The sequence below is a fragment of the Amycolatopsis sp. NBC_01480 genome (assembly GCF_036227205.1).
In the GTDB taxonomy this organism is placed as follows: Bacteria; Actinomycetota; Actinomycetes; order Mycobacteriales; family Pseudonocardiaceae; genus Amycolatopsis.
The window spans coordinates 5,495,286-5,608,650 of record NZ_CP109442.1; the positions used below are offsets into that span (position 1 = coordinate 5,495,286).

Annotated in this window: 104 protein-coding genes and 17 pseudogenes (2 of these 121 only partly in view); 59 read left to right on the forward strand and 62 right to left on the reverse strand. The window is 67.2% G+C overall.

Features of this window, described 5'->3' with window-relative positions:
- The 3 genes in view from pyrH to OG371_RS26290 are tightly spaced (at most 51 nt apart) and all read left to right on the forward strand, a layout consistent with a single transcriptional unit that may run on beyond the window.
- Positions 1–82, forward strand: partial view of a UMP kinase gene (pyrH, locus tag OG371_RS26280; protein ID WP_328607449.1) — the end only. 662 nt of this gene lie to the left of the window's left edge; only the last 82 of its 744 coding nucleotides appear in the window; its start codon lies beyond the left edge, outside the window; the stop codon is at positions 80–82.
- A 51-nt stretch (positions 83–133) separates the two neighbouring features.
- Positions 134–691, forward strand: coding sequence for a ribosome recycling factor (gene frr / locus OG371_RS26285; protein WP_329057828.1), 558 nt, complete (start codon positions 134–136; stop codon positions 689–691).
- Positions 691–1,605 carry a phosphatidate cytidylyltransferase gene (locus OG371_RS26290; protein WP_329057830.1) on the forward strand — a complete coding sequence of 305 codons (915 nt, stop codon included), beginning with the start codon at positions 691–693 and terminating at the stop codon, positions 1,603–1,605. Before frr ends, OG371_RS26290 begins: the two co-directional genes overlap by 1 nt.
- 61 nt (positions 1,606–1,666) lie before the next feature.
- Here the strand turns inward: OG371_RS26290 and OG371_RS26295 are convergent, their stop codons facing one another.
- Positions 1,667–2,509 (reverse strand): VOC family protein, encoded by an 843-nt coding sequence (locus OG371_RS26295; RefSeq protein ID WP_329057832.1) that lies wholly within the window; start codon positions 2,507–2,509, stop codon positions 1,667–1,669.
- Between the two features lie 189 nt (positions 2,510–2,698).
- On the opposite strand from OG371_RS26295, the gene OG371_RS26300 reads away from it, so the two are divergent.
- The gene (locus OG371_RS26300) at positions 2,699–3,514 is read left to right on the forward strand and encodes a class I SAM-dependent methyltransferase (protein WP_329057833.1); all 816 of its coding nucleotides are present in this window, start codon (positions 2,699–2,701) and stop codon (positions 3,512–3,514) included.
- Here the strand turns inward: OG371_RS26300 and OG371_RS26305 are convergent.
- From OG371_RS26305 to OG371_RS26350, 10 genes are all read right to left on the reverse strand, one after another.
- Positions 3,451–4,098: a PadR family transcriptional regulator gene (locus tag OG371_RS26305; RefSeq protein ID WP_329057834.1), complete on the reverse strand. Its 648-nt coding sequence runs from the start codon at positions 4,096–4,098 to the stop codon at positions 3,451–3,453. The genes OG371_RS26300 and OG371_RS26305 overlap by 64 nt on opposite strands.
- Before the next feature lie 160 nt (positions 4,099–4,258).
- Positions 4,259–5,062, reverse strand: coding sequence for a glycoside hydrolase family 16 protein (locus OG371_RS26310; protein WP_329057835.1), 804 nt, complete (start codon positions 5,060–5,062; stop codon positions 4,259–4,261).
- 37 nt (positions 5,063–5,099) lie between these two features.
- Complete coding sequence (locus tag OG371_RS26315) at positions 5,100–5,291, reverse strand: hypothetical protein (protein ID WP_329057836.1); 192 nt, start codon at positions 5,289–5,291, stop codon at positions 5,100–5,102.
- Entirely contained in the window at positions 5,288–5,836 is a 549-nt protein-coding gene (locus OG371_RS26320) for an acyltransferase (protein ID WP_329057837.1), read from the reverse strand. The genes OG371_RS26315 and OG371_RS26320 overlap by 4 nt, the downstream gene beginning before the upstream one ends.
- Positions 5,833–6,891 (reverse strand): polysaccharide pyruvyl transferase family protein, encoded by a 1,059-nt coding sequence (locus OG371_RS26325; protein WP_329057838.1) that lies wholly within the window; start codon positions 6,889–6,891, stop codon positions 5,833–5,835. Before OG371_RS26325 ends, OG371_RS26320 begins: the two co-directional genes overlap by 4 nt.
- On the reverse strand, positions 6,888–8,594 hold the full coding sequence (locus OG371_RS26330; RefSeq protein ID WP_329057840.1) for a hypothetical protein: 1,707 nt from the start codon (positions 8,592–8,594) through the stop codon (positions 6,888–6,890). The genes OG371_RS26325 and OG371_RS26330 overlap by 4 nt, the downstream gene beginning before the upstream one ends.
- Entirely contained in the window at positions 8,591–9,844 is a 1,254-nt protein-coding gene (locus tag OG371_RS26335) for a hypothetical protein (protein WP_329057842.1), read from the reverse strand. Before OG371_RS26335 ends, OG371_RS26330 begins: the two co-directional genes overlap by 4 nt.
- The gene (locus OG371_RS26340) at positions 9,841–10,194 is read right to left on the reverse strand and encodes a hypothetical protein (RefSeq protein WP_329057844.1); all 354 of its coding nucleotides are present in this window, start codon (positions 10,192–10,194) and stop codon (positions 9,841–9,843) included. Before OG371_RS26340 ends, OG371_RS26335 begins: the two co-directional genes overlap by 4 nt.
- On the reverse strand, positions 10,191–12,233 hold the full coding sequence (locus OG371_RS26345; protein ID WP_329057846.1) for a glycosyltransferase family 2 protein: 2,043 nt from the start codon (positions 12,231–12,233) through the stop codon (positions 10,191–10,193). Before OG371_RS26345 ends, OG371_RS26340 begins: the two co-directional genes overlap by 4 nt.
- A complete protein-coding gene (locus OG371_RS26350; RefSeq protein ID WP_329057847.1) occupies positions 12,230–13,009 on the reverse strand; it encodes a glycosyltransferase family 2 protein in 780 nt (259 codons plus the stop codon). Before OG371_RS26350 ends, OG371_RS26345 begins: the two co-directional genes overlap by 4 nt.
- Before the next feature lie 1,028 nt (positions 13,010–14,037).
- Here OG371_RS26350 and OG371_RS26355 point away from each other — a divergent pair.
- Together OG371_RS26355 and OG371_RS26360 are read left to right on the forward strand one after the other, a co-directional pair.
- Positions 14,038–14,592: pseudogene (locus OG371_RS26355) on the forward strand (23S rRNA (adenine(2503)-C(2))-methyltransferase RlmN); the annotation flags it as partial.
- A gap of 43 nt (positions 14,593–14,635) precedes the next feature.
- A complete protein-coding gene (locus tag OG371_RS26360) occupies positions 14,636–16,171 on the forward strand; it encodes a recombinase family protein (protein WP_329057848.1) in 1,536 nt (511 codons plus the stop codon).
- Positions 16,172–16,225: 54 nt separating this feature from the next.
- On the opposite strand, the gene OG371_RS26365 is transcribed toward OG371_RS26360, so the two are convergent.
- From OG371_RS26365 to OG371_RS26375, 3 genes are all read right to left on the reverse strand, one after another.
- Entirely contained in the window at positions 16,226–16,954 is a 729-nt protein-coding gene (locus OG371_RS26365) for a hypothetical protein (RefSeq protein WP_329057849.1), read from the reverse strand.
- 639 nt (positions 16,955–17,593) lie between these two features.
- On the reverse strand, positions 17,594–18,130 hold the full coding sequence (locus tag OG371_RS26370) for a hypothetical protein (protein WP_329057850.1): 537 nt from the start codon (positions 18,128–18,130) through the stop codon (positions 17,594–17,596).
- A gap of 6 nt (positions 18,131–18,136) precedes the next feature.
- Entirely contained in the window at positions 18,137–18,478 is a 342-nt protein-coding gene (locus tag OG371_RS26375) for a hypothetical protein (RefSeq protein WP_329057852.1), read from the reverse strand.
- Positions 18,479–19,917: 1,439 nt separating this feature from the next.
- Here OG371_RS26375 and OG371_RS26380 point away from each other — a divergent pair.
- The 3 genes from OG371_RS26380 (at position 19,918) to ltrA (ending at position 23,802) form a co-directional block, all read left to right on the forward strand.
- A complete protein-coding gene (locus tag OG371_RS26380) occupies positions 19,918–20,496 on the forward strand; it encodes an SLATT domain-containing protein (RefSeq protein WP_329057855.1) in 579 nt (192 codons plus the stop codon).
- A gap of 2 nt (positions 20,497–20,498) precedes the next feature.
- A complete protein-coding gene (locus tag OG371_RS26385; protein ID WP_329073270.1) occupies positions 20,499–21,785 on the forward strand; it encodes a nucleotide-binding domain-containing protein in 1,287 nt (428 codons plus the stop codon).
- A gap of 670 nt (positions 21,786–22,455) precedes the next feature.
- Positions 22,456–23,802: a group II intron reverse transcriptase/maturase gene (gene ltrA / locus OG371_RS26390; protein WP_329057857.1), complete on the forward strand. Its 1,347-nt coding sequence runs from the start codon at positions 22,456–22,458 to the stop codon at positions 23,800–23,802.
- A 197-nt stretch (positions 23,803–23,999) separates the two neighbouring features.
- Here the strand turns inward: ltrA and OG371_RS26395 are convergent.
- The 6 genes and pseudogenes from OG371_RS26395 to OG371_RS26420 form a co-directional block, all read right to left on the reverse strand.
- Positions 24,000–25,255: pseudogene (locus tag OG371_RS26395) on the reverse strand (IS701 family transposase).
- 235 nt (positions 25,256–25,490) lie between these two features.
- On the reverse strand, positions 25,491–25,910 hold the full coding sequence (locus OG371_RS26400) for a helix-turn-helix domain-containing protein (RefSeq protein WP_329057858.1): 420 nt from the start codon (positions 25,908–25,910) through the stop codon (positions 25,491–25,493).
- Positions 25,911–26,008: 98 nt separating this feature from the next.
- The gene (locus OG371_RS26405) at positions 26,009–26,404 is read right to left on the reverse strand and encodes a hypothetical protein (protein WP_329057861.1); all 396 of its coding nucleotides are present in this window, start codon (positions 26,402–26,404) and stop codon (positions 26,009–26,011) included.
- 193 nt (positions 26,405–26,597) lie between these two features.
- Complete coding sequence (locus OG371_RS26410; RefSeq protein WP_329057863.1) at positions 26,598–27,485, reverse strand: patatin-like phospholipase family protein; 888 nt, start codon at positions 27,483–27,485, stop codon at positions 26,598–26,600.
- A gap of 528 nt (positions 27,486–28,013) precedes the next feature.
- On the reverse strand, positions 28,014–28,919 hold the full coding sequence (locus tag OG371_RS26415; protein WP_329057864.1) for a patatin-like phospholipase family protein: 906 nt from the start codon (positions 28,917–28,919) through the stop codon (positions 28,014–28,016).
- 24 nt (positions 28,920–28,943) lie between these two features.
- Complete coding sequence (locus OG371_RS26420; protein ID WP_329057866.1) at positions 28,944–29,924, reverse strand: amidohydrolase family protein; 981 nt, start codon at positions 29,922–29,924, stop codon at positions 28,944–28,946.
- Positions 29,925–30,013: 89 nt separating this feature from the next.
- Here OG371_RS26420 and OG371_RS26425 point away from each other — a divergent pair, with 89 nt between their 5' ends.
- The 5 genes and pseudogenes from OG371_RS26425 to OG371_RS26445 all read left to right on the forward strand — a co-directional run bounded on the left by OG371_RS26425 (position 30,014) and on the right by OG371_RS26445 (position 36,424).
- Positions 30,014–30,553: a TetR/AcrR family transcriptional regulator gene (locus OG371_RS26425; RefSeq protein WP_329057867.1), complete on the forward strand. Its 540-nt coding sequence runs from the start codon at positions 30,014–30,016 to the stop codon at positions 30,551–30,553.
- A 195-nt stretch (positions 30,554–30,748) separates the two neighbouring features.
- Positions 30,749–32,818, forward strand: coding sequence for a DUF6351 family protein (locus tag OG371_RS26430; protein ID WP_442875986.1), 2,070 nt, complete (start codon positions 30,749–30,751; stop codon positions 32,816–32,818).
- Between the two features lie 133 nt (positions 32,819–32,951).
- A pseudogene (locus OG371_RS26435) lies at positions 32,952–34,357 on the forward strand (IS1380 family transposase).
- 217 nt (positions 34,358–34,574) lie between these two features.
- Positions 34,575–34,826 carry a hypothetical protein gene (locus OG371_RS26440; protein WP_329057869.1) on the forward strand — a complete coding sequence of 84 codons (252 nt, stop codon included), beginning with the start codon at positions 34,575–34,577 and terminating at the stop codon, positions 34,824–34,826.
- A 65-nt stretch (positions 34,827–34,891) separates the two neighbouring features.
- Complete coding sequence (locus OG371_RS26445; protein ID WP_329057870.1) at positions 34,892–36,424, forward strand: NF041680 family putative transposase; 1,533 nt, start codon at positions 34,892–34,894, stop codon at positions 36,422–36,424.
- A 59-nt stretch (positions 36,425–36,483) separates the two neighbouring features.
- On the opposite strand, the gene OG371_RS26450 is transcribed toward OG371_RS26445, so the two are convergent.
- Both OG371_RS26450 and OG371_RS26455 read right to left on the reverse strand, forming a co-directional pair.
- Positions 36,484–37,263, reverse strand: a complete 780-nt coding sequence (locus tag OG371_RS26450; RefSeq protein WP_329073271.1) for a transposase family protein — start codon at positions 37,261–37,263, stop codon at positions 36,484–36,486.
- 137 nt (positions 37,264–37,400) lie between these two features.
- Positions 37,401–38,459 carry a Shedu anti-phage system protein SduA domain-containing protein gene (locus OG371_RS26455; protein WP_329057872.1) on the reverse strand — a complete coding sequence of 353 codons (1,059 nt, stop codon included), beginning with the start codon at positions 38,457–38,459 and terminating at the stop codon, positions 37,401–37,403.
- A 656-nt stretch (positions 38,460–39,115) separates the two neighbouring features.
- Between OG371_RS26455 and OG371_RS26460 the strand changes: the two are divergent.
- Positions 39,116–40,000, forward strand: a pseudogene (locus OG371_RS26460) (IS5 family transposase).
- A 269-nt stretch (positions 40,001–40,269) separates the two neighbouring features.
- On the opposite strand, the gene OG371_RS26465 reads toward OG371_RS26460, so the two are convergent.
- On the reverse strand, positions 40,270–41,931 hold the full coding sequence (locus OG371_RS26465; RefSeq protein WP_329057873.1) for a site-specific integrase: 1,662 nt from the start codon (positions 41,929–41,931) through the stop codon (positions 40,270–40,272).
- A gap of 347 nt (positions 41,932–42,278) precedes the next feature.
- Between OG371_RS26465 and OG371_RS26470 the strand changes: the two genes are divergently transcribed.
- Entirely contained in the window at positions 42,279–42,488 is a 210-nt protein-coding gene (locus OG371_RS26470; RefSeq protein WP_329057874.1) for a hypothetical protein, read from the forward strand.
- Positions 42,489–42,664: 176 nt separating this feature from the next.
- The gene (locus OG371_RS26475; RefSeq protein ID WP_329057875.1) at positions 42,665–42,907 is read left to right on the forward strand and encodes a hypothetical protein; all 243 of its coding nucleotides are present in this window, start codon (positions 42,665–42,667) and stop codon (positions 42,905–42,907) included.
- A 373-nt stretch (positions 42,908–43,280) separates the two neighbouring features.
- Here OG371_RS26475 and OG371_RS26480 read toward each other — a convergent pair whose 3' ends face one another.
- The 4 genes from OG371_RS26480 to OG371_RS26495 form a co-directional block, all read right to left on the reverse strand.
- Positions 43,281–43,808 (reverse strand): hypothetical protein, encoded by a 528-nt coding sequence (locus tag OG371_RS26480; RefSeq protein ID WP_329057876.1) that lies wholly within the window; start codon positions 43,806–43,808, stop codon positions 43,281–43,283.
- A gap of 48 nt (positions 43,809–43,856) precedes the next feature.
- Positions 43,857–45,593 (reverse strand): CocE/NonD family hydrolase, encoded by a 1,737-nt coding sequence (locus tag OG371_RS26485; RefSeq protein WP_329057877.1) that lies wholly within the window; start codon positions 45,591–45,593, stop codon positions 43,857–43,859.
- A gap of 49 nt (positions 45,594–45,642) precedes the next feature.
- Positions 45,643–46,815 (reverse strand): serine hydrolase domain-containing protein, encoded by a 1,173-nt coding sequence (locus OG371_RS26490; RefSeq protein ID WP_329057878.1) that lies wholly within the window; start codon positions 46,813–46,815, stop codon positions 45,643–45,645.
- Positions 46,816–46,944: 129 nt separating this feature from the next.
- Positions 46,945–47,898: a LysR family transcriptional regulator gene (locus OG371_RS26495; protein WP_329057880.1), complete on the reverse strand. Its 954-nt coding sequence runs from the start codon at positions 47,896–47,898 to the stop codon at positions 46,945–46,947.
- A gap of 127 nt (positions 47,899–48,025) precedes the next feature.
- Here OG371_RS26495 and OG371_RS26500 point away from each other — a divergent pair, with 127 nt between their 5' ends.
- The 8 genes from OG371_RS26500 to OG371_RS26535 all read left to right on the forward strand — a co-directional run bounded on the left by OG371_RS26500 (position 48,026) and on the right by OG371_RS26535 (position 56,887).
- On the forward strand, positions 48,026–48,964 hold the full coding sequence (locus OG371_RS26500) for an NmrA family NAD(P)-binding protein (RefSeq protein WP_329057881.1): 939 nt from the start codon (positions 48,026–48,028) through the stop codon (positions 48,962–48,964).
- The gene (locus OG371_RS26505; RefSeq protein WP_329057882.1) at positions 48,961–49,824 is read left to right on the forward strand and encodes a LuxR C-terminal-related transcriptional regulator; all 864 of its coding nucleotides are present in this window, start codon (positions 48,961–48,963) and stop codon (positions 49,822–49,824) included. The genes OG371_RS26500 and OG371_RS26505 overlap by 4 nt, the downstream gene beginning before the upstream one ends.
- A 99-nt stretch (positions 49,825–49,923) precedes the next feature.
- Entirely contained in the window at positions 49,924–50,331 is a 408-nt protein-coding gene (locus OG371_RS26510; protein WP_329057883.1) for a nuclear transport factor 2 family protein, read from the forward strand.
- A 34-nt stretch (positions 50,332–50,365) separates the two neighbouring features.
- Positions 50,366–51,265 (forward strand): amidohydrolase family protein, encoded by a 900-nt coding sequence (locus OG371_RS26515; protein ID WP_329057885.1) that lies wholly within the window; start codon positions 50,366–50,368, stop codon positions 51,263–51,265.
- Between the two features lie 120 nt (positions 51,266–51,385).
- Positions 51,386–52,789: an MFS transporter gene (locus tag OG371_RS26520; protein ID WP_329057886.1), complete on the forward strand. Its 1,404-nt coding sequence runs from the start codon at positions 51,386–51,388 to the stop codon at positions 52,787–52,789.
- 108 nt (positions 52,790–52,897) lie between these two features.
- On the forward strand, positions 52,898–54,256 hold the full coding sequence (locus OG371_RS26525) for an MFS transporter (RefSeq protein WP_329057887.1): 1,359 nt from the start codon (positions 52,898–52,900) through the stop codon (positions 54,254–54,256).
- 72 nt (positions 54,257–54,328) lie between these two features.
- Positions 54,329–56,071 (forward strand): AMP-binding protein, encoded by a 1,743-nt coding sequence (locus OG371_RS26530; RefSeq protein WP_442875987.1) that lies wholly within the window; start codon positions 54,329–54,331, stop codon positions 56,069–56,071.
- Positions 56,072–56,734: 663 nt separating this feature from the next.
- Positions 56,735–56,887, forward strand: coding sequence for a hypothetical protein (locus OG371_RS26535; protein WP_329057888.1), 153 nt, complete (start codon positions 56,735–56,737; stop codon positions 56,885–56,887).
- 123 nt (positions 56,888–57,010) lie between these two features.
- On the opposite strand, the gene OG371_RS26540 is transcribed toward OG371_RS26535, so the two are convergent.
- From OG371_RS26540 to OG371_RS26565, 6 genes are all read right to left on the reverse strand, one after another.
- A complete protein-coding gene (locus tag OG371_RS26540; protein ID WP_329057889.1) occupies positions 57,011–57,895 on the reverse strand; it encodes an IS3 family transposase in 885 nt (294 codons plus the stop codon).
- Positions 57,892–58,179 carry a transposase gene (locus OG371_RS26545; RefSeq protein WP_329057890.1) on the reverse strand — a complete coding sequence of 96 codons (288 nt, stop codon included), beginning with the start codon at positions 58,177–58,179 and terminating at the stop codon, positions 57,892–57,894. The genes OG371_RS26540 and OG371_RS26545 overlap by 4 nt, the downstream gene beginning before the upstream one ends.
- Before the next feature lie 60 nt (positions 58,180–58,239).
- Positions 58,240–58,455, reverse strand: a complete 216-nt coding sequence (locus tag OG371_RS26550) for a hypothetical protein (RefSeq protein ID WP_329057891.1) — start codon at positions 58,453–58,455, stop codon at positions 58,240–58,242.
- A gap of 180 nt (positions 58,456–58,635) precedes the next feature.
- The gene (locus OG371_RS26555) at positions 58,636–58,809 is read right to left on the reverse strand and encodes a hypothetical protein (protein ID WP_329057892.1); all 174 of its coding nucleotides are present in this window, start codon (positions 58,807–58,809) and stop codon (positions 58,636–58,638) included.
- A gap of 359 nt (positions 58,810–59,168) precedes the next feature.
- The gene (locus tag OG371_RS26560) at positions 59,169–59,507 is read right to left on the reverse strand and encodes a hypothetical protein (RefSeq protein WP_329073273.1); all 339 of its coding nucleotides are present in this window, start codon (positions 59,505–59,507) and stop codon (positions 59,169–59,171) included.
- Positions 59,504–59,836, reverse strand: coding sequence for an amidohydrolase family protein (locus OG371_RS26565; RefSeq protein WP_329057893.1), 333 nt, complete (start codon positions 59,834–59,836; stop codon positions 59,504–59,506). The genes OG371_RS26560 and OG371_RS26565 overlap by 4 nt, the downstream gene beginning before the upstream one ends.
- A gap of 140 nt (positions 59,837–59,976) precedes the next feature.
- Here OG371_RS26565 and OG371_RS26570 point away from each other — a divergent pair.
- Positions 59,977–60,366 (forward strand): annotated as a pseudogene (locus tag OG371_RS26570) (helix-turn-helix domain-containing protein); the annotation flags it as partial.
- Positions 60,367–60,839: 473 nt separating this feature from the next.
- On the forward strand, positions 60,840–61,673 hold the full coding sequence (locus OG371_RS26575) for a hypothetical protein (protein WP_329057894.1): 834 nt from the start codon (positions 60,840–60,842) through the stop codon (positions 61,671–61,673).
- On the opposite strand, the gene OG371_RS26580 is transcribed toward OG371_RS26575, so the two are convergent.
- Positions 61,650–62,339: an oxidoreductase gene (locus tag OG371_RS26580; protein ID WP_329057895.1), complete on the reverse strand. Its 690-nt coding sequence runs from the start codon at positions 62,337–62,339 to the stop codon at positions 61,650–61,652. The genes OG371_RS26575 and OG371_RS26580 overlap by 24 nt on opposite strands.
- Here OG371_RS26580 and OG371_RS26585 point away from each other — a divergent pair.
- Complete coding sequence (locus tag OG371_RS26585) at positions 62,328–63,155, forward strand: NAD(P)/FAD-dependent oxidoreductase (protein WP_329057896.1); 828 nt, start codon at positions 62,328–62,330, stop codon at positions 63,153–63,155. The genes OG371_RS26580 and OG371_RS26585 overlap by 12 nt on opposite strands.
- A 393-nt stretch (positions 63,156–63,548) precedes the next feature.
- Here OG371_RS26585 and OG371_RS26590 read toward each other — a convergent pair whose 3' ends face one another.
- A complete protein-coding gene (locus OG371_RS26590; protein ID WP_329057897.1) occupies positions 63,549–63,932 on the reverse strand; it encodes a nuclear transport factor 2 family protein in 384 nt (127 codons plus the stop codon).
- 426 nt (positions 63,933–64,358) lie between these two features.
- Between OG371_RS26590 and OG371_RS26595 the strand changes: the two genes are divergently transcribed.
- The 4 genes from OG371_RS26595 to istB all read left to right on the forward strand — a co-directional run bounded on the left by OG371_RS26595 (position 64,359) and on the right by istB (position 68,902).
- On the forward strand, positions 64,359–65,495 hold the full coding sequence (locus tag OG371_RS26595; RefSeq protein ID WP_329057898.1) for an IS110 family transposase: 1,137 nt from the start codon (positions 64,359–64,361) through the stop codon (positions 65,493–65,495).
- A gap of 89 nt (positions 65,496–65,584) precedes the next feature.
- Positions 65,585–66,133 carry a VanZ family protein gene (locus tag OG371_RS26600; protein WP_329057899.1) on the forward strand — a complete coding sequence of 183 codons (549 nt, stop codon included), beginning with the start codon at positions 65,585–65,587 and terminating at the stop codon, positions 66,131–66,133.
- A 463-nt stretch (positions 66,134–66,596) separates the two neighbouring features.
- On the forward strand, positions 66,597–68,114 hold the full coding sequence (istA, locus tag OG371_RS26605) for an IS21 family transposase (protein WP_329057900.1): 1,518 nt from the start codon (positions 66,597–66,599) through the stop codon (positions 68,112–68,114).
- On the forward strand, positions 68,114–68,902 hold the full coding sequence (gene istB, locus OG371_RS26610; protein WP_442875988.1) for an IS21-like element helper ATPase IstB: 789 nt from the start codon (positions 68,114–68,116) through the stop codon (positions 68,900–68,902). The genes istA and istB overlap by 1 nt, the downstream gene beginning before the upstream one ends.
- A gap of 166 nt (positions 68,903–69,068) precedes the next feature.
- Here istB and OG371_RS26615 read toward each other — a convergent pair whose 3' ends face one another.
- Together OG371_RS26615 and OG371_RS26620 are read right to left on the reverse strand one after the other, a co-directional pair.
- Positions 69,069–69,953, reverse strand: a complete 885-nt coding sequence (locus OG371_RS26615) for an IS3 family transposase (RefSeq protein WP_329057889.1) — start codon at positions 69,951–69,953, stop codon at positions 69,069–69,071.
- A complete protein-coding gene (locus OG371_RS26620; protein ID WP_329057890.1) occupies positions 69,950–70,237 on the reverse strand; it encodes a transposase in 288 nt (95 codons plus the stop codon). The genes OG371_RS26615 and OG371_RS26620 overlap by 4 nt, the downstream gene beginning before the upstream one ends.
- Positions 70,238–70,781: 544 nt before the next feature.
- Here OG371_RS26620 and OG371_RS26625 point away from each other — a divergent pair.
- Together OG371_RS26625 and OG371_RS26630 are read left to right on the forward strand one after the other, a co-directional pair.
- Positions 70,782–71,554: pseudogene (locus OG371_RS26625) on the forward strand (Y-family DNA polymerase); the annotation flags it as partial.
- Positions 71,555–71,614: 60 nt separating this feature from the next.
- Positions 71,615–71,728: pseudogene (locus OG371_RS26630) on the forward strand (IS5/IS1182 family transposase); the annotation flags it as partial.
- A 387-nt stretch (positions 71,729–72,115) separates the two neighbouring features.
- Here the strand turns inward: OG371_RS26630 and OG371_RS26635 are convergent.
- The 3 genes from OG371_RS26635 to OG371_RS26645 form a co-directional block, all read right to left on the reverse strand.
- Entirely contained in the window at positions 72,116–73,030 is a 915-nt protein-coding gene (locus tag OG371_RS26635) for an IS3 family transposase (protein ID WP_329057475.1), read from the reverse strand.
- Positions 73,030–73,362, reverse strand: coding sequence for a transposase (locus OG371_RS26640; RefSeq protein ID WP_329057902.1), 333 nt, complete (start codon positions 73,360–73,362; stop codon positions 73,030–73,032). Before OG371_RS26640 ends, OG371_RS26635 begins: the two co-directional genes overlap by 1 nt.
- A 134-nt stretch (positions 73,363–73,496) precedes the next feature.
- Positions 73,497–74,096: a TetR/AcrR family transcriptional regulator gene (locus OG371_RS26645; protein ID WP_329057903.1), complete on the reverse strand. Its 600-nt coding sequence runs from the start codon at positions 74,094–74,096 to the stop codon at positions 73,497–73,499.
- 118 nt (positions 74,097–74,214) lie between these two features.
- Between OG371_RS26645 and OG371_RS26650 the strand changes: the two genes are divergently transcribed.
- The 4 genes and pseudogenes from OG371_RS26650 to OG371_RS26670 all read left to right on the forward strand — a co-directional run bounded on the left by OG371_RS26650 (position 74,215) and on the right by OG371_RS26670 (position 78,095).
- Entirely contained in the window at positions 74,215–74,964 is a 750-nt protein-coding gene (locus tag OG371_RS26650; RefSeq protein ID WP_329057904.1) for an SDR family NAD(P)-dependent oxidoreductase, read from the forward strand.
- A 100-nt stretch (positions 74,965–75,064) separates the two neighbouring features.
- Positions 75,065–75,814 carry an SDR family oxidoreductase gene (locus tag OG371_RS26655; RefSeq protein ID WP_329057905.1) on the forward strand — a complete coding sequence of 250 codons (750 nt, stop codon included), beginning with the start codon at positions 75,065–75,067 and terminating at the stop codon, positions 75,812–75,814.
- Between the two features lie 299 nt (positions 75,815–76,113).
- Positions 76,114–76,652, forward strand: a pseudogene (locus tag OG371_RS26665) (AMP-binding enzyme); the annotation flags it as partial.
- Positions 76,653–76,724: 72 nt separating this feature from the next.
- The gene (locus OG371_RS26670; protein ID WP_329073274.1) at positions 76,725–78,095 is read left to right on the forward strand and encodes a carotenoid oxygenase family protein; all 1,371 of its coding nucleotides are present in this window, start codon (positions 76,725–76,727) and stop codon (positions 78,093–78,095) included.
- Positions 78,096–78,734: 639 nt separating this feature from the next.
- On the opposite strand, the gene OG371_RS26675 is transcribed toward OG371_RS26670, so the two are convergent.
- Together OG371_RS26675 and OG371_RS26680 are read right to left on the reverse strand one after the other, a co-directional pair.
- Positions 78,735–79,592 (reverse strand): NmrA/HSCARG family protein, encoded by an 858-nt coding sequence (locus OG371_RS26675; RefSeq protein WP_329057906.1) that lies wholly within the window; start codon positions 79,590–79,592, stop codon positions 78,735–78,737.
- Positions 79,593–79,857: 265 nt separating this feature from the next.
- The gene (locus OG371_RS26680) at positions 79,858–80,757 is read right to left on the reverse strand and encodes an MBL fold metallo-hydrolase (RefSeq protein ID WP_329057907.1); all 900 of its coding nucleotides are present in this window, start codon (positions 80,755–80,757) and stop codon (positions 79,858–79,860) included.
- Positions 80,758–80,857: 100 nt separating this feature from the next.
- On the opposite strand from OG371_RS26680, the gene OG371_RS26685 reads away from it, so the two are divergent.
- Complete coding sequence (locus OG371_RS26685; RefSeq protein ID WP_329057908.1) at positions 80,858–81,787, forward strand: AraC family transcriptional regulator; 930 nt, start codon at positions 80,858–80,860, stop codon at positions 81,785–81,787.
- Positions 81,788–81,812: 25 nt separating this feature from the next.
- On the opposite strand, the gene OG371_RS26690 is transcribed toward OG371_RS26685, so the two are convergent.
- Entirely contained in the window at positions 81,813–82,088 is a 276-nt protein-coding gene (locus OG371_RS26690; RefSeq protein WP_329057909.1) for an OB-fold domain-containing protein, read from the reverse strand.
- A 69-nt stretch (positions 82,089–82,157) separates the two neighbouring features.
- On the opposite strand from OG371_RS26690, the gene OG371_RS26695 reads away from it, so the two are divergent.
- Positions 82,158–82,679, forward strand: a complete 522-nt coding sequence (locus OG371_RS26695) for an IS110 family transposase (protein WP_329057910.1) — start codon at positions 82,158–82,160, stop codon at positions 82,677–82,679.
- Positions 82,680–82,986: 307 nt separating this feature from the next.
- Here the strand turns inward: OG371_RS26695 and OG371_RS26700 are convergent, their stop codons facing one another.
- On the reverse strand, positions 82,987–83,811 hold the full coding sequence (locus tag OG371_RS26700; RefSeq protein ID WP_329057911.1) for an SDR family NAD(P)-dependent oxidoreductase: 825 nt from the start codon (positions 83,809–83,811) through the stop codon (positions 82,987–82,989).
- Positions 83,812–83,879: 68 nt separating this feature from the next.
- Between OG371_RS26700 and OG371_RS26705 the strand changes: the two genes are divergently transcribed.
- On the forward strand, positions 83,880–84,479 hold the full coding sequence (locus tag OG371_RS26705; RefSeq protein WP_329057912.1) for a TetR family transcriptional regulator: 600 nt from the start codon (positions 83,880–83,882) through the stop codon (positions 84,477–84,479).
- 31 nt (positions 84,480–84,510) lie between these two features.
- On the opposite strand, the gene OG371_RS26710 is transcribed toward OG371_RS26705, so the two are convergent.
- Positions 84,511–84,774, reverse strand: coding sequence for a hypothetical protein (locus OG371_RS26710; protein WP_329057913.1), 264 nt, complete (start codon positions 84,772–84,774; stop codon positions 84,511–84,513).
- Positions 84,775–84,868: 94 nt separating this feature from the next.
- On the opposite strand from OG371_RS26710, the gene OG371_RS26715 reads away from it, so the two are divergent.
- Positions 84,869–85,021 (forward strand): hypothetical protein, encoded by a 153-nt coding sequence (locus OG371_RS26715; RefSeq protein ID WP_329057915.1) that lies wholly within the window; start codon positions 84,869–84,871, stop codon positions 85,019–85,021.
- 395 nt (positions 85,022–85,416) lie between these two features.
- Here OG371_RS26715 and OG371_RS26720 read toward each other — a convergent pair.
- Both OG371_RS26720 and OG371_RS47475 read right to left on the reverse strand, forming a co-directional pair.
- Positions 85,417–85,860, reverse strand: a pseudogene (locus tag OG371_RS26720) (6-phosphofructokinase); the annotation flags it as partial.
- Positions 85,861–85,894: 34 nt separating this feature from the next.
- Positions 85,895–86,026: pseudogene (locus OG371_RS47475) on the reverse strand (6-phosphofructokinase); the annotation flags it as partial.
- A gap of 262 nt (positions 86,027–86,288) precedes the next feature.
- On the opposite strand from OG371_RS47475, the pseudogene OG371_RS26725 reads away from it, so the two are divergent.
- Positions 86,289–86,522, forward strand: a pseudogene (locus OG371_RS26725) (SDR family oxidoreductase); the annotation flags it as partial.
- 598 nt (positions 86,523–87,120) lie between these two features.
- Here OG371_RS26725 and OG371_RS26730 read toward each other — a convergent pair.
- On the reverse strand, positions 87,121–87,312 hold the full coding sequence (locus OG371_RS26730) for a hypothetical protein (RefSeq protein ID WP_329057917.1): 192 nt from the start codon (positions 87,310–87,312) through the stop codon (positions 87,121–87,123).
- A 687-nt stretch (positions 87,313–87,999) separates the two neighbouring features.
- On the opposite strand from OG371_RS26730, the gene OG371_RS26735 reads away from it, so the two are divergent.
- A complete protein-coding gene (locus tag OG371_RS26735; RefSeq protein WP_329057918.1) occupies positions 88,000–88,896 on the forward strand; it encodes an oxidoreductase in 897 nt (298 codons plus the stop codon).
- A 703-nt stretch (positions 88,897–89,599) separates the two neighbouring features.
- Here the strand turns inward: OG371_RS26735 and OG371_RS26740 are convergent.
- Complete coding sequence (locus OG371_RS26740; protein ID WP_329057919.1) at positions 89,600–89,764, reverse strand: hypothetical protein; 165 nt, start codon at positions 89,762–89,764, stop codon at positions 89,600–89,602.
- A 119-nt stretch (positions 89,765–89,883) separates the two neighbouring features.
- Between OG371_RS26740 and OG371_RS26745 the strand changes: the two genes are divergently transcribed.
- The 7 genes from OG371_RS26745 (at position 89,884) to OG371_RS26775 (ending at position 97,157) form a co-directional block, all read left to right on the forward strand.
- Positions 89,884–90,186, forward strand: coding sequence for a hypothetical protein (locus OG371_RS26745; protein WP_329057920.1), 303 nt, complete (start codon positions 89,884–89,886; stop codon positions 90,184–90,186).
- Positions 90,187–90,380: 194 nt separating this feature from the next.
- Complete coding sequence (locus tag OG371_RS26750) at positions 90,381–91,868, forward strand: APC family permease (RefSeq protein WP_329057921.1); 1,488 nt, start codon at positions 90,381–90,383, stop codon at positions 91,866–91,868.
- A gap of 26 nt (positions 91,869–91,894) precedes the next feature.
- Positions 91,895–92,653 carry a DeoR/GlpR family DNA-binding transcription regulator gene (locus OG371_RS26755; protein ID WP_329057922.1) on the forward strand — a complete coding sequence of 253 codons (759 nt, stop codon included), beginning with the start codon at positions 91,895–91,897 and terminating at the stop codon, positions 92,651–92,653.
- Positions 92,654–92,686: 33 nt separating this feature from the next.
- The gene (locus OG371_RS26760; protein WP_329057923.1) at positions 92,687–94,192 is read left to right on the forward strand and encodes a GMC family oxidoreductase; all 1,506 of its coding nucleotides are present in this window, start codon (positions 92,687–92,689) and stop codon (positions 94,190–94,192) included.
- Positions 94,193–94,219: 27 nt separating this feature from the next.
- The gene (locus OG371_RS26765) at positions 94,220–95,224 is read left to right on the forward strand and encodes an SIS domain-containing protein (protein ID WP_329057924.1); all 1,005 of its coding nucleotides are present in this window, start codon (positions 94,220–94,222) and stop codon (positions 95,222–95,224) included.
- Positions 95,221–96,150 (forward strand): ROK family protein, encoded by a 930-nt coding sequence (locus tag OG371_RS26770; protein ID WP_329057925.1) that lies wholly within the window; start codon positions 95,221–95,223, stop codon positions 96,148–96,150. Before OG371_RS26765 ends, OG371_RS26770 begins: the two co-directional genes overlap by 4 nt.
- A 410-nt stretch (positions 96,151–96,560) precedes the next feature.
- Positions 96,561–97,157, forward strand: a complete 597-nt coding sequence (locus OG371_RS26775) for a DJ-1/PfpI family protein (protein ID WP_329057926.1) — start codon at positions 96,561–96,563, stop codon at positions 97,155–97,157.
- A gap of 621 nt (positions 97,158–97,778) precedes the next feature.
- Here OG371_RS26775 and OG371_RS26780 read toward each other — a convergent pair.
- Positions 97,779–97,991 carry a hypothetical protein gene (locus OG371_RS26780; protein ID WP_329073275.1) on the reverse strand — a complete coding sequence of 71 codons (213 nt, stop codon included), beginning with the start codon at positions 97,989–97,991 and terminating at the stop codon, positions 97,779–97,781.
- On the opposite strand from OG371_RS26780, the gene OG371_RS26785 reads away from it, so the two are divergent.
- Both OG371_RS26785 and OG371_RS26790 read left to right on the forward strand, forming a co-directional pair.
- A complete protein-coding gene (locus OG371_RS26785; RefSeq protein WP_329073466.1) occupies positions 97,965–98,243 on the forward strand; it encodes a hypothetical protein in 279 nt (92 codons plus the stop codon). The two genes, OG371_RS26780 and OG371_RS26785, sit on opposite strands and share 27 nt — an antisense overlap.
- Positions 98,244–98,252: 9 nt before the next feature.
- Positions 98,253–98,855: a TetR family transcriptional regulator gene (locus OG371_RS26790; RefSeq protein ID WP_329057927.1), complete on the forward strand. Its 603-nt coding sequence runs from the start codon at positions 98,253–98,255 to the stop codon at positions 98,853–98,855.
- Positions 98,856–98,876: 21 nt separating this feature from the next.
- Here OG371_RS26790 and OG371_RS26795 read toward each other — a convergent pair whose 3' ends face one another.
- The 3 genes and pseudogenes from OG371_RS26795 to OG371_RS47480 form a co-directional block, all read right to left on the reverse strand.
- Positions 98,877–99,830, reverse strand: coding sequence for an NADP-dependent oxidoreductase (locus tag OG371_RS26795; RefSeq protein WP_329057928.1), 954 nt, complete (start codon positions 99,828–99,830; stop codon positions 98,877–98,879).
- Between the two features lie 105 nt (positions 99,831–99,935).
- Positions 99,936–100,199: an SDR family oxidoreductase gene (locus OG371_RS26800; RefSeq protein ID WP_329057929.1), complete on the reverse strand. Its 264-nt coding sequence runs from the start codon at positions 100,197–100,199 to the stop codon at positions 99,936–99,938.
- Between the two features lie 70 nt (positions 100,200–100,269).
- Positions 100,270–100,755: pseudogene (locus OG371_RS47480) on the reverse strand (SDR family NAD(P)-dependent oxidoreductase); the annotation flags it as partial.
- Between the two features lie 146 nt (positions 100,756–100,901).
- On the opposite strand from OG371_RS47480, the gene OG371_RS26810 reads away from it, so the two are divergent.
- Complete coding sequence (locus OG371_RS26810) at positions 100,902–101,897, forward strand: SDR family oxidoreductase (protein ID WP_329057932.1); 996 nt, start codon at positions 100,902–100,904, stop codon at positions 101,895–101,897.
- A gap of 1,540 nt (positions 101,898–103,437) precedes the next feature.
- Here the strand turns inward: OG371_RS26810 and OG371_RS47485 are convergent.
- The 4 genes and pseudogenes from OG371_RS47485 to OG371_RS26830 form a co-directional block, all read right to left on the reverse strand.
- Positions 103,438–103,604: pseudogene (locus tag OG371_RS47485) on the reverse strand (transposase); the annotation flags it as partial.
- A gap of 305 nt (positions 103,605–103,909) precedes the next feature.
- Positions 103,910–104,815, reverse strand: a complete 906-nt coding sequence (locus OG371_RS26820) for an SMP-30/gluconolactonase/LRE family protein (protein ID WP_329057934.1) — start codon at positions 104,813–104,815, stop codon at positions 103,910–103,912.
- Positions 104,816–104,850: 35 nt separating this feature from the next.
- Positions 104,851–106,221 (reverse strand): MFS transporter, encoded by a 1,371-nt coding sequence (locus tag OG371_RS26825; RefSeq protein ID WP_329057935.1) that lies wholly within the window; start codon positions 106,219–106,221, stop codon positions 104,851–104,853.
- 66 nt (positions 106,222–106,287) lie between these two features.
- On the reverse strand, positions 106,288–107,025 hold the full coding sequence (locus OG371_RS26830) for an SDR family oxidoreductase (protein WP_329057936.1): 738 nt from the start codon (positions 107,023–107,025) through the stop codon (positions 106,288–106,290).
- A gap of 180 nt (positions 107,026–107,205) precedes the next feature.
- On the opposite strand from OG371_RS26830, the gene OG371_RS47490 reads away from it, so the two are divergent.
- Positions 107,206–107,376, forward strand: coding sequence for a TetR/AcrR family transcriptional regulator (locus OG371_RS47490; protein ID WP_442876183.1), 171 nt, complete (start codon positions 107,206–107,208; stop codon positions 107,374–107,376).
- A 333-nt stretch (positions 107,377–107,709) separates the two neighbouring features.
- Positions 107,710–108,009: a transposase gene (locus tag OG371_RS47495; RefSeq protein ID WP_442875989.1), complete on the forward strand. Its 300-nt coding sequence runs from the start codon at positions 107,710–107,712 to the stop codon at positions 108,007–108,009.
- Here OG371_RS47495 and OG371_RS26835 read toward each other — a convergent pair.
- Together OG371_RS26835 and OG371_RS26840 are read right to left on the reverse strand one after the other, a co-directional pair.
- Positions 107,950–108,399 (reverse strand): hypothetical protein, encoded by a 450-nt coding sequence (locus OG371_RS26835; protein WP_329057938.1) that lies wholly within the window; start codon positions 108,397–108,399, stop codon positions 107,950–107,952. The two genes, OG371_RS47495 and OG371_RS26835, sit on opposite strands and share 60 nt — an antisense overlap.
- Before the next feature lie 23 nt (positions 108,400–108,422).
- The gene (locus OG371_RS26840) at positions 108,423–108,890 is read right to left on the reverse strand and encodes a MarR family winged helix-turn-helix transcriptional regulator (protein ID WP_329057939.1); all 468 of its coding nucleotides are present in this window, start codon (positions 108,888–108,890) and stop codon (positions 108,423–108,425) included.
- 65 nt (positions 108,891–108,955) lie between these two features.
- On the opposite strand from OG371_RS26840, the pseudogene OG371_RS26845 reads away from it, so the two are divergent.
- A pseudogene (locus tag OG371_RS26845) lies at positions 108,956–109,857 on the forward strand (NAD-dependent epimerase/dehydratase family protein).
- Between the two features lie 464 nt (positions 109,858–110,321).
- A pseudogene (locus tag OG371_RS47500) lies at positions 110,322–110,411 on the forward strand (hypothetical protein); the annotation flags it as partial.
- A 90-nt stretch (positions 110,412–110,501) separates the two neighbouring features.
- Here OG371_RS47500 and OG371_RS26855 read toward each other — a convergent pair.
- The 3 genes and pseudogenes from OG371_RS26855 to OG371_RS26865 all read right to left on the reverse strand — a co-directional run.
- Positions 110,502–110,648: pseudogene (locus OG371_RS26855) on the reverse strand (FAD binding domain-containing protein); the annotation flags it as partial.
- A pseudogene (locus tag OG371_RS26860) lies at positions 110,645–111,156 on the reverse strand (2Fe-2S iron-sulfur cluster-binding protein). The pseudogenes OG371_RS26860 and OG371_RS26855, both read right to left, overlap by 4 nt.
- 37 nt (positions 111,157–111,193) lie before the next feature.
- A complete protein-coding gene (locus OG371_RS26865) occupies positions 111,194–111,718 on the reverse strand; it encodes a MarR family winged helix-turn-helix transcriptional regulator (RefSeq protein ID WP_329057941.1) in 525 nt (174 codons plus the stop codon).
- Positions 111,719–111,876: 158 nt separating this feature from the next.
- Here OG371_RS26865 and OG371_RS26870 point away from each other — a divergent pair, with 158 nt between their 5' ends.
- On the forward strand, positions 111,877–113,365 hold the 5' portion of the coding sequence (locus OG371_RS26870; protein WP_329057942.1) for a flavin-containing monooxygenase. The gene runs 338 nt beyond the window's last position; 1,489 of the gene's 1,827 nt are visible here — the first part of the coding sequence; it begins with the start codon at positions 111,877–111,879; its stop codon lies beyond the right edge, outside the window.

The following is a 113,365-nucleotide window of genomic DNA, read 5'->3' on the forward strand; positions in this document are numbered from 1 at the left end:
CGAGGGGAACATCGCCCGCGCGGTGAGTGGTGAGAGGATCGGGACGCTGGTCAGCACCCCCGCTGACGGGGCGTCGGCGTAGACCTGCTGGGATCGCCCACAGGCTCCAACAATCACAACACCGGGAGTAGCCGTGATCGACGAGACCCTCCTCGACGCCGAGGAGAAGATGGAAAAAGCGGTGTCCGTCGCGAAGGACGACCTGGCGTCGGTGCGGACCGGCCGGGCGAACCCGTCGATGTTCTCCGGGATCGTGGTCGAGTACTACGGCGCGATGACCCCGCTGAACCAGCTGGCCGGCGTCAACGTGCCCGAGGCGCGCATGGTGCTCATCAAGCCGTACGACCAGACCCAGCTGGGCGCCATCGAGAAGGCCATCCGCGAGTCGGACCTCGGGGTGAACCCGAGCAACGACGGCAACGTGATCCGCATCGTCATCCCGCAGCTCACCGAGGAGCGGCGCAAGGAGATGGTGAAGGTCGCCAAGGGCAAGGGCGAGGACGCCCGCGTGTCGATCCGCGGAGTCCGGCGCAAGGCCAAGGAAGAGCTGGACCGGATCGCCAAGGACGGCGAAGCGGGTGAGGACGAGGTCGCGCGCGCCGAGAAGGAGCTGCAGAACCTCACCGACACCTATGCCCACCAGGTCGACGAGCTGGTGAAACACAAGGAAGCCGAGCTGCTCGAGGTCTGATGAGCCAGGTGAGCGAGGAACGAGAAGAACGGGTGGAGCCCACCCCGCCGGAGCCGGTCGAACCGCCTGCTCCGGCCGAGCGGACGCAGCCGGAGCAGAAGGCCTCCAAGGCCGGCCGGAACCTGCCCGCGGCCATCGGCGTCGGCCTGGTGCTCGGCGCGGCGATCATCGTTTCCCTGCTCACCGTCCGGTTCCTGTTCATCGGGATCATCGCGATCGCGATCGGCGTCGGCACGTTCGAGTTCGCCGGGGTGCTGCGCCGCGTGGCGAACATCCGGGTCGCGATGATCCCGGTGATCGTGGGCGGCCAGGCGATGATCTGGCTGGCGTGGCCGTTCGGCCGCGAAGGCGCGCTCACCGCGTTTGTGCTGACGGTGCTGGCCTGCCTGATCTGGCGGCTGCCCGGCGGCGCCGACGGCTACCTGCGGGACATCGCGGCTTCGGTGTTCGCGAGCGCGTACCTGCCGTTGTTCGGCGCGTTCGCCGCGATGCTGGTGCCGCCGCCCGACGGCGTCGGCCGCGTGCTGACGTTCCTGATCGCCGTGGTCGCCTCCGACACCGGCGGCTACATCGCCGGCGTGCTGGGCGGCAAGCACCCGATGGCGCCGACGATCAGCCCGAAGAAGTCCTGGGAGGGCTTCGCCGGGTCGATGGTCGCCGGCATCGTCGCGGGCGTGCTGACGATCAGCCTGATGCTGCACGGCCAGGCCTGGCAGGGCGTGATCTTCGGCGTGGCCATCGTGCTCACCGCCACGCTCGGCGACCTGGTCGAATCGCTGATCAAGCGCGACCTCAAGATCAAGGACATGGGCACGCTGCTGCCCGGCCACGGCGGCATCATGGACCGGCTGGACTCGCTGCTGCCCTCGGCCGTCGTCTCCTGGCTGCTGCTCTCGGCGTTCGTGCCGTCCTGACCGACAGGCTCGACGCGACCCTCGCGATCGCTTGTGCCGCAACAGGTTCGCTGCGGCGGGGTCAGTCGTCGTACGGGTCGTCGACCTCGGCGCGGCCGACGTCGTCGAGGGTGCGCGAGTGGTCGATCACGGCGAACACCGCGCCGTCCGGGTCGGCGAGGATCGCCACGCGGCCGAACGGGGTGTCGTACGGCTGGACGACCACGGTGCCGCCGAGCATCAGCGCCTGGCCCGCCGCCGCGTCCACGCCCCGCGTCGGGTCGACCTCGAAGTAGACCATCCAGTGCGGGGGAGTGTCGCGCGTGTACTCTGCCCCCATCACGTACCGGTACAGCACGGGTGTGTGGTCGATCAGGTACTCGGCATAGTCGACGCTCTCGCCGTCGCCGATCTGGTGGCACGAGTAAGTGAAAAGCTTGGTGTAGAAGTGATCCGCGGCCACGCCGTCGTGGGTGTTGAGGTCCGCGCCGCTGAACGTGTTGGGCTGGTCGGTGGCGAATTCCCAGTCTTCGGGCGCTTCCCAGAACACCACGGGCGCGCCGCACGCGTCGATGGCGTGCAGGATGTTGCCGCGACCGGGGATCGCCATCGGCCCGAGCGTCACCGTGCCGCCGAGATGCTCCACCCATTCGGCCGCACTGGCCGTGTGCGGCACCGAAATGTGCAGCGTCCATCCGGGCGCGCTGCGGCTTCCGCGTTGGTACAGGCCACTGGCCAGCGTTCCGCCCATCGAGGCGATCCAGTAGCGCCCGGTCGGCGCGGCGGGGTCGCGGCGCACCCCGTACTGCCAGCCGAACAGGCCGGTGTAGAACTGCTTGGTCACCGCCTCGTCGAGGCAGGAGACCTCGACCCAGCAAGGAAGTCCGGCCGGTACCGGCGACGGACGGGCCGAGTCGAGCGACATACTGCCTCCTGTGCTCTGCGGGACACCCGCACCCGGTCGGCGACGCGAGCGGCTGGCGCGATTGTGTGCTCGCGCCGCCTCCTCGTGGACGAGGAAGAAGTCTATGCGCTGTTCGTGATTTTTTCGCTGTGAGCAGTGAATCGTGAACATCACGGAACTGATGCCGCCCGGGTGGCGTTGAATAACTTCGTGCGATGGTTCCCCGGTTCCCGCTCGGCGGAGGTACTGCCGAGCCCCAACATCTGGTATTACCAGCAGGCTTACGAGGTCGAGAACCGCGCGCAGGACGTCGAAGGCGAGATCTGGCGGGTGCTGCGCGAGGAGTGCGACTGGGCCGGTCGCGACGTGCTCGACCTCGGCTGCGGGGATGGGTTCCACCTGCCCTATTTCGCCCGCGACGCCCGCTCGGTGCTCGGCGTGGAACCGCACGCCCCGCTCGCGCGCGACGCGGCGAAGCGGGTGGCGGAACTGCCGGGCACCGAGGTCCGCCAGGGCCGCGCGCAGCGGCTGCCGGCGGAGGACGCGAGCGTCGATGTGGTGCACGCGCGCACCGCGTACTTCTTCGGCCCGGGCTGTGAGCCGGGGCTGCGAGAGGCGGAACGGGTGCTGCGGCCGGGCGGGTCGATCCTGATCGTGGACCTCGACGTGGCCAGCGAGCCGTACGGCGGGTGGATGCGCGCGGACCTGCCGCACTACGACCCGGCCGCGGTGGAGCGGTTCTTCGAGGCCCAGGGCTTCGGCCGCCGCCGGGTGGCGGCGCGCTGGCGGTTCGCCGACGCGGCCGCGATGGAATCAGTGCTGAAGATCGAGTTCAGCGCGAAAACGGCGGAACGGGCCATCGCCGAGGTCCGCCGGCTGAACACCGGCGGCGGCGAGATGACGCTGCCGGTGGGCTATCGCGTGCACGCACGGGTCAAGCCCACCGGCCTCGTCGTGCCGGGTCACTCCGCGGGTCCGGAGCCGTCGTCGGTGTCGTCGTCTTCGACCTCACCGAGGATCGTGTAGATCGAGCGGCGTGCCTCGTTGAGCACGTCCACCACGCGGGCCTGCTGGCTCGCGCTGCCCGCCCGCATCACCTGCACGACCGCGGCCGCCAGCGTGGCGCCCGCCTTGCGCAGGTCGACCTCGACCGGGTCGACGTCTTCGGCGAAGTGCTCCCACGGGGGAGTGCCGGTCTGCTGCTCGGCGGCGGCGCGGCCGGATTCGGTGAGCTCGAACAGCTTCTTGCCGTTCTCGTCCTTGCTCACGACCAGGTCCTCGTCGGCCAGCATCTGCAGCGTCGGGTAGATCGAGCCGGGGCTGGGCTTCCAGAAGCCGCCGCTGCGCTCGCCGATCTCGCGGATGATCTCGTACCCGTGCCGCGGCTGTTCCGCGAGCAGAGTGAGGATCGCCGCGCGGACGTCGCCGCGCCGGCCTCGACGCGGGCCGTGGCCCCGTCGTCCGCCCGGACCGCCGTGGCCACGGCGTCCGCCGCGCCCGCCCATGGCGAAGTCACCGAAGTCGCCGCGGCCCCAGGGACCGAAGGCCGGACGGCCGCGGTCACCGTGTTCGTCGTGCTGCCTACCTGCGTAGGGATGTTGTCGTCTCATGATGAGTGTTCCTTTCTCGAACGGTTGCGACACGTTCACGATATATCGTTAACTGTCGTTCGGCAACCCTCCCGACGTGACCCTGCTCACCCCGCACGCGAAAACGCCCGCCACCCGGGAGCCGGGTGACGGGCGTCGCGCGGGACCGTCCACAAAGGATTCAGGCGTACATGCGCACCCAGTCCACGTGCACGGTGACCCGGTCGGGCGTGGACGCGTCCGGCGCCGGGATCCAGCCGGGCGCGCCGAACGGGCCGGGCTCCTGCTGCATGACCAGGTGCATCGGCGTCTGCGGGACGCCGGGCTTCTTGGCGCTGAAGCGCGTGTCGTACACGGTCTGGCCGTCGATCGAGTACTTGACGTAGGTGGGCTGCCAGTCGACCGCGTACACGTGCCATTGGGTGTAGTCGCCGGTGAGCTTGCCGCTGTCGCGCTGGCCGCCGGGCGGATTGCCCCAGTGGACTGAGGAGAGCGCGGTGTTCTTCTTCGGCCGGGCGCTCTCGACGAGGTCCAGCTCGCCGTCCTGCGGCCAGCGGTTCGACTGCGGCCACAGCAGCATCGCCACGCCGTAACCCGTGCCGGGGTCGAACTTCGCCCGGACCATCCACAGCCCGTACGTCCGGTCGCCGTCGCCGCGGCACCAGCACAGCGCGCCCGAGGTGTTGGCCTTGCCTGTGGGGTCCTTACCGTGCCCGTTGATCCGCAGCTCGCCGTCGCCGACGCTGATCTCGCCGGGCTTCCACTGGGAGATCCCGTTCGACGACTTCGAGTCGTACGCCGACCACTTCGTCGTGTCCAGCGCGTTGCCGTTGAACTCCTCCGAAGCGAGCAGCTGCCGTCCGTGCGCCGTGCCGTCCACCTCCGTTTCCAGGCCCTGCGCCGAGACGACGCCGATCTGGACCCCGAGCAGCAGGCAGACCGAGGCCGCCAGCACGGTTGTCGTGCGTGTTTTGCTCTTCGTCATGAGCACCCGTCCGTTCTCGTCGCGAAACCGGTCTTCCCTACAGCTGGGCCAGCACTCTCGCCGCGAGCACGGCGACCAGCGCGACCACCGCCGCGCCCGCCCCGAAGTCGAAGCGCCGCAACACTCCCCGCTCGACGGTGCGCAGTTCCGCGACCGCCGTGCGCGTGAGCACCAGCACGAGCAGCAGCCCGAACGCCGCCGCGGCGACCCAGTCCAGCCCGTGGATCATCGGACCCCCGCTTTAACGCTCGAGCGGACCAGCCGGGCGGGCACGCCGGCGTAGACGCCTGGCTCCGCGCAGTCCGCGGTCACCACCGCGCCGGCCGCGAGCACGACGTCGTCGGCGATCGTCACGCCCGGCAGGATCGTCACCCTGGCCCCGGTCCAGACCCGGTCGCCGATCCGCACGGCCAGGCCGACCGGGCGGCGCGAGATGCCGGCGGGGGTGGACTCGTGGTGCGAGGTGACCACCATCGTCTGCATGCCGAGCTGGCAGTCGCGGCCGATCGACACCTCGCCGACCAGCTCGAAGAAGCAGCCGGTGTTCACGAACGTCCTGGTGCCGACCGTCAGGTTCCGCGGCTGCCCGGCGATTTCGAGGCCGGGGAAGACATTCGGCGTGTGCACGGCCATGCCGCAGGCGCGGTAGATCAGCCACCGCAGCGGTCGGGGCACGAGGTTGCTGCCGGCCACCACGTTCAGCAGCGTCCGCCGGGTCAGCAGCGCGAACTCGATCCGCAGCTCCCGCACGACCCGCTTGGCCAGATCGCTCATCGGAGGCTCCCCGCGACTTCGGTGCCCGAGCGGATCCGCGCCAGCTCAGTGCTCAGCCGTCCGCGCAGCAGGTCCACCTCGCCCAGCAGCCGCGCTGACTCGGCCGGACGCCGCGCGGCCAGCTCGTCGACGTGCTCGCGCAGGATCTGCGCCGTGACCTCGTCGGTGCGGACGGACCGGTCCGCCGTCCCGATTGACGCGAGGAAGTCGGCGCACTTCGGCTGGTACTCCAGCCCGGCCATCGGCACCGCCGCGGCCGCGGCCAGCACCAGCGCGTGCAGCCGTTCGGCCACGAGCACGGTGCAGTCGCCGATCGCGGCGAAATAGTCGGGGACGGTGTACGCGGGCCGGATCTCGGTCCGTTCGCCGGCGACGGCCGCGAGGTGCAGCGCCTCCTCCGCGAACCGCTGGTCCTTCGGGTTGATTACCAGGAACCGCACGCTCCAGCCGTCGGCCGCGACCCCGCGCACGAGGTCGGCGACGGCGCGGACCACTCGGTCATGGTCGTGGCCCCACAGGTCGTCGCCGAAGCCGAGGTTGACGGCGAGCAGCTTGTCCCGCGGTGTGGCCGTCGTGGCCGGCTCGTGCAGCAGCGCCGGGTCACCCACCACTTCCGCATGCACGCCAACGGAATCGAGCAGGGCGGCCGAGCGCGGGCCGCGCACGGTGACCCGGTCGAACCGGCGGCAGAGCCCGGGCCAGCGGGCCAGCTCTCCCTTGGCGGAGAACGAGTTCTTGCCTCCGAATGCGGGATCCTCGACGCCGATGCCGATCAGGTGCCACGGGCGACGCCGGGCCAGCAGCAGCCCGGTGGCTTCCAGCAGCAGCCGCCAGTTGCGCCGTCCGACCACCGTGCCGCCGCCGACGAGCACGGCCCGGCCGCCCGAGCCGCGCAGGCCGCCGCCGAGGACCCGGCGCGCGAACTCCTTCGGGTCGTGCGGGACGTGCCACGGCTCGACGGCGGGCAGCTGCGGCAGCAACGCGTCGGCGATCGCGTCGTCACCGAGGTTTCCGTGGCCGGTCCAGCCGACGTAGAGCAAGCGCGAATCGTTCATCGGGAGCCTCCGGGTCGGTGGACGAGCAGGACCGAGCCGCCGTCCCGCAGCTGCTCGCGGTACTCGCCGGACGAAACGAGCTGGGCGCGCACGGTTTCGGTCCACCCGGCGGGCAGGCCCAGCAGGGTCACGCCGTAGTTGTCCTGGGCCTGGTTGACGATCACGAAATCGGGGCCGACCCGGCCGACGCAGGAGCCCTCGTCGGCACCCGGCACACAGGTGCGTTCGAGCGAACCTTGTTTGACCGCACCGACTTGCGCCCAGTTCAGCGGGGCGTACGCGGTGAGTGAGGAGATCCGCTGGCCGGGCCGCGCGAGCCGGTAGGCCTCGGCGACGACCGTCTGGTCGGACTTGCGGAAGGCGACGTAACCGTCGTTGCCGCCGCGCGCGCCGACCAGGAGCACGGCCGCCGCGCCGAGGACGACGACCAGCGCGATCGGGACGAGACGGCGTCCGCGGGTCGAGCGCAGCCACCGGTCGAGGCCGGCGCCGGCGAGCGTGCACAGCAGCGGAAGCGAGTACAAGTACGACCGCAGCAGCATTTCCCCGCCGTACGACTGCAAAGCGACGAGCCCGGCGGGCACCACCGCGACCACGGCGAGCACGATCGGGCGGCGGCCCTGCGGCGTCCGCAGGCCCCACCAGCCGGCGGCGGCCAGCAGGCCGATCAGCGCGGTCAGGCCGAACCGGAAGCCGAGCACCGTCAGCCGTCCCGGATCGCCGCCGACCCGCTCCTGCACGTTCTGCTGCACGGAGCCGGACAGGTCGCCGATCCCGCCGGTCAGCACCTGGAGGTGGCCCACCCAGTAGTCGCTCGCGCCGACCACCAGCCAGGTCAGCGGGGCGAGGATCGCGACGGCCAGCAGCCACGGCACCTTCAGCCGTCGCGTCACGGTCAGCACCGCGAGGATCGCGGCGAGCGCGAACGGCGTCACCTGGTGCGAGGGCGCGAGGGCGAGGATCAGCAGCACGAGCCCGGCGGACGCGAGGACGCGGCGCTTCGGGTCGGCGTCGCCGCACAGCCAGCGGAACACCACCGCCAGCGCGCCCAGGTACAGCAGGAAAGCCAGGCCCTGCGGGGAAAAGTAGTCCTGCTCGACCCAGTTGACGCAGAGGAACGCCCAGGCGGCCAGCCACGGCGCGCGGCCGCGGCCCAGCACCGCCGTGGCCACGGCGTGCACCCCGACGGCGGCCAGCCCGGTCAGCACGGGCGGTGCCCAGGCGAGCAACGCGGTGGTGCTGCTGATCCCGGCGAGCTTGGTCAGCCACGCGGCCGCGCCGAAGAAGGCGGGCCAGGAAAAGCGCGCGTCGAAGTTGTGCAGCACCGTGCCGTGCGTACCGATGTAGTCGGTCCAGCCGGCGTGCAGCCAGGCGACCGGGAGCCGCGCGACGGGCTCGGTCAGCGGGGGCAGGCCGTACATGCCCAGCACGGCCAGCAGCGCGGCGGTGGCCAGCAGCCAGGTGCGCGGCCGGTCCGAGCGCACTTCCAGGAGGAACGCCGCGGTCAGCACCACCAGCGCCACCAGCACGCCGGGCGGCAGCGCCCTGATCAGCCCGAACGAGCCGAGCGCGCTGGGGTCGACCGGCTTGAGGAACAGCACCTGCAGCACCACGGCGACAACGCACAACGCCGGGGTGAGCCAGCCGCGCCGGCTCGCCGCGGGCGCTGGCGTCTCGGTGGGCCTCGTCAGCACCAGGCTCATCGGCTCACCCCGCGCAGCCGCCGGACCAGCGAGGGCACGACCAGCGCGCCGACCAGGACCTGGGCCAGCACGAACCCGAGCGCCGGGCCCGGCAGGTGCAGCCCGGCAGGCACCAGCAGCACCCCGCCCACGACCAGCGCGGTGCCGGACAGCTGGATCCGCGCCGCGCCCATCCCGTCGCCGTCCATCAGCCGGACCGCCACGCCGAGCGCGACGACCGTCCGGGCCACCAGCCCGGCGAGCAGGATGCGCAACGCGATACTCCCTTCTTCGGCGTAACCCGGGCCGAACAGCCCGAGCAGCAGCGGCGCCAGCGCGATGCCGGCGACCGCGCCCGATCCCACGAGCAGCCCCAGCCGCTTGCCGACGGCGCGCAGGATCGCGGGGCGCGCCTCCGGGTCGCCGGAGCCGCGCAGGACCATCGAGTTCACGAACCCGTTGATCGCGTAGTCGGTCGCGGTGAGCCCGTTCCACACCACGAAGAACACCGCGCCGCTCGCGGGTCCGAAGCGGGCGGTCACGATCAGCGGCACGACGTTGTAGAGCACCGTCGTGCCGATCGTGGCCAGGTAGGTCGGGCCGAGGAACGACACCACGGTGCGGCGGTCCGGCAGGTCCGCCGGGACCGGCTCGGCGCGTTTCCGGCGGGCCAGCAGCGTGATCAGCACGCCCGCGATCGCCGCGCAGACGACGGTCGGCGCGGCCCAGGAGGCCAGCACCCCGACCGCGCCCAGCGCCGCGCCGAGCACCGGCAGCACCGCGACCCGGACCAGCCCGAAGGCGCCGTTGAACAGCGGCACCCACCAGACCCGGCCGAGCCCGGCGAGCACGTAGTCCTGCAGCTGGAACAGCGCCCAGCACACGCTGGCCACCACTAACAGCAGCGCCAGCATCCCGGGTGCGGCGGCCCGTCCGACCGGCAGCAGCACGAAAACCACTCCGCCGACTGCCGCGGCCGCGCCGACCAGCAGGTAGCCGCGCCCGACCAGCCAGCCGGTCCGCCCGCCCGCGCCGGGCAGCCAGCGCAGCAGCCCGAGTCCGACGTTGAGCTGCGCGATCCCGGCGATCAGCACGAATCCGGAGACGAAGCTGGCCGCGCGGCCGACGGCCTCCTGCGGCAGCGTGCCCGCGGCCACCACCCAGCAGACCAGCCCGGCCACGCCGGTGATCACCGCGCTCAGCGACAGCGCCATGCCTGCTCCGAGCGCGTGCCGTTCGCTGCCCGAGCGCGCGGGCGCGGCTGTCGTCATGCGTGACCTCCGACCGTGCGCCGGGCCGTGACCAGGTGGAATCCGAGCAGCACCGCGCACACCACGAGCGCGAACACCGAAGCGAGCGCCGGGCGCCACGTGGTCAGGAGCATCAGCTGCGCGCCGAGCAGGTCGATCGCGACGCTGACGGCGATGACCAGCGCCCAGGTGAGCGAGGACGTGCTTGGCCTGAAGAAGGCGATCACGGACCAGCCCGGGACGAGGAACAGGAACAGCAGTGTGACGATCACGCGTGCCGGGCCTTGCAGGTCCAGCACGGCGAACGCCGCGGTCACCGCGGTCACGGCCAGCAGCGCGGCGGTGACGGCGGTGCTGACCTTGGCCGTCACCTGGTCCGCTCCCGCAGCAGCGCCAGCGGGCCGGACAGCGTGCCGCGGACCTGGGCGGCCACCAGGCGTCGGGGGAAGCCGGGGGACGGTTCGCCGGAGCCGGTGCTGTCTGGGCTGGCTGTGCTGTTTGCGGGACGGCGGCCGAGCAGCACCGGGAGCCCGCGCGGCACCGCCGCCATCAGCTCGCGGAGGCCGCCACGTCGTCGCGCGTGCAGCAGGTACAGCGCGGCCAGGCCGGTGCCGTAACCGCGCAATTGGCGCAGCAGCTGGGCTTCGGTCGCCCGGTGCTCGTGCCGCACCACGGCGTGCGGGGTGTAGACGATCCGCCCGCCTTCGCGGACCAGCCGCAGGTACAGGTCGAGGTCCTCACCGGAGTGCGTGCGCCGGCCGGGGCCGAGCCGTTCGTCGAACCCGCCCAGTTCCAGGAACGCTTCGCGGGACCACGCCATGTTGTTGCCCGAGCCGAACCGGCCGGGCGACAGCAGGTTCCGCGGATCCTCGGTGAACGCTTGCCGCTGGTAGCCCTTGCCGAAACCGCCGAACGCCTCGAACCACACCTGCGCCGGCGTGTCCAGGCAGAGCGGCGCGACCAGGCCGGTCACACAGGAGGTGCCGGGCTGGGCGAGTTCGGCGACCAGCTCGGCCGGCCAGCCCGCGTCGACCACCGTGTCGTCGTCGGTGAAGGCCAGCACCTCGCCGGTCGCCTCGCGGGCGCCGAGGTTGCGGGCCCGGCTCGCGCTGGGCACCGGCTCGTGCAGGCAGCGCACGCGTTCGTCGGACGCGGCGAGCGCGAGCAGCTCTTCCCTTGGCCCGTCGGGAATGTTGTCCACGACCAGCACCTCGAGGTCGGGGTAACCGGCCGCCAGCACACTCGCCACGCACCGGCGTACGTCCGAGGGCTTGCCCGCGGTGGCGATCACCACGCTCACCCGCGGCTGTGTGGAAGGCCGTGGTGGCCGGTCCCGCGCCTGCTCGGCCAGCTTGGCGGCGAGCACGCCGACCTCGTCGCTGCGGCGGGCGGCGCCGAGCACGATGCCGCCGGACCGGACGAGCACGTCCGCCTCGCCGTCCCAGGTGGCTTCGCCGTCCTCGATGTCCACTGTGTACGCCGGGATCGAGTCGGTCTCCGGGGCCGGCTTGCGGGCCAGGCCGCGCAGGTAGCCGGCGCCGGCCGCCGCGGTCGACACGAAAACCCCGCCCGCGCCCGCGGGATTGCCCGCGCGCAGCTCGCGCAGCACCGCCTTCGGCAGCACCGAACGCAGGTACGAGCGCTCCGTCGACAACGCGTCCTGCGCGCCGACGAGCCGTGAGACGGCCGCTTTGGACAGTCCCTCGGCCCAGCTGCGCTGCCGGACGTAACGCCGTCGCGTGCGGTCCGCGGACACGCGGTGCCGGACTGTCGCGTCCGGCTGCAGGATCACCTTGACGCCCGGAACCCGTTGCCGCAGCCGGATGCAGAGCTCGGTCTCCTCGCAGCCCAGCGGCAGCTCCGCCGTCCGTCCCACGCTCTCGGCGAACCCGCCGAGGCGCTCCAGGTGCTCGCGGCGGAACGACATCGCGCAGCCCATGATGTTGCGCACCTCGGCCGTCTCGACCGGCTGCCCGGTGTAGGCGCAGCCGACGATCCAGTACAGCTCCGGGGGCAGCCACGGCGGCGCGGAGCCGTCCGGCCAGGCTGGGATGGCCCGTCCGCCGACCGCGCCGACGTCGGGATCCTGGTACGGGGCCAGCATTTCCTCGAGCCAGCCCGGGTCGGCCGCCGCGTCGTCGTCCAGGAACGCGACGATTTCCCCTTTGGCTGCAAGGTATCCCGTGTTACGGGCACCCGAAAGGCCGGCCGTGCGGTCGTTGCCGATCACCCGGACCGAGTCGCTCGTGAACGCTTCGGTCGCCCGTTGCAGCAGTGCGGGATTGTGGTCGGCCACCACGATCAGCTCGTCCGGCACCACCGTCTGCTCGGCCACCGAAGTGACCGAGGCGACCAGGTCGTCCCAGCGATCCTCGGTATAGCAGCAAATCACCACGGAGACTTCGGTCATGACTCCACCACGGTGTCCGGACCGGGCAGCGCGCGCTCACGCTGCCGTCGCCCGGCCCGCCAGGAACGGCTGTACTCGCGCAGGATCACGCGCAGCACCCGGATCCCGTCGCGGAAGGTGTCCAGGTTGCTCGTGCCGAACATCCGGTCACGCTCGAAGCTGGGCACCTCGCGGATCTTCAGCCCGGCCAGCGCGATGCGGCAGTTGATCAGCGTCTCGACCTCGAACCCGTCGCCCCACTGCCGGCCCGATTCGCGGCCCAGCTCGGTCGGCGGTAACCCGAAGGTCGGGATGATGTCAGACCAGAACGCGTTGTAGCCGTAGCAGAGGTCGGTGAACCTGGTGCGCAGCAACAGGTTCGTGAAGCCGTTCAACAGCGCGTTGCCGGCTTTGCGGAGCAGGGTGATGTCATCGCTGCCGCCGCCGGAGGTGAACCGGCTGCCCTTGGCGAAGTCCGCGCCGGCCACCAGGGTCTTGGCGAAGAACGGGATCTCCTCGGGCGCCGCGGAACCGTCGGCGTCGAACATCACCACGACGTCGCCGGTCACCCGCGCGAACCCGCAGGCGAGCGCGTTTCCTTTGCCACCACGGGTTTGCGTGACCACCTCGATGTCGGGCAGGCATCGTTTCGCGACTTCGACCGAGTCGTCCACCGAGCGGCCGTCGACCAGGATCACCTGGTGGACCGCGGGCAGGCTCGGCAGCACCACCTCGAGGTTCCTCGCCTCGTTGAGCACGGGTATGACCAGGGAAATACGGGGGTCGGGGGAGCGCATAGCCACCTTTCACAGGTGTCGGAGCCGCATCGCCGGGTTCTGGGGCGGCGGCGCTGGCATCGGAAACGGTCGAAACGGGTGGCGGCGGTGGTCGCGGAGTCCGAAACCTCATGCAGACACGACGAATCGCCTGGTGTGCACGGAATGACCGGGTGCCAGGCGATCGCGTGGCCGGACCGGTCGTCGGTCCGATCGGCTACACTGGCGGTCGGTTGGGTGAGCACAGTCATGCGGCAAGGAGCGGGCGCGGCTAATGACCGACGAGCACATCTGTGTGTGTGGGCACAGCGAATCGGCTCATCGCCATTTCCGGTCCGGCAGTGATTGCGGCAGCTGTGGCGCGCAGCGGTGTTCCCGCTTCAGGCGGGACAAGCGCGCGGAGTCCGGAAGCCGGGTGGAAAGCCTTCCGGAGCCGGAGAACGGCCGGCGGTGACCTGATCAGGCGAGGCGCGGTCTTCGAGCTCCTCTGCCGGCTCCCATGGATCCCTCTGGGCTACGCGTGACCGGGGGGCGGGGGTCTGTGTGACACATAAACAGTCCGAACGGTTGTCGGGTGATCTTTTGTCAACTCTGCGTGAGGCCGAGAATCACAGGTCACCCGGAGGTTGTCAATGACTCAAACCGCCATTACCCGACGATGGTCTAAACCTTCTGGCGAGGGGCTTGCCACGGGCGGAGTGGATCATCCATACTTTGTTGTTGACCACAACGAAATGACCTAACCTACTGGTCAGTCGCTAGTTCGGCCGGTTCCACGGGGCCGGGCCGGGGGTGAGCCGGGGCCGCGGCCGGGCCCCGGGCGGCGAGGGTGCAGGGTTCTTTGTACTCCCCTCGCGCGCGGAGCCTTAACCAGTGTTTCCCGGCGTTTTAACATGATCGTCCACGATTCGGCTCGGCGTGCGGCGCGGACGATGGTGCGGTTCTGGGCTTGCTCGCTGTGGTCGTCCCGGGGCAGGAAGTGACGACCCGCACACGGTCGAGTGGGTGCTGATCGTCGTGTGCGGTTGGCATGGGACACTGGATCTGCTATGAGTGCCCTCCCTCTTGTCTTCGACGCGCCCAAGCGCGGCCTGCCGCCGCGCCACCTCGCCGACCTCTCGTCCGCCGAGCGTGCCGAGGCCGTGGTCGCGCTCGGTGAGAAACCGTTCCGCGCCAAGCAGTTGTCGAACCACTACTTCTCGCGCCTGACCGTCGACCCGGCCGAGATGACGGACATCCCGGCCGCCTCGCGCGAGCACCTGGTCGCCGACCTGATGCCGACGCTGCTGACGGAGGTCCGGGCCCTGGCCGCGGACGACGGCGCCACCCGCAAGACCCTCTGGCGCGCGCACGACGGCACGCTGCTCGAGAGCGTGCTCATGCGCTACCCGGACCGGGCCACGCTGTGCATCTCGAGCCAGGCCGGCTGCGGCATGGCCTGCCCCTTCTGCGCGACGGGCCAGGGCGGCCTCGACCGCAACCTCTCGACGGCCGAGATCGTGGACCAGGTCCGCTCCGCCGCCGCCGTGATGCGCGACGGCGCCATGCCGGGCGGTCCCGGTCGCCTGTCGAACATCGTGTTCATGGGCATGGGTGACCCAATCCCTACCGTTTGACAACGTTCTGACCTGCACGGACACGGGTCCCATGGTCAATGTGATCTTCGCTGAGCGCATTAGCCGCGACCGCGGCAACACCGAGTCGATCGAAGCTCAGGATGCAAAGCTGGAAGCTCGCCGAGCGGCTGAGGCGAAGGTTCGTGAGATCACCGTCGTCGGTAAGGCCGTCGACCGCTCGGTCTCTGGTGACGTTGACTTCTTCGACCGTCCGGACTTGCGGAAGTGGCTGACGGACGAGGTTCGCGAACAGTGGGACGAGCTCTGGGTGACGAACCAGGACCGCTTGTCGCGAAACGACATGCACTTCCTGGCCTTCGTCTTCAAGATCCTCGAGTGGGGCAAGTCAATCGTCATCCTCGACGACCCGACCTTGGACTTGCGGACCCCTGAAGGTCGCTTGATCGCTCACGCGAAGGCGCTCGGGCCTGCGAAAGAACTCGCGCGGATCAAAGACCGCGTCAAGGACAGCCATGAACGTCGTCGGTATACCGAGGCGTGGCCTGGTGGTGTGCCGACCTATGGCTACACCACGGTGCCCAAGCTGCTCCCCGCCGGCGATGAGGGCAAGCTGGTCAGCAGGAAGGTTCGTGTCTTAGACGAGTACGAGACCACTGTGCTGCACGAGATGCGCAGGTGGATGGTCGACGAGGAGAATCCGCACACCATCAAGCAGGTGTGCGTTCGACTGGATAAGCGGGGCGAGCTGACCAACCGCGATCGCTGGCGGAAGTTCGTTCTCGGGCAGGAGCCGCGAGGTGAGAAGTGGTCTCCCTCCAGTGTGAAGCAGGTTCTCACGTCGCTGTCGCTCCTCGGGTGCAAGCTACACGGCTTGAAGCCGTTGTACGCGCCCGATGGCGGTCTGCTTGTCACCGCGGAGCCTGTGTTCGCAAAGGAAGAGTGGGACACACTTCAAGCCGCCATAAAGAAGCGTGAGCGAGAGCCGTATCGGGTCTTCGGTACCTCGCCGCTGCTCGGAGTTCCGTTCTGCGCCAAGTGTGATGCCTCGGCGACGCACGTCGTTATGACCCGGGTAAGCGGTAAGGGTGATATCAAGACGGAGAAGGTCTACCGGTACTACAGGTGTACGAATCAGCGCCAGGAAAAGCCTTGTCCGGGTGTGAGCATGCGAGCCGATGAGGTGGAGCAACTTGTCGAGCAGACCTTTCTCGAGCAGGTCGGATCAGTCGAGGTTGTCAAGCGAAGCTGGGTGGTCGGGGAAGATCACACCGAAGAGTTGGCGAGTGTTCGTGCGGCGATCAATCGGCTCGAGAACGAGCGAGACACGTCGGCCTCGTGGGATGATGAGGATGAATATTCTTACCGGGAACGCAAAGCGAAGCTTGTTGAGCGACGAAACGTTCTGAAGCAAAAGCCGCAGCGTGAGTCAGGGTATGTGTACGAGGGAAGCGGTGTCACGTATGCGCAAGCATGGGTTGACGCTGATCAGAGTAAGAAGCGGCGCCTGCTGGTCGAAGCTGGAGTTCGATTTGAGATCACAAACATGACCGAGTGGGAGATCAAGATTCCCGATGACATCAAGGGACGCCTCGTCGCTGCTGGATGACATCGGCTCATGACCGCGGTATCTAATGACCGGCACTGAGCGGCGATGGCTGCGTCACCGTGCGCAAGTTAATCGTTCGATCGCGATAGCATCCGAGAGAACGAGCAAGACGGCGAACCCGTTCTTCCAGTCCTCTGTCGAGATCGAAGAACGGCGTAGTCTCCTAAGGTCTGCGAGAGTGCCGATCTCAACTCCGCGGACTGTCTGATTTCTGGTGCTCAGCCGGGTAAACCGAGCTTCCGCCTGTCGGTTGGTTTGTCCGGTTACCACGGAGGTACCGATCTCCTTTGCTACGGTTAGCGCGTGGTTGCCTGGTATCCACGCGTAGGGTGAGTTGACCTCGATGTTGTCGGCGACGCAGAGGTCGTCCGAGAGCTTGGTGATTGTCGGAACCGGGGGGTGCTCGGCTAAGTCATCCATGGAAACTCCTTGTCTGCTGACGGGGGAGATGGCGGCGCGCCGGCCGTTGATCAGGAGCGGTCCCTGGTGGCACTCGGCGAGAGGCTCGAGGAAGTCGCGCCGGGCAAGGTTGCACTCCTCGGGCGTCAAGGGGGCCGAGCAGTGAAGTGTTGCAAGCGTTTCGCGTGCGAACATGGGACCTGTCTGGATGACGAGGTCCGGTCGCTGATATGCGATGGCAGCAAGAGTCAATTTGATAAGCCGCTTTGAATGAAACGGGATGTGCAACGAAGGGATCAAAGCGATAACGTTCGCCTTGTGAATTTCTGGAGTCCAGGCAGCGCCTGAAACTTCCAGGTGTGGACAGGGAATTTTCGACGACATGGTCCCTCCCGTTGTGATAGCTCGCCGGGAGGGCATTGAGTAGTTGGTTGTATCCGCAGGGTTGTCCCGCGCCAAGAAGACATGTCACGAACGTCGCTCGGCGGCCGGTGCCCTCTGAACGCGGTCAGGATTCGTCGATCCTGTCGCTTAGTTGTCGGGGTGCGCAGGACGGGGTGTGAGCGTTTGATGATCGACCGGCAGGCTGCACGACCTGACGCGTCGATGAGGGCAAGCGCAAGGGGCAAAGGTGAAGCGTCGCTTAGCGCCACGTCTCCAAGTGTTCTTCGATGCAGACACGCAGTCTCCACATGTGTTGACGTGGGAGGGCATCAGTCGGGATCGTTCACGAAGATCCTTTCCCCAGGATGCACTGCAAAGCCGTTTTCGGCAACAAGGCGCACAAAGACAGGCGCCTACGTCGGGTTAAAGGCGCGCGTCGTGAAGTCGACGTCAGCGGCCTCTGGGCGCTGCACTGCTGGCGACTGCGTTCGCTGCAGACGATTCGACGCTATGACACCCGCTTTAGGAGAGTGGACGACGGTAGGGTCTGTGGCCTCTACCTGCGACTATAGCCTCGGCGCCGACCTCATGACCCTCACAATCCGCGTCGTTAGCCGGCAGTTCGGGTCACGAACGGGGTCACGAAAATTCGCTCGCAGACTCGGGCGTGTCGCCCCGAGATCGTACCTTTGGAACGAGGGTGAGACCTCGGGTCTGGGTTCCGCCCAGTGCGCGGCTTGGCGCTTCGTCCGCGCCGAGCAGCGCGCGGACGATGTCGTCCCGCTGCCAGGGCGAGAGGATCAACGGGCGGCAGGCCCAGGGTCTTTGGCGCAGACGCCGATTTCGTGGCAGAAACGCGACCGCGTGGTCGGCGCGGGGTTCGCAGAAGTGGTCGCCGCGTTGGTGGCAAGTGCTGCCATCGAAAGTGCGCCTGCACTCCAGCAACCCTGGCGTGTCCGGGTTCGGGGTTCGACGCGTGCGGGTCTTCGGGGTGCCGGAGCGTGTTCGCCGGGGATGCAGTGGCCGGCGGGCCAGGATGAGGAGATGCCTCGCATCCTTCGAGGTGTCGGCATCGGACACCTCGGCCTTGATCGACACCCGGTCCGATGAGATCAGGCGGAAGTGGGAGGCGTACGTCGAGAACGGTCGCTCCGCCTCCGCCTGCGCGACCAGCACGGGTTCTTAATCAACCCTGACCACCCGGCTCCAGCAGCGCTGACCCGTCGCCAACTGTGTCGCCGAGCAGTACCGGGCCAGCGCCTCGCACGACACCAGGAACGCGTCGCTGTCCCGGGCCGTCTGGACGCCATGCGACTCCAGCCCGGGTGTCAGCCGGGTCCAGATCTCGCGAGCCTGCTCCGACGGCCGGTCCGAGCAAACGATCTTGGCGGCCGGTGGGATCGGCTCGGCGTCGTTGATCCGGTCTTTGCGATCGCTATGCAGGGTCTGCAGATTAGTGGTCTTAGCGACAGGACTGCGTTTCCCCATACGAATCACCGCCGTATCGAAGACGGATTCGACCATCGGCGCTACTATTTCTCCATGAGAACACCAAGAGGGGGAGCCAATGAGCCTGACGGCTCAACAATAGCCACTGAGGAACTGGTTCGACTGACGCGATGGATACCCTTCTCTGAGTATTTCGCCAAGAAGTGGGTGGAGTCATACTTCTTTCAAGGGCGAGAAGTTGAGGTACTCCTATCGTGTGGCCTGACTCTAGATGAGGTGGCCGAGGTCTATCTTCGCTGTTCAGCCTATCACTTGTATCGCGTTTTGGCTGTATTAATTTCATCTACTATAACCCTACTTGTGCCGGATGCCTTTCCTTCGGACGGATCTTTTGTTCAGGAGGTTATCCGCAGCCTAGTTCAAGTGACAACCACTTACATGATTGTCTTGATTCTTACGCTGGGATACCTTCGCATAGTTCGCGTTCAAGCTTCGCCATTTGCGACAACCTTTCAGATTTTTCGATGCCTGGTGTCCCTTCGTGAACTTCAGATTATCCGTGCCGAAGGTGTACCGCGTGATATCGGCCCAAGGCGAGCGTGGCGGGTGCGCAGGTCCTACAACGTTAGAGCACTTCGACGCATCCAGTTCGATGGACGACTCATCACAAGGAGCACGCACTTGATGGCAGGTTACCGCTTGTCGACGCCCTGGCCGCGAGGCGAGGTCGTGGAACGGAAGCTTGCGTGGCTCCTGGTGGATTTCGACGATCCTCGTCGACTTTCTCATGTTGTAGATGCCCTTTCTGACGCTCTCCGGCACACAATAGGTCCGCGCCCCGATATGGCACCCTCCCTGTCATTAGCGCCATTTGGGCAGGTGCCGCCTGCTTCAGTTCGTACAACTGCACGCGGGCGAGTACGGAGCTTGGTCCAGAACGCCGCCCTGCTCGGTGGGATCGCACTTGCGAACGCGGCAATCACGCTACTTGCGAAGATCCTCTAGTGTTCTGAGCTGTTAGTTTGTGGGTAGTTGTAGGGTGTGGCGATGCCGAGGCCGAAGGTTGACCCGGTTGTGCTCTCCGACGTGGAACGGTCGCTGTTGGCCAGGTGGGTGCGTCGCCTTAAGACTGCGCAGGCCTTGGTGTTACAGTCACGGATTGCCGTTGCACCTAACACTGCAACGGCAGCACTGACACGACTCCGCGGCTCGACCCGACCGACCCGGCCCGCGATCAACTCCACCACCGCATCCAACGACGCGACTCACCCCACAAGATCCACTACACGGTGATCATCACCGCCAGACGGGCACCAGCCTCTCGCGACACGCCGAAGTGCCGTTGCGGCACTGAGTGTGTCGGTGGTGCCAGCCATACTTGAACTCGAGTGCAGCGCACGTCTAGTGACCGTCGCTCTTCCGCGGCATCTACGGCCTGGGAGGAACCCACCTGGGGTGCATCTCTTGGTCCATTAAGCAGTGGAGGAGAAGTGGCGATAGAGCCAGCAGTTGAGGTGGAGCGAGAGGAGTACCTGCTCGCGCAGGTCCGCGAGGCGTTCGGCCGGGTGGTCTACAGCCACAAGACCCACGAGAAGCAAGCGGACATCTGCTTCGGGCGGTACCGGTGGCAGCAGGGTGTGCTGGTCGCCTTCACGGCTGTCAGCACCGGCACGTTCCTCGCGTCCGTGCTCGGCACGCTGGGCAACCAGGTCCTGACGAGCCTCGCGACCTCGTTCATCGCCCTCGTCGTCAGCGCGCTGAGCCTCGCCTCCAAGAGCTTCAAGTTTAGCGAGGAGTCTGAGGCCCACCGCAAAATCGCCTCGCGGCTGTGGGACGTACGCGAGTCGTACCTGTCGCTGATCGCCGACCTGATGTCCGGCGCAACGGTGCCTGCGGATGCTCGTGCGCGCCGAGACGAGCTCCAGGAGGCCACGCGTGCGGCTTACGCCGACGCGCCGCGGACCACGTCCAAGGCTTACGGCCGGGCGCAGGACGGGCTCAAGCACAACGAGGAGCTGACCTTCACCTCCCGCGAGATCGACCTGTTCCTCCCCGAGGCGCTCCGTCTCAATGAAGGTGAGGCGGGACGTTGAGGGTGGACGAGATCTTTGACGCCCTGCTCGAGAAGCTGAAGGTCGGCGACGCCAGCACCACCATCGCCGCACGCCGCGCCGAGATCACGAAGGCGTTGAACAAGGACTTCCGGTCGGCCGAGGGCTCCACGGCGAATCGGCTCATGGTCGGCTTCTACGGCCGGCACACTGCGATCCGCGGCGTCTCAGACCTGGACATGATCTACATCCTCCCGGCCAGCCTCCGCTCGAGCTACAGCAGCAAGACCGGACCGCGGAGGATGCTCACCCGTGTTCGGGACGATCTGACCGCGCGGTACCCGAACACCGACATACGCGTCGACCAGTGCGTCGTGCGTGTGCAGTTCACAAGCAACAAGTTCAAGTTCGAGGTGCAGCCGGCATTCGAGAACAGCGATGGCAGCTTCGACTACCCTGACACGAAGGCCAAGGGCTGGAAGGTCACTAAGCCGCGCAAGGAGATTGCTGCGACAAAGGACTGCAACGGCCGTACATCGACGAACATGCGCCACCTCGCTCGGATGGCTCGGGCGTGGAAGGACACGAACGGCGTGGCGATGGGTGGCCTGCTCATCGACACGCTCGTCGACCGGTTCTTCTCGGCGACGTCCGGGTATGACGACAAGGGGAGCCTCTGGTTCGACTTCATGGTGAGGGACTTCTTCGAGTTCCTCATGAACGAGCCGGACAAGGACTACTACCTTGCGCTGGGCAGCAACCAGCGGGTGAACGTGAAGAAGCGGTTCCAGCCGAAGGCGAAGAAGGCGTACAACCGCTGCATCGAAGCCATCGCCAACGGGGGCAAGGCTTCCGCGAACAAGAAATGGCGCGAGGTGTTCGGGTCGGCGGTTCCGCTGGAGGTCACCGAGTCCGCCCGGTCGTTCAAGGACACCGAGGAGTTCATCGAGAGCCGGTACCCCGTCGACATCAGCGAGTCGCTCGCGATCGACTGCAAGGTCACGCAGAACGGATGGCGAACGGCGTCACTCCGGGAGATGCTCAACAACAAGACCTTGCTGCTCCCGAACAAGGCGCTCGACTTCACCCTGACCGAGTGCAGCGTCTCGTACCCGTATGACGTGAAGTGGAAGGTGCTGAACCGCGGAGACGAGGCCGAGCGTCGGAACAACATCCGCGGGGAGATCATCTCGTCCAACCGTGTCGGCAACGCTCGACACGAGCGAACCAGCTTCCGTGGCGAGCACGTCGTCGAGTGCTACATCATCAAGGACGGGATCGTGGTCGCACGGGACGTCATCGACGTGCCGATCAGCACCAACGCCTCTTAGGGCGACCTGACGCCGACGCCGCTAACTCCAGGCCCGCACCAGCCGCTACCGACGGCGCGGCCACCAAACGCCATGACCTGAACTGCCGTAGCAGTACTAATACTCCAGCAGGTGCGCCCAGTGATCAGGAGGTGACTGTCCAGCGGTCATGACGTGATCTGAAGCTCGTTGTCGCCTGCCGGTGTGAGTCCGGTCCGGGTAGCTGTCAGGAGGCCCGGTAGCAGGCTGGCGGCTCGGTCTGGAAACGGGTCGGGTCGGAGCCCAGCGTCAAAAGCCCCGTTGGGGGAAGCGACTGAGCGGTCCGTAGCGGGAGCGAAGCCTGCCGCGTCGTTAGATATTGAGGGAGAGCCGAGCCGGGCGGTTCACGGTGAAGGCCATGGAAGCGGTGAAGACCCTGAAGGTGCAGCCGCGAAGGACTCCTCGGCGTAAGAGGGCGCGGAACGTTCAGAAGGTGACAGCGGGAACTGGGGAGACCCTCCCCGGCCGAAGCGCGCTGCGAGTGGTGCGGACAGGTCCGTCCTATAACCGGTGTGGAGCCGGGAAGTGGACTGGATGCCGGGAGGGAGTCGGAGGCGGTCGTAGTACCGATCGAGCCGAGCGGACAACATAACCGCCGGTGAGGGAAGGGCCGCTGCTTCGTTCGTGCGCAGTGTCTGGAAGGAGGGGTCCGGTGAGTGCCGGTCAGGCTAGTTCCGCCGCAGTGGGGTCCATCAGAGACCCGGTCCGTGCCTTGCAGCATGTGCTTTACCGGTCGGCCAAGGCTGATCCGGGACGACGGTTCCACGCGCTGCGGGACAAGGTCTATCGCAGAGACGTCCTGTGGCGGGCGTGGGTCGCGGTGCGCCGCAATGACGGCGCTCCGGGCATCGATGGGACCACTCTGGCCGATGTCGAGGAGTACGGCATTGATCGACTCTTGGACGAAGTGGCCGAGGACCTGAGGAAGGGGCGGTGGCGGCCGTTGCCGGCCCGGCGGGTGCTGATTCCCAAGCCCGGGACGGGTGAACGTCGTCCGCTGTCGATTCCTTCGGTCCGGGACCGTGTCGTGCAGGCCGCGTTGAAGATCGTGCTCGAGCCGATCTTCGAGGCCGATTTTCTGCCGTGCAGCTTCGGGTTCCGCCCGAGACGGTCGGCGCACGATGCCCTGCAGGTGCTCATTGACGAGTCGTGGCAGGGCAAGCGGTGGTTGGTCGAGACGGACATCGCTGAGTGCTTTTCGGCGATTCCGCATGAGAAGTTGATGCAAGTGATCGAGGAACGCGTCAGCGACCAGGGTGTCTTGAAGCTGCTGCGCGTGATGCTGCGCGCGGGAGTGATGGAGGACGGGGTGGTGCGCCGTGAGGCGTCCGGAACCCCGCAGGGTGGTCCGGCATCACCGTTGCTGTGTAACGCATATCTGCACCGGTTGGACCGGGCATGGGATGCGGGCGAGCACGGTGTGCTGGTGCGCTACTGCGATGACCTGGTGGTGATGTGCCAGTCACGGGAGCAGGCCGAGGCCGCGTTGTCGCGGTTGACGGTCTTGCTGGGCGAGCTGGGGTTGGAACCCAAGGCCGCCAAGACCCGCATTGTGCATCTGGTCGAGGGGGGACAGGGGCTGGACTTCCTGGGCTTCCACAATCGGCTGGTGCGCGGGCGGACTCCCCGGTCGGCGCATCTGATCTTCCTCGCTCGCTGGCCCGCACGTAAGGCGGTCCAGCATGCCCGGGATCGGATCCGGTCCATCACGGCCCGGCCCCGGCTGCTGGTGCCGGTCGAGCAGATCGTGGATGAACTGAACGTGTTCCTCCGCGGCTGGGCGGGATATTTCCGTTACGGGAACTCCGCTTTGGTGCTCGGCCAGATCAGGAACTATGCCCTGACCCGGCTCGCGTTGTGGTTGTCCAAACGGGGCAACCGCCGCCGGGCGTGGGGATGGGGCATGACCCAGGTTCTGTTGTCTCCGAACCATATGGGTCTGATCAGCCTCGATGGGATCGTCGTCCCGCCCAGGCCCTTCCGGGCCTGGAAACGCTGAATGCCGCCGGTGAAGAACGTCGGTAAGCCGTGTGCGGGAGAACCGCATGCACGGTTTGACGGGCGGGAGCTGGAAACGGAGCGGACTGGCAACGGACACGAAGAAGAACGACCCGGCGGGAAACCCTCGGGCACCAACGGCTTCGTGACCTACCGCCAGACCCCGCCACCGCGCCAGCTCCCGACCCTCCCACTTCGTTAGGTTGGGTGGCGTCGTCGGTAGTGGCTGGTTTTGGCGCGGTATTGGTGGCGTCGGCGCCAGCGCGACCAGGCCCAGACATGAGCCTGGACGGGAAGTCGGTTCAGGTGTGCCAGGAGACGGCGGATTTCGGCGAGGGTGAGTGGCATGAGGCCGCTGCCAAGGCTTTTGGGGTGATTGCAGCGGCGACGGCGAGGTAGGTGTGAGCCAGCATGGCCAGAGTAACGTGTCGATACCAGGCGTCGTACCGGCGGACCTGGTAGTGGTCGAGACCGACTTCGTTTTTGGCGGTCTGAAAGCACTCCTCGATGGCCCAGCGGGCTCCCGCGACGCGAACGAGCTCGGCGTCGTCGGTGCCCTCCGGGCCGCAGCAGAGATAGTAGGCGAGCTCGGGTTCCTTGTCGGCAGCGGTGATCTGACGTCGGATGAGCAGCCATCGGGTCCAGCCGGGCGGGGTGTGTTCGCCGGCGGGCAGCGACGCCACCGCCCAGTCGTAGAGTCGTGGTCCCTTCGCGCCGTCGCCGGCCGAGCGTCGTTTCCAGGCTTGTTCCGGGGCGTGCTCGGCGGCGTGGTCGGCGCGAGCGGAACCGGCAACAGCCGGGATGGTCTGGCTGCGAGGAACCGCGACTACATAACCGATCCCGTGCTGCTCCAGCCACGCCCGGAACTTCGAGTCCTGGCCGTAGGCCTCGTCAGCCGCCACCCAGGATGCGGGAACGCCAGCATCGAGTGCTCGGGCGAGCATGGTCGTGGCCAGCACCGCTTTCGTGGCGAATTCGACCTTGTCAGCAACGGCGGCGTCGCGACACCGGGGACGATCGGCAATCCAGGACTTCGGAAGATACAGCTCACGGTCGATCAGCGTCCTGCCCCGCCCGGAGGCATAGGCCAGGAACACACCCAGCTGGCAGTTCTCGACCCGCCCGGCCGTGCCGGAATACTGCCGCTGCACACCCGCGGACTTGCTGCCCTTCTTCAGAAACCCGGTTTCGTCAACGATCAACACACCATCCCGCTCGCCCAGGTGTCGCGCCGCATAGGCCCGGACATCATCGCGGACACCGTCGGCGTCCCAGCTGGCCGCGTTCAGCAGCCGCTGCATCCCATCCGGCGTCGCGTCGCCGGCCACCTCGGCCAGCGTCCACCCGTTCTTGCCCGCCAGCGGCGCCAGCAGCCCTCGCACATACGCCCGCGCACGCCGACGCGGTTCAGCCCGTAAGAACCGGCCAGCCACCAGCGCAAACAAGTCATCCAAGCCGGCCGCCCACGCCTCAACACTTCGTCCACGATCACAAGACCGGCAGGCTACACCTACCGATAACGAAGTGCGGCTGGAGTACTAGTCGACGAGTTTGCCGGCGTAGCCGGAGTCGGCCCAGACCAGCCGGAGCTGGGGAAACAGGTGCGCAAGGCCCAGGGCAGGGTCGGGCGCTGTGACGGTCCTGCACGCCGGCGGCGGTGACCAGCACTGCCAGTAGCAGCTGGTTCGGTCACCTTTGCTCGTGCCGGAAGCCCTTCCTCATGTCCGCTCGACACGCCGCACACGAGCAGGATCGTCGACTTTCGCCAGGCCCACCGCTGGCCGGTCCGATGAGCCGGTTGACCCGCCCAGGCTGTGCTATCGCGTGGCCGGTCAGGATGCACAGGTGCTCGTACTCGGCCGGCGACAAGGCCAGCGCACCGGCCATCGACTTCGACACCCGGAGCGACGGACGGCTTCGGCCTTGCTCGAGGCGTCTGATGTAGTCCGTCGACATGTCGCTCAACTCGGCCAGCTCTTCGCGTCTCAGGCCAGGGGTGCGGCGCACACCCTCCCCGCCGCTGGAATCGACGTCTGCGGGTGGGATGCGGCCACGCCACTCGCGAAGCAACGTGCCGAACTGGCGAAGCTCGTTCACGAGGTCGATCATACCGACGAGATCATCCGTGCCCCTCGCCTGCGTTCGACCTTGAACCGGCCGAGGCCGCCTTGCCGCGTCACGGATGCAGGATTCTCATCCCGTTTCGATCAAGCGGAAGCGAAGAGATCGCCGTCGCCGTCTTCGGCCTGCCGCGCGACCTCGATCATGCGGTCGATCTTGCCGTCTTCGATCCGCGCGAACAGGTGGGATTCGAAAGTGGCGGCCTGTCCTCCGTCCTGGACCATCGTGAACAGGTAGCGTCCCGCGAACCCTGTCGCTGTCGCGGACTGCTCCAGGACCTGCAGCTCGCCTCCACCGGTGACCATCCGGCGCATTTCGCGCACGTGCGGGATGTACTGGTCGCGGTCGTACACCCGTCCGTTGATGCGCTGAACGAAACCAGGTGTGACCAGCCGGTCGAGAGTCTTTTCCAGGGGCTCGTCATTTTCATTTCCGTAGAGCAGTTCGGTCAACGCAGCGGGAAGGTCGAATGCTTCGGTCATCAGAGACTTTTCTCTTCTTTCGTGGACTTTGGCCGGGCTTGACAGTGCAAGCAGGCGGCCACCCGCGAGCGTCGCGCCGGCTCGACGCCATGATACCTGGAGTGATCACCGCGCAGCCAGTGCCTACGTGTACCCCCAGGTATCTGTTGGTCAACGGAGCCGAGCGTCATTCTCTGGATCCCTGCCATGACTATCAGAGGTCCCAGGCAGCCCGGATCGCTGCCGCCTCACGTTCGGCCTGGCGCCTGCCGATGTGAAAAGCCCGGCCCGCGGTCTCCGGATCCATCATCTTCACCGGCGCCTCAAGATCACCGAAGTCCGGGTCGACGGCCACCAGCCGCGTTTTTTCACGCAACTGGGCCACGTCGGCGTCCGCCTTGATCGTCGAAGCTGACCGATCACCGCCGGCCGCGTCACCCGGGGCCTCGAGCGGCAGGCAGGACACAACCACGACAACGTCGCTCGGAGGCGCCGCCGAGGCATTCAGGTGATCGACGATTCCGCCGTCCATGTAGCGGTTCCCGTTGATCGTGACAGCAGGAAACAGCATCGGCACGACACAGCTGGCCGCGACCGCGTGCAGCAGCGGCACACCGGATTCTTCACCCCACACGACAAGCTCGCCGGTGCCGGTATCGATCGCCGTACAACGAAATCCAGCAGGCCACGCGACACCGTCGAGCGTTCCGAGCAGGCCGAGGTAGTCGTCTTCGGTGAGCGCGGTCGACGCTTCCCGCGCCGCAGAACCGATCGCCCGCAACGCTTGCCGCTGGTCAGCGGCGAAGACAGCTTGACGCGACACGTCCAGGAAGCTCTGCGAGCCCGCCCCCAAGCTGCCGAAATCGAGCTTCTTCCCCACCTCCGCCAAGACGGCGAGCGCGTCGGTGACGTCACGGCCGCAGGCCAGCATCGCACCGACCAGGGATCCCGCCGACGTACCCACGATCGCCGGCGCTTCCGCCAAGTCGACGCCGGCCTCACGCAGCCCGCCGAGCAGACCCGTCTGCCAAGCGACGCCGACGCTTCCGCCGCCGCCGAGAACGACCGCGCGGGCGGGTGAACCATCTCCTCGAAGAGTCATTGCTGTTCCTTCCGTGATGTGATGTCGATACCGAAAAGGGAGCAGGCGTTGCCCGCGGTGAACTTGCCGCGGTCTTCGTCAGTCGGGAACTCGATCAGGCCTGCACCTTCGCCGCTTCGGCCGGTTCGAGGAAGCTCGCCCCGCGGACCTCGCCGGCGGAGTCCAGCAGCGGGGTCGCGACGGGCGCGTCGAACTCGACCGACGTCCCCAGCCGGTCGGCCGGCTCGCCGGTGAACCGCGGTCATGTCTCGCCAGGCGATGCAGCACCGATACCGGTAGATGACCCCCTTCAACCATCGAGCGGGCATCGGAGAACGGTCGGCTCTGTTGCCGGTGCGGACCGGAAGCAGGTCCTCGATCAAGACCCACCGATCGTCTGAGAGCAAGTGAAACCGCGACGCGACCTGCAACATCCCAGCAATCAGTTGGAACCTTTGTCAGACACGGCCGAGCCCGGTTCCAGTACGGTGAACGGGGCAATCCACACCGGCCGCGACGCTGCGATCACCTGCGCCACACCAACGTCGACTACCGGCCCGGCTCGACCGACGCGTCCCAAGCGGCCCGGAGCGCTGCCGCTTCGCGTTCTGCTTGGCGCTTGCCGATGTGGAGAGCCTGGGCGGCGATCTTCGGGTCCAGCATGTTCACCGGCGCCTCGAGGTCGCTGAAGTCGGGCGCCACGGCGACCAGCCGGGTGTTTTCACGCAACTGCGCCACTTCGGCGTCCGCCCTGATATCCGAAGCGGTCCGAGTGCTGTCGAATACGCCACCGGGAGAACCGAGGGGATGGCAGGACACGATCACGACAAGGTCGCTTGGCGGAGCCACCGTGGCGTTCAGGTGGTTGAGGAGGCCCCCGTCCATGTAACGGACTCCGTTTATGGTCACGGGCGGGAACAGCATCGGGACGACGCAACTGGCAGCGACCGCGGGCAGCAGTGGCACACCGGATTTCTCGTCCCACACGACGAATTCGCCGGTATCGGTGTTGACCGCCGTGCAGCGAAACCCGGCGGGCCAGACGACACCGTCGAGTGTACCGAGCAGGCCGAGGTAGTCGGCTTCGGTGAGCGCGGTCGTTGCCCGCTGTACTGCGGCACCGATCGCTCGGAGCGCTTGCTGCGGGTCGGCCGCGAGGGCGGCTTGGCGCGATGCGTTCCGAAAGCCTTCCGAACCCGCCGTCATGGTGTCGACGTCGACCTTCTGCCCGACTGCCGCGAGGATGGCCAGGGGGTCGGTGACGTCGCGACCGCTGGCCAGCAACGCGCCGACAAGGGCTCCGGCGGATGTTCCGACGATCGACGAGGCTGCCGACAAGTCGATACCGGCTTCACGCAGCCCGGCGAGCAGACCCGTCTGCCAAGCGACACCAACGGTGCCGCCACCGCCCAGAACGACACTGCGGGTGGGTGAGCCATTTCGCTGAGAAGTCATTGCCGTTGTCCTTTTCTATGTCGTTCAGAGGTTGATACCGAAGAGGGAGCAGGCGTTGCCCGCGGTGAACTTGGCGCGGTCTTCGTCGGTCGGGAACTCGGTGAGGAACTTCTCGATGTCCGCCTTGACCGGCCGCTGGAAGGGATAGTCGGTCGAGAACAACAGCCGGTCGGGCGTCGTGACCTCCAGGACATGACGCAGCAGCGCGGGATCGAACATTCCGGAACTGGTGACGTGGATGTTGGAGCGGACGTAGTCCGACACCTTCCGGTCCAGCCCCGCGATGCTCGAGAGACTGTCGGCGCGGTCAGTCCAGAACAACAACAGTTCGCCCCAGTGACCGAGCACCAGCTGCAGGTCGGGGTGGCGATCGAAGGTGCCGCGGACGATCAGGCGCAACGCGGCGAGCGCGGCCTCCAGGTGCCACCCCCAGCCGAACGTCGCCAAGGCCAGATCGGTCACCGGGTCGAAGCCGCTGTAGACGGCGTCGCGGACCGTGCGCGTGGGAATCTGCGGGTGGATGAAGATCGGCTGCCGCAGGGCCGCGGCGGTGGCGAACAGGTGGTCGTAGCGCGGGTCGTCAAGGGGCGTCTCGCCGGTCCGCCCGTAGACCATCGCTCCGACGAACCCGAGCCCGGCCGCGCGTTCGAGCTCCGCGACGGCGGCTGCCGGGTCTGCCATTGGCAGGGTGGAGAAGGCCCGCAGCCGCGTGGGGTGCCGGCCGACGGCCTCGGCGGCGATGTCGTTGGCCCGCCTGCTCAGCGTTCGTGCGTCCGCCGGCTCCAGCGGCTGTGTCCCGGGTGGCGCCAGCGAGAGGATCTGCAGGTCGACGCCCTGGGCGTCCATCGCCGCGATCCGGGCGTCGCCGATGTCGTGGAGGCGCTCGAGGTTGTCGCCCAGCCCGTCGAGCATGACGCTCGGGTCACCGCGGTCTTCCGGGAGTGCCTGCACCGCCGAGGTGAGCTCGGGCAGGTTCCAGTGTTCTTCGATCGCGATGAGTGCCACGCCAGGTCCCCGATCCGCTGCGGGCAGCCCACTCAACCGCCGTTGAGTGAGACTGTACACGAATCGCTCAACGACTGTAGAGTGAAGCGATGACCGAGACCTCCCGCGACGCCAGACGCGCCCGTACCGCACAGCGGATCCTCGTCGCCGCACGGCAGGAGTTCGCGACCCGCGGCTTCGAGGGCGCGACGATCCGGGGCATCGCCGGCGCGGCGGGCGTGGACGCTTCGCTGGTGATGCAGCACTACGGCTCGAAGGCGGCCCTGTTCACCGCCGCCGTTCAGCTGCCCAGCGACGACGTCGAGAGCGCCGCCGAGCACCTGCTGGAGGTCCTCGCCAACCGGCTGCGCGAACTGCCCCCGGAGACGAGCGCACTCGTCCGGTCCATGCTCACGGTGCCCGAAGCCGCCGACACGATGCGGTCCTACCTCGACGAACGCGTCGACAACCTCGCCAGGTCACTGAAGGGTGACGACGCCCACCTGCGCGCCCTGATCACCGTGAGCGGCATCCTCGGCCTGACGATCACGCAGCACTTCCTGAAGTTGCGCGCCTTCGACGACGCCTCCCACGAAGAGTTGCTGCGGGCCACGCGCGGCTGGACCGAATATTTGTCCCGCGACTCGTAGGACCGGTCAGCAGCAGGCGATCATTGCCTGAGCCCGCGGCGATTCAGGCCACCTGGAAGTCCTTAGCCTGATTACGTCGGGAATCTTGAGATTGCCCGACCAATTTTTGCCAGATGTCGGTGTCGCGGAACAGCCACGGTACCCGAAGTGAACGGAGTGAAGTTGATGCACATCCGCAAATTACTCGTCCGAACAATGGCGGTGACAGCGACAGCCGGCCTGGTCGTCGGCCTCGCGGCCAGCCAGGCGGCGGCCCGCGAAGGGCTGAGGCTCACCACGGTGTCCAATCCGAATCCGGCGCTGGTCAGCGGCGGTCAGGTGCTGCTACGGGCCACGCTGCCCGACGACAGATCCAGCGTCCGGATCACCGAGAACGGGCAGGACGTCACCTCGGCGTTCCACACCCAGCCGGACGGCTCGCTGCTCGGCCTGGTCACCGGCCTGCGGGACGGCCGCAACACGGTCACGGCGACCACCGGCGGCGAGCACGCCACGCTGCAGGTGGTGAACCACTCGATCACCGGCCCGGTGTTCTCCGGGCCGCAGCAGGTGCCGTTCTACTGCCAGACGACCGCTTTCGGCCTCGCGCCCGCGGTGATGCCGCTGTGCAGCGCACCAACAGTGGTCAGCTACGTCTACCGGAACACGGCGGGCGCGTTCGCTCCGCTGGCCGACCCGGCCGGCCGTCCGGCTGACCTGGCCGCGGCGAAGGTCGGTGGGCGTTCCGTGCCGTACGTCGTCCGTGTCGAGACGGGCACCATCGACCGGGCCGTCTACCAGATGGCGGCCCTCTACGATGGCCGTGATCCGTCGCCGTTCACGCCGAACACCAGCTGGAACGATCGATTGGTTTATACCTTTGGTGGCGGTTGCAACGCCGGCTACCATCAAGGAGCCTCCACCGCCGGCGTGCTGAACGACCTGTTCCTGGCACAGGGCTATGCGGTCACGTCGTCCAGCCTGAACGTGCTGGACAACAACTGCTCCTCGATCATCTCGGCGGAGGCCGCGATGATGGTCAAGGAACACTTCATCGACACCTACGGCCCGGTCGCACACACCATCGGCTGGGGCGGATCCGGCGGTGCCATCCAGCAGTACGACATCGCCGACGCCTACCCGGGCATTCTGGACGGCATCGTGCCCGATGTCACGTTCACCGATCCGTCGACCACGCTCGATCCGGTCGTCGACTGCCGGTTGCTGGACAACTTCTTCGCCGGAGCCGGATCGTCGTTCACTGCGGCACAGCGGACGGCCGTCGCCGGGTTCCGTGACTACGACAGCTGCGTCTCGTGGGACGCGGCGTTTGCCAACAGGGTGACCGCGACCGACAGTTGTAACGCCGCGATTCCGGTGTCGGCCACGTGGGATCCGGTGATCAACCCAAACGGTGTCCGGTGCAACGCCGACGAGCAGCTGGTCAACCAGTTGGGCCGGGATCCGCGCACCGGGTTCGTACGGAGCACGCTGGACAACGTGGGTGTCCAGTACGGGCTCGCGGCGTTGAAGGCCGGTCAGATCTCGGCGGCCCAGTTCGTGGCTCTCAACGCCGGCATCGGTGGTCTCGACTACACGGGCAAGCCGCAGACGGCTCGGACAGCAGCCGATCCTCGGGCCGTGCGGACCGCGTATGCCGACGACCTGGTCAACAGCGCCGGCCTCGGGCTTCGGACCACGCCGATCATCGACCAGCGCGTCGACCTCGATCTGGCCGGCTTCGGCAACGAGGCCGACAACATCCACACCATGGAATGGTCGTTCGCGATGCGGCAACGCTTGTTGGCGGCCAATGGCACAGCCGCCAACCAGGTGATCATCGAGAGCGGTGCAGCGATGGACCAGTCCGCGGCTGTTACCGGGTACGAGCTGAACGCGATGGACCGCTGGTTGACTGCGATCGATGCCGATCACTCGGACCACGGCCAGGCGGCGAAGGTCATCGCCGACAAACCGGTCGGCCTGGGTGACGGTTGCTACCTGTCCGCGACACAGCGGATCCTCGCCCCGGTCACCGATCCTGCCACCGGTCCGTGCGCGGCGACGTATCCGGTCGCGTCCAATCCGCGGCAGGTCGCCGGAGAGCCGAAGGCGATGAACGTACTGACGTGCTCGCTGCAGCCGATCAACTGGGCTGACTACACGGTGACGTTCACGGCGGCCGAGCAGGCGCAGTTGCGGTCCGCGTTCCCGCGCGGTGTCTGCAACTACCGTGACCCCGGCGTCGGGCAGCGTGAGCCGCGCGGGACCTGGCTCAGTTACTGAGCGCTCTGATTAAGCCTCAATCCGTGGAGTTGGTGGCTGGTCGTTCGGCGTGCTGACGGAGAAAGTGCCTTCCGTGCAAGGAGAATCAAGGTTCTCGAGGCCTTGAGTACCCCTATGACGGAAGGCACTTTCGGTGCAACTATCTCACGACTGGTCCCGGGCTGCTGCCCTGCGGTTCGATGAGGAGAACCTCGTGTCGTGTGCGGGGCTGGTGCCGGTGATGGCTTTGGCCGAGCAGGCCGGGCTGTCGGAGCTGGTGTCGGACAAGGTCGCGATCAACGAGGCGGTGGTGGCCTCGGCCGGGGTGAACCCGGCGGGCAAGATCACCTCGATCGTCGCGGGAATGGCGTGCGGGGCGGACAGCATCGACGATCTGAACCTGATCCGCTCTGGCGGGATGCCGCGACTGTTTCGCGCGGTGTATGCCCCGGCCACGTTGGGTCAGTTCCTGCGCGAGTTCACCCATGGCCACAGCCTGCAGCTGGCCTCGGTCGCGCGGGCGCACCTGGTCAACCTTGTGCGGCGCAGCGGGTTGCTGCCGGGGATCGAAACCCAGGCATATGTGGATATCGATTCGCTGCTGCGCCCGGTCTATGGGCATGCCAAGCAGGGCGCCAGCTTCGGTCACACCAAGATCGCCGGAAAGCAGGTGCTACGCCGAGGCCTCTCACCTCTGGTCACCACCATCTCCACCACCGGCGGGGCGCCGGTGGTGGCCGGGATCCGGCTGCGCGCCGGGAAAGCCGGCTCCGGCAAGAACGCCGCGTCGATGGCGGCCGAGGCGATCCGCACCGCCCGCGACGCCGGGGCGACCGGCGACATCCTCCTGCGTGGGGACTCGGCCTACGGCAGCAGCGCCGTGGTCGCTGCCTGCGTGAAGGCCGGGGGCGATTCTCGGTGGTGCTCACCAAGACCCGCCCGGTCAACGCCGCGATCGCCGCCATCGGCGACGACGGGTGGACACCGGTGCACTATCCCGGCGCCGTCACCGACCCCGACACAGGTGAGCTGATCTCCGACGCCGAGGTCGCCGAAATGCAATTCACCGCGTTCACCTCCACCAAACACCCGGTCACCGCACGGCTGATCGTGCGCCGGGTACGCGACCGCGCGAAGACCGACGAACTGTTCCCGGTCTGGCGCCACCACCCCTTTTTCACCAACAGCGACGAGCTCACCGTCGAGGCCGACCTCACCCACCGCCGGCACGCGATCATCGAGACCGTGTTCGCCGATCTGATCGACGGCCCGCTGGCGCACCTGCCCTCCGGCCTGTTCGCCGCCAACAGTGTGTGGGCGATCTGCGCAGCCATCACCCACAACCTGCTCCGCGCCGCCGGCACCCTCGCCAGCAACCGGCACGGCCACGCCCGCGGAGCCACCCTCCGCCGCCAGATCGTGGCCGTTCCTGTCCGGCTGGCCCGACCCCAACGCCGCCCAGCGCTGCACCTGCCCGCGCACTGGCCCTGGGCCGAACCATGGATCTCACTCTGGGACGAGGTATTCCCCGCCGCGGCCGGGCCGCCAGCAGCGGCCTGACCCGACCACCGCCCACCAGGGCCCGACCGGAGACCACCACACCGACAAAGCTGGGACAGACCATCAGATCAACCCTGCCTAACCACACCCACAAGATCAACAAGCGCAGGCGAAGATCAACAGACAAACCCGTCCACGGATTGAGGCTAAGACCTCGCTGCGTCAACGCCTGCTGGCCCGCGCACGGGAAAGCTGGCCGCAACTGACCACCGTCCAGGTGCGTTACCACGGCGCGTTCGCCTACGTCACCGGCGAACTCGCCGATGGGACCACGTTGCCGCTGTTCCGGTTGCGCTACAACGGGTCCGCCAGCAGCTGGGGGTTCGCCATCTACCGTGCCAGCCACGAGGACTACGAAAACTCGATCCTGCCCAGCGGCTATCCCTTCGGCACACCACAAGAAGCACTCGACTGCGCCTGCGGGCTCTACCTCAACGACACCACGGCCTGGCAACCCCCGACGAACTAACGGGCGCGACCACTAACTTGAGTTTTAACCTCTGAGTGGTCGGCGGGTACCCCTGTTGATCATGGATGAAGCCCTTGGTTGATCATTCCTCTTGCGACAGTGGAAGATCGAACCAAGGGCTTCAGTTGATCAGTGTGCACCACGCTGGCGATGCCGGTGTGTCCGGGCAGTTGTCGGTGTTGCGGCAGGAGTTCTATCGATGCCTGACCCGTCGGGCGGATGCGTTGTTCGAACTCACCGACGCGGTGTTGTGCGCTGACGGGCCGGTTCGGTCGGTCGCGGAGCTGTCGCTGGTCGGTGAGCATCGCCGCGGCCATGGCAGCGGTTATGCAGCACTGGCGCGCGGAGAAGTGAACGTCGACCGGTTACGCACCACGCTGGCCTCGGTGCCGCTGCCGCGTGCCGCGGATGGGCGACTGGTGCTGGCGGTGGACGTGACCTGCTGGCTGCGCCCGGAAGCACACACCTGCCCGCAGCGAACCTTGTGTCACACCTACGGCCGCGGCAAGGACCAGCACATCATGGTGCCCGGCTGGCCCTACTCGGTGATCGTGGCGTTGGAGACCGGCCGCAGTTCGTGGACCGCGCCGCTGGACGCGGTCCGGCTCACACCCGGCGACAACGCCGCGAGCGTGACCGCCCGCCAGGTCCGCGGTGTAGTGGACCGGTTGATCACCGCCGGGCACTGGGCACCGGGAGACCCGGACATCCTGCTGGTCGCCGACGCCGGCTACGACGGGCCCCGACTGGCGCATGTGCTGGCCGACCTGCCGATCACGGTGCTGACGCGGATGCGCTCGGACCGGGTCCTACACCGTCCTGTTCCCTCATCGGCCGGCGCGCCGGCCACGAGGGGCAGGCCCCGCCGACACGGCGGCGAGTTCGCCTTCGGTGACCCCGCCACCTGGGACGAACCCGACATCGTCACCGAGACCACCACCCGGCTTTACGGTCCCGCGCTGATCCGGGCCTGGGACCGGCTGCACCCACGCCTGACCCACCGCATCGCCTGGGCCAGCCACGACGGCGCGCTACCCATCCTGGAAGGCACCGTGATCCGGCTACAGGTCCAGCGTTTGCCCTCCGGCGCGACCCCGAAACCGGTGTGGCTCTGGCACTCCCGCACCAGCCTCGACCACACCGAAGTCGACTTGGCCTGGCAGGCATTCCTGCGCCGCTTCGACATCGAGCACACCTTCCGCATGCTCAAACAAACCCTCGGCTGGACCACTCCGAAACTCCGCACACCCGAGCAGGCCGACCGTTGGACCTGGCTGCTGCTCACCGCCTACACCCAACTCCGCCTCGCCCGCGACCTCACCACAGATCTGCGCCGCCCCTGGGAGAAACCCCGCCCCACCCAGCGACTCAGCCCTGCACGAGTCCGCCGAGGATTTCGGAACCTGCGCCCACAACTGGCCTGTCCCGCCCGCGTCCCGAAACCCACCCGACCCGGCCCCGGACGCCCCGCCGGACAGCCCAACCACCAGCCCACACCCCGACACGACGTCCACACCGCCACCAGCACCAACAAACAGAAAGCCAAGCGCAGCAACAAGACCAAGTCCACCAACCCACGACCCCGCCGAACAGGTTAAAACTCAAGCTAAGGGATGTCTCGTAACTGGTGTTGTGGTTGGCGGGGCTGGTGTTGCGGTCAGTCGATGAGGAGGATGTTGTGCAGGTGCGCGATTCCGGAGACCGTGTCGGCGAGTGTGCTCGCCGCGCGGCGGTAGTCGCGGAGGATCTTGAAGTTCTTCATCCGAGACAGGACGTGCTCGACGCGGGCGCGGATCTTGCGGTGGGTGGCGTTGAGGTCTTCTTGCCAGTCCGGCAACTCGCTGCCGTCACGGGGTTTGCGGTACGGCATGACCACCTCGGGATTACCTTGGTAACCACCATCGGCCATCACCGGCCGACCGGCGAGCTGTTCAGCGATGCCGCAGGCGCGGTACACGGTGCAGTCGTTGCGGCTGCCCGGTCGCGGGTCACCGGTGGCGATCACCAGCCGGGTCTCGGCATCGATCGCGACCTGCACATTAGCCGAATAGCGGTAGTTCTTCGACGGGGTCGCCAGCCGATGAGCCCGCGTGGGGACCAGGGTGCCGTCCACGATCGCGACCGCATCGACCCGGCGTTTGCGGACCGGGGCCAGGGCCAGCAGCGGACCGATCGTGTCGATCACCCGGTGCGCCGCGGAATGCGACACCCCGAACAGCGGCCCGATCTGGCGCATCGTCAGGTTCGTCCGCCAATACGTGGCGACCAGCAAGACGCGGTCTTCCAGCGGCAACGCCCACTGCCGGCCCGGACGGCCGTCCGCGATCTCGTCTCCGCCCCGCCTTGCGACCAGCCGCACGAGCTTGCGGAACTGGCCCGGCTCCAGCCCGGTGAACGGGGCAATCCACTCCGGCCGCGACGCTGTGATCACCTGCACCACACCGACATGATCGACTACCGGCCCGGCCAGCCCGACACCGGGTTACGAGACATCCCTTAGGTCACTTGCTCCCAGTCTGTCCCGGTCGCAGCCGACCTCCCTCGGCGACCCAGTCTTTGCCGGGAACCTGGCGATCACAGTTCTTCGGCTTCGAACCGAAGTGCCCGATCGGCGCTGTCGACCAGGTCGGCAAAGGTGATCACCTGGACTCGGCTCAGGTGGGCGTTGTACGAACGAATGGTCTGTTCAACCTGCTCACGCGTGATGTTGTCGGTTTCGGATAGATCGGGGTGGCCGATGATGACCGTTCCCCTGGCGCGCCGGTAGTCGTACTCCAGGCCGAGTTCGTTGCGATGGTATGTCCCCATGGCGGCGCCTAGCTCGTCGATCCCGCGGAGGTAGTTCATGCATTGCCCGACAGCGGCGTGGACGTCGTTTGAAACGATCAGGTGGTTCCGCTGCGCCTTGACCAGCCTATGGCCAGGGCGCTTTAACTCAATGATGTGGATGCTGCGGTCGGCGCAGACGAGCGGGATGTCGTGCTCGTCGAGAGCGAAACCGTCACGCCGTTCTAAGACACCGGTGTACTGGCCGCCGAAAAGCCAGTACTTCCGCCCGATCATCTTCTGAATTTCGTTCTCCGTCGTGTCCGGGTTCAAGACGAGGTCGCGGAGTTCTGCGACGGTCTGCCGACGTCGATGGATCACGTCGAGGTCGACCGCTACGCGGCCGGCATCGGTGGTGCTCAAACCAGCGACCACGACGCTGAGGTCGTCGCGCTCGGCCAGTCTGCGTCCCAGTTCCGCCGCCTGGATGTTGCCTTGTCGGCGTGCTTCCCGGATACCTTCGATGCGTGCGGTGATCTTGGCAGCGAACGAAGCGAACCCCATTGCCGAGTCCGGCTCGCGGACGGTCACGTCTGGCGGAGCGGTCGAGGTCAGGAAGCAAACCGCATCGTACATCTCGTCGTTCAACAAGCGTCGAAAAAAGTCGCGGAGCCGGTCCTGAAGCGACTGGGGAGGTCCAGCTGGGGCGAAGGTGCTCAACACGGTTTGTCGCGGTTGGACGAGCTCTATTATTTCCCGCCCCTCTTGGAGGAGTAAAAGTTGCCCTACAGCGGGCTTCAATGCCCGCACCGTCTCTTGCTCGAACGTTCTGGCGACATTGGCGCCGGCCGCGACCATGTCGTCCATCCTGTTACCGATGTTTTCCTGATGGAGCTGAACATTAGCTTGATGTCGATCACGGCTACGGGCATGTCCGCCTCGAGAACGACGATGTCCCATGGCCGGCCTGGATTCTGATACGCCCCAGGGAGGGGTAGCGGGTGACCGGCGTGGATGGTGGTGGGGTCGATGCCGGCGCGGACCAGTTCCTCGGTGACTGCCTCGATGATTGCCCGGTAGGCGGAGGAGATGGCTCTGGACGAGGGACTGTCCTTCGCCCCCCAGAATTTGTGGATGGCGGCTTCGGCAGGGTGCGTCGGCACAAGTCCCCCTCGGCGTTGATCGCATCTGTCGACCAACATCTTGCCTGAACGCCCGAACCGTCGGGCGATGGACGCACCGGAGGATTGTGATACAAGCGGCGGGCTTGTTTGCTGGCGCACACCCGCGCTCCGGTCCAACGTCCTTGGCTCGTTCGTCCGGCCAGTGCGGCGGCTGTGGCGCGTGTCGGCACGCCCTCGCCTACCTACCCGCCTAGGGCCTGTATCGAAGTTGGCTCCGGCAGGTGGAGCTGGAGTTGGCCGTGCTGGGCGTGTCGGCGGCCGAAATAGGTGAGGTCTCCGGTAATTGGTTCGTCGACCAAGAAGAACCTGAACACCGGAGACCTCGTGGACACCCTAGCGGTGGCGGGGCGGTTCGACCTGACAGACGCTCAGTGGGCAGCGCTAGAGCCGTTGCTGCCCGAGCCGAAGCGGCCTGGTCGACCGTCGATGTGGACCAAGCGGCAGCTGATCGACGCGATCCGGTGGCGGGTGCGTGCCGGTGCGCCATGGCGCGACATCCCCGCTGGATATGGCTCGTGGGCTGCGGCCGGCGTATGGGCTGTTTCGGCGGTGGCAGCGTGATGGCACCTGGAAGCGGATATTGACCGCATTGCAGGCGTTGGCCGAGGCGGCGGGGCGGATCGTCTGGGACGTGAGCGTGGACTCCACGATCACTCGGGCGCATCAGCATGCCGCAGGTGCGCGTAAAAAGGGGATCTGCAGGCTGAGTCGCCAGGCGGGGTGAGCGCCGAGCCGGACGATCATGCATTGGGCCGGTCCCGCGGTGGGTGGACAACGAAGCTGCATCTGGGCTGTGAGCAGGGGCAGAAGCCGTTATCGATCGTGCTGACCGCCGGGCAGCGTGGTGACAGCCCACAGTTCATTCCCGTCCTGCGTGGTATCCGGGTGCCCCGGCTGACCGGTGGTGGGCGGCCGCGCACACGACCGGACCGGGTTCTGGCGGACAAGGCCTACACCTCCAAAGCCAACCGGACTCACCTGCGCAAACGTGGGATCAAGGCGACAATTCCGAGCAAGGCTGACCAGGACGCGCACCGCAAGGCCAAAGGGTCGAAGGGCGGCCGGCCACCGGCCTTCGACCCCGAAACCTACAAGCAGCGTCACGCCGTGGAGTGCGGCATCAACCGGCTCAAACGCCACCGCGCCGTGGCCACCCGCTACGACAAACTCGCCGTCCGCTACGAAGCCACCATCCACATCGCAGCTATCGACGAATGGCTCTGACCGACTTCGATACAGGCCGTAGCTGAGGATTGGGGTGGGGTGCAGGCGGACCTCGGCGCCGAGGTCTTCCGAGCTGCGGCCGCGGCGAGCGCACTGCTCGCGCAGCCACCGGCGGCTGATACCGGAGGGTGGCTCGCTCGGGTCCCGCAGCGGAATGTCGTAGGCAGTGGCGAGCGTGGTAATGCGGCGCCGGTTGACCCCGTAGCGGACGGCAAGAGCGGAGATGGACCAGCCGCGGTCGACGTAGAGGTCCCGGAATGTCTCGACGGTCAGCTGGGCGCGCAGCTGCTCGCCGACGTCGTGGTAGCTGCGGGTGTCGCGGGGGTGGTGCGCGAGCAGGTACCGGGCGGAGGTCGAGCGTCATGCCCGCCTGCGAGGCAGCCTGGCCCAGCGGGAGGGGCTGCGCGGAGCAGATCCGTCAGCGATTGCCGGGGCAGCGTGCCGGGGTCCGGGCCGGGTAGGTCGAGACCGGTGGCGAGGTCGCGCGGTGGTTGCCAGCTCACGGGTTCGTTGATGGCGTGATCGGCGAGGAACTCGGCGGCGACCAGGTGGAGTTCGGCGGCCAGGCGGGCGGTGAGCAGAACCGGCAAGTCCGCGAAGGCCTCGCGCTGGTCCTTGGTGCGCGGCGCGTAGTGCTCGGGTGCGGTGGAAGCGGGTCTGCCGCTGAGGGCCTCGAACAACAGGCAGCGCATGGAGCGCAGCGTGGTGGTTCGGCGGAATCCGGTGTGGGCCAGCAGCGTCTCCCAGCGGGGTTCGGGCAGCAGATCCGTGCAGTCGAGTGCACGGCGGCGTGCGTAGTCGATCGGGGTGCCGTGCCGATCGAGGTGGCGGGCGATGCGGGCCAGTGCGGCGCGCTGGGCGTTCCACGCCGCGGTCTCGACCAGCAGCCGCCGGCGTACCTCCCAGGGCAGGTTCGCCACCCGCACCGTGCGTCCACTCCGATCGCGCGCTAGCAACTGGCCGCCACGGCCGTGCTGGTCAATCACCAGCGGGTCGGCGATCTGCGCGTAGCGTCCCGACGATCGTGCCTGCTCGACCACCTCGGCACGATCACACCGCACGTACGCAGCGACCTCCGCGGCGACCGCGGCCGGCACGTACACCGTGCGACCCGATCCGCCCTTCGCGGTCGCGGCCGACAATTCAAACGGCCGGTACGTCACCCCGTTGCGTGCCAGCGGAAACTCGGCCACGGTCAGCGCAGACTGTTCGCCCAGCCGCAGGCCCGTGCGGATCATCAGGTCGCAGAACACGGCGTTTCGTGAGCTCCATCGACCTCGGAAATCCGCGCGCGGCGGGCCGTCTGTGTCGAACCCTCGGACGCCGATGTCGCGCCAGAGGCGGTAGTCCGCGATCGGGATCCACGGCACGCGAGCCGGGCCGATGTCACGCGAGTACGTCGCCGGGCGCTGTTCGTCCACAGTCGACCGGGACGCCCAACCGGCACCAGCGGCGCCCGGCCGACGCCAGCTCTGCGGGACCGGGCTGACCTCTACGTACCCGGCTGCGATAGCCCAGCGGTAGAACTGGTTCACCGCCGCCAGCTCCCGGTTCCACGTCGATCCCGACACGCGTGGTCCCTGCTGGTCGTGGCGGCGCCAGTGCAGGTAGGCCAGGTGGTCCTCTTCCTGCGCCTGATTCCAGCGTCTCCGAGCTCGGGCGGACCACAGGAAGGTCAGGAACGCGGCCAGGTCCCGCGCATAGCCATGCTGAGTCCGCTCCGCCAGAGACCGCATCCGCGCGCTGGCGAAGAAGCCGTTCAGCCGGACGTCGTACTCGAACTCGGGCGACAACACGAACGGCGCACCCGCCACCATCGGCGCCGACCGGAGCCACCCGGCCCAGCCGACGCCCACCCGGTGACCCCCGACAGAAGTCTCGTCCATCTGCGCGGGCGTCGTGCATACCCGCCATCGTTCCAACATCGTCATCAGATCGACGATGGTGCGGTCAGTGACCGCCTACACACAAGTTGAACGCCACGACAAGACACCACACCACACCACGCCAGGGTCGCTGTGGGAAGTCAGCGAGAACAGTTCGAACACCAGAACGACAGCTGTCCCGATCGTGGGCCGTGAACGTCGTCCTGTCAACTCGTCGTGGTCACCGACAATGCCAGGTGAGACCAGTGAAACGCGATCGAGGCGGGCTTCGTGCGTGGAGCGGGCGCGAGTGGTTGAATGCCGGGCGGGGATAGGCCGAATAGTTGATCTTTGGGACGTTGGCGTGAGCTGAAGGAGGAGGTCGAGTGGCGGCCACGGAGGATAAACCGGACTTGACGGATGCAACGACGTACGCCGCGAAGGGCAGCAAGCTGGGGGATCGCTGGCATGTCCTGGCCGACGGCGAGACCGTCCACTACCAACGAGCTGACGGCACGTTCGCTCCGCGCCTCGACAAGAACGACCGGGTGCTCACGATCGTCACGGCAGCAGACTTGCGCCGCGGCGTGGACAGCTGGGAGCAAGTCCCACGCGAGGAGTAGTTCCGCGTGTAGGCAGCGGATTCCAGGGAGACTCGGCGAGCTGGTGGAATTCGGGAGGAGCGGGGGCTGGTGAGAGCGGACCGGACGCGACGATGCCGGACTTGGCCAGGTCGCCGTCGAGCGACATTGACACGCGTTCCGACTTGTAGGGTCGCGGGCGTGATCATCCGGACGGGATGAACGTCGTCCTCCCCGACGCAGCGGCCGCGATCGACGCGTGGCAGGCTGCGCTGATCGGGCACCGCGATGGCGGAGAGCCGACCGCCCTGCTGATCGCCGACGTCGAGACGGGCATCCGTGAGCTCCTTTTGCCCGATCCGGGGTTGCCGGACTCGGCGCGCTTCGCATCGGCGAAGCGTGCGTTCGCACTGGCAGGTCCGCGTCGCGACTCTGAGTGCGCCCCGGGTGCTCGGGTGTGAGTCAAGTCGATCAATCCGGCGCATGGCTGAAGCCGCTGCACCTGCATCGGAGGTCGTTGTACTACCAGTTGGGCTAGATCCGTGCGATCACCGGTCTTGACCTCGACGACCTTCGGCGAGGTGACGGGTGTAGGCAGGTCATTTGAACCGGGGGAACAGGTGGGTGGCGTTGGTGCGCTCGACCGCGATGAGGTCCTCAGACCCGAATCCGCGAGTAGCGTGAGTGATGATCACCCGCGAGGTAGATGATCATGTTCGGATGTCGTTTCCCGCTGTAGGGCAAGAGAAAATGACCGATTGTCGCATCGGGTGGGCAGGGACTTCCACAGGTCCCTGGCGTGATGGCTGGTCGTGTCGGATGGTGTGCGCGTAGTCAGTCGGGACGCGGCAGCGCCTGGATCCGGGTCAGCACGGCGGTCAGGAGTTGCGGTCCCGGTGGCAGGCGTAGCTCGATGTTTCTGGCGTGGTGGGTGACGCGCCCGGGGACACCGAACAGCTCACGGCGGAGTCGGGCGATGGTGCGTCGGCCGCAGGTGCGACGAGAGGCGCGACCCGAACTGGCGCTTCGAGTCGAGTGCGAGGTTAAGGACGTTGCCGAAGCCGAACACAAGGTCAGGCCGACGACAACTCCGATGGCCACCGTTACGACGTGAACGACAGAAGCCGCATCCAAACTGACCGAGTGGACATAGCCGCAGGCCGGGTCATCGAGTTCCACCTGCTTCGGCGCAGGGTCACCCGTGGGTGTGTCTCGGGTGGGGATGCCTCGTTCGCGCAGCTTGTTCAGCACAGTGGCGTGGTTGACACCCACGTGATCACCGACTCGCGCCAGGGACCAGCCGAGCTTGTGGAGGTGGATGGCCTCGTCGACCTGCTCAGGCGATAGACCGCGGCGACGCATCTTCTTGACCTCCGCCGTTAGCGTCAGCGGGCCTCAACGGCGCCCATTTCAGCGTTTGATGACAGGGAGCGTCACAGAACTCGGACGTAGTGCGCCTCGGTGCACGTGGTTGACAGCAACGACCATGTCGGACTCGAGCGCATGAGCGACGATGCCGCCGGTGTTCGGGTTGCGGTCGTAGCGGGGAAAGCTGCTGCTGGAGATCTCGATCGCGACACGGTGGCCCGGGAGGAACACGTTCGACGTCGCGATCATGTCGATCTTTACGCGGTAAACCTCGCCAGGCGTCATCAGGCGGGGTTCGGAAAGGGATTCGCGATATCGCATGCGTTGGATGCCTTCGCAGAGGATGATCGCCCGGCCGTCGGGATGAATGTCGACGAGCTTCGCCGTGAAGTCCGTGTCCACCGCCGAAGAACTGACGCAGAGAGTCGCCGAGACGGGCCCAGTGACCTCGAGTGGTTCGTCAAGGACGTCGGTGGTGAACACCAGGACGTCGTCTCGGTTGTGGACCGGTCGCTGATCTGCGGGCCCGTCGACCTCACCCGAAAGGGCAGTGAGGCCGCCAAGCGACGGCACCGGGCGCCGGGGATCGTACAGATAGGTGTCGGTGGCCGGGCTCGCCGGTGTCGCGGTGGCGAGCCGGCCGGCGCCTGCTGCTGTGTTGGCGGGGCCGTCGCCGTCCAGGTAGTACTCGATGTAGGTGGTGTCGGGCAGAGGCCAGTCCTGCTCCTCGCGCCACTCGTCAACACCCATGACGAACAGGCGCACCGGCGCTCGCCCGTCGAGGGCGTCCGTGCGGCCCCTGAGCCACCGGTCGAAGAAGGCGACGTAGTCGTCGGTCAGCATCGCAGCTGCGGCGCCGGCGGTAGGGCCGAAGTCGCGACCCGGGTAGTACCCGAAGATGCCCGTGCCGCTGTGACTCCACGGCCCGATGATGAGCCGCTGGCCCGTGCGCGCCGCGGCCGATCCGCCTCGGTTCTTCATTTCGGTGTAGGCGTGCAGTGTCTCGCCGCAGAACAGGTCGTACCAGCCGCCGATGTTCAGGGCCGGCGTCGTGATCGATTCCGCGTGGTCGAGGGGGGCCAGGTTCTCCCAGATCTTGTCCCGATCAGGGTGGCTGAGCACGGTGTCGACGGTCCACGGCAGGTACTTGGCCACGTGCGGCAGGTCGGCGACCGGCGTGGCAGCCTGCTTGGGCCGCGAATCCTTGAGGTCATTCAGGAGATGTGCGAGGTCGCTCGGGTCGCCGGAGCCCTGCACGAGGGCACGGCTGACCTCGGCGAGGCTCACCATCGTCGACCAGGTGCGGACGATGCTGAGCGAAAGTGCGCCGCCCGGTGAGTACCACGGCGCGCGGTAGAAGTCCGCCGAAGCGATGGCGGGCGCGATGGCCTTCAGCCCCGTCACCCCGCTCGCCGCCGCCTGCCACTGGGCGAAGCCCATGTAGGAGTAGCCGAACATCCCCACGTTGCCGTCGCACCACTCCTGGTCGGCCAGCCAGGCAACGGTGTCGGCCCCGTCGGAGCCGTCGCTTTCGTGCGGTACGAACCCGCCGCCCGACCCGAACCTTCCCCGGCAGTCCTGCAGCACGACCGCGTAGCCGTTCTCCACCAATTGGGAGATGTCCGCGATGATGGGCAGGCGCGACTGCTCGCGACCGTAGGGCGTGCGCAGCAGCAGCGCCGGTACCGGTTCCGCAGAATCAGGACGATAGATGTTCATGGCGAGCGCGACGCCGTCCCGCATGGTCACGAACTCGTCGGTGGACACGCTGTAGTTCATCGTTCTTCTCCAAGTGGCCCGGGAGTTCGGACGGTTCCGGGTGGCTCCGCTAGATGAGGGAACTGATGATCATGTCTGACAGAACGCCGGTTCTTTCCACGTGCTCGCTTTCTTCGAGCAGACCTGTCGAGAGGAACGAGATACCGAGATCGCGGTCGGGGTCGACCCAGCATCCGGACGACCCGGCTCCGAAGCCGCCGAACGCCCGTGGGGAGGCGAGGACGCCGAACCGGCACTGGCAGGGACGCTCGTGCTTTCCCTGGACGTGGAACCCGAGACCAAGGTTGGCCGGGGTCGGCAGCCAGTCTCTCGACGGGAGGATGCTGTCCCACACCATGTTGCGCAGCGAGCCGGTGAAGTTTCTGGTGGAGTACTCGAGCATCGCCGGCGAGAGGAGCCGAACGCCGTCGTACTCGCCGCCGCGGCGAAGCATCTCGGTGAACCGGTGCAGGTCCTTGATCGTGGTGAACATGGCGCCCGCCGGGATCTCGATGCCTGGCGTGGCAAAGAGCTCGCCCACCTGTTCCAGGATCGCCGCCATCATGGTGGTGTCCCGCTTGGCCATCCGGACCGGACATACCCGATCGGCCAGATCAGGACGGAGACCGAGGCTGGTCTCGTGCATACCGAGCGGTCGAAGCACGTCGTCGTCCAGCATGGCGGCGAAGTTCCGGCCGTCGCCCGCGACACGCAGGCACATCGCGGCGATCACCGACTCCGCGACGATCATCGAGTAGCTGACGCTCTCACCCGCGGTCCCCGCCATCGGAAGGTCGCACACGTGGCTCGTGAGCTGCTCGATGCTGCCCAGCACGTCGGGTGCGACCGGCGGCATCGCCTGCGGCAGGCCCGCAGTGTGAGTCAGCAGGTGTGCGAGGTTCACGGTCGCTTTGCCCTGCTGCGCGAACTCCGGCAGGACTTCGGCGACGGGACTGTGCAGGCGCAGCAGCCCGCGTTCCACCAGATTGAGGACGAGAACGTTGACGATGGCCTTCGAAACCGACATCGTCAGGAACACCGCGTCCCGTTTGAGGGGGCGACCGAACGCTTTGTCCTGGTAGCCGCCGACGAAATCCAGGACGACATCGCCCCGGAAGGAGACCATCATGGCGGCGCCGTGGATGCGGCCAGACTCGATGTCGTCGCGCAGGGCGCTGCTGACGCGGTTCAGGCGTTCCGGGTCGTAGCCGCTGGTCGTCGGGCGGGAAACCGTCACCGTCATGGGAAGTCCTCTTCGTCGAGTGCCGGCGTTCCGGTGGGGTGTCTCTACTTTTCCCGCCGGTCCGGGGCCTCGGCCACCCCCGAACAGGGGTGCCGTGATGACGCGCGGGTAGAGGAGGCCGAGGTCGCCTCAGGACATGTCACGATCGGCGACTTCTCGCTCGCGCTGACCTGCGTTGCGCACGACAGTTGTTGCTGCTCGTACGAAATCCGCGACGGCGCGGGACCGCGGCGCCGTCGGCCACGCGAGGGTGAATGTGGTCGCCGGGAGGTCGACGACGGGGAGGTAGGCGACGTGGCGCCGAGGATGTCGCTGCGCGACCGACAGGGGAGGGAACCACACGATCGCGCCGAGCTCGACGAGGTGGAAGATCTTGGCGAGATCCAGCGGCTGGTCCTTGGAGCCGGCGGTGTCCTCGGGCCCCATCGGCGCCGGGCCGCTCTGCAATCCGGCAGCGGCGAACAACTCCGCGGTCACGCCGTGGTCGGCCGGAGAGCCGTCCGGCTGCACCCGGCCCGCCAGATCGATCAGCCGCAACCGCGTCCGTGCCGCCAGCGGATCGTTCGCCGCTAGTGCGACCACTCGCTCCTCGGTCACGAGGGGCTCGAGGTCGAACCCCGAGTCGTCGAACGGCGTCGGTATCAGCGCGACGTCGGCCCTGCCCGTGCGTAGTGCCAGCACCTGATCGCCCCGGCCGCCGAGGACGAGGTCGACCGGCAAGGCATCATCGGTCGATCGATAGGCGTCGAGGAGATCCGGAAGGAGACCGGCGTCGTAGTCCGCCTTCAGCGCGATCCGCAACACCGGCGACTCGCGCCCGGCGTTGCGGGCCCGGTGCGCGGCAGCCGCGACGGCGTCCAACAGGTTGCGCGCGTCCTCCAGGAGTATAATGCCGGCCCGGGTGAGGGCCACGTGACGCCGGGACCGTTCGAAGAGCTGAACCCCGAGCTGGCGCTCCAGCTCCCGGATGGCTCGCGAGAGCGGCGGCTGAGCGATGCCGAGGCGCGCGGCCGCGCGGCTGAAATTCAGCTCCTCCGCGACGGCCACGAAGTAGCGCAACTGCCGCATCTCCGGGTCTTTCATACCGTGAGGGTATCACTCGGGTACCGAATTGATCCTTCAGTTTTCGTTTCGCGCACCTTTCACTGAAGGCCGAACGATTTCCGGCCTGGCGCGGTCGATGCGCCGGCTTCGACAGAAGGCATCGAGAATGATCGTCGTCACCACACCGACAGGACTCATCGGACACCAGGTCGTCGGACGGCTCCTGGAGGCGGGCGCCCCGGTGCGGGTGATCGCTCGCGACCCTTCGCGACTCCCCGAAGCCGTTCGTGCGCAGGTCGAGGTGTTTCCCGGGTCCCACGGCGACCGTGCGGTGCTGGACGAGGCGTTCTCCGGCGCTTCGTCCGTGTTCTGGCTCGTGCCACCTGATCCGCGCGCAACCAGCGTCCACGCGGCTTTCGTCGACTTCACGCGCCCGGCGGTGGACACCTGGGTCGCGCACGGGGTCCCTCGGGTCGTCGGGATCTCCGCGTTGGGCCGGGGGACGCCGGTGGCCGCACAAGCCGGCTACGTCACGGGCTCTCTCGCCATGGACGACCTCATCGCCGGCAGTGGTGTCTCGTACCGAGCCTTGGTGTGCCCGACCTTTATGGACAACGTGACGCGCCAAGCCACGCTGATCCGAGAGCAGGGAGTCTTCACGACGCCGCTTCCGGGCGAGGACAAGCGACCTACCTGCGCCACGCGCGACATCGCCGCCGTGGCGGCGACGCTGCTGCTCGCGGAGGGCTGGAGTGGTGTCGAAGAGGTGCCCGTTCTGGGCCCGGAGGATCTTTCGTACGACGAAATGGCACGGATCGCCGGTGACGTGACGGAGCGACCCATCCGGTACCAGCAGACGTCCGCCGAGGCGTACCGGGCGACGATGATCGAAGCCGGTCTGTCGGACGCCATGGCACAGGGAATGGTGGACATGGCACTCGCAAAGGCAAGTGGACTGGACAATGGTGTGACCCGGTCGGCGGCGTACTCGACTCCCGCCACCTTCCGGGAATGGTGTGCGGACACGTTGCGGCCGCTCGTGCTCGGGCACCCACCGGCGCAACACGGTTCGGCGCCGGTAGCGCGTGAGCGAGAACGGCGATGAACCGCGCACTGCCTCACCCGCCGACGAACTCGGGCACCGAGTCGAACGTCCTGCGCGCCGAATTGCGTCGCCTTCAGACGTCGGTTCCCATCACGTTTGGTGGCGACGTCGATCGCGGCCAGCTGTCCATCACAGAATTGTGCGGTACTCGTACGTTCGGATTGCGAAACCTCGCGGTACCGGCCGGGCTGGGCCTCGGCGGCCGCGTCGTGAAGCAGCGTCGTCCGGCGATCGTCGACGACTACGGCGAATCCATCGAGATCACCCACGACTTCGATGGCCCGGTGTTGCGGGAGGGGATCTCGTCGGTGGTCGCCGTTCCCGTCGTCTACGGTGACTCTGTACGTGCCGTGCTGTATGGAGCCGTTCGCGGGCGGGTCAGGCTGGGCAACCGGACGCTCGACACGATCATCACGTCCGCGCGCAGGATCACGAACGAGCTGCGTGTCGCCGATCTCGTCGAGGAGCGGCTCCGCCAGATGATGTCCTTGCCCGGGGCAGGTGGCTCAGCGCCGCAGATGTCGTTGGCGGCTCTGCGTGACGTCCACGCCGAACTTCGCGCACTATCGTCCACAGTGGACGATTTGACCACCCGTGACAGGCTGCACGGCATTTCTGATCGACTGTTGGCCATCAGCCGGGATGCGCCGGCGCCGACGGCTGCACCGCGACTGTCACGACGAGAGACCGATGTGCTCAGCCAGGTGGCACTCGGATTGACCAATGCAGAGATCGCGGAGCGTCTGTTCCTCCTTCCGGAAACAGTGAAGAGTTACCTGCGCAGCGCGAGCAACAAACTCCAGACGCACACCCGCCTGGAAGCCGTGACCGCCGCTCGCCGCGCCGGAATCCTTCTCTAGCAAGCTCGGTGACCACCCCTGACCGGGGGTAGGCATCGGACCCCGTCCTCCACAAGGATCGTGCAACATCCCCGTCGATTACGCCGAAGGAGAAGGAACATGACCAGCTCGCAGGAATCCAGGGCAGTCGTCAAGGAACTGTTCGACGCGATGGCAGTCGGTGACGGCCAGAAGATCGACGCGCTGCTCGCCGACGACATCGTCTGGGACTTCCCCGGCAACTTCGCCTTCTCGGGGACGCATGTCGGAAAGACAGCCGTGTTCACCGATCTCATCGGTGCCATCGACGCGCTGTACTCACCCGAGGGGCGGGCCCTCGATGTGCAGGCCATCATCGCCGACGGCCACCTCGTGGCCGCGGAATACATCGGACACAACGTCGGCAAGGACGGGAAGAAGTACGAGAACCTGTATGCCTGGTTCCTCGAAATCGCCGATGGCAGGGTGCGCAGGATCCGTACCTACACCGACACCCTGCACATCCACGAGGTCCTTTCCGAATCCTGACCGGGTGGACCACACAAAGGAGAGCTGTCGCCACATGGAGATCATCGATGCGCACCTGCATCTGCCGAGGCCCTGGTCGGAGTGGGAACACGGCGAGGAGTCGTTCCTCGACCTGCAGGCCGAGTTGCTGCTCGGGCAGATGGATGCCGCTGGCGTGGACGCCGCCGTTCTGATCAGCGATCCACACGTCGCGCCCGCCGACTGGTGCACCGCGGTGTCCACCCGGCATCCGAGCCGTGTCGCCACGGTGCTCCTGTTCGACGAGACCGCACCCGACATCGCCGACCAGGTGGCACATGCGCGTGAGGTGCCGGGCGTACTGGGCGTTCGCATCACCACGGCATGGCCGCCCAACAACGTCGACAGGCTCCGAGCGGGTGTGTACGAGGGCTTGCTGAAGGCAGCCGAAAAGGACGGTGTGCCGGTGTGCGTCCTGGGTACGGGTGACCTGCCCGACGTGGCAGCGGTGGCACGGGCTCATCCGTCATTGCCGCTGATCATCGACCATCTCGGACTGAACCAGCCGCCGTTCGTGCCGGCCGACGATCCGCCGTGGCACGATCTGGAGCAACTCCTGGAGCTCGCCGAGCTGCCGAACATTTCCGTCAAGATCTCGGGGGCGCCGACGCTGGCGCGCACGTCGTACCCGTACCCGGACATCTGGCCGTACCTGGCGCGGGTGATCGAGGCGTTCGGGGTCGACCGATGCATGTGGGGGACCGATCAGCATCGGGTGTTCGGACGCCTGCACGGCTTCGATCCGGTGCCGCGTTACCCCGGCTACCACTCCTACGCGCAGGGTCTGCACTATCTGCTCGACAGCGACCGACTGTCGGAGTCGGACAAGACCGCGCTGTTCGGCGGCACCGCGCGGCGAGTCCTCGGCTGGGCGGCCGCGCAGGCCCCGGCAGAGGCCGCGGACGTCCCTGGCTGACGACCAACGCGGTCATTCGGCGGCGGCCGACCGTCGGCTCCACGACGCGGGTGTGCCGCCTCCGTCGCCCTGTCATCTCTCACGCCGCGCCGAGGCGGGATATCCCGGAAGGGCCTGGACATGGCGTCCGTTCGGACACGGACCGACTATCGAATCACCTACGTAGTGCTCTGCGTCGGGGTGGCGGCGTTCGCGTTGCTCCAGTCGCTGGTCAACCCGGTGCTTCCCACCATCCAGGCCGAACTGCACACCGATCAGTCCACCGTGTCCTGGGTCCTGACGACATACCTGCTCTCGGCGTCGGTGTTCACCCCGATCACCGGCCGGATCGGGGACCGTGTCGGCAAGAACCGGATGCTCGTCGTGACCCTCGCTGGGCTTGCGGCCGGGTCGTTCCTGGCTGCCGTTTCCACCAGCATCAGCGTGCTGATCGTCGCCCGCGTGATCCAGGGGCTCGGGGGCGGTGTCCTGCCGCTGAGCTTCGCCATCATCCGCGACGAGTTCCCGAAGGCGCGGATTCCCGGAGCCGTGGGGACCATCAGCGCACTGGTCTCGGCGGGCGGCGGCATCGGGTTGATCCTGGCCGGACCAATCGTGGAGGTTCTCGGGTATCGATGGCTGTTCTGGATCCCGATGGTGATCACGACTGTCGCGGTCGTCGCCGCCGCCGTCGCCGTGCCCGCGTCACCCGGGAGGAGTGAGGTGAGCGTGAATCCCATGACGGCTCTGTTGATTTCGGGCGGGCTGGTGACACTCCTGCTCGGCGTCGTCCAAGGGGGGAGCTGGGGCTGGGCCTCGCCGCGGGTCCTGGGTCTCCTCGGAATCGGCATCGTGCTGCTGGTGGCCTGGGTCCTGGCGGAGTCCGCCAGTGCCCACCCGCTCATCGACATGAACATCATGCGCATCCCCACCGTCTGGACCGTCAATGTGGCAGCCCTGTTCGTCGGAATGGGGATGTACTCGATGTTCGCTGTGCTGCCGCCGTTACTGCAGACACCGAGGTCGACGGGATACGGATTCGGTGCCTCGGTCACCGTGTCCGGCATCATCCTGCTTCCCCAGACCGTCGGCAGCTTCGCCGGCGGCATCCTCGCCGGGCGGCTCACCGGCAAGGTGGGGTCGAAACCCCTCTTGGTCGTCGGCACCTGTCTGATGACGGCGAGCATGCTCGTCCTCGGCCTGGCTCACACGCGACTCTGGGCGGTACTGGTCGGCGGCGGACTGCTCGGGGTCGCGATCGGCCTTGCCTTCGCCGCCATGGCCACTCTTGTCGTCTCCGCCGTTCCGCTGAGCCAGACAGGCGTCGCGTCGGGGATGAACGCCAACATCCGCACCGTCGGCGGCGCGATGGGAACGGCGGTCGTCACTGCTGTGCTGACCGCCGGTCCGGGATCGGGTGGGCTGGGCTTCACGCGTGCGTTCTTCATTCTGGCGGCTGCCTCGGCCGCCGCCACGCTGGTCGCCATTCTGGTGTCCGTCTGCACGGACGTGGTCGATTCGAACGGCGCCCTCAATCGGGGGTAGGCGGCGCGGGTTCGGCTCGGCCACCATCCAGAAACCGTGTCCGACGCGGACTCGCGCCAGATCATGGGGAAATCCTGCGGTACTTCACCGTCGAAGTAGGGAGCAGACATGATCCGCGACATGATCGATACCCACCCAATGAGCAGATACCAGCTGCGCGTTGTGGCGTTCTGTTGCATCCTGGCCGCCGCGGAGGGCTACGACATCCTCGTGATGTCCTTCGCCGCATCCGGGGCCGCGGCGGAGTGGGGTCTGCGCAGCTCCCAGCTCGGGCTCCTGCTCAGCTCGGGCCTGATCGGCATGGCCGTCGGGTCGGCAGTGCTCGCGCCGTTTGCCGACCGGATCGGACGCCGCCGGTTGTCGCTGTTCTGCCTGCTCGCCATCAACGCGGGCATGACGATCGGCACGTTCTCCGCCGACGCGGTGCAACTGGGCGCCGCCCGCGTCCTTACCGGGCTCGGCATCGGTGGCCTCGCAGCCGGCCTCCCGGTACTGGTCGCGGAATTCGCTCCGCAGGCCCGCCGAGCGACGATGATCGCCCTGCTCACCACAGGCACACCCCTGGGCGGGGTGGTCGGTGGTCTGGTCGCCACCAGCACATTCGGCTGGCGCGCCCTGTTCGCCGTCGGCATGGGACTGACCCTGTTGATGATGGTGTTCGCGCTCTGGCTGATGCCGGAGTCGCTCGAGTACCTTGCCGCGAAGAACCCGCCCCGAGCGCTCGAGCGGATCAACGGGCTCCTGCCCAAAATGGGACTCGCGCCGCTCGCGGCGATGCCCGTCGCGGACAGCGCCGCGGCCGCCCGCACCGGTACCGTGCGGGCCATTTTCTCCGGGCGCACTGGGGTTCTGACCGCGCTGCTCTGGCTGGCGTTCTTCATCGCGACCGCGTCCTACTACTTCGCCGCGAGCTGGACACCGCGTCTCCTCGTGGAAAGTGGCCTCTCCAAAGGACAGGCCGCGACTGGCGGGCTGTTGCTCAGCCTCGGCGGGGTGATCGCCACGGTCGGGTTCGCACTCCTGGCGCTGAAGGCAGACAAACGCCGACTGACGAGCGCCGGCTTCATCGGGTGTGCGATCGCCTTCGCCGCGGTGAGCGCGGTCATGCACGGCGGGCTCGTGGGCGTCCTCCTGACCACGACGTTTCTGGGTCTGTTCCTCAACGCGGCCGGAGCCGGCATGTACACCATCGCCCCGGACATCTACCCCGCCAACGTTCGGGCGACAGCCATGGGCTGGGCGGCGACCGCGGCACGAATCGGGGGCATCCTCGCGCCGGCGCTCGTCGGGGTGCTCCTCGATCTCCAGTGGACCCCGCGCGTGCTGTTCCTCCTGTTCGCTGCGCCGACCTTGGTGGCCGCGATCGCGGTCGTCGTCCGTACGCGCCCGTCCAACCCCGTCGCAGCGACGCCCCCGTCCGGCACACCGTCCGAGACCGCGTCGTCTGCGGAGACCGCGTCCTCGTAGATCGAACAACCGCGATGATCGCCATCGCCTGGTTCTGGCCGAACACCACACAAGCGAATTGAGGAGGCTCCTGTGCTGGAAGCCGCAAACGCCCCGTCGGGAAATACCGACTTGGACTCTCCCGCGACGCTCGCGTATCGAGTGGCACGCGACAAGCTGCTCGCCGCGCGGGAAGCACACGCCGATGCAGTCGCAGACTTCGCATGGCCGGCCGTCGGCGACACGTTCAACTGGGCGATCGACTGGTTCGATGCCGCGGCCCGACGCTCCGACCGCCCGGCCCTGATCATCGTGGAGGCGGACGGCAGCCGGACGCAGATCTCGTATCCGGAGATGGCGGCCAGATCCAACCAGGTCGCCAGGTGGCTCTCGAAACTCGGTGTTCGGCGTGGTGACAGCGTTCTGCTCATGCTCGGCAACCAAGTCGAGCTGTGGGAGTCCATGTTGGCGGTCATGAAGTTGGGCGCCGTCATCATGCCGACGACACCGGCGCTCGGTTCCGCGAACCTCATCGGCCGTGTCGAACGAGGCCAGGCCAAGCACGTGATCGTGGCTGCCGGCGATGCGGAGAAGTTCGACGCGGTTCCGGGCGCGTACACACGTGTCATCGTCGGCGGCACCCGCCCGGGTTGGGCTGGTTACGCTGAGGCAGAGGCATGCAATTCAGCTTCGCTCCCGCACCCTGAGACGAAGCCGGGCGACCGGTTGCTGCTGTATTTCACCTCGGGAACCACGAGCAGTCCGAAGCTGGTGGAGCACACCCAGGTCTCGTATCCGGTCGGCCATCTGAGCACGATGTACTGGCTCGGGCTGCAACCCGACGACGTTCACCTGAACATCAGCTCGCCCGGATGGGCCAAGCACGCCTGGAGCTGCTTCTTCGCGCCGTGGATCGCGGAAGCAACGGTCTTCATCTACAACTACGGACGGTTCGATGCTCATGCGCTGCTGGAGCAGATCCGGACCAGCGGGATCACCACGTTCTGCGCTCCGCCAACGGTGTGGCGGATGCTCATCCAAGCGGACCTCTCTGCGGGCCCCGGCGGCCTGCGCGAAGTCATCGCCGCTGGAGAGCCGTTGAACCCCGAGGTGATCGACCAGATACAGCAGGCGTGGTCGCGCACGCTCCGCGACGGGTTCGGTCAGACGGAGACGACCGCAGCGATCGGGAACACCCCGGGCTCTGTCGTGAAGCCGGGGTCCATGGGGCGGCCACTGCCCGGATGCCCAGTCGTCCTCATCGATCCGGAGACCGGTGAGCTCGCGGACGAGGGCGAGATCTGTATCGATCTGTCGCGGCATCCAGTCAACCTCATGAGTGGATATCAGGGCGATCCCGAACGCGCCGCGGAAGCGATGACCGGCGGCTACTACCACACCGGCGACACGGCATCCCGGGACAGCGACGGCTACATCACCTACATCGGCCGTACCGATGACGTGTTCAAGGCCTCGGACTACAAGATCAGCCCGTTCGAGCTCGAGAGCGTGCTCATCGAGCACCCCGCCGTCGTCGAGGTTGCAGTGGTTCCTGCGCCTGACCCGGTCCGCCTCGCCGTTCCGAAGGCCTATGTCGCACTGGCCGACGAGTGGAACCCGACGGCGGAGACCGCGCTATCGATTCTCCGCTATGCCCGCGAGAATCTGGCGCCGTTCCTCCGCGTCCGCCGCATCGAGTTTTGCGATCTCCCCAAGACGACGTCGGGCAAGATCCGCCGCGTCGAGCTCCGCGCACGCGAACGCGAGCAGGCGGACGGTCCGTCCCAGGCAGGGTGGCGGGACGACCAGTTCCCCGAGCTTCGGGGGAGGTCGTAACGTCGGCTTCGCCGTGTATGGCAGTCGTCGCTACGCTTCCTTGGCGTTCCCGGATTACTCGGGTAGCGGCGGGCGCTGCGGCCTTCGCCCCCGCAGCGCCGCCCGGGCGACGACCGCGACGGCAGATCGACTCGTCCAGCCCGAAGCCCTGCACGGCCGCCGGGTCAAACCCACACCCGAGATCGCGAACCACGACCGCAGCGCCGCTCTTGTGGTCCCTCGCGACAACTTCAACGGAAGTCGTTTCTGCGTGCCGTAGCACGTTGGTCAAAGCTTCCCGAACAGCACTTGCCAGCTCAACAACGACTGGTGGCCGTAACTCCACCGACAGTCGCGTCACGTCGAGGACCACTGTGAGCCCCTTGGCCGCGAACTCATCGACGAGGATATGCAGGCGGTCTACGAATCCCGCGACGCATAGTGCCTCATCCTCCCGAAGAGCCTGGCTCAGCGCGTTCGCCTCGGTCTTGGCGAGGCGACCGATCTCGGTTAGCTCAGCGACCCCTCTGGAGTGCGGGTCCCCAGTGCGCTGCACGATCTGAGCGAGCGTCTGAAGCACAGTGTCGTGTAGATCGCGAAGAGCATGCACGCGTTCCTCGGCGCGCCCCGTTCGCAGCCACTCGGGCCTCGGCGAGCCTGGAGCCGCGGTGTGCCATCGCACGAATGACGAGCAGCACGACGACACCGGCAATCAGCCAGCCCAGCCCGACCAAGGACTTGGACTGCACCGACAGCAGTGAGCGGCGCGTCGTTGACAAGCGCCAAGGCAAACTGCATTGCAACGCCAGCCACAACGAACGCGATACCCATCCGTAGCCCTCGAAGGCACGTCCAGACAACCACCGTTCCCATCGTGTACATCCAGAAGACGTCTCGCCCTGGCAGCAAGAATGTGTGTGCGGGCAGTGAGGTTCCCCCCGGGATCCGGACACCGGGGTTTTATGCCGCGAGGGCGATAGGTTGACGATAGCTGATGCGGGTTTCGTGGGGTGTTCGGTATCCGAGTGTCGAATGTAGACGGTCGTGGTTGTAGTAGCTGAGGTAGGCGAACACTGCCCGGCGGGCGTCGTCGCGGGTGGCCCAGACTTGGGTCCCGATCTCGGTTTTGAGGGTCGCGAAGAACGACTCGGCGACGGCGTTGTCGTAGCACGACCCGACCCGCCCCATCGACGGCCGCATACCCGCCGCCGTGAGTGCGGCGCGGAAGGTCGAGGAGGTGTACTGGGAACCACGATCGGAGTGGAAGATCGCATCAGCACTGGTCAGACCACGTCCCACGGCGAGATCGACCGCATCGCATACCAACTCGGCACGCATGTGCTCAGCCATCGCGTGACCGGCCGCTTCCCGGGTATGCAGGTCCAGCACGGTCGCCAGATACAACCATCCTTCCTGGGTGGGCAGGTAGGTGATGTCGCCGACGAACCGCTCGCCGGGAGCGTCGGCGGTGAAGTCCCGGCTGATCAGGTCTGGTGCCGGTGCGGCGGTCGTGTCCTGCTTGGTCAGGGACCGGCGGCGCCGGCGGGTCAGCCCGACGATCCGGCGCTGGCGCATGATCCGTTCAACGCGTTTGTGGTTGACCACCCGGCCCCGGCGGCGCAGTTCGACGGTGACCCGCGGGCAGCCGTAGCGCCCACGGTGCTCGGTGTGGACCTCGGCGATCTCGGTGGCCAGTTCCTCCTCGGTCGCGGCGTGCGCGGCCCTGACAGGGGCGGCTGCGATCCATTCGTAGAACCCGGGGCGGCGGACACCCAGGACCCGGCACAGCAGTGCGACAGCGAAGCTGGCGCGGTGTTCGGAGATGAACCGGTAGCTGCAGGTCAACGACCCATCTCCTTCGCGAAATAGGCGGCCGCTTTCCGCAGAATCTCCTTCTCCACCTCCAGTTCCGCCACCCGCTTACGCAGTGTCCGCAGCTCGTCCTGATCGGCGCCCGACACAGCGGACGGTTGCCCGGCCTGCTTCTCGGCGGTCTTGACCCAGTTGCGCAGGGTCTCGTGGTTCACGCCCAGGTCGCGGGCGACCTGGCGCAGCGGACGATCAGAGTTGCGGACCAACTCGACTGCGTCCTTGCGGAACTGCTCGGGATACTTCGACGGACGTGGCACCAGGACATCCTTCCCCAGACCACTGTCTGGGCTCAGAGTGTCCGGCCCGAAGGGGGAACCTCACAGCACCAACGTGGTCCAGACGTTTAACCCCACCGCGAACACCGGATCACCGATGATGGAAACACGGGATCGCAAAACATTATTGACCCGACCGTTGATCCCGCCAACTACTAGTACTGTGTTCGCCACCATGCCAATAAGTAGCGCCGCCAGGTAGGCTTCAGCAGCACTGCCAATGATGCTGTACGCACCCGCGAGTGCAGTCGGCATCATTAGCGCACGGTATCCGAACGTAGCCAGGACGAGCCAGCTTTCCGCCCGCTCGCTCATTGGTCGGGCGCGATTTAGATCGCCCTGACCCACTACCGCCGCACTCATATCTTTCTCATGACTGACAGCTGATTTTGACACGCGTCGAGGGCCATGCTCGATGAGCCTGACACGCTGGAATCTTCATTTCGCACCAAGAACAGTAACAATCGAATACGCCACCCCAGTCGCCGTTCCGACGACCATGATCGTCAAGAGGAGGCAGGCAAGAGCAGTTCGCACCGTTCGTCCGGTGTTTTCGCTGCTGACACGGATCGTCTTCGCAATCTCGCTGACTGCCTGAAGCAGAGCATTCATCGCCACTCCCGGTGGGTTCAATGTTGTCAAGAACCATGGTGACGGAGTGCGGCCACGTGCACATCGGGAGCGGTGCCCCATCGTTGGGGGGTCGGACTACCCGGTCTGAAACTAGCTGCCACCTTAAATGATCTTGACGTGTCAGCGAACCAGGCCATCGACGGCCAACCTTGCGATCCAGGAGGCGGAACTGCCGCATCGACATACGCCTCGCCCTGACTCTGGATCTGACACTTACGGTAGTCATTACGTGACAGTTCGAACCTGGACGCTACATGGTACAAGCCATGTAGCTACCCTGCGGCGTGGGTAGCAGTAACTCCAAACTGCGACCTCTACGAGATCAAGAAACAGTGATATCACCCAGAGAGGATGCATGCGTTCACCTTGCTCTGATCAGAGGTGAAGCCAGTGAAGGACTTGAGGTACTCGATGTTGTCATCGACCACCGGAACGGGGGGCGCGGGCCAGTCCGTTCCGAACAGCACGTGATTCAGGTCGGTGACCTCGAGCGTGGGCAGCAAGGAGTTGCGGCTGCCGGCCAGCGCGGTTTCGTAGTAGAAGCCTCGCAGCACCTCGGCGATGTGGTCGGCGTCGATGGCCGCGTCCTGTGGGGCCAGTCCCACCTGGCTGTGCGCGGCGGTGCGCCAGCCCAGAGTCGGCAGCGCGCCGCCGGCGTGGGCGAGGATGAGCGTCAGGCCGGGTGGCGCTGGAAGACGCCCCGGTAGATGGCGTTGACCATGTTGCGCGCGATGTCCAGGGGGAACTCGACGATCGAGCCCACTCGGCCCATGTCGAGCACGTCGATGTGCGGGCAGTTCTCGGGGTGGACGAAGACCGGGGTGCCGCGGCGGGCCAGCTCGGCGAGGATCGGTTCGAAGAACGGCTCTCCGACGTACTCGCCCTTGGCGTTGGAGGGCAGGACCACATCATCGAGTTGAAGTTCGTCGAGGGCGTACGCGATCTCCTTCAGCGCATCCTCGGGCGCTTCGAGGGGTTCGCGGCGAGCGAGGTAAACGGCAGTCATTGGTGAAATCGGACCTCTCGCCTGGCTCGATGGCTACTTCAGTAGCGCTTCGATCACTTGAGAGGACTTGGCTGTCGCAGCTAAGGGACGTCTCGTAACCCGGTGCGGGACTGGCGGGGTCGATAGTCGATCATGTTGGTGTGGTGCAGGTGATCACAGCGTCGCGGCCGGAGTGGATTACCCCGTTCACCGGGCTGGAGCCAGGCCAGTTCCGCAAGCTCGTTCGGCTGGTCGCGAAGCGAGGCGGGGACGAGATCGCGGACGGTCGCCAGGGCCGGCAGTGAGCGTTGCCGCTGGCCGACCGGGTGTTGCTGGTCGCGACCTACTGGCGGACGAACCTGACGATGCGCCAGATCGGGCCGCTGTTCGGGGTGTCGCATTCCGCGGCGCACCGGGTGATCGACACGATCGGTCCGCTGCTGGCCCCGGTCCGCACACGCCGGGTGGATGCGGTCGCGATCGTGGACGGCACCCCGGTGCCCACCCGGGATCACCGGCTGGCGACCCCGTCGAAGAACTACCGCTACTCGGACATTCGTGCAGGTCGCGATCGACGACCCCCTCCAGTGTGAGTGCGCGGAACCGGTCGGCAACGTCGTCGCCGCGGAGCACAACCTCGTCGGCGCCCAGCGCGGTCACCAGCTCTGTGTCGACGGCCGAAGCATCGGCCAGCACACGCAGCCCGTCGCTCTTGGCCAGCTGCACCGCGTAGCCGCCGAAAGCACCGGCTGCACCGGTCACCGCGACGGTGCGACCGGCCAACACGGCCAGCAGGTCGAGCACGACCCGGGCGGTCAGAGCGTTCATCAGCAGGGTGGACGCGGCCGCGAAATCCACACAGGACGGGATCGGCACCACCGCGCGGGCCGTAGGCGTTCGCGATCGCGACGACCGGATCACCCGGCCGCAGCAGCAGGCGGGCTGCCATGTCCTTCGCCGTTGACCTGTGCTGGCCGACAACGTGGCTCGACTATTCTTCGCCGACTGAATATTCTCATCTGCGATGACCATCTCGATCGAAGCCGCGGAAACGTCCGAGGCTCAGACGCTGCTCGATTTCGAAACCCGGGCACCAGCCGGGATCCGCGCGGCGCTGGGCATCAGCCACGCCCGTATCGGCGGGGGCGTCGTTCTTGCCATGCGTAACGACCCGATCAGCTCATGGAGCAAGGCGATGGGCTTCGGGTTCAACGCGCCCGTGACCATCGAGCTAATCGAGGAGATCGGTGAGTTCTACCGGGCCCAGGGCGCGCCGAGCAGGGAGGTCCTGCTGGCACCGGCCGTCCTGCCCGAGGACTGGCCGGAGATCTGCGCCAGGACCGGGCTCAGGGAAGGTGTCCGCCGGGCGAAATTGGCCTGTCCTGTCGAAACCATGGAACAGCGCGGGGTCTTGCCGACCCGGGTACAGGTCGGGTTAGTGTCAGAACAGGACGCGGGTGAGTGGGGCACGACGCTGGTGCGCGGCTACGGCGCACCAGTCGAGGAACTGGCCGGCCTGTTCACGGCGCTGGTCGGTAGGCCCGGCTGGTCGGCTTTCGCCGGGCGGATCGAGGGCAGGATCGTCAGCACGGGGGCGCTGTTCGTGCGCGGTGAGACCGGGCAATGCTTCGGCGGGGCGACGCTGGCCGAGGCGCGCAGCCTTGGTGGCCAGTCCGCGCTGCTGGCCGCTCGCATCCGGGCCGCGCAGGAGGCTGGTTGCCGGTGGCTGGTGGCTGAAACCGTCGCCGAGGAGCCCGGTAGCCACAACCCGTCCCTGCACAACATGCTGCGGTTGGGCTTCGAGGTCGTCTATGAGCGCAGTAGCTGGATGTTCTCAGTCGACCGGGACGGTCAATGACGAGCCTGCGCAGATGATCGGGTAGCGAAAGCCTTCGGTTACGGACGAACCGGCAGTAGGCGGCTGGGGAGCAGTCGCCACATCGTCATGGCACGAGACCGGACGGCCACGGCCCTGCCGGTCAGCGGATGCTGGAGGGCGTGGATTCGGCGCGATCCGATCCTGACCGGCGAGCCAGTGGTTCGGCAGGCCCGCAACCACGACCAGCTCGGTGGTCATGGTGCCGGCGCCACCGAGAGGCGGGTTTCGGCGAATTCCAGGAAACAGGCCTCGCGGGTCGCCGAGCAACCGGATCACCGTACGAGCGTCGTCCAGGTCGAACGCACCGCTCCGGAATTTGGGGGCGTTGAGCTTCACCGCGACAACGAAGGCCAGCGGCACCACCACCCGCACCGCGAGCAGAAACCGCGCCCGGTTGGCCGGTGATCCACCCCACTCGTCGGTGCGCCGATCTGTGTTCGGCGAAAGGAACTGCGAGATCAGGTAGCCGTGGGCGGTGTGGATCTCGATACCGGCGAATCCGGCGGTATCGGCCCGCGCGGCCATGGTGGCGAAGTGGCCGATCACCTCGTCGATCTCCGCCTCGTCGATCTGCTCGCCTGGCGAACAAGCTGGAGAACGAGCCCGCGTCGACAGGGATGTCAGAGTCCAACCATGTCGGCGCAACCGCGGCCGCTCTCACGTTGTGTGCGGCGTGCGCTGCGCCTGGCCAGGGCTCGCACGCCGTCCCGACACCCGTGTCGGCGGGCGAGTGGTGCCGGGAAACGCGGTGGAGGCCTGGCGGAAGGTACTGGGTTTGAGGTCGCGCTGGAAACCGGTGCGCCGATCGGCGCGCGGCGGCTGCTGGTGACCAGCGGGCTCACCGACGAACTTCCTGACGTGCCCGGAGTCCGCGAACGCTGGGGCGGCGACGTGATTCACTGCCCTTACTGCCACGGCTGGGAGATCCGCGGTCAGGCGATCGGGGTGCTGGCCAGCGGCCCGGTGGGGGTACATCAGGCGCTGATGTTCCGGCAGTGGACGGACAGCCTGATGCTGATTCTGCACACCACCGATGCGCCGCCGCCGGACCAGGCTGAGCAGCTCGCCGCGCGCGGGATCGAGGTTGTTCCCGGTGTCGTGGAGCGGCTTGAGATCACTGACGGCCGACAGCACGGCGTGCGGCTGCAGGATGGCCGGGTCTTCGCCCGGCAGACGATCGTGGTCGGGCCGCGCATGGTGGCCGTGTCGCCGGTGCTCGACAGCCTCGGGCTGAAGCCCGTCGCGCATCCGATGGGGAGCGAAGTCGCGGAGGTTTACGCGGCGGACCCGAGCGGCGCGACGGAGGTCAAGGGCGTCTGGGTGGCGGGCAACGTCTGCGACATCGCGGCTCAGGTGATCAGCGCGGCGGCACAGGGAATGTTTGTCGCTGCGGCGGTCAACGCCGACCTGACTTCCGAAGAGACACAAGCGGACGTAATGCGGGCTCGCGAGGTGGTGTGAATGGGAGGGGTCGCGGAGGAGAGCGGCGTGGCGGACGCCTTCACGACGGCGCTATCGGCGACGCGTGGACGGTCACATCGAAGCGCAGACTCACCGACCGGTCAGGTTCGACAGCGACGTCGAAGCGCTGGTCCTTGGATCCCAGCTATCGCGGCAAGTCCGTGGAATACACAGCCCGTCGACTCTTGTGCCCGTTGAGCGGCATCCGGGGTTTGGAGTGGTCCTGGCCAGCGCGGTGCGGATCTGTCACGGAAGCCAATGAGGTAGCCGCGGCGTCGGAGGGCACGGCCCCCGGGCCAAGAACGAGCGGCTCGCTGAACCGCCGCACCTGGCCGCTGCCGGTGGACCCGGTCCACCGGCAGCGCTGATATCCGACTCCGGTCGCGCCGGTACTTATCGTGTTCCCGGGGTAGGCCCGCTCGGGCGGGGTTCTCCGTTGTAGTCGCGGGCTTCGACGACACGTCCCTCTCGCACCCGGGTGACCCAGACGCACGGAGTGACCATGATGACCCCGTTCAGGGTGGTCTCATAACGGAACTCAGTGACGACCAGTTCGGGATCGATCGTGGCGTGCACCACGATGTCGACGGCACGGTGGGAGTCGGGGCGGCCCATTCGTTCGAGGAGGGCGGCGCCGTGACGGCGAAAATCGTCGTGGGTGATCAATGGCGGGATGTCCGGCTGCAGGGGGTGCAGCACATAAGTTGGTTCGGCGTACAGATCGGCGACCCGGTCCGTGTTGTCGCCCATGATCAGTCGAGTCGCGTTGTCGATCACCGCGCGCACGACCTCGGCTGGGCTTTTCGTGGCGTCGTTACGGGATACCATCTGTACCTCTTTCCATTGGAAGCGGAGTGGACACTCCGCTATGGCTCGACCATAGCGGAGATTGACTCCACTTGGTGGACGTCTTGGGTGTCCCTGGGCTTGTGAGTCCTCCTGATAGAGCGGCGCGACCGGCGTGTCCGCGTCTCACCCGTTCACCTGATCGGGCAGTTTGTTCGTCGTCCGAGCCCGTCCGCGCGGAGGACACCTCAGTGACCGGGAACCGTCGAGTTCTCCGTCGAGACCGGTGCCCGCGCGGATCGCTGGGATCGCGAACGGCTCAATCGGAGGGCAGGCCGCAGAGCCTCATCATTAGGGCGCCGCGCGTTCTCGTCAGGGTCTCTGACCAGCGCAAACAGCCAGTCTGAGGAGTTCAGAGTGAAGGTGTTCTGCGGGATCGACTGGGCCGAGGACCACCACGACGTCGCCCTGGTCGACGCCGATGGTGCCCTGGTGGCCAAGCGCCGCATCGACGACTCGGCCGAGGGCTTCGCCGAGTTGCTGGCCATGCTCGCCGACGCCGGCGACACAGCGACCGATCCGATCCCGGTGGCGATCGAGACCCCGCGCGGCCTGTTGGTCGCCGGCCTGCGCCAGACCGGGCGGCGGGTCTACTCGATCAACCCGATGGCGGTGGCTCGTTATCGCGAGCGACACAGCGTCTCGCGGAAGAAGTCCGACCACGTCGATGCGATGACGTTGGCGAACATCCTGCGCACCGACGCCCACGCACATCGGCCGCTGCCTGCCGACAGCGAACTGGTCCAGGCCGTCGCAGTACTGTCCCGCGCAACCCAGGACGCCATCTGGCGGCGATCCCGCGCCACGCAAGAACTGCGCGCCGTGCTGCGCGAGTACTACCCCGGGTTCCTCGCCGCGTTCGCCAAGGGCAGCGCCACCAACCTCGCCAGCGCCGAAGCGCGCGCGGTCCTGGTCCTGGCGCTGGCGCCGACACCCGCCGCCGCTGCGAACATCACCAAGGCGCGCATCGTCGCGGCTCTGCGTCGGGCAGGCCGTCAGCGCGGCATCGAGGCCTTGGCCGCGCAGCTGCTCAACGACCTTCGCAAGCCGCAGCTGCGGCAACCGCCGCTGGCCGAGGAGGCGTTCGGCCACCAATCCTCGCACTGCTGGCTACCCTCGCCGTGCCCGGCCGCAGGCAATCCCTCCGCAGGGGCAGCTGACCTGGCGACTGCTACAGGCGCATGCCGCGATGCTGACTCCGACGGCGGCCAGGCGAGCACGGCTGCGTTGATCACCCTCATCGCCATCGCGCTGTGGGCGCTGGGCATCGTCGCCCAGCCCTACCAGTGGTGGAAGGTCGCACCGGTAGGCCTCATGGCCGGGTTGTCGTCGCTGATGTTCCTGCTCCCGATCACCCGGTCGGTGTTCCTGCTCGACCTCGGCAACGGCGCCACCACGGCGATCGCGTTCACTTGCGCCGCGGCGGCAATCGCGCTGCTCGAGGCCGGCTGGTGGGCGGACGGCTGGCTGCGCAGCGAGAAAAGACGCGGTTGAGTGTCACCAGATCGAGCGATTTCGGCTGACGATTGCACGGCGGCCCACCGGGGCTGGGTGACGCTGCTGGCTGTACAATCAGGTCCCTTATGATCACAGACTTCCTGCTGGACAACTCGGCGCTGGTGCCAGTGGTGTTGCTCCTGATTGCGGTCGTCTGTCTCAGCGCCGGCTACCTGATCTTGCGCACCCGCCAGCACGGGCACCGAATCCTGCGGGTGCTCGTGGTGCTGTCCGTGCTGCCCGTCGTCGCGCTGACTCTCGTGCCGGCCTCAAGCCCAGCGGACTATGTGGCCTGCGTGGTCCAGTTCTCCGTTCCCACGGTGACCCGCGTGGAACTGCTGGCCAACGTGGCACTGTTTTTCCCGCCGGTCTTTTTCGCGACCCTTGCGACGCGACGACCGTTGCTGATGCTCGTGGCCGGAGCGGGCATTTCCGCGGCGATCGAGGCCGTCCAGGCCCTGGTGCCCGCCATCGGGCGCGCCTGCGACACCAACGACTGGGCGATGAACACCATCGGCACCATCCTCGCAGTCCTCCTGGCCAGCGCCACAATCGCGCTCACCAACCGCGCGGTCGTCAGGAAGGCCGCCGACGGTCACGCCGAGATCCGGCCCGGCGACCGTCTTGGACTGTGACTGAGCACCTGACCGGACGGTGCCGGCTGGACGGTCTGCCCGGCCCTGTCGGTGCCGACGGCCATGGTCGGCTGGCCGCACGAAGGACCCCTGACACGGCTTCACGCTCACCGACGTGGCCGAGTCCTACCACTGATGGCTTGCAGGCATCAAACACACGTCGATCGACGTTGAGCGGCGAAATCGTGTGACGCGCAACAGTTCTCGCGGGCCGTTGGCCCCACTCCCGGCGTCGACCCGACGATCGATCCCACCACCATCAGGCACCAGTGTGACCCACAGCTGTAGATGGCGGCTGTGGGCAGGCTGACCTGTCAGGTTGCGCGGTTTCCTGTCAGCGGCCAGTGAATACTCCCCATAGGCGGCCAGATAAGGCCCCGCTGATGGCCACCGGGTTCCCCGTGGACGGCCAGATATCTCCCCGGTAGACAGTCCGGGATGTCGTGCGGCGAGGCTGCGCGACGTGAAGAGCAGCAGGGAGATCATGGAGATCCTCGAGGCGTATGACCTCACGGGGAGTTACCGCGCCGCGGCAGAACTGGCCGGGTGCGACCACCACACTGTCGCGCGGTATGTGGCCCTGCGGGCGGCCGGCGAGGCGCCGGTGGCGCGGGAGCACCGGCTTCGCCCGATCGACGAGTACCTGCCCAAGATCGAGGAGCTGGTGGTGCGGTCGAACGGCAAGGTCCGCGCGGACGTGGTGCATCGGCGGATCACCGCGATGGGCTTCACCGGCGGTGAACGCACCACCCGCCGCGTTGTCGCGCAGGTCAAGCAGCGGCTGCGGGCCGGGCAGCGGCGGGTCTTCCGGCCATGGGTCGTGGAGCCGGGCCTGTGGTTGCAGTGGGATTGGGGCCACGGCCCGAAAATCGGTGGGCGGCAGACGCAACTGTGGTGCGCGTGGCTGGCCTGGTCACGGTTCCGGGTGGTGATCCCGGTGATGGACAAGACCCTCCCGACGATCGTGGCCTGCCTGGACACCACGCTGCGGCGGATTGGTGGTGTTCCGACGTATGCGTTGACAGACAACGAAAAGACGGTGTCGGTGGACCACGTCGCCTCGATCGCGGTCCGCAACCCCGACATCGTCGAGGTCGGCCGCCACTACGGGATGACGATCCGCACCTGTGTTCCGGCGGACCCGCAGACCAAGGGCGGGTCGGAGGCGACGGTGCGGATCGCGAAGGCGGACCTGGTCCCCACCGACACCAACCTGCTGGATGCCTATCACAGCTTCGGCGACCTGGAGGCCGCCTGCCGCGAGTTCTGCGAGCAGGTCAACGACCGGCCGCATCGCGAGACCCACCGCCGCCCCGTCGAGGCACTCGCGGAGGAACGGACGCGGCTGCATCCGTTGACCCGCAAGCCGTTCACCGTCGCGTTCGGCACCACCCGCCGCGTCAACTGGGACGGCACCGTCTCGGTCGAAGGGGTGCGGTATTCGGTGCCGCACCCGCTGGTCGACTCCCGGGTCTGGGTCCGCTTCCACGGCGACGACCTGATCATCACCGCGGTCGACGAGAACGGCCCGGCCGAGGTCGCCCGCCACGCCCGCTCGACACCGGGAAACCCGTCGATCCAGGACGAGCACTACCCGCCGCGCGCCGATCACCACGGCGATCGCATCCCGCGGGCCACCTCGCCCGAGGAAGCCGCGTTCCTCGCGCTGGGCAGCGGCGCGGCGGCCTGGCTGACCGAGGCCGCGGCCGCAGGCGTCCGCCGGATCCGCCCGAAAATGGCCGAAGCGGTCACCCTGGCCAAGCTGCACCCGGCTGCGGAGGTTGATCAGGCGCTCGGGATCGCGGCGATCGCCGGGCGGTTCGCCGAGAACGACCTGATCCGCATCCTGACCCACCACACCGGCCGCGACGCGGGCGAACCGGCGCGGGCCAGTGAGGACCACAGCCTGCAGCCGGGCACCTCCGCCTGGTCGAACTTCGGTCTTCCTGCCAGCGACAATGACTCTGAAAGTGATCTGTGATGACCTCTGGACTGCGTGTCGCCGGCTCCGCCGGCGACCCACTTGCCGAAGCTGTCGCTTTGACGAAACGGCTGAAGCTGCCGCACCTGCGGCGCGCGTTGACCGACCTGATCCCGACCGCGAAGGCGCAACGCTGGGACCCCGCGGAGGTCGTGCGGGTGCTGCTCGCGGAGGAAGCCGCTGGGCGGGACGCGGCGAACCTGCGGACCCGCCGCAAACGCGCCGCGTTCCCCGCGGGCAAGACCTTCGGCGACTGGGACGAGCAAGCCTCCTCCATCGCTCGCCCCACACAGGACTCCCTGAAGACGCTGGAATGGGTGCGGAACAAGGAAAATCTCTGCATCTGCGGGCCGTCCGGCACCGGCAAGTCACACTTTTGTGAGGCGCTCGGGCAGGCCGCGATCGAGGCCGGGCTGACCGTCGCGTGGTTCACCATCGAAGACCTCGGCGCGTTGGTCCGCCGGCACCGGGTCGATGACTCCATCACCCGCGCCCTGGCCCGGCTGATCCGCACCGACCTGATCATCATCGACGACATCGGCCTGCTGCCGGTCAGCCCCGACGCCGCCGAAGGGTTCTACCGCCTGGTCGACGCTGCCTACGAGCGACGCGCGCTGGCCGTCAGCTCCAACCTGCACCCCTCCGGGTTCGACGAGATCATGCCGAAGACCCTGGCTACCGCCACGGTCGACCGGCTCCTGCACCACGCCCACGTCGTCGTCACCCAAGGTGACAGCTTCCGGCTCGCGCAAGCCACCTCCGGCCAGGGGGTGAGACCACTGCACTGACCACGAGCTCCACCAGGCGGGGAATTATCTGGCCGCCGTTGGGGAGATCCAGCTGGCCGCCACTGGGGAGAACATCCGGCCGCCTACGGGGAGAACAAACTGGCCATTGACAGTTTCCCAGGACTTGTTGGCGTGAGGTTGCCCCCGGGATCCGGACACCGGGGTTTTATGCCGCGAGGGCGATAGGTTGACGATAGCTGATGCGGGTTTCGTGGGGTGTTCGGTATCCGAGTGTCGAATGTAGACGGTCGTGGTTGTAGTAGCTGAGGTAGGCGAACACTGCCCGGCGGGCGTCGTCGCGGGTGGCCCAGACTTGGGTCCCGATCTCGGTTTTGAGGGTCGCGAAGAACGACTCGGCGACGGCGTTGTCGTAGCACGACCCGACCCGCCCCATCGACGGCCGCATACCCGCCGCCGTGAGTGCGGCGCGGAAGGTCGAGGAGGTGTACTGGGAACCACGATCGGAGTGGAAGATCGCATCAGCACTGGTCAGACCACGTCCCACGGCGAGATCGACCGCATCGCATACCAACTCGGCACGCATGTGCTCAGCCATCGCGTGACCGGCCGCTTCCCGGGTATGCAGGTCCAGCACGGTCGCCAGATACAACCATCCTTCCTGGGTGGGCAGGTAGGTGATGTCGCCGACGAACCGCTCGCCGGGAGCGTCGGCGGTGAAGTCCCGGCTGATCAGGTCTGGTGCCGGTGCGGCGGTCGTGTCCTGCTTGGTCAGGGACCGGCGGCGCCGGCGGGTCAGCCCGACGATCCGGCGCTGGCGCATGATCCGTTCAACGCGTTTGTGGTTGACCACCCGGCCCCGGCGGCGCAGTTCGACGGTGACCCGCGGGCAGCCGTAGCGCCCACGGTGCTCGGTGTGGACCTCGGCGATCTCGGTGGCCAGTTCCTCCTCGGTCGCGGCGTGCGCGGCCCTGACAGGGGCGGCTGCGATCCATTCGTAGAACCCGGGGCGGCGGACACCCAGGACCCGGCACAGCAGTGCGACAGCGAAGCTGGCGCGGTGTTCGGAGATGAACCGGTAGCTGCAGGTCAACGACCCATCTCCTTCGCGAAATAGGCGGCCGCTTTCCGCAGAATCTCCTTCTCCACCTCCAGTTCCGCCACCCGCTTACGCAGTGTCCGCAGCTCGTCCTGATCGGCGCCCGACACAGCGGACGGTTGCCCGGCCTGCTTCTCGGCGGTCTTGACCCAGTTGCGCAGGGTCTCGTGGTTCACGCCCAGGTCGCGGGCGACCTGGCGCAGCGGACGATCAGAGTTGCGGACCAACTCGACTGCGTCCTTGCGGAACTGCTCGGGATACTTCGACGGACGTGGCACCAGGACATCCTTCCCCAGACCACTGTCTGGGCTCAGAGTGTCCGGCCCGAAGGGGGAACCTCAGCGGGAGTAGCCGAGTCTTCATGGCGGCTACTTACACGACCTTGATGGGTGGGGTCTACGGCTCGGGTGGTGCGGGCGGATGTTGAGGGGCGTCGACGATCGCGAAGATCCGGTCGAGGGGTACCCCGCCCACCCTGCCGCCAACAGAGCCTGGGGAACGCCATCTATAACTGGGGGTCGCAATCAGTCGGCAACGAGCAGACCCGCAGTGACAACCACCTCCTGTATGTGACAACTATCGTCTGTCGTCACAGCTCGGCCAATCGATTGACAGCTGACGTCGCGCGCCACAGGATACGAACAAATGTCCGATGATTCCGGGTTCGCCCGCGCCTTCCCCGCTGGGTGTCTCCGGTACGCGCACCTGGTGCTGGAGGTGATCATGGTGCCGTGGGATCTGTCGCGCTCCGTCCTTGGCGAGCGCGCTGCTACCGCCCCCAGGTGCCGACTCGGCGTCCGCTCGTGAGCGGCGACGCCGCGACTGCTGGTGCTGTGGTGCCCGGACTGGCCCGTGGTCGCCGCGGGAGCCGCGCTGGTGAAGGAAGCCGAAGCGCGGACTCTCGCGCCGCTCGTGGACCGGGGCCACCGGGACCACGTGCCGCGGCCGGCACTCCGCCGCGGGTCCCGGCTGCGGTCTTCTCGGCGAAGCGGGTCGTGGCCTGCTCCGCCGCCGCGCGCCGCGACGGCGTCGGGCGCGGCATGCGTCGCCGGGACGCCCAGTCCCGCTGCGCCAGCTTGGTCGTGCACCAGCACGACCCGGACCAGGACGCCCGACTGTTCGAACCGGTCGCTGCGGCGGTCGAAGCCCACGCCGTCGGCGTCGAGGTCGTCCGTCCCGGCATCGTCGCCGTACCCACCGCCGGCGCCGCCGGCTACTTCGGCGGCGAAGAACCCCTGGCCGAACTCCTGATCGACGAGGTCTCCGCCAGCGCCGGGGTCGAGTGCCAGGTCGGGATCGCCGATGGGCTGTTCGCCGCGACCCTCGCCGCCCGCCGCAGCATCTTCTTTCCCACCGGCGGCTCGGCCGCGTTCCTGGCACTGCTGCCGGTCGCCGAGCTCGACCAGCCCGGCGACGACCGCGGCGAACTGGTCGGCCTGCTCACCCGCCTCGGCTTACGGACCCTCGGCGACTTCGCCGCGCTCGCCGAACGTGACGTCGCCGGCCGATTCCCCCGGGAGACGATCATCGCGCACCGACTGGCGCGCGGTCTGTCCCAGCGGCCGCCACTGCGGCGGGCGCTGCCGCCGGAGCTAAGGGATGTCTCGTAACCCGGTGCCAGGCCGGAGGGGTCGATAGTCGATCATGTTGGTGTGGTGCAGGTGATCACAGCGTCGCAGCCGGAGTGGATTACCCCGTTCACCGGGCTGGAGCCAGGCCAGTTCCGCAAGCTCGTTCGGCTGGTCGCGAAGCGAGGCGGGAGCGTGGTGTGCACGCCCGGCGGGAACGCGTCACGGTCGAAGTGGGCGAACTGTCCGCTGGCGAGATCGCGCTGTGCGACCCGGATGACGATGTCCCCGTCGGTGAGCGGCCGAGTCACCGTCGGCTTCGTCAATGATCCGTTGAGAACGGCGGGGTTGCTGCCGGGGGACACGCGCTGCAGCCGGCCGCGCAGTTGCTGTAGCGCGCCTTTGGTCGGGGCCGGTTGCTGGAATGGGTTCATCGGGATGCTCCTCCCCTGTCAGGGTCGAGGCCCGGGCCGGTGCGTGGCTACGGGCAAGCTCGCACGCCCGCCGCGTCACCGCCAGGTCTGACCTCCCGACCGGGACCGGTCTGCTCCGCCAACCTGAGGTTCCCCCCGAACAGTGGACAGGTCTTCAAGCAGCTTTCGCTGCGCCTGTCAGGGACTGTTCGTAGCACACAGGATTGAGCATCCCGATAGCCGAGTGACGCCTCTCATTGTTGTACCGACCGATCCACTTGTCAACTGCAGCAACAAGTTCTGCCTTGACTGTGAACGTGTGGCGGTAAAAGTACTCGTGCTTGAACGTTGACCAGAACGATTCCGCGGGGCTGTTGTCCCAGCAGATACCGGTCTCACCCATCGACCGTTTCAACCCGTACCGGTCGCAGGCTCGCGCCGTCAACCCGGCCGTGAATTCCCCACCGCGATCGGAATGCAGCACTGTGCCGGCGACACCGCGGCTGCGGCAGGCCACCGCCGCGTCGATGGCCTCACAGACCATGTCAGCACCGATATGGTCGGCGACGATGTGCCCGAGCACGCGGCGGGAATGCCCGTCGCGGATCGCGCACAAGTACAGATCACCCTCACCGCAGGTGAGGTAGGTGATGTCGGTCAGCCAGACCGCGTCGAGCTTGCCCTGGTCGAAGTTGCGTCGCACCAGATCCGGCGGAAACGACGCCGCCGGGTCAACCACCGTGGTGCGGACTTTGAAGGTGCGGGGACTGATGCCCTCGATCCCGATTCCGGCCATGATTGCCGCGACGGTTTTCTCGTTCACTGTTTCACCGCGTGCCCGTAGTTCGGCGGTGATCCGCGGGGACCCGTAGGTACCGTCGGACTCGGTGTGTACGTCGAGGATCTTCACCGCCAGATCAGCGCGGCGCTGCCGCCGGGGCGTCAACATCGTTGCTGCGGAACGTTTCATGTACGCGTAGTAGCCGGACGTCGAGACACCGAGCAGCCGCGCCATGCGCAGGACAGAGAACCGTGTGCCCTCGGGTGGTGTGGAGCCGGCGGGCTCGTCGGGGCCGGCGTACTTCGCCATCAGATCGAACCTCGCGGGTTCTTCTGCATCGCGGCAAAGTACGCCGACGCTTTTACCAAGAACGCGTTGTCCTTCTCCAGCTCGGCCACCTGCCTGCGCAATCGCAGCAGTTCGGCTTGCTCTGCAGCTTCCAGGGGTTTCTCGCCGTGGACCCCGGCGGCGGCGATCCTCCGCCGTTCGTCTTTGACCCAGACACTGAACATCCCCGGATCGATCCCCAGCTCACGGGCAACCTCGGCGATCGTGCGGTCGGAGTCGATCACACGATGCGCAGCCTCAATCTTGTACTCGGCCGTGTACGACCGACGCTTACGAGGAGGCATAACGGACATCCTTCCAGCAGGACCGCAGTCCTGCTAGCTCGGTGTCCACCGCCCAGGGGGAACCTCAACCGACGCCGGCGGTCGGGACGTGGACGTCGTAGAGCTGCCGGTCGATCATCCCTTGGCCGCCGGCGAGGTTTTGGTCACGCGCGCAATGCGCCGAGCGCCGCGTCGATCGCGGCCAGCGTTGCGGTCCTGTCGAGGCCCGCCCTAGATACGAGCGAGAGGCCTTGGACTATGTAGAGTAATAGCTGGGCTTGGGCCTCGGGATGGGTGTTTTCGGTTACTTCCCCGGTGGCCTGTGCGAGGCGAAGTGCGTCGGAGACGATCTCGGTGAACCGACGATATGAGCGGGTAACGAGTTCTGTGGCTTCGCTGTCGTGGGGTACGAGCTCGGCAGTGGTGTTGCCGACCAGGCAGCCGTGCGGTGTGCCCACGTCGGAGATCATCTCGTCCAAGCGTGCTGGGTGGGTAAGGATCTCGCGAAGGGCTGGCAGAAGTGGGCGGGCGTCGAGTGCTGTGGTCAGGTGTCGCTCGTACACATCCCAGTAGAGCCTGACGGCGTCGAGATAGAAGCGGCGCTTGTCCCCGAAGGTTCCGTAGAGGCTGCCGCGTTCGACCGCAAGCACATCGACCAGGTCTTGGATCGAGGTCGCCCCGTAGCCCCGCGACCAGAACAGCTCGAGTGCGCGCGCCAGCGTCTTGTCCTTGTCGAACTCGCGGGGGCGTCCGGTCCGTGTCACCTGCCTAGACTACGACTTCTTGACAGGACGTTCAAGAAGTCGTAGCTTCAATCATGTTACTTCTGGAACGTCTACACAGAAGTCGGTAGATCAGAGACCGGCGCGAAAGGGCGAAGCGATGGAGTTGGCAGGAAAGACAGCACTCGTCACCGGATCCGGCGCGATCGGCGGACTCGGGCACGCGACGGCCAAGCTCCTGGCCGTGGAGGGGGCCAGCCTGATCATCACCGGCACCGATCCGGAGCGCGGTGCCCAGGTCGTCGCGGACCTTGGCGCGGCCGGTGGCGAGTCCACCGGGACGGTGCGTTTCGTTGCAGCCGATCTGGCCGACCCGGCGGCCGTGCAACAGCTGGCCGAGGAGGCCGGAGCCGTGGACATCCTGATCAACAATGCGGGCGTCGTCCCGTTCGGGTCGACTACCGAGCAGGACATCACAGACTATGACGCTGCCTTCGCGGTCAATGTGCGTGCGCCATTCCTGCTCACCGCGTTGCTCGCGCCGAAAATGGCCGCCAATGGCGGCGGCAGCATCGTCAACGTCAGTTCTACCGCAGCCGGCCTCGGCATGCCGGGCATGGCTGTCTACGGCGCCACCAAGGCCGCGCTCGAATCGTTGACTCGCACCTGGGCAGCGGAGTTCGCCTCGTCGAACGTGCGAATCAACGCCGTCGCTCCGGGTCCGATGCGCACTGCGAAGGTGGTCGCGGCGATGGGCCCGGACATGGGTGGCATGGGCCTGACCACCGCACTCAAACGCACCTCCGACCCGGCCGAGGTGGCGCAGGTGATCGCTTTCGTCGCCGGCGACCGAGCCAGTTATATGACCGGGGCGATCGTGGCCGCCGACGGTGGCCGAACCGCAATCTGACTCGAGGCCCGCTGTCGCCGAATTGCGCATCGCGCGGGCTGGGTTAGCTTTCATTGTTGTCAAATCACGCGCCCTGGCGTCAAGCGAGGAGAATGGGTTAATGGGTCGTCTTGACGGAAAACACGCACTGATCACAGGCGGATCGAGTGGCATCGGCCTCGAAACGGCCCGTCAGTTCCTCGCCGAGGGAGCGACTGTCGCGATCACTGGTCGCTCGCAGGAAAAGCTGGATGAGGCTGCCCGGCAACTGGAGGGCCCGCTGCTGCCTATTGTCAGCGACGCCGGCGACGTGCCCGGCCAGGTGGCGCTCGCGGCGCGGCTGCAGGCGGAGTGGCCGAAGCTCGACATCCTGATGAGCAACGCCGCCGACGTCACTCATCTCCCGATCGAGAAATGGACCGAGGAGGCATTCGACGGGATCGTCGCCACCAATCTCAAGGCGCCGTTCTTCCTGATCAAATCCCTGCTGCCACTCTTCTCGCAGCAATCCTCGGTCATTCTCGTCGGTTCAGTTTCCGCTTTCGTCGGACACGAGAATGCGACGGTCTACGGTGCCGCTAAAGCGGGCCTGCTGTCCTATGCCCGGGGGCTGACCTATGAGCTTAAGGACCGGGGGATCCGGGTCAACGGGCTGAGCCCGGGGCCGACCCTCACCGACGTATTCAAGCCGCTTGGCGCTGAGGCCCAGGCCGCCATCTACGACGACCTGCGGAAGGTCGTGCCTCTCCATCGTATCGGGACCGCAATCGAGGTCGCGAAGGCAGCGGTCTATCTCGCCTCCGACGAGTCCGCCTACACCGTCGGCACCGTGCTGCGTGTTGATGGCGGTATCGGAGAGCTTGCATACTGATACGGTGGGTCGCGTCACCCATCCGACGGTTGTCCGGATCCCGCTTGGCCCAAAGGACCCCAATGGGGTTTTCTCAGTAGCGTCCGTGGTGTTCGTGGTAGGTGAGCATGAGTGCAGCTTGGACGATTGGGCTGATCCGATGCGGGCACAGGGTGACTCGTCGTAAGGCCGACCAGCGGTTTTTGCCGATAGCAGCGGCGCGTTCGTCGAGGCAGCGCGGCTGGCTGTGCAGCAGGTTGTCGGTGTGCTGATCGGCCGCGAGCGGCGGGTGACCTGCAGCTCTCTTGAACAACCGACATGACGAGGGCGAACTATGCCTCGATCTGTGGCACGGCAAGCCGCTGCCACTGATGACGCGGTACGACGATCGGGCCAAGGACCGAGGCCAAACTGGGCGGCTTCTTCCACACGGGGGACCTCGCGAGCCGCGACACGGATGGCTACGTCACCTTCGTCGGGCGCACCGATGACGTCTTCAAGTCCCGGACTACAAGGTCAGCCCGTTCGAGCTCGAGTCGGTCCTGATCGAGCACACCGCCGTGGCCGAGGCCGCCGTCGTGCCAGCGCCGGACCGCATCCGGCTCACCGTGCCGAAAGGCCTACGTCGCACTGGCGCCCGGCAAGGGAGCCGTCAGCCGAGCTGGCCGAGAGCATCCTCGGATTCGTCGCGGGCTGGCTTCCCGGCTATCTACGGGTGCGTCGACTGGAGTTCCTCGACCTTCCGAAGACCATTTCCGGAAATATCCGCCGCGTCGAGCTGCGCCACCGCGACCCAGACGATCGAAAAGACGGCGGGCGGCCGACCGGAGAATGGCGCTGGGAGGATTTCCCTTCGCTGTCCACGCTGTCGCGCCGATCCTGGACCATTGAGTCAACGTCTCTCGAGACTGTTAGAACAGAAGGAGTAATCATGACAGTGGAAAATACGGAGGCCGGCCCGCTGAGTCGAGACGGCAGCCTCTACGTCACGGGCAACTATGCGCCAGTTCAGAAAGAAGTCACGGCCTATGATCTCGCGGTCGACGGAGAGATCCCCGCGGAGTTGTCGGGCCGCCTGCTTCGTGTCGGACCCAATCCGGTCTCCCCGGTAACCGATCCGGTGAACCATCACTGGTTCAACGGAGAGGGAATGCTGCATGGCGTCCGCCTGCGTGACGGAAAGGCTGAGTGGTATCGCAATCGCTTTGTCCGTGGTACGAAGGTGCTGGAGGCGCTGGGCGAGCCGCCGATTCCAGGACCGACGCGGGGTTTCGACCTCGCCAACAACACGCACGTGATGAAAATCGGAGGAAGCACCTACGCGCTCACTGAGGCGGGGTCCCTTCCGATGCTGCTCTCCTATGAACTCGCGACCGAGAGGCGGTCTAATTTCGGTGGGACGATGGGCGACGCCTTCACCGCGCACCCTCGCCTCGATCCCGTGACAGGGGAGACGCATGCGATTACCTACGTGCCCGAGCACGAAAAGGTCCAATATCAGGTCGTCACGACCGAGGGCCTGGTCCGTCGCATCGTCGACGTTCCCCTGCCGGGGCGCCCGATGGTGCACGACACGTGCCTAACCGCGAAATACATCGTCATCATGGACATGCCGGTGACGTTCTCGATGGAGGCTATGCAGAGGGGTGACTCGGTGCCGTTTATCTGGGACCCTGGACACGGCTCGCGCGTAGGCCTGTTGCCCCGAGAGGGCAGTGCCGAGGACGTCGTCTGGTGCGAGCTGCCGGGCACGCCTTTCGTATTTCACACCGGCAACGCCTATGACGCGGATGACGGCACCGTTGTCATGGAGGTGGTGCGCTACGAATCAATGTTCCGCACGAACAGCCATTCACCGTTCGCCGATGACGCTCACCTCTACCGCTGGACGGTCAACCCGGCCACCCGCACGGTGACCGAGCAGCTGCTGGATGACCACGCACAGGAATTCCCGCGGCATGACGAGCGCCTGGTCGGTCAGGACTACCGGTACTCCTATACGGTCACCTCCGACGATGTGCCGAAGGGCTTCACCGGACTGCTCAAGTACGACGTCAAACGCGGGACCGGCGAGAGTGTCGACTACGGACGCGGCATGCTCACCATGGAAACGGTCTTCGTCCCGACGTCCGACAGCGCCGCGGAAGACGACGGCTGGCTGATGGCCTACGTCCACGACGTGGCCACCGAACGCTGTGACGTGGTCATCCGGCACGCGCAGGATCTCGCCAACCCGGTCGCGACGATCCACCTCCCCGTGCGCGTGCCGTTCGGCTTCCACGGCAACTGGATCGCCGACTGAAGCCTTGTTGCGGTGGGGCGGTGCCCGCGATGTCGTCTACGTCGGCAAAGTCGGCGCGCTGAACCCTGGCATCGAGCCCGATACACGACTCGCCACCGGGAACACAGGCCTCAGAGCCCGATGTCCTGATCGTCACAGTGTTCCTGGGCTGTCTCGCTACGACGGCACCTGACGTCGATGGTGGCGGCGAGCATGTCTGCGAAGTTGTCGAGACGTTGGCGAAGTGCGGTGTAGTGGCCGGTGGGCTGGCTGGCGCTGATGAGGCGCCATCATGTGTGGATCTGGCGGATGGTCGCGCCGCCTGGCCGGGGCTGGTTGACGCAGGGGCAACATCCGCGAGGGCCGTGACATCGAGGGCGGCCGACCATGCTCCGGCAGCTCTCAGTGATGTGGGTCGAGATCACCGGCGTCCCCGAAACCGAAGTCCTCCTCGCCATCCAAGAGACCGACCCCTCGCCGCGATGGAACTCGGGCCCCTCTTTCCACCTGCCGGTCAAGAGGCCGCCTGGACAAGCTCGCTGCACTGGGAATCTCGGGCGGTTGATGCAGCCTCACCCGCCCCTCCGACAGCACTCATCACTCACCGAGGCCGGGACTCGCCGCCGCTTCCCACTCGTCGATCATTTCGGTGGCGGTGCGTCAGAGTATTTTCTTCAGCCAATCGCCAAAGGTGAGTAGCTGGGGATACTCTTGCCGCACCTTGGCGATGTCCGCTTTGAAGCCTTCTTCGCGAATCCAGCGGAACATGTCCCCGTACTCCGTCGGCACCAATCTCTTGGCTGCGAAGACGGGAATTGGCGCCGCCCAGGGCTTATGCCCGGTTACGGTCTTGAAGGTCCTGATTATGTCGGTGATGTTCAACTCATCCCCAGCAAGCGGGATGATGCGTCCGGCGTAGCGTTCTGGCTCTTCGAGCGCGCGCGCGGCAAACCAGCCGATGTCGTAGGTGGCCACGAATTGAACGCGGAGCGAAACTCCCAAGTTCGCTTTGAACATTCCGAGGTACATTGCGCGCTGTATCGGCGGGACGGCCAACGCATCCATGAAACCGACCGGACGCAGAATCGTGACCGGGAGTCCTAGCTCACGAATGTGCTGCTCAATCGCCCATTTGCTCTCGTAGTGGCCGAGGCCGCTGTTCCGCTCGACCCCCTCCGCCGATGAGTAGACGAGATGAGGGCTGCCCGATGCCTTTACCGCATCGGCAAACCGCTTCCCGTTCAGCCCCTCTGCCTCGGTTCCGCCCTTTTCGGTCCATTGCTGCACTGAATACGCGGCGGAGACGCCGGCCAACGCGGCCTTAAGCGAAGCCATGTCGTCGAAGTCGCCTTTGACCAGCTCGACGCCACGCGCGGCCAGGACCTTGGCCTTCGGTGACTCCACGTTACGCGTCAATACCCTCACGCGAACCTTCTTCGCTGCCAGCAAGTGAGTGACCGTCGCACCGCCCTGACTCCCGGTTCCGCCAGTAACAAGAACCACGTTTTCACTGGACATAGATTTCATGCTCTCTTGAATGTAGTAAGTAGTGTCGGAACGTCGCAAGAGATCTCGATTAGAAGGTTGGAGACGGGTGTCGACGCAGCTCGACTCGGCTTCCGGTGGAATTCGACTCACGGTCGTAATGTCCGAGAGCGCTCCTTGAGCTCGGGATTGTGTATCGACACTGCACGACGTGCTCGATCCGCACCCGTGCGAGGCTGGTCAGCTGGTGCGGGACCATGCGGAGCTGCCGGGCCGGCTCGGGAGGAACGTCTTTCATTCACGCCCATTCGCCTAGAATGAATCCACCGTTGTCCCGCCGGATCTCCACAGCACCGGTACCGCCGAAGTGTGCAGGCACGAGCAGTTCCCGCTTATCGGCTGCCCGGTGGAGGATCCGCTGACGCGTACGGGCGGCTTGTTCGGGGGCCAGGCAGGTAGAGCTGCTGCAGTCGGGATGGAGAATCTGCACAGGGCTATGCAGCACATCTCCGACGAAGACCGCCCGCTCGTTTCCGGAGGCCAGCCGCAGCACGGACGAGCCGGGGGTGTGGCCGGGCGCGGACTCCAAGACGAGGTGTTCGTCTATACGATGACGACCGTCCCACAGCACGGCCTGTCCCGCCCGGTGGATGGGCGCGATGCTGTCTTCATAGATGAGGCGATCGTCCGGTTGCAGGCCATTCCCCTCCGAATTGCCCGGTTCGAAGTGCGCGTCGTCCGCAGCAGGAATGAGGTACTGAGCGTTGGGAAACGCCGGAACCCACTCCCCGCCTGCGTCGACAGTGTTCCCGCCGACGTGGTCGACGTGGATATGCGTATTGACCACGACATCGACGTCCTGCGGGGAAACGCCGACCCTCGCGAGTCCTCCGAGGAGGTCACCACGCCAGAGATGGAACTCCGGCCTACTCGGCCGCTGGTGCCCGTCGCCCATGCCCGTGTCGATCAGCACGGTCCGCCCACCGCTGCGCAGCACCCAGGTCCGCACCGCCATCACCGCCCGGTCACTGTTGGGCTCCCAGTGGTCCGGTACCAGCCAGCCCTCGTTGTCCTTCCACAGTTCGCCCGCGACCTCCGGGAGCAGATCGGGGGCAGGGGCGAACGGGCCCTGCCACTCGACGACCCGGATGATCTCGACGTCTCCCAGCACTGTGTTCTGCACGCTCTCGTTCGTCATAGGCTCGACGCTAAGAGTGCTGCCCGCGGCTCTCAATGCGAATCCGGCTCACCGGAATACGCTTTCGCCTCACACGCGATCGCAGGGGTATGCTCGGTGAGTGGACGTGCTCGGCGATGCGATCTCTGCTGTGCGCCTCGGGCACCCCTCGTCCGACCGGGTGTGGATGGATGGACGTTGGTGCGTTCGCCTGGACCCCTATGAGGGCGCTGCGTTCCTCGCCGTGATGAAGGGCGGCTGCTGGTTGCTGCCCGACGACGGCGCCTCGGTGTCACTCGGTGTGGGTGACGTCGTCTTGCTGCTGCCCCACGGCAAAGGGTATGTGGTCGCCGATTCGCCGCTCGACAGGGTGGTCGCGGTCGGCACGGCGACGCCGTTCGACCGCTGGCATGCGGACGCAGGCTCGCGTGCCCGAGACGATCGCGGCGAGACGGAGGTGCTGTGCGGGAAGTACCGGGTCGACCGCAGTCGCCTCCACCCACTCCTGACACAGCTGCCGGAGGTTGTCCACTTTCCCAGCCGGCCGGACGGCCACAGCGAACTCCGCGCCGCGATTGGCCTTCTCGCGAGTGAGCAGGACGAGCAGCGCGCCGGCTCCTCCCTCGCGCTCCCGAGCCTGCTGGATCTCCTGCTCGTCTTCATGATCCGCTCGTGGATGACCGATGCGGGCCACCGGGCCTGGCCCGGCGCTCTCGCCGACTCGGTGACGGCTGCGGCCCTTCGGGCACTGCATGCCGACCCGGCCGCCCCGTGGACCAATGACAGGCTGGCCGCAGAGGTCGGCGTCTCTCGCCCCACCCTGGCGCGCCGCTTCACCCCCCTGGTCGGCCGCCCACCGATGGCCTACCTCACCTGGTGGCGTCTCGTCCGCGCCGCCGTTCTGCTTCGGGACACCACGGACACCCTGGCCACCGTGGCCAGAAAGGTCGGTTACAGCAGTCCGTATGCGTTCTCGCACGCCTTCGCGAAGGAGTACGGCACCACCCCGGGGCGATATCGATCGGAAGCCGGAGGCCGGTCGGCCGCCTGATCATCCGTCAGCGCCGCCGGGTCGGTCATCGCCACGCCTGCTCCCAGTGCGTGAGGGTGACAGCCGCGGTCACGGGAACGAACACCGCGCGCACCGGACGGTCCTGCTCGAACGAACCTGGCTCGCCGATCAAGGTCCCGTACATCCGTGGACCGTCGTCGAGTTCGATGAGCCCGACCGGGTACGGGACGTCGTCTTGATGGCGGCGCTGAGCGCCCGGTGGTACTCCGCGATGCTCCACGGAACTCCCGTGGGGCGCACCTCGGTCCACTGTCTGCCCTGAGTTTGGCACTCCGGGCACACCGGACTGGGGGCCACCTCAGGTAGGTGCAGTGGGTGCAGCGCTGGACCCACCAGCTGGTTCCGGCGGGTGGCCCTCCAGAACGCCGTGCTCGCCGACTGGCACGCCACCAAACACCGACTGTCCGAAGTGGAGACTCGCATGGTCGACGTCCTGAATCACCTCGAACTCACCAACCTGGTCACCACCATCCCGGGACTCTCGGCCGTCGGCGCGGCCGCGATCCTCGCCGAAACCGGGGATATGAAACGGTTCGACAGCCCGCGCGCAGTCGTCAAACACGCGGGGCTCTGCCCCCGCCAGAACGCCAGCGGCACCATGGAGGGCCGGACCCGCATCGCCCGCCGAGGACGACCCAAACTGCGCCTGGCCGCATGGCGAGCGATCTGGGGCGCCCAAGCGAACAACCCGGTACTCACCGCCCGCTACCGGCATCTGACCACCCGACCGGACAACCCGCTCACTCACGGCCAGGCCTACGCCGCCCTCGCCGCCGCACTGCTGCGCTGGCTGCATGTGATCGTCACCCAGCGCGTCCCCTGGAACGCACAGGCCGCCAGCGGCCCCATCGACCTGCAGACCGCCGCCTGAACGCGGCCACGACACCCTGACCAGGGACGGGCAAAGCTCAACCCGGCGTTGAGGACCACCTGGACCGACACCCTGAGCAGGCCCGTTGCCTCCACGAACTCGATTGCACGCTGTTGGGCCAACAGCCCCATTGTCAGCTACGTAGAGCCGAGGAGGCGACAAGGCCCCGACTCACTTGACAAATCCGTCTTACGCTGGCATTGGGCCGAAAACACCGATCTTGGAACAGTCCCGCAACGGCGGACCGCGAGATGACAGCGGCAGATCAGTGCATCGGAACCTGGCTCTGTGTGGTCCGGTCGATGGGTCAGCCGATCAGCTGTTCGGAGCGTTCCCAGAGATTGCGGGCGAGGTCGGGGTCGAGCGCCTGGGGGTTGATGCGCTTGGTGAGCTTGCGCTTCTGGTAGTACCCGCCGGATTCCCAGTCGACGTCGGGCCTGCTTTCGGCGAGCCAGACCAGTTGGTCGGCGCCCTTCTCCGGGGTGAGCAACATGGCGCGGGTGATGCGGTTGGTGGTGATGAACTTCATGAGCCGGCTGTCCGACTGGGTGCCGAAGCTGGTCGCGATGTTGCCCGGGTGGATAGCGGCCGTGGAGATGCCCTGGGCGTGGTAGCGGCGGTGCAGTTCCTTGGTGAATAGGATGTTCTCGAGCTTGGCTGCGTTGTAGGCCCGTATCGTGCCGAATTTCCGGTCGTGGTTGAGGTCGTCGATGTCGAGCTTGCCGGCCAGGCGCGCGCCGATGCTCGAGGTCTGGATGACCGTCGCCCGGGAGGCGATCAGCTTGTCGATCAGCAGCCGGGTGAGCAGGAACGGTCCGAGGTGGTTGATCTGGAAGGTCTTCTCGAACCCATCGACGGTCTTGGTGCGATCACCGAAGACCCCACCGGCGTTGTTGGCGAGCACGTCGATGCGCGGGTAGGTGGCGTCCAGCTCGGCGGCGAGTTTGCGCACCTCGTCGAGGCGGGTGAAGTCGGCGAGAAAGTGGTCCGCGCCGATCTCGCGGGCGACCGTCTGGGTCTTCTGCGGGGAGCGGCCGACGACGACAACCCGGTGGCCGTCCTGGTGGAGCTGACGTGCGGCTGCCGCGCCGATGCCGTCGCTGGCGCCGGTGATCACGATGGTCTTGTACATGCCAACACCGTACGCCTAACTTGTCAGTTACCGTCAACTTAGACTGCTGGTGATATGATCGACGCGCTATGAAGCTGAAGCAGCCCGGCGTCCGGGAACGCACCCGCCGAGCGGTGCAGCGCGAACTCGGCGAGGCGGCGCTCGCCCTGTTCGTCGAGCGCGGCTTTGAGGCCACGACCATTGACGACATCGCCGCGGCAGTCGGCATGTCGCAGCGCAGCGTCTTCCGCTACTTCGCCAGTAAGGAAGAGATCGTCGTCGGCAAGCTCGACCTGGCGGTAGATCAGATGCTCGAGACGCTGCGCACGCGGCCGGCCGGTGAGCCGGCGTGGGCGTCGTTGCGCCGTTTGTTCGACCTGCTGGACGAGCCGGGCCAGCAGGCGATCGCCGAACCGGTCCATCGGGTGGTCCTCGAGACCCCTGCGCTGCTCGCTGCCTACCTGCAGAAACTGCAGCAGATGCAAGACGCCGTGGTCGGCGGTCTGCGCGAGCGCGCCGCGGCGGCCGGTACGCCGTACGCCGTCAACGATCCGACGCCGCGTGCGCTCACCGCCGCGGCCTTCGGTTGCCTGGTCGCCGCGCAGCATTCCTGGCTCGCGTCCGGCGGTGCTGGCCCGCTCAGTGACGCCGTCGACCGCGCCATGGCCGCCATCACCCGCCACACCTAAGTGGTCGGTTTCGGAAGTCCTTCTGGGGTGATCATGCCGCGCGCGGAGGCTCGATCATGGACTCCTGACGTTCGTGCTCGGTGATCCTTGCCAGCAGGGCATGCAGGTCGTCGCGGGTGAACTTCCATCGGAACGGTGTGGTGGTCGCGTTGTAGCGCTTCTCGAACTCGACGATTCGTTGCTCGACCTCGTCCAGGTCGGTGAAGTCGTTGGGAGACAAGACTTTGCGTTGCACTACGGAAAAGAAGACCTCCACCGGGTTCAGCCAGGAGGCATGGAACCGGGTGTGCACCATCACCGCGTTGGGAAACCGCGCGGCCGGCCGACGGGAGCCGGACCCCCGTGACCGCAGGCGGCGCGTGCTGTCCTTGACCCCTGTCGGAGCTGAGATGATCGAGCGCGGCAAGCAGGTCGTCGAACGCGCCAACGACGAGATATTCGCCCATCTCGACACCGAAGACAGGGCGCTGCTGTTCCGGCTGGCGCTGCGCGCCCTCGAGGCTTCGGCAGCGGACGAGCAGCCACTCCCGACTGGCTTCTGACTGCCTCCGCCGGTCAGATCCGGAGGAGGGCCTCGGCATTGCCGTGGGGCGATGAGCTCACGCTCGGCGTGGCTCACCTCCAGGTGTCCGGGGAACCGGCCGGTCTCCGTGGCCGACGCCGAGACCACCGGCTCCTGCTGGCAGCACCTCCTCGGCGACGTCAGGGAGCAGCTCACACGGCCCTGGAGCAGCTGCGGGACCTGCACCGCCGACACCGCCGAGAGGCATACGCCCGGTGGTGGCGCGTTCGCCGTCAACAGCACGGTGGGCCACGTGGACTGGGCTGCGGCACCGTGAGGTCCACGGAAGACGACCGGGTGACCGTTCTGTTCGACGACCACGGCTACGCGACGTTGTCATGCCCGCCGTCCACGAGCACTCTCTGCTCACCGCCGTCAACCCTCACATGGCGGACGGGCGCGCCCGGTCGTGGCCTTCTGGTGGAGAGGTGTCCTGCCGCGACGGAACGGTTCCGCCACCCATGCCGCGATTTCGTCCAGCGACACCGGGAACTCCGGGATCAGGATCGCGTGCGCGCTGGTGGCGGTTCCGGCGTGCAGTGCTATCCACCCGACGTTTCGTCCCATGACCTCGGCGACCATGCACCGGTGGTGGGATTCACCCGTGGTGCCCAAGCGATCGATCGCCTCGGTGGCGATCTCCACCGCTGTGTCGAAGCCGAAGGAGTAGTCGGTCGCGGCCAGGTCGTTGTCGACAGTCTTCGGAACACCAACGATCGGCAGGCCGGCCTCGGCGAGCAGATGCGCGGCGGCGAGGGTGCCCTCCCCGCCGATCGCGATCACCGCGTCCAGGCCGAGGTCCTCGAGGTGAGTCCGGACGACGTCGTACCCGCCGTCCCTCGCCCAGCGGGTTGGTCCTCGACGTACCCAGGATCGTGCCGCCCAGCTTCGCGATGCCCCGGACGGCCCGCCAGTCGAGGTCGATCACTTCCTTCTCGAGCACGCCGCGCCATCCGTCGCGAAACCGAAAAGCCTGTCGCCGTATGTCCGCTCACTCCGGACGAAGGCGGCCTTCAGCACGGCGTTGAGTCCCGGGCAGTCGCCCCCGCTGGTCAAAATGCCGATGTGCGCCACGGGTCCATTGAACAACCGGCGCGGGCCGGCGCCAATGGGGGAACTCCCTACGGCGATCCCGTAGAAGCGAACAATCGCTGCCGTCGGGCCACATCAGGTAGCGAGAATTTCCAGGTCGGCAACAGCTGCGCGGTCCAGAGTGGTAGTGAGTTTCCCACCGTCGACGCTCGGTCGCCGTGCGCTATGGGCCCGCCGGGGTGCTGGCCTGCACGGTGGCGCCCGGCAAATTCGCCAACCCGAACTGGCCCGACGACCCCGCAGCGCTCGCCGCGTACCGCGCGGAGATACCGCTGGGGAGGCTCGCGACGGCTGACGAGGTGGCAGGCGTGGTCGCGTTCTTGGCCAGCGAGGACAACCGCTATCTGACCGGACAGACCGTCGTCGTCGACGGAGGAAGCCTGGCATGACCATCGGGCACGCCGGACTGGTGAAGAGTCGATATTCGAAGCCTGCGCTATTCCTCGTGGCAAGGCACTGGTCCGGCTCGCCGACTGATCACCGTCGGTACCGTGCTCATGGGGCTGCCGTCCGCCGCGCGTTACTCGGTGTTGGGAGCGATGTGGGCGGCAACGAGTTTTCCGTTGGGGGCCAACCAACCGCACGGGTGAGCGTCGGGCCTAGCTGCGCCACTGCGGCTGGCGGCGCGGCCGGTCTCGGGCTGGTGCGTCGGTCACCGAGCGGCGAGTGCGCTGCGCCCGTCGTCGTGCACGAGAAGCGGTACACGCCGTATGGCACGGTGCTCGACGTGCAGCCGGGCGCGTGCCGGAGGAGACGATGACCACGATCCCGGCTCCCGGCCAGAGCGGCCGGCGGGAGGGCGCGGGGTAGCTCATCGGCACCTTGCGATCAGCGACATGAGAGCGTAAGCCTGCGGCGGCATGTCGGCCGTGCGAGCGGCTTGGCAGATGATGGAAGCCGAGGTTGGCGGTGGGGGTGAAGCGGGCCGCGACCGGTTCCGGGTCGACCGGTGGGTCGGTGCCGAAAGCCCGGGCGTTGCAGCGTTCGTCAATCCAGAGACGCCGTGGCCGCACGCAGATCGTGCAGTGCGGCCAGCGCGTAGTGCGCAAGCCCTTTTTCGTCATTGCGCTCGCCTTCGGACCACTCCGCGTAGCCCCGCTTGAAGGTGCGGACGCCCAACTCGGCCGCCAGGTGCGCGGTCGAGTCGGGGACACCGCGGGCGAGGAGCGCGGCGGTCATGGCGGCCGCGAGGCCGACGCTCTTGAGCGCGTCCCGTTCTGAAGCTCGGTGCTGGCCGCGACGGCGGCCTTCAGGCGGGGACCGAGTTCGCGGTTAGCCGGCCCCATGGCGCCGGACGCGCATTCGAGGCCAGCCGCGACCGCCTCCAGCGGGCTGACGTCCGCGGGCGCCTCGGCGATTCCCTCGGTGAGCAGCGGTGATCACTATACCGGTGGCGTATACGCCGTGTGTATACCTCCTGAGAATAGTTTGTTCTCGCAGGTCAGTGTGGCATCGCGGTCGGCTGACCCGCGTGAGAGCTACACGCGAATATCCACTCACGGTGACGATCTTGAACCGCGGGAGTCCGACGATCAAGTCCCTACCGGCGGGCCCGAGGCCGCGGGTTCCGGCCAAGCCGAGAGCACCACCGGCGGTTCGTCGCGCTCGGGTTCGAGGGAGAGGCGCCGGCCGGTAGCCGCCTCTGCCGGAGAGGCAAGACCTGGTCACAGCCTTCGCGCAAACTGCCTGACGTCGGCCCGCGAGGCCGTCAACTTGCCTTCCGGAGCGTACCGATCAGGTTCGGCGATACTGTCGAACACTTTTGCTTCTTCTGGCGCGTCGGATCGGTCCTCACAGCTTCGTCCCCGATGACCGAAGCATGGTCTGGGTTGATCATGCTGCCTGGGTCCGGGTAACAATCGGGGGATGACGACGTCCACTGCTTCGAATGTCGCTGTGGTCGGCCCGGGAGCGATCGGTACGGCCGTTACGGCGGCGCTGCATCAGGTGGGACGCGCGCCGAGGCTGTACGGCCGCACGGCTCGTGACCAGCTCGCGCTGCACACCCCCACGGGCGAGATCGTCGTGCCCGGCCCTGTCCGGGTCGAGGTGACCGAGGACGTGACCCCGATCGATCTCGTTTTTCTGGCCGTCAAGTCGACGCAGGTCGAGGCGGCCCCGCCGTGGCTGATCGCGCTGTGCCGGCCCCACACTGTGGTCTGCGTTCTCCAGAACGGAGTCGAGCAGGAAGCCATCGTCGCGGCCCATGCCCCTCGTTGCCAGGTACTGCCCAGTATCGTGTGGTTTCCGGCGCAGGCTCAGGCCGACGGGTCGGTGTGGCTACGGGCCGAGGCCCGCTTGACGGTGCCGGACATCCAGCCGGGCCGTGCGGTGTCCGAGGCGCTGTCCCGGAGCCTGTGCACGGTCGAGCTGGCGACCGACTTTTCTTCGATGGCGTGGCGCAAGCTCATGCAGAACGCACTCGCGGGGCTGATGGCCCTCACCGGCAGGCGCGTCGGCATGTTCGCCAGTGCTGACATCGCCGAACTCGGGCTCGCGTACCTGCGGGAGTGTCTCGCCGTGGCCCGGGCCGAAGGTGCCGACCTCGATGACACGGTGCCCCGGGAGATCGTCGACAGTTTCCGGGCCTACCCGGCCGACATGGGTACCTCGATCCTGGCTGACCGGGAGGCCGGCCGGCCGCTCGAATGGGATGTCCGCAACGGGGTCGTGCAGCGACGAGGGCGGCAGCACGGCATCCCGACCCCCGTCAGTGACCTGGTGGTTCCGCTGCTCGCCGCCGTCAGCGACGGGCCCGGATGACGCGCGTGCGCCCGGCCTTCCTTCAGTTGGGGTGGGCGTCGGAGCGGCCAGGGAGCTGTCGGCGTTGCGGCAGGAGTTTTACCGTTGTCTGACCCGGCAGGCGGACGCGTTGTTCGAGCTGACTGATGCGGTGTTGTGCGCGGTCGGTCGCGGAGCTGTCGCTGGCGGTTGAGCACCGCCGCGGGCATGGCAGCGGCTATCACCTCGGCGCGGACTCTCCGGATTCCGCCCCTCTGCCGGCCGGTTGGCGAGTGATCGGTGTCGTCGTGGCGTTGGACGGCCGTCGGTGAAGCCATCGCGCGCACACCAGGCACACGCCTGCTTCTGGATGCTGACTCAGGCGGATCAGTTCGGTATCCGGGTACTGGTTACCGCAACACCGGCATCGAGTCCCCGAGGCCCTGTCCTGGTCAGGGTGGACGCTCGCACGGCCAGAACTGCAGCAGCCAGACATCGCCCTCTTCCCCGGATGTGGCCGGGCGGCGAGCTACCCGGGCGCGGAACAACCCGCGCCGACCCAGTTCGAGGGTGCCCCTCGTGCTCGCCGCCGGTGAGGCTTGCGAAGGCCAGCCGGCCGGTGCGGCTGTGGAACGGCGTCTCGACGACGTCCTCCCACTCGGCGACGGCGATCTGCGGTGGCTCGTCGTGGGCTTCCATCCGCACCGCCTGGTAGGGGGCACCGGCGTGTCCATGGACCCAGCCGTCACCGACGGTGGCGATCGTGCCGAACAAACGCGTCGGTCGCCAGCTCGCCGAGCAGCTCGTGGCCCCACGGCTCCACCTCGTCGGCGGCGTGGCGGTCGCGGATCACCAGCACGCCGTGGTCGGGCAGGTATTCGTCGTCTTCGAGAACCCCCAGAAGCGTCACAGCGCAACCGTCTCGAGAAGTACCGATGCCCGGGAATCGGCGAACACCGGGGCGTCGGCCACATCATTGTGCTGACCGAACTCCCGTGAACGCGGCAGCACCTACCCGGGCGGCGGGCGATGCGGCAGTACGCGGAGCTGGGCGCCCGGTGGGACCTGCGGAGGACGGAGGCGTCGCTGCGCGAAGGGGGCATCAGGCACGAGGATCGCGGTGCGGTCGCGCTCGGCGGCCTGGACGAGGTGGAACTGCGGGTCGCCGACCTCGTCGCGACGGGCTGGTCCACTGCGGACATCTCCATGGCGCTGTCGCTGACCCGCGACCCGGTCCACCGCGCCTTCGGCCGGGTGATCGAAGCCGCCGGCGCCGCTGTGACCCCCGAAGTCCCCCAGGGCCGGTGCCTCCGCAGCCTCACAGCGGCGTGACAGCGAGAGGGCGACAGCTCGGCGACAGACCGCGAGGGCCTGCCGCGCTCACAATACGAACATCTAAACGAACATTAACGTTGACTACGAACATTGAGCATGTGATAGTTCTCCAATCAGACGTTCAGGCGGGGGGTGAAGCGCTCTTCCGGCGGAAGCCGGCGAGGGCGCCGAACCGACAGACGGGAGTTCGCATGGCGCTCGCAGGTTCGCCCCGCCCGGCGCCGGCCGGGCCGGTACCGGCGGCCGACGACGGCCGGCAGGGACTGCGCAAGGGGTCGGTCGGCCTCGCCGGGGTGCTGATGCAGTCCGTGGCGCAGATTTCGCCGACGCTCGGCATCTTCTACACGATCGCGTTCAACACGGGGCAGGCCGGCGCGTCGGCCCCGCTCACCTATCTGGCGGCGTTCGTCGTGTGCCTCGTCCTGGCCGTGCCCATGACCGGGCTGGCCAGGCACCTGCCGTCCGCGGGCGGCTTCTACACCTATGTCTCACAAGGGATCGGGCCCAGGTGGGGCTTCATCACAGGGTGGCTGTACGCAGTGATGGTGACCATCGTCCCGGCCGCGCTCGCCTCGTTCACCGGCGCGGTCCTGCACGACGAGCTCGACTCCAAGTACGGCTTCGGCGTCCCGTGGTGGGCCTACGCGCTGGTCATCCTGGCGATCTGCTTCGCCTGCGCGTACCGAGGCATCGTCATCTCCATCAGGTTCCTGGTGGTGATGTCGCTGTTCGAGATCGCCGTCGGGCTCGGCCTCTCGCTGACCGGGCTGTTCTCGCCTGGGCCGGGCGGGGTGAACGCCGAAGGCTTCAACCCGGCGAACATCGGCGACTCGTCGGGCTTCTTCCTCGCGATCGTCCTCTCGATCTTCGCGTTCACCGGGTTCGAATCGGCCGCCGCCGTGGGAGAGGAGTCGAAAGACCCGAAGCGCCTCGTCCCGCGCGCCATCGCGGGCTCCCTGGTGCTGATCGGCGCGTTCTACGTCGTCTGTGCGTGGGGGCTGCAGGTCGGCTGGGGAACGGACGCGCTGGGGACCCTCGCGGACTCGCCGACGGCGCCCGCGTTCGTGCTGGCCGACCGGCTCTGGGACGGCGGGTCCATCGTGGTCCTGATCGCGCTGGTCAATTCGGGCCTCGGCGTCTGCATCGCCTGCACGACCAGCGCCAGCCGCACCCTCTACGGGATGGCGCGCACCGGCGCCCTGCCCTCGGGCCTGGCACGCGTGCACAGCCGGCTGCGCACGCCGGTCACCGCCGTGCTCGCGCAGTCGGGCGTCGCGCTGGCGGTGTGCCTGGCCGTCGGGCTCCCGCTCGGGCCGTACAACCTCTTCAACCTGCTCGGCACCACGGGGACGTTCGTCTACATCCCAATCTTCATCCTGATGAACGTGGCGGCGTTCATGTTCTTCCGAACCCGCCGCCCGGCGGAGTTCAAGGTGCTGCCCTACGTCGTCTGCCCGGTCGTCTCCACCGCGGCACTGTTGGTGATCGGCTGGAAGAGCATCGTCCCCCTGCCCGACTGGCCGGTGCGCCTGGCCCCTGTGCTGGCGGCCGCCTACCTGCTCATCGGGATCGGGGTCCTGGTCGGCCGCAACCTCCGCCGGGGCAGGCGCGGTTGGATGGAGCACGCCGGGGAGCTCCCGGACACGCCGGCGCCGGGCGTCGCCGCCTCGGCCGGCTGACCAAGTAGAGAGCGAGGAGACCAGCCGTGAACGCGGAAGAACGCCACAAGATCATCCTGGAGTTGCTGCAGGCCAGCGGACAGGTGTCCACCGCCGACTTGAGCGCGAGGTTCAACGTCTCCGAGATGACCGTACGGCGCGACGTGGTCCAGCTGGAGAAGGACGGCCTGTTGCGCCGGACGCACGGCGGCGCGGCGCGGGCAGCGGGCAGCAGCTTCGAGCCGCCGTTCACCCTGCGGTCACGGCTGAACGTGGAGGAGAAGAAAGCGATCGCCTATGCGGTGGCGCAGGAGATCGCCGACGGCCAGACCATCGTGCTGGACGGCGGCAGCACCGGAAAGGCCGTCGCCGAGGCGATCCTGGGCCGGGACCTCATCGTGTGCGCCCTCAACATGAGGGTCGCGGAGATCCTCCTCTCGTCGCCGAACACCCGGGTCATGACCCCGGGCGGCTGGGTGCGCCACGGCGAGCTGAGCGTCTCCGGGCCGCCCGCCCTGCGCACACTCGCCGACCACCGCTTCGACACCTACGTGATGACAGTGTCCGGTGTGGACACCAAGGCCGGGCTGACCGAGTGGAACGTGGACGACGCCGCGGTCAAGCGCGCCGCGCTCGACTCCTCAGGACGGTGCATCGTCGCGTGCGACTCGTCGAAGTTCGGCCAGACCGCTTTCTCCCGGGTGGCGAGCCTGCGAGACGCAGACCTCGTCCTCACCGACGGGGGCCTCACCTCCGAACAGCTCGAGGCCCTGCAAGACGCGGGCGCGGAGCTCCGCGTCGTCTGAATTCTTCCGCACCACCAACACACAGGGGTAACAGTGCCTGGACTCTCCATCCCGCCCGAAACGGACACCATCGTCGTCGGCGGCGGAACAGGTGGCGCGGCGTGCGCAGCCACCCTCGCTTCGTACTCGTCGCGCCAGGTCCTGCTGCTCGAGGCCGGCCCGGACTACGGGCCCCACCAGTGCGGCGCGTGGCCCGCGGATGTCCTCGACGCTGCCTCGATCCCGCTGTCGCACGACTGGTGCTTGACAGACGCCGGGAAGGCGCGGACCGACCTGCCCCGGGCGCGCATGCTGGGAGGTTGCTCCTCGCACAACGGCTGCACTGCCTCGCTCGGCGCCCGAGCCGACTACGACGGGTGGGCGACGGCGGGCAACCCCGGCTGGGAGTCCGCCACCGTTGAACCTCTCCTGAAATGGGTGCACGAGCGGTTCCGGGTGCGGCGCTACCGCACGGACGAGCTGACCGTGCCGCAGGCGGCGTTCGTGGACGCGGGTCTCGCCGCAGGGTTGCCCTTCGCCGACGACCTCGACGACCTCGACGCCGCGACCGGCATCGGCCCGATGCCGGTCAACATCGTCGAGGGCACCCGGTGGAACGCCGCGTTCGCGTTCCTCGACCCGGTCCGCGAGCACGCCAACCTCACCATCGCCGCAGGCGTCACCGTGAGCAGGCTGCTCGTCGAGCACGGCGTCGCCGTTGGGGTTCTGGCCGACACGCCGGACGGGCCGCGCACCATCCGTGCCGGCCGGGTGATCGTGGCCGCGGGGGCGTATCACTCGCCCGCGCTCCTGCTCCGCTCCGGCATCGGGGCAGCGGACGAGCTCCGGTCGGTCGGCGTCGACGTCGTCGCGGACCTGCCCGGTGTGGGCCGCAACCTCCTTGACCACCCGTGCGTTCAGCTCGACTTCCACGGCCGTGACGGGCTGCTCGAGGAGATGGAGCGCATGTCGTGGCACCCGGACGAGCAGACCATCGGCAGGGGGAAGTCCTCGCGTTGCGACGACGGCCCCTACGACATCCACGTGTTCATGGTGGCCGGGGCGAACTCCGGTCACCCGGGACTGCCGCCGATCAGCCTCTACGGCGGGGCGATGAGGGCCGTGTCCGCGGGCCAGGTGAGCCTCACGTCCGCCGCACCGGACGCCGCCCCGCGCATCGAGCACAACTACGGCTCTGACCCGGCGGGCCACGACCGGGCCGTGCTCTCCGAGGCACTGACGCTGCTGCGCGAGATGACCGCGGAGCGCGGACTGTCGGCGGTGCTGGGGAAGGCCGCGAACGAAGACTCGGATCCGTTGTCGCGCATCGTGAATTACTGCCATCCGGCCGGCAGCTGCCGGATGGGACCGGCCGGCGATCCGATGGCGGTCGTCGGCGCGGACGGGGCCGTCCGCGGAGTCGGCGGCCTGTATGTCGCGGACGCCTCCGTGATGCCCGCCATCACCCGGGGCAACCCGAACCTGCCGGTCGCCATGATCGGCGCCCGGATCGCGGCCGGGCTGCTCGGGCTCGCCCCGGCCGACGCCGTGACCGCCTGAACCCCGCGAACAAGGAGCGATACACCCATGTCTGTCACCCCTTTCGAACGCGACATCGCCGACCAGGACGAGGCGTTGCGCGCCTTCGCGTCCTCGTCGTTACCCGAGAGTCTGGGCGAGCTCGACCTCCGCCGCTTCGACCGGATCGTGTTCACAGGGATGGGCTCGTCCCACTTCGGGGCTCTGCGGTCCTGGCGCCGCCTCGTCGCGGCGGGGCTGCCGGCCTGGTGGGTGGATGCCGGGCAGCTGCTCGACTCGCCGGAGCTGGTCACCGGCCAGAGCCTCGTGGTGGCGACATCGCAGTCCGGGGCCAGCGGCGAGATCGTGTCTCTTCTGGACGATCTCAGCGCCCGAACGCTCATCGGCGTGACGAACGCGGCGGCGAGCCCGCTCGGGGAGCGCTCGGACATCTTCCTGCCCTTGTGTAGCGGTGACGAGGCCACCGTCAGCACCAAGAGCTATACCAACACCCTCGCTGCCCACGAACGCCTCATCGACCGGCTCCTCGGCAAAGCGGACCGGCGGTACGCCGACTTCGCGTCCTCGGTCGGCCAGGCGCCCGACGCGCCAATACTGAATCGTGTCGCGGACGAACTGGCGATCGATTCGATGCCGCGCCTGGCCTTCGTCGGCTACGGCGACCACGCCGCCACGGCCCTCTATGCCGGCCTGATCACCAAAGAGGCCGCGAAGGTCGCCGCCGAGGGCTACATCGGTGGCCAGTTTCGGCACGGCCCATTCGAACTGGCAGGGCCGGGGCTGGCAGCCGTCCTCTTCGGCGCGGCCCCCGACGCGCGCCCATCGGTGGTCCGCTTGGCGAAGGACCTCGTCGCCACCGGGGCGACGGTCGTCCTCGTCGGCGGACTGCGGGTGCCAGGGGCGGAGACGATCGCCACGCCCGCGGGCGACACCGTGCAGCAGCTGATCGCCGGCACCGCCGTGGCCCAGTCGCTCACCGTGCGGATCTCCCGCGCCCGGGGCACTGTCCCGGGCGACTTCACCTACGCCACCAAGATCACCACAGCACTGTGAGCCCATCCAACCAGCCCCCGCCCCAGCGCGGTGGCCAGGTCGTGATCGGGGTCGACCTCGGCGGAACAGGTACCCGAGTGGTCGCACTCGATTCTCGCGGCGAGGTCCGGGCCCACCAGACCGTGCGTACGCCCCGCACGGCGTCGGGGCCCGGCGTGCTGGCCGAGCTGATCCGCGCGGTCGCGGGCGACGCCGCGGTCGCGGCCGTCGGCATCGGTGCCAGCGGCCCCGTCGACGCTCGCGGCGTGATCCGCAACGACGACACCCTGGCCGCGTTCAGCCACATCCCACTGACCGGCCTGCTGGAGGCCGAGCTGGGCGTCCCCTGCGCAATCGAGAACGACGCCGTGGCCGCGGCGATCGGGGAAGCCACGTACGGGGCCGCGAAGGACAGTGCGGACGTGCTGATGGTCACCTTGGGCACCGGCGTCGGGGTCAGCGTCCTGCTGGGCGGCCGGCCGTTCCGCGCCGCCGACGGCACACACCCCGAGGCAGGCCACATTCCGGTTCCAGGCGCCCCGGCGGCCTGCTACTGCGGACTGGCGACCTGCTGGGAGCAGCTCGCCAGCCGGACCGCGTTGGATCGCCTCACCCAAGGCCGCACCGCCGAGCTGGCCGGCATAGCCGGATACGACAACGACGCGGCCGCCTTGTTCCGCCAGTACGGTGAGTCCGTCGGCTTCGGCACGAGCGCCCTCTTGACGATCTTCAAGCCGGACAGAGTCGTGTTCGGTGGCGGCGCGGCGGCCTATCTGCCGCACTTCGCCTCCGGGCTGGACACCGCGCTACACAGGGCCGGCGGATTCGACGTGTCGACGCCCTACTCCGAGGCGGCGCTGGGCGACCTGTCCGGTGCGATCGGCGCCGCCGTGCTCGCCTCCGACACCACACCCGCTGTCACGCTGACCCATACTTCGAAGAAATAGGGGTCTGCCAGGGGCTGGTCGACACCTCACCTGTGAGGCTTCGGCCTCGCCTGGACGGATGTCACCGTGCTCGGCGACGCCGGTTTCCCTTTTTGCGACAAGGCGATGTGGGACTGGACGGAGTGGCGGCGGCCGAGCGCGGCCGGCCCGGTACCCGTTGACGTCGGCGGCGTCCACGCTCGCCAGGTTCAGCTTCTCCTCCGGGCAAATGGCCCAAGTTGCGTGGATGCGGGAACTTCGAGCGGAATACGCACGACTTGTGGACGTCAGGACTCGACGACAGGAAGGCGTTCATCATGGAACGCAGGGACTTTCTCCGTCTCTCCGCTGCTTCGACAGGCGCTGCGGCACTTGCACCCCTCGGAACTGCGGAGACGGCCGCGGCCCAGCCGCGTTCCAGGCGCCTGCGAGTGCAGATCCTGGTGTTCGACGGCGTCGAGGAGCAGGACGTCATCGGGCCCGTCGCGGTGCTGGGGCACGCCGGTCACCAAGGCGGCCAGGTCGAGGTGACGCTCGTGATGCCCGGCGCGCCCGGCGAAGTCGTCGGCACGTTCGGCACCAGGTTCGCCGTCTCCGCGACGTGGAATCCCACCAACGGCGATGTCCTCATCGTTCCCGGCGGTGGCTACGGCATGAAGGACGGTCCTGGCGTCCACGCCCTGATCAAAGACAAAGCCCTCCTGCGAGACCTCGGCCGCGCGCACCGAAGTGGCGTCCTGGTCGCCGGGGTCTGCACGGGCGTCATGGTGCTTTCGGCCGCGGGCCTGACCGAAGGCCGTCCGTGCACCACGCACCACCTCGCCAAGGCCGACCTCGCCGCACAGCAGGCACAGGTGATCGACGCCCGGGTCGTCGACGACGGCGACCTCGTCACTTCGGCCGGTGTCACTTCGGGGCTGGACCTCGCGCTGTGGCTGGTCACGCGCGAACTGGGGTCTGCGGTCGCCGTCGGAGCGGAAGCGGTGCTGGAGTACGAGCAGCGCGGAGCGGTGTGGCGACGGTCGTGATCACACGGGCACCCATTCCGGTGACATCCACGCCCCAGATGTCCAGACCCCCGACGCCACTACCGGCGAGGCACTCGCAGCGCGTTCCGTTGGCGGTGTGGTCGACACCTCCGGAGGAGTTGCCACGCGGGCAGGGATGTTCACGTCGTGCTGGACAACCTCTCGACCCGCACCGCACCGGAGGTCATGGCGTGGCTGGCGAAGCATCCTCGCGTCCGGTTCCACTTCACCCCCGAGGGGTGATCCTGGATCGATCAGATCGAGACCTGGTTCGGGATCATCACCCGCCAGTCCATCCGCCGCGGCACGTTCACCTCGGTCAAGGTCCTGATCGCGCAGATCCGCGACTACATCACGCACTGGAACGTCACCGCCACGCCCTTCACCTGGACCGCCGCAACCGGGGAAATCCTGGCCAAGGTCAGGCTCGTCCAGACCGACATCAAGAAGCCACGGCGTTCCGCCGTCTTCCCAAGGGTAATGCCATGGCGCGACATGGATGGAGCGAACCACCACCTGTCCGCCGCGCTACTGGGAACCCCAGGAATACGCGTCGACCTTCCAGGATGACGCGACGGTGACCACACTCCCCGAAAGCAAAATGTCTGCAATGGCGGAAAACTACCCCAGGCGAGCAGTAGTGGCGGGCGGTGGGATCGTAGGCCTCACGGCGGGTATCGTTTTGCACAAGGCCGGGCGGCACAGGAGTACCCCGGACACCTGGCCTGGCGCGGGGCCGGTTAGCCGGGCCAGCAGGGCGGCGTTGTAGCCGGTTCCGGCGCCGATCTCCAGGATTCGGTTGCCGGGATGGACGTCGAGCTGGTCGAGTTGCATGGCCACGACGGTGGGAACGGAAGCGCAGCTGAGCGCGGAGCCGTCGCCGGCGCGTTTGGTGATCACGGCGATGTTGGCGTAGGCATCTTCGGCCGTGGCGGCGGAACGATGGCCCTGGAGTCGCGGGCCGCACCGCCGCCGCGGAAAACCAGAGATGCCGCTATGTTCATGATCTTGAGTGACGTAGCGGTCACGTTTGACCGCCAGGGCTGCATCTATCGGCTTGTGGAGGTAACCGAACGGTCGGTATAAGCTGATCCCGTGACGCTGACCTCGGATGATATCCCGACCCGGCTAAAACGGGCTGCCGGCGAGCTTTTTGCCGCCAGCGGTCCCGACGGGACGACCGTCGATAAGATCGCTCGTTCGGCAGGAGTGAATCGAGAGCGTGTCTACGCCTACTTCGGTGGAAAGGAAGGCCTTTTCGCCAACGTGCTCGGCGACGAGTTGCTCGCGATCGCCGAGGCCGTCACCCTCGACGCCGCCAGCATCGCAGAAATCGGAGCTTTCGCCGGCAAGCTGTTCGACTACCACACGAACAACCCCCGGCTGCAGCGCCTCCTGCAATGGGAGGCGCTGGTGTTTGGCTCACAGCCGGTGCCTGATGAGGTCGAACGGCGCAAGCATTATCAGCACAAGGTCGAGGTGATCGCACAAGCCCAGCGCGACGGCACGCTCAGCGATGAGATCCCACCCGGCGACTTGCTCTTCTTGCTCATCGCGATCACGGCCTGGTGGTCGGCTGTCCCTCAGATCGCGCGCATGACCGAGCGAGGCTCTCGAACCGCCGCGGCGGCCGGCCGCCGTCGTCGCGCGAGTGCGGTCCGCGCCGCCGAGCTGCTCGCGCTCGGGCACCGCGCCTGACCAGGCCAAGCTTGCCTCGCATCAGATGCGGATCAGGGTCTTGCCGCGGGCCCCGCCCCGTCGGGCCGCCGCGACGGCCTCGGGTGCCTGCCGCAGGTCGACTTCCCGGTCGATGGGAATCTCCAGGCGCCCGGATGCGAGCCACTCGCTGACCCGTCGCAGACGCGCGGGCTTGTCATCGAGCAGGTAGTTGGCCGCGGTGATCCGCTCCTGTGCGGCAAGCTTGTCAGTCACGCCGTAGGCGATAGACACCGCGCGCCCACCGTCCCGCAGATGGCGTACAGCGACGGCGAGCCCGTCAGGATCCCCCACCAGGTCGAGCACTCCGTGCACGCCCCCTGGGCATGAAGCCGCGAGCGCGTCGTCGACTGATTGCGTGCCATAGTCGATCGTTTCGGCGGCCCCGAGGCGCCGCACTTGTGCGCGGGCGTCGTCGCGTGCGGTGGCGATGACAGTCAGGCCGGCCTGCGCGGCCAACTGGGTGGCGAGTACACCCACACCGCCGGTGGCACCCAGGATGAGCAGGGTCTGGCCCGCCTGGCAGCCAACCCGCTCGAGCGCCCCGTCCGCGGTCATGCCCGCAGTCGGGAGTGCCGCCGCCAGGCGCGGGTCGACGCTATCGGGAACCATCTGCAGCGCCCCGAAAGCCGGCCGTTCCACGATCGTGAGGCGTTCCGCATAAGTCCCGAACTCCAGAACGTCGCCCCAGAACTGACCGTGAACGAGATCACCCACGGCGAACCGCAGGACGCCCGCACCCAGGGCCTCGATCCGGCCCACCCCATCGAAGCCCAAGATCAACGGGAACCGATTCGGCGTGAACTCGGTCAACCCGCCGTCCGCGCCCACCCAGTCCACCGGATTGATCGACGCGAAGCGCATGCCGACGAGTACTTCGCCCGGACCCGGCTCAGGATCGGGCAAATCGAGAACTTGGGGCGAGTCCCCGAACCTGTTGACAGCAATCGCTTTCATCTTTCGGTCCTTTCTCCCGGTCTCCGCGACCTACGCTCTACTGCGCCCGGCGAGCCGTGCCGCGAGCGCGCGAACAGCCAGGCCGTCGGGTTTTGGCCTTCACACTCAGCGCCCCACCGGTGGGCGGACGCTGACCACCGTCCCGGACAGGTGGGTCGCGGCCTCACTACACAGAAACGCGACGAGCCCGACGAGGTCATCGGGCTGGCCGAGCCGCCCGCCAGGATAGCTGGACGCAACCCGCTCGACGTGGCCCTCGCCGACGCTGCCGCGCATTTCGGGCGTCAAGGTCAGCCCCGGTGCGATCGCCACAGTGCGGATGCCGGCGTCGGCAAGCTCCTGATGTACGACGTTGTTGAGGATGTTCAACGCGGCCTTGGTCCCCCCCGTAAGGGACCATACCCGGACCGGCCTGAGTGCCGATCGCGCTCGACATGTAGATGATCCGGCCGCCGCCGCCACGAACCATCAGCGGTGCGAAATGTTTGGTCGTCAGAACGCAGCCCAGGACGTTGGACCGCCAGACGCGCTCGAGTGTGTCGACATCAACGTCCACCACGCGGGACAGCTTAGGCATCCACCCCGCGTTGTTGATGAGTGCATCGACGCGTCCGAAAGCGCTGTCGGTCTCGCTGACGGCTCGCTGAACGTCTGCCTCGCTGCCGACATCGGCCGCGACGGCAATCGCCAGCTCGACCCCGGGCCGGCCGGCGATCTCATCGACCACGGCCTGAGCGCGCTCACGGTCGCGCGCCACCACGACGATTCGGGCACCCTCGCGCGCCAGGCCGAGCGCGAGAGACCGGCCAATGCCCTGCGCCGCACCAGTGATCACGACAACTTTTCGCGACAGGTCGATGTTCATGTCTCTTCCACTCGACGAGGCCAAGCAAGCCCAACAACATAGTTGTTGGTAACGTAGCATGAACAACACTGTTGTTGGAACAAGGCCGATACCGGCTGGTCCTCGGCTTTCGAGTCTCGTCGGCCGGTGAGGGTCGATAGTCCGCAGGGGAGTGCCGGGTCGTCTGATTTCCCGGACAGGCAGCGCAACTGGGTATTGGAGGGTGTATGCGGGTTTTCGTGACGGGTGCGTCAGGTTGGGTCGGGTCTGCGGTGGTGTCGGGGTTGTTGTCGGCGGGGCATAGTGTGGTGGGGTTGGCGCGTTCGGAGCGTTCGGCGTCGGTGGTTGCGTCGCTGGGTGCGCAGGTGCGGCGGGGTAGTTTGGACGATCTGGACAGTCTTCGCTCCGGGGCGGCGTCGGCGGAGGGGGTGCTGCACCTGGCGTTCGATCACGATGTGGCGTTCTCGGGAGGCTTCGACTCGGCCTCCCGGGCCGAACGCCGCGCAATCGAGACGCTGGGGGCGGCGTTGGAAGGGTCGGGCCGTCCTCTGGTCGTCGCGTCGGTGACCGGGGGGCTTCCCTCGGGACGTGTCGGGTATGAGCAGGACGCCCCGGATCCTGCCCATCCATTGGCTGTCCGGTTCCGCAACGAGCAGGTCGCGACGTCCCTGCGGGAGCGTGGGGTGGGGGCGTGTGTGGTGCGGTTGCCGCCGACCGTGCACGGCCCCGGAGACCCTAGCCCGTTCCTCCGCACACTCATCGACCACGCGCGCAGCAGTGGTTTCTCGGGGTATATCGGTGATGGGCGGAATCGGTGGCCGGCGGTACATCGCCTGGATGCGGCTGCGCTGTTCCAGCTTGCGCTCGAGCGGGCACCAGCGGGCGCGATCCTGCACGCTATCGACGACGAAGGCGTGACGACCCGCGAGATCGCGGAAACGATCGGCCGTGGCCTGAAGGTGCCGGCAGTGTCGATCGCCGAGGACGACGCCCACGACCATTTCGGTGTCGTGACCCACGTTTACGCCTCCGACATCCCCGCCTCGAGCGCCGCGACACGCGAACTACTCGGATGGCAACCACGCGAAGCTGGCCTCCTGGCCGACCTTGCGCAAGACCACTACTACGCCGACGCCACCCCGCCCACCCAAAAGCACGAACATCTCAACGAGCTTGAGTTTAACGTCTGCGTGATCGATGGAGACCCTGCCGATCATGAGTGAGCCTCTGGTCGATCATTCCTTCTTGCTAGAGAAGGAAGATCGAACCAAGGGCTTCAATTGATCAGTGTGCATCACACCGGTTTTCGCCCGGATCGGCAACGAGGATCTGCGCAGGATCAACGCCGCCGGCCTGGCCGGTCAGAGCGGTAACCCCGACAGTCTTTCGTCTGCTTCGGACAGCCAGGTTTGACCCCGCAACCGGAGCCTAGGATGCTCGGCACCGCGTGCACTTGAACCACAGCGTCATCCCGGATAGAACCTCAGCGACACGGGAGAGCGTCGGAGCGATGAACAGGACTGAAGCGGAGGCCGACGGGTCAGGCGGGGCCGTTCCCTCTGGACGCCACGTTCCCAGGTGCCTCGGCGCGTGGATTCGACGCCCTTCGGCGCGGGTGGCAGACGCAAGTTGGCGATGGCTTCCGGCTGCCGACCTTCAGCGCGGCCACGATCGGTGACTTCCGGGGAGGAGATCGTCGAGGTCCCGTTCCGGCCGGCGTCGGGGGAGACGTTGCTGCGACGGTGGAACTCGGCTGCCTCCTGGGAGTATTGCTGCGTCGTCTGGCGTACTGGATGTCCGCAACGGCGACACTGACGTCCCGGCCGACGACGCCGAGGCGCGGATCGCGGCGACTCTCAGGGCGATGGGACAGGTGGATTCCGGCTCACAGGAAGTTTTCCGGCACCTGTTGGACCGGACCGGGTGTGCTGCGTGAGCCCGGCCGGAGCGACTTCGTGCACCGGACATTCGGCGAGTACCTCGCAGCCAAGGCCGCGGGGGGAAGCGGACGACATCGGCGTGTTGCTCGAGAACGCCTACCGAGACGAGTGGCGCGACGTGGTCGTCTTCGCGGCCGGGCATGCCCAGCCGAAGCAATGCGTGACGCTGATCGAAGGGCTTCTCGATCGAGGGTCGAAACGCACTCACACGCTCTCTGGTCGCACTTGCGTGTCTGGAAACTTTACCTGAACTACCCGCTGACCTGCGCGCGGAGGTCAAGGCTTCGGTGTCGCGATTCGTCCCGCCGCAGGACATCCGCTTTGCCGAGCAGCTATTCACCAGCGAGTTCCCTGAAGCCATCCGGCGCGAGCTCACGCTCGAGGAAGTTCCGCCGAACCAGAGCCTCGGCGAGCTGGAGGCACTTGCCGCCCGTGAGGAAGACCCCATCCACCTGGCACCGGTGGCGGGCGGTGCGCTGGTGAGTTACCTGAACAAGGCCAACGAGGGCCGTCAGGCCAGGGTGGCTTCCGTGTACTGGGAGGTCTCGCGGGCCGCGCTACGCGGCACCTTGGTCCGCATCCGCACCGCCTTGTCCGAGCTGGTCTCGATGAGCCCCGCCGAGCAGGAGGTCCCCGACCGGGAAGCCGTTCGGTTCGTCGTGACCGGCGACCGCAACGTTATCAACTACAGCCCTCAACGGGCGGCTCGAACAGCGTTGTTGTCGGCGCGCCGCCGGAACCGGCGAAGACGGACGGCGCGTGGACGCGCCTGCGCAAACGCGGTGTATTGGTTGCCGCCGCCACCGTGGTGGCGGCCGTGGTGCCGCTTCTTCACGATCTGCGGCTCAAATGTGCTCTCCTGGCCCCGCGGCAGGCCGATACCGACCACGCCCGCGGCATCCGAGATCACCGTTTCGATCGAGTGCCGTTTCGCGCATTCGTCGACTCCCGGCCAGGCTCCGCCTGGTGCTTCTCGTGCCCGAGATGCTCGAAGGCCCGCGGGCTGGCGTTGACCGGCCCGGACGGGTTGCTGAAGCTGGTGTTATCACTCACAGTGCCCATCCCGCCGGACCTCCGGCCCGGCGTGTCGGGCCGGAAACACCGATCTTGGAACAGTCCCTGCCGATGTCCGCGCGCTGCTGAGCGTCGGGAGGGACTCTGTTCTCGCCCTCGGTGGCGTGTCGGAGCGACATGCTGTGAACCCACATGGTGGCGCGGGCTCAGAAGCGATGGCTCAGAGCCATTCCTCCTTGGACTCGGCCAGGGATCAAGGAGGACCGCTGCTACATCCGTAGTCATATGGCGAGAGGGGTTGTGACCCGGACGGTCGCGATTTGGGATCCGCGCTGGTTCACGGATTCGTGCTCGTCATTGTTGTGCGTGGTGCAGAGGAAGAGGGTGTTGCCGTCGGTGCCACCGAGGGCGACGGCGAGGCACTTGCGGTCGGTTTCGATGCGGTCGGTGACGTCCCCGTCAGGGGTGAGACGCAGCGCGGCGTGGCCTTCGGCGTCTGCGATCCAGAAGCCGCCTTCGGTGTCGAGGGCGGACATCCCGTCGGGTGGGAAGGTGAGGTCGGTGATCACGGTTTTGGCAGTCAGCGTTCCGTCGGGGGCGACGTCGAATCTGAGGACGGCGGGAGCGAGGCTGGCGTTGATGTAGAGGTGTGTTTCGTCCGGGTCGACGGTCATGCCGTTGGGGAGGATCGTGGCGCTGTCGACGATGCGGTGTTCGCCGTTCGGCTCGATGAGGTGGATACGGCCTGGGTGCTGTTCCCTGACGGTGGTCATGAGCGCGTTGACGGCGGCTTCGCGGCTGGTGTGCTGTTGCACGATTTCGGCGAAGAGTGCTTCGGCGTCGAAGCCGAGCTCACCGACGTAGGCCCGGCCCTGAGAGTCGACCCACATGTCGTTGAGGTTGGAAATCGTGACTCCGGCGAGGTCGGCGTGTGTGACGAGGGTGCCGTCGGGTTCCTGGCGGAGGACCCGTCGGCCACGTTGGGTGGCGATCAGGAGGCGGCCGTCGGGCAGCCAGCCAAGTCCGGTGGGAACCTCTGGGACTTCCGCGACGATCCGGGTTGATCCCGCTTCGGTGACGGCGATGACGGCATGGCCGTACATGTCGGAGAAGTACAGCTCTCCCGCATGCCAACGGGGGCTCTCGGCGCAGGCGAATCCTTCGGCAAGCACGGTGGGAGTGGTCATGAAATGGTGGTCCTTTCGATGGGGTGTGTTGTCTCTTACCGGAACCGCTCCGCGTCGGCGCGGTCGTGCGTGGTGAAGATTGCGATAGCCGCGCTGAGGATGGCCGCTGCGGCGGCGAGGACGAAGACAGTCTGGAAGGCGCTGATGCTGGGGCCTGCGGAGGCTCGCGCCGAGATTCGCCCGGGCGCGCCGGCGGACAGGATCGTGCCGATGACGGCCGAGCCGATCGTGGTGCCGAGGGCCCGCATGAGGGTGTTGGTCCCGTTGGCGGCTCCGGTCTGGGTGGCGGGGACGGCGCTCATGATGAGGGTGGGCATAGCGGCGTAACCGAGTCCGATGCCGATCCCGACGATGGCGGCGCCGATGATGATCGCGGCCGCGTTCGCGCGTGAAACGGCGGGGAGGAGGTAGCCGATCGCGACGATGAGGGCACCGCAGGTGAGGGCGATGCGCGCGCCGTGACGTCCGATGATCGTGGCGGCGAGGGGGGTGAGGAGGACCATGACTACGCCGAGGGGCATCACGCCGATGCTCGCCACCAACGCAGTCATTCCTGCGCCGCCGGAAGCGTGCGGCACTTCGAGTGCCTGGGGGAACGCGACGCTGCTGGCCACGAGTGCGAACCCGAGGGCGATAGAAGACAGGTTCGTCAGCATGACCGTGCGGCTTGCCGCGACCCGCAGATCCAGGAGCGGCTCGGCACGACTCAGCTCCCATACGGCGAAGGCCACGAGGATCAGCACCCCCAGGATGAGACACGCGACCGTCGGTCGCGACGCCCATCCCCATGTGCGTCCTTGGGCAACCGCGAGGAGAACCCCGATCAGTCCCGCGGCGAGCAGAAGGGCACCGGCGGCGTCGAAGGAACCGCCGGTCCTCGCGGATGTCGCGGGGATGAATCGGGCGACGAGTGTGATGGCGACGACGCCGAGGAGCGCGGTGGCGAAGAACAGGACCCGGAAGCCGAAGCTGTCGGCCACCGAGGTCGCCGCCGGCAATCCGATCGCGGCCCCGAAGCCCAGGCTGGCACTAATGAGCGAGACCGCTCCGCGCTGCCGGGAGGGAGGGAGCTCGTCCCGGGTGATGCTGATCGCGACGGGAACGGTGCCTATCGCGGTTCCCTGGAGTGCACGTCCCACGATCATGATCCCGAGGTCCTGCGCACAACCGGCAACGACGGAGCCGAGGACCATGAGGCCGAGCAGTCCCAGGAGCACCCGACGTTTCCCGTACAGATCACCGAGCCGTCCGGCCACCGGGGTCGCGGCGGAGGCGGCGAGCAGAGTGGCGGTGATGATCCACGCGCTGCCCGACGCAGTCGTGTGCAGCAGATGCGGGAACCGAGGAAGGATCGGAGCGACGAGGGTCTGCATCATTGAGGAGATCACTCCGCTCAATGCCAGCACCGCGATGATCGTGTTCGAGTGGGAGCCGCTACCCGTGCTCCGGCGTGTGAGCGCCAAGCTCATCGATCAGCCCTGCGCCGTGGGACGAACGACTATCTCGCCGACGTCGACCTCGTCGGGCTGCTCGATCGCGAAGGCCACCGCCCGTGCGATCGCCGAGGGAGGCATCGCGATCGCGTCCCGCTGCGCGAGCAGCGCCGCACCGACCTCGGGGCTGCCGCCCTTGCCGATGCCTTCGGTGTTCGTGAATCCGGGCGAGATCAAGGTCACGCGCAGGTTGGGCCCGGCCTCTTGGCGCAGACCTTCCGTGAGCACCTTCACGGCCGTCTTGGTTGCGGCGTAGACCGCTTGCGTGGCCACGACCTTGTACGCGGCGGTCGACGCCGTGTGCACGAAATGGCCACCACCTTGCGCTCGGAACACCGGGAGAGCTGCGGCGATCCCGTTCAAGACGCCCTTGATGTTCACCTCGACCATCTGCTCCCAGTCGTCGACTCTCAGCTCGTCGAAGCCGGACACGGCCATGCTTCCGGCGTTGCTGAACAGCACGTCGAGCCGACCGAATCGTGTCTGCGCGGTCTCCACGAGCCGAGCGACATCGGCTCGGTTGCGGACATCGACCTCGACGGCCACCGCCTCGCCGCCGGCAGCGACGATCTGCTCCACCAGCGCGTCCAGCCGGTCGACGCGTCGAGCGCCGAGTACGAGGCGCATTCCACGCTCGGCAAGATGCAGCGCGGTCGCCTCGCCGATGCCGCTGCTTGCTCCTGCGATCGCGACAATCTTCTCTGTCAGTCCCGTCACGGGTCTCCTTAGATCATGCACCATCAACCGGACATGTGTCCGGATTACTCAGGAGGCTACCGGACACATGTCCGCTTCGCAAAGAGGGGGCCGAGCCGCGCCGCCGTGCTGATGCTGAGCACAACCGCAACCGGCCTCTCGATGTCGCACGCAGCGCTTAAGAGCTCAGGCGAGACGTCTATGCGGCCGATCGCGAAGGCTGCCGGTGGCGGCCAGGGGACGCTCTACCGCCATTTCCCAACCCGTGAGGCGCTGCCGTTGGAGGTCTACCAGGATGACTTCGCTTCCGTCGTAGACTCGGTTCCCGCCTTGCTGCAGGCGTGCCAGCCTGCGCAAGCTGTAAGGAACTGACTGGACGAGCTGGCGGTTTCGGGCGCAAGAAGCATGCCGTGGCCGACGTGCTTGACGCGGCGAGCCGGGACGAACTGCACAGTGGCAATACGACCTGATCCTTGACGCCATCGGAGCCCTGCTCGACGCAGGAAAGGAAACAGGCCACTGCGCACCGACATCGACCCAGGCGAACTCCTCCCTCTTGTCAGCTTCCTGCGGTAACTCCACACCCAGTCAGGACATCCGCATCCCATACCTACTCGACGTCGTCGTCGATGGACCAAGGGGTCAGTTCAGAATGAGTCGGCGTGCCGTCTTTGCTTGGACTGCGGGGCCTTCCAGCATCTCGGTATGCGTGAGGAGGTTCTGACCGACCGGCTGTGGGAGGGGGTCGAGCCTCTCAATCCGATGCGCCCGAGGCGTTTCCGCTATCCAGGACGCCGACATGCCGGTGACCGGGCTGCACGGGAAGGCATCCTGGACGTCGTCCACACCGGCATCGGCTGGAACCGGCTGCCCGCCGCGCTGTTCGGCGCCTCGGGCGCCACCTGCTGGCGTCGGCTGACCGAATGGCACGAGGTACCCGCGTCTTCAACTGCTCGCGGTGGACCAGTGTCGCCGAACTCCACGCCGCGCGCGATGACCCGGTAGGCATCCCGTCGGCTTCTTCCGACGGATCAGCAGGTGGTGGCGCGGGGATGCGGTGGCGATCCACGCCCAGTCGTACAGGCGCCGGCCCGGGGAGCCGTTCCCGCACGAGCGGCGGTTCCAGCCGCGCGCCTCGACCAGGTGCAGTGCCTGGTCGGCGCGCATCTTCACGCACCGGGAGGTAGTCAGCTGAAAGTCGCGGCCGACGGCGAAGACGTAGCCGATGTCGTGCTGCTCGAACACCTCGCGTAGTTCGCTGCTGCGCACGTAGACCTCGTCGCCGGTGGCCCAGGCCGGGTCGAGCCCGGCGTCCGGCGCTCGCCTGGCCTGATCCCGGGCGATCTGGTCCTTGGCCGCGAAGGCGTACCCGTCGGGGAATCCGGCCGCACGCATACGCTCGGGGTCGGTATTGACGGTCAGGTGATCCCGTCTTTCGCGTTATGGAGGACAGACCGCAGCGACCGGCGGAGCCCGGCTGCCCCGGCATCACCCAAGCTTGACGTGAACGTTTTCTCGGCTTTGGCGTAGCGGTCCTCTGCTTGCCGGAACAGGTCCCGCCCGTGGCTGGTGAGCTCGACGATGTTGCGGCGCCGGTCCCGTTCGGACGGTCTGCGCGCGACGATGCCGCGGCGCTCAAGCGCGTCCAGGAGCGCGACCATCGACGTCGGGTCGATGCCGAGGACCACTGCGGCCTCCTGCTGTGATTCCGCCTCACCGCCGGCGATGACCCGCAGCACGCCGAGGTCGCGGACGGTCAGGTCCAGGCCGACGAGGGCGGCTTCGGTCTGCTGCTCCAGCGCACGGTGCGCGTGCTTGAGGAGGTACCCGAGCACGTCGTCGTGTGCCCGGACCTGGTCGGGGGCGTCTGAATTTGGCTTCGGCACGCCAGAATCGTACCGTAGACCTATCGTCGGTAGTTCCGATGATTTGTCTGGCGAAGGGAATCTCCATGATCCTCGTTACCGGCGGGTCTGGCTTCATCGGCTCCCACACCGTCCGCGCGCTGCACGGCCTCGGCGAGGCGAGCGTCGTGGTGCAGCGCGGCACGGGTCAGGTCCCCGCCCACCTCGCGGACCTGCCCGTGATCGCGGAGCAGGCCGACGTCAGATCGCCGGCATCGTGCACTTGGCCGGCTACCCCGCGCCACGCGGGACCGTCGGCGGCATCGAGGCCACGCAGGGCCTGTTGGACGGGCTGCTCAACGTCGCCCGAGTCGCCCAGGAATGGGGCGTGCGCCGGGTAGGCCTGGCTAGCACGCTCGGGGTCTACAGCGGCGTAGAGACAGACGCTCCGCTGACCGAGGACCTGCCGGTGCGGCTGACCGCCCCGCACCCGATTCCGCGGTCGAAGAAGATCGGCGAACTCCTCGCAGAGCAGTTCGCCGAGGCGACCGGCGTCGAATTCGTCAACTTTCGGATCTCCGGCACCTGGGGCCCCCTCGGCCACGAGGACCCGTTCTTCGCCGCACCCGCGCTTATCCACGCAGCCGCCAGCGGGCAGCCGCTCGACCTGTCGGGCCTGCTCGCCCAACCGCGCCTCGGGGACGGGCTCGACCTGTGCTACGTCAAGGACACCGGCCGGGCCATCGCGCTGCTCCAGCTCGCCGACAACCTCAAGCACCGCACCTACAACATCGCGTCAGGGCAGGTGACCGACAACGCCGACGTGATCGCAGCGATCCGCCGGACAGTGCCGGAGGCCAGCCTGGAACTCCCGGCAGGCACAAGCCAGCCCGGAGCCGCCCTCGACATCACCAGACTCCACCAGGACACCGGCTTCGAGCCCGAGTACGACACCGCCCGCGCCGCCGCCGACTACATCGCCTGGCTCACGGCAGGCAACCCACGCTGAGGGGCATGGCCCCGTGACGCAGGAGCGGTCCCCATGCCCTCTTCGAAGCTCGGGCTTTACGGCGCGATCCGCCGGGATGCACATGCGGACTTCGTGGGCTGACGTTCAATCCGTGCCATTGAGCTGCAAAGATTATCGGCTCGGTGCGTGGCGCGTGAGGCCGGAAGGCGTGCGGGCCGCTCCGTGATCATCATGGTGTGACGAAATTCGATCAAAGAACGGCCTGCTCGGCCACTACAGGGAGGGTTCGAGGAGCGGTTCGCGGAGCTCGCCTCGCTGCTCGCGCCCGTCTTCTCCCGGCATGACCCGCGCTCGAACGCGCAAGCGTATGTGCGTGCACTGTTGATGCCGGGTGTGTCCGCGAACTGCTGGGCACCGGCGCAGGCGGTCGGACCGACCGCCCCTGCCGGCTCCAGCATCTGCTGTGCGGGGCGGTTTGGGACGAGGACGCGGTGCGCGATGTGGTGCGCGCCTTCGTCGCCCGTCATCTGGGCGGCGGTGGGGTCCTGATCTTCGATGAGACCGGTGGCCTGAAGAAGGGGCAGGCCGCCGCGGGGACCGGCCGACTGTACACCGGCACCGCGGGCCGGATCGAGAACGCGGTCGTCGCGGTCTACGCCACCGACTGCCGCATTAGTGACGTCGACCAGAGTGCCGGGGGTGACCAAGCCGAGCTTGAGGTGGTCGACGAGGTTCGTGCCGCCGGCAAGGAACATCGCCCCGGGATCGGCGGTAACGGCCGCGACCGCGTTGGCGGCGGTGTCGGGCCGCAGGTACGCGAACGGCTTCACCTTGGCTCACCCGCCTGCGCGACGGCCTCGATGGCCGTCACGATGTTCGGGTACGCACCACAACGGCAAGGGTTCCCGCTCATCCGCTCCGTGATCTCGGCGCGGTCGAGCGGCGGGGTTTCGTCGAGATCCTCGGTCACGTGACCATGCGCGCCGTCGCACCATTCTGCGAGTGCACCGACGGCACTGCAGATCTGGCCAGGCGTGCAGTAGCCGCACTGGTAGGCGTCGTGGGCCAGGAACGCCTCCGCGACGGGGTGCAGCTCGCCGGGCGGTGCGAGGCAGTCGGCGGTGGTGATCTCGGCACCATCGACGGCCACAGTCAGCGAGAGACACGACAGGGTGCGGCGCCCATTGAGGAGGACTGTGCAGGCTCACACTGCCCGTGGTCACAGCCCTTCTTGACGTTGATGACCCCGAGCCAGTCACGAAGTGCGTCGAGCACGGTCGTGCGGGTGTCTACCGAGAGCCCCTGCGGTCGTCCGTCAACGGTCAGGTGGATGGGGATGTCCGTTGAGGACCTCGTCTCGTTCGAGGAAGTGCGGTCAGCCCTGCGGTCGGTCGGTGGTGGCAGCCAGCCGGGCGGCGTCGTGGTTGTCCAGTACGCGGCGTAACAACCGGACCAGGTCTTCCTGTTCAGCGGGGGACAGTGCTTCGAGCAGCTGCTTCTGGGATCGGCGTGCGGCGTTGGTGAGCCGTCGTTCCACTTTGCGGCCTTCGGCGGTGAGCGCAACCGTCACGCGCCGCCGGTCGCGCTCGTCGCGGGAGCGGATGACGAGGCCTTTCTGCTCAAGGCGGTCGACGACCGCGACGACTTGGCTGCGGTCGACGTCCAATCGGTCGGCGAGCTCGAACTGGGCCAGCGGGCCGAAGTCGCGAAGCGCGACGAGCCCGGCGTGATGGGTGATCGCCAACCCTTCCCGTTCGGCGACCCGGGCGACGAGCCGGGTGCCGACCCTGCCGACGTTGCCGGCGAGGTAGGACGGGAGAGCCAGCAGCGTCGGGGGACGCACGCTGTGCTCGCCTTCGCGGGGAGTCGGGTTCTGGAACTCGTTGCCGGTGCCGCTCATGACGGCACGGTATCACGAAGTGAAGTCAATGATTGACACTATCAATGATTGACATCACCATGGAAGTGAGAAGCATTACTAGCGAGGTTGATGTCGCGTCATGACATCGGTGTTAGCGTGATGTCACGTCGAGACAACAGCTGTGGACAAGGGTGATTATGAACGACTCGGAGAACACCGCACAGCTTCCGCCGGATGGGTACGATCCGGCCGGGCTGAGGGAGAAGTACAGGCAGGAAAGGGACAAGCGGCTTCGCCCGAACGGGAACGAGCAGTATCTGGACATCAGTGGGGAGTACGCCGCGTTCGCGGCGGATCCCTATCTGTCGTCCAGCCCGGGAGGACAGCCACGTGCGCCGCGGATCGCCGACGTGGACACACTCGTGCTGGGTGGCGGTTGGGCGGGTCTGCAGATGGCTGTACGGCTGCACGAAGCGGGGGCCACGGACTTCCTGATCGTTGATCAGGCGGGAGACTTTGGTGGTGTCTGGTACTGGAACCGATACCCGGGTGTGCGCTGCGACGTGGAGTCCTACATCTACATGCCGCTGCTGGAGGAAGTCGGTACCGTGCCGACGGAGAAGTACGCGGGCGGGCCGGAGATGCTTGAGCACGCCCGTGCGATCGGGCAGACCTACGACCTGTACTCGCGGGCACTGCTGGGGACGACGGTCCTCGACGTCACGTGGAGCGAGAGCAACTCGCGGTGGGCCGTGCGCACCGACCGTGGGGACGTGATCAACGCCCGGTACTTGACGATCGGGACCGGTCCACTCAGTCGCGCCAAACTGCCGGGCATCAAGGGAATCGAGAGCTTCCAGGGGCAGGCGTTCCATTCCAGTCGGTGGGACTACGACATCACCGGTGGTGACTGGTCCGGCAAACTCGACAAGCTGGCCGACAAGCGGGTCGCGTTGATCGGCACCGGTGCCAGCAGCATCCAGATTCTTCCCCACCTGGCCGAGAGCGCGCAGCAGGTCTTCCTGTTCCAGCGCACACCTTCGACCGTCAACGCCCGCAACAACTGCCTGACCGACACAGCGTGGTTCCGCAGTCAGGAGCCAGGCTGGCAGCGCCAACGCATGGACAACTTCGTCCAGACGATGTCGGGCATGCCGGTCGATGATCTCGTCGACGACGAGGCCACCGCCATGGGCAAGCGCATCGCGGATGCGATCTCTGCCGACGGCGAGGTCGACCTCGCCAGGATGGCGACCATCGACTTCGAGAAGATGAACGAAATCCGCCAGCGGGTCGTCGACACCGTCGAGAACCAGGACACCGCTGCGTCACTGCAGCCTTGGTATGGCTACTTTTGTAAGCGTCCGCTCTTCAGCGACGAGTACTACCCGGCGTTCAACAACGACAACGTCACGCTGGTCGACACCGACGGGCGCGGGGTGGACCACGTCACCGAGCGCGGGCTCGTGTTCGACGGAGTCGAGTATGAGGTCGACCTGATCATTTATGGCACCGGCTTCGATGCGAACGCTTACACATATCAAGCCGGCGGATACGAGCTGACCGGACGAGACGGGGTATCGCTGGCCGAGCACTGGCAAGGTGGCATGCGCAGCCTGCACGGCATGATGACCACTCGATTCCCGAACATGTTCCTCATCGGCGGGGTCGAGCAGGCAGCCATCT

Coding starts and splice junctions, on each gene's coding strand:
- OG371_RS26485 (WP_329057877.1), bottom strand. CDS start 45,593: ATGAACTACAGCGTGTCCACCGACGAGTTCGTGACCATGCGGGACGGC.
- OG371_RS26520 (WP_329057886.1), top strand. CDS start 51,386: ATGGCGTCCGTTCGGACACGGACCGACTATCGAATCACCTACGTAGTG.
- OG371_RS26535 (WP_329057888.1), top strand. CDS start 56,735: ATGACGAGCAGCACGACGACACCGGCAATCAGCCAGCCCAGCCCGACC.
- OG371_RS26820 (WP_329057934.1), bottom strand. CDS start 104,815: ATGACCACTCCCACCGTGCTTGCCGAAGGATTCGCCTGCGCCGAGAGC.
- OG371_RS26295 (WP_329057832.1), bottom strand. CDS start 2,509: ATGTCGCTCGACTCGGCCCGTCCGTCGCCGGTACCGGCCGGACTTCCT.
- OG371_RS26730 (WP_329057917.1), bottom strand. CDS start 87,312: ATGACCGCCGCGCTCCTCGCCCGCGGTGTCCCCGACTCGACCGCGCAC.
- OG371_RS26510 (WP_329057883.1), top strand. CDS start 49,924: ATGACCAGCTCGCAGGAATCCAGGGCAGTCGTCAAGGAACTGTTCGAC.
- OG371_RS26795 (WP_329057928.1), bottom strand. CDS start 99,830: ATGAAAGCGATTGCTGTCAACAGGTTCGGGGACTCGCCCCAAGTTCTC.
- OG371_RS26475 (WP_329057875.1), top strand. CDS start 42,665: ATGAACGTCGTCCTCCCCGACGCAGCGGCCGCGATCGACGCGTGGCAG.
- OG371_RS26705 (WP_329057912.1), top strand. CDS start 83,880: ATGAAGCTGAAGCAGCCCGGCGTCCGGGAACGCACCCGCCGAGCGGTG.
- OG371_RS26750 (WP_329057921.1), top strand. CDS start 90,381: ATGGCGCTCGCAGGTTCGCCCCGCCCGGCGCCGGCCGGGCCGGTACCG.
- OG371_RS26345 (WP_329057846.1), bottom strand. CDS start 12,233: ATGACCGAAGTCTCCGTGGTGATTTGCTGCTATACCGAGGATCGCTGG.
- OG371_RS26575 (WP_329057894.1), top strand. CDS start 60,840: ATGACCATCTCGATCGAAGCCGCGGAAACGTCCGAGGCTCAGACGCTG.
- OG371_RS26835 (WP_329057938.1), bottom strand. CDS start 108,399: ATGCGTGCGGCCGGATTCCCCGACGGGTACGCCTTCGCGGCCAAGGAC.
- OG371_RS26320 (WP_329057837.1), bottom strand. CDS start 5,836: ATGAGCGATCTGGCCAAGCGGGTCGTGCGGGAGCTGCGGATCGAGTTC.
- OG371_RS26780 (WP_329073275.1), bottom strand. CDS start 97,991: ATGCAACTCGACCAGCTCGACGTCCATCCCGGCAACCGAATCCTGGAG.
- OG371_RS26500 (WP_329057881.1), top strand. CDS start 48,026: ATGATCGTCGTCACCACACCGACAGGACTCATCGGACACCAGGTCGTC.
- OG371_RS26735 (WP_329057918.1), top strand. CDS start 88,000: ATGACGACGTCCACTGCTTCGAATGTCGCTGTGGTCGGCCCGGGAGCG.
- OG371_RS26305 (WP_329057834.1), bottom strand. CDS start 4,098: ATGAGACGACAACATCCCTACGCAGGTAGGCAGCACGACGAACACGGT.
- OG371_RS26410 (WP_329057863.1), bottom strand. CDS start 27,485: ATGACTCTTCGAGGAGATGGTTCACCCGCCCGCGCGGTCGTTCTCGGC.
- OG371_RS26430 (WP_442875986.1), top strand. CDS start 30,749: ATGGCGGTGACAGCGACAGCCGGCCTGGTCGTCGGCCTCGCGGCCAGC.
- OG371_RS26350 (WP_329057847.1), bottom strand. CDS start 13,009: ATGCGCTCCCCCGACCCCCGTATTTCCCTGGTCATACCCGTGCTCAAC.
- OG371_RS26675 (WP_329057906.1), bottom strand. CDS start 79,592: ATGTCCAGTGAAAACGTGGTTCTTGTTACTGGCGGAACCGGGAGTCAG.
- OG371_RS26700 (WP_329057911.1), bottom strand. CDS start 83,811: ATGTACAAGACCATCGTGATCACCGGCGCCAGCGACGGCATCGGCGCG.
- OG371_RS26765 (WP_329057924.1), top strand. CDS start 94,220: ATGTCTGTCACCCCTTTCGAACGCGACATCGCCGACCAGGACGAGGCG.
- OG371_RS26455 (WP_329057872.1), bottom strand. CDS start 38,459: ATGGACGACATGGTCGCGGCCGGCGCCAATGTCGCCAGAACGTTCGAG.
- OG371_RS26710 (WP_329057913.1), bottom strand. CDS start 84,774: ATGGTGCACACCCGGTTCCATGCCTCCTGGCTGAACCCGGTGGAGGTC.
- OG371_RS26555 (WP_329057892.1), bottom strand. CDS start 58,809: ATGAATGCTCTGCTTCAGGCAGTCAGCGAGATTGCGAAGACGATCCGT.
- istB (WP_442875988.1), top strand. CDS start 68,114: ATGACCTCTGGACTGCGTGTCGCCGGCTCCGCCGGCGACCCACTTGCC.
- OG371_RS26585 (WP_329057896.1), top strand. CDS start 62,328: ATGTCGGCGCAACCGCGGCCGCTCTCACGTTGTGTGCGGCGTGCGCTG.
- OG371_RS47490 (WP_442876183.1), top strand. CDS start 107,206: ATGCGGCCGATCGCGAAGGCTGCCGGTGGCGGCCAGGGGACGCTCTAC.
- OG371_RS26325 (WP_329057838.1), bottom strand. CDS start 6,891: ATGAACGATTCGCGCTTGCTCTACGTCGGCTGGACCGGCCACGGAAAC.
- OG371_RS26365 (WP_329057849.1), bottom strand. CDS start 16,954: ATGTCGTCGAAAATTCCCTGTCCACACCTGGAAGTTTCAGGCGCTGCC.
- OG371_RS26650 (WP_329057904.1), top strand. CDS start 74,215: ATGGAGTTGGCAGGAAAGACAGCACTCGTCACCGGATCCGGCGCGATC.
- OG371_RS26375 (WP_329057852.1), bottom strand. CDS start 18,478: ATGGTCGAATCCGTCTTCGATACGGCGGTGATTCGTATGGGGAAACGC.
- OG371_RS26515 (WP_329057885.1), top strand. CDS start 50,366: ATGGAGATCATCGATGCGCACCTGCATCTGCCGAGGCCCTGGTCGGAG.
- OG371_RS26670 (WP_329073274.1), top strand. CDS start 76,725: ATGACAGTGGAAAATACGGAGGCCGGCCCGCTGAGTCGAGACGGCAGC.
- OG371_RS26335 (WP_329057842.1), bottom strand. CDS start 9,844: ATGACGACAGCCGCGCCCGCGCGCTCGGGCAGCGAACGGCACGCGCTC.
- OG371_RS26445 (WP_329057870.1), top strand. CDS start 34,892: ATGAAGCCCTTGGTTGATCATTCCTCTTGCGACAGTGGAAGATCGAAC.
- OG371_RS26425 (WP_329057867.1), top strand. CDS start 30,014: ATGACCGAGACCTCCCGCGACGCCAGACGCGCCCGTACCGCACAGCGG.
- OG371_RS26405 (WP_329057861.1), bottom strand. CDS start 26,404: ATGACCGAAGCATTCGACCTTCCCGCTGCGTTGACCGAACTGCTCTAC.
- OG371_RS26360 (WP_329057848.1), top strand. CDS start 14,636: ATGGTCAATGTGATCTTCGCTGAGCGCATTAGCCGCGACCGCGGCAAC.
- OG371_RS26495 (WP_329057880.1), bottom strand. CDS start 47,898: ATGAAAGACCCGGAGATGCGGCAGTTGCGCTACTTCGTGGCCGTCGCG.
- OG371_RS26525 (WP_329057887.1), top strand. CDS start 52,898: ATGATCCGCGACATGATCGATACCCACCCAATGAGCAGATACCAGCTG.
- OG371_RS26745 (WP_329057920.1), top strand. CDS start 89,884: ATGCGGCAGTACGCGGAGCTGGGCGCCCGGTGGGACCTGCGGAGGACG.
- OG371_RS26785 (WP_329073466.1), top strand. CDS start 97,965: ATGGACGTCGAGCTGGTCGAGTTGCATGGCCACGACGGTGGGAACGGA.
- OG371_RS26550 (WP_329057891.1), bottom strand. CDS start 58,455: ATGATGCCGACTGCACTCGCGGGTGCGTACAGCATCATTGGCAGTGCT.
- OG371_RS26400 (WP_329057858.1), bottom strand. CDS start 25,910: ATGATCGACCTCGTGAACGAGCTTCGCCAGTTCGGCACGTTGCTTCGC.
- OG371_RS26315 (WP_329057836.1), bottom strand. CDS start 5,291: ATGATCCACGGGCTGGACTGGGTCGCCGCGGCGGCGTTCGGGCTGCTG.
- OG371_RS26415 (WP_329057864.1), bottom strand. CDS start 28,919: ATGACTTCTCAGCGAAATGGCTCACCCACCCGCAGTGTCGTTCTGGGC.
- OG371_RS26680 (WP_329057907.1), bottom strand. CDS start 80,757: ATGACGAACGAGAGCGTGCAGAACACAGTGCTGGGAGACGTCGAGATC.
- OG371_RS26865 (WP_329057941.1), bottom strand. CDS start 111,718: ATGAGCGGCACCGGCAACGAGTTCCAGAACCCGACTCCCCGCGAAGGC.
- OG371_RS26635 (WP_329057475.1), bottom strand. CDS start 73,030: ATGGCGAAGTACGCCGGCCCCGACGAGCCCGCCGGCTCCACACCACCC.
- OG371_RS26715 (WP_329057915.1), top strand. CDS start 84,869: ATGATCGAGCGCGGCAAGCAGGTCGTCGAACGCGCCAACGACGAGATA.
- OG371_RS26310 (WP_329057835.1), bottom strand. CDS start 5,062: ATGACGAAGAGCAAAACACGCACGACAACCGTGCTGGCGGCCTCGGTC.
- OG371_RS26600 (WP_329057899.1), top strand. CDS start 65,585: ATGATCACAGACTTCCTGCTGGACAACTCGGCGCTGGTGCCAGTGGTG.
- OG371_RS26490 (WP_329057878.1), bottom strand. CDS start 46,815: ATGACGGTGACGGTTTCCCGCCCGACGACCAGCGGCTACGACCCGGAA.
- OG371_RS26655 (WP_329057905.1), top strand. CDS start 75,065: ATGGGTCGTCTTGACGGAAAACACGCACTGATCACAGGCGGATCGAGT.
- OG371_RS26565 (WP_329057893.1), bottom strand. CDS start 59,836: ATGACTGCCGTTTACCTCGCTCGCCGCGAACCCCTCGAAGCGCCCGAG.
- OG371_RS26505 (WP_329057882.1), top strand. CDS start 48,961: ATGAACCGCGCACTGCCTCACCCGCCGACGAACTCGGGCACCGAGTCG.
- OG371_RS26810 (WP_329057932.1), top strand. CDS start 100,902: ATGCGGGTTTTCGTGACGGGTGCGTCAGGTTGGGTCGGGTCTGCGGTG.
- OG371_RS26465 (WP_329057873.1), bottom strand. CDS start 41,931: ATGACGATGTTGGAACGATGGCGGGTATGCACGACGCCCGCGCAGATG.
- OG371_RS26640 (WP_329057902.1), bottom strand. CDS start 73,362: ATGTCCGTTATGCCTCCTCGTAAGCGTCGGTCGTACACGGCCGAGTAC.
- OG371_RS47495 (WP_442875989.1), top strand. CDS start 107,710: ATGCGTGAGGAGGTTCTGACCGACCGGCTGTGGGAGGGGGTCGAGCCT.
- OG371_RS26480 (WP_329057876.1), bottom strand. CDS start 43,808: ATGCGTCGCCGCGGTCTATCGCCTGAGCAGGTCGACGAGGCCATCCAC.
- OG371_RS26290 (WP_329057830.1), top strand. CDS start 691: ATGAGCCAGGTGAGCGAGGAACGAGAAGAACGGGTGGAGCCCACCCCG.
- OG371_RS26330 (WP_329057840.1), bottom strand. CDS start 8,594: ATGAGCCTGGTGCTGACGAGGCCCACCGAGACGCCAGCGCCCGCGGCG.